Origin of the sequence: Mesorhizobium sp. IMUNJ 23232 (assembly GCF_044326205.1) — a bacterium.
Taxonomy (GTDB): Bacteria; Pseudomonadota; Alphaproteobacteria; order Rhizobiales; family Rhizobiaceae; genus Kumtagia.
The window spans coordinates 1-115343 of sequence record NZ_JBIRCY010000013.1; the positions used below are offsets into that span (position 1 = coordinate 1).

The 115343-nt window shown below is 64.0% G+C and carries 99 protein-coding genes (1 of these 99 running past the window's edge); 44 read left to right on the forward strand and 55 right to left on the reverse strand.

Annotation, left to right across the window (positions count from 1 at the left end; all coding sequences use genetic code 11):
* Positions 1-156: 156 nt before the first annotated feature.
* From ACH196_RS11815 to ACH196_RS11825, 3 genes are all read right to left on the reverse strand, one after another.
* On the reverse strand, positions 157-1311 hold the full coding sequence (locus ACH196_RS11815) for an ABC transporter substrate-binding protein (RefSeq protein ID WP_396647094.1): 1155 nt from the start codon (positions 1309-1311) through the stop codon (positions 157-159).
* A gap of 206 nt (positions 1312-1517) precedes the next feature.
* Positions 1518-2057, reverse strand: coding sequence for a Uma2 family endonuclease (locus ACH196_RS11820; protein WP_396647095.1), 540 nt, complete (start codon positions 2055-2057; stop codon positions 1518-1520).
* Between the two features lie 188 nt (positions 2058-2245).
* Positions 2246-3088, reverse strand: a complete 843-nt coding sequence (locus tag ACH196_RS11825; protein ID WP_396647096.1) for a class I SAM-dependent methyltransferase — start codon at positions 3086-3088, stop codon at positions 2246-2248.
* Positions 3089-3163: 75 nt separating this feature from the next.
* On the opposite strand from ACH196_RS11825, the gene ACH196_RS11830 reads away from it, so the two are divergent.
* A complete protein-coding gene (locus ACH196_RS11830) occupies positions 3164-3655 on the forward strand; it encodes a helix-turn-helix domain-containing protein (RefSeq protein WP_396647097.1) in 492 nt (163 codons plus the stop codon).
* On the opposite strand, the gene ACH196_RS11835 is transcribed toward ACH196_RS11830, so the two are convergent.
* Together ACH196_RS11835 and ACH196_RS11840 are read right to left on the reverse strand one after the other, a co-directional pair.
* Positions 3597-4520 carry a LysR substrate-binding domain-containing protein gene (locus ACH196_RS11835; protein WP_396647098.1) on the reverse strand — a complete coding sequence of 308 codons (924 nt, stop codon included), beginning with the start codon at positions 4518-4520 and terminating at the stop codon, positions 3597-3599. The two genes, ACH196_RS11830 and ACH196_RS11835, sit on opposite strands and share 59 nt — an antisense overlap.
* A 47-nt stretch (positions 4521-4567) precedes the next feature.
* Positions 4568-5332, reverse strand: a complete 765-nt coding sequence (locus tag ACH196_RS11840; RefSeq protein WP_396647099.1) for a DeoR/GlpR family DNA-binding transcription regulator — start codon at positions 5330-5332, stop codon at positions 4568-4570.
* Positions 5333-5503: 171 nt separating this feature from the next.
* On the opposite strand from ACH196_RS11840, the gene ACH196_RS11845 reads away from it, so the two are divergent.
* The 3 genes from ACH196_RS11845 (at position 5504) to ACH196_RS11855 (ending at position 7586) form a co-directional block, all read left to right on the forward strand.
* On the forward strand, positions 5504-6382 hold the full coding sequence (locus ACH196_RS11845) for a phosphotransferase (protein ID WP_396647100.1): 879 nt from the start codon (positions 5504-5506) through the stop codon (positions 6380-6382).
* 72 nt (positions 6383-6454) lie between these two features.
* Positions 6455-7084 (forward strand): CDGSH iron-sulfur domain-containing protein, encoded by a 630-nt coding sequence (locus ACH196_RS11850; RefSeq protein ID WP_396647101.1) that lies wholly within the window; start codon positions 6455-6457, stop codon positions 7082-7084.
* A 10-nt stretch (positions 7085-7094) separates the two neighbouring features.
* Positions 7095-7586, forward strand: a complete 492-nt coding sequence (locus ACH196_RS11855; protein WP_396647102.1) for a CAP domain-containing protein — start codon at positions 7095-7097, stop codon at positions 7584-7586.
* 46 nt (positions 7587-7632) lie between these two features.
* Here the strand turns inward: ACH196_RS11855 and ACH196_RS11860 are convergent, their stop codons facing one another.
* The 7 genes from ACH196_RS11860 to ACH196_RS11890 all read right to left on the reverse strand — a co-directional run bounded on the left by ACH196_RS11860 (position 7633) and on the right by ACH196_RS11890 (position 14600).
* Complete coding sequence (locus tag ACH196_RS11860; RefSeq protein WP_396647103.1) at positions 7633-7887, reverse strand: hypothetical protein; 255 nt, start codon at positions 7885-7887, stop codon at positions 7633-7635.
* Between the two features lie 80 nt (positions 7888-7967).
* Complete coding sequence (locus ACH196_RS11865) at positions 7968-9251, reverse strand: amidohydrolase family protein (RefSeq protein WP_396647104.1); 1284 nt, start codon at positions 9249-9251, stop codon at positions 7968-7970.
* On the reverse strand, positions 9248-10189 hold the full coding sequence (locus tag ACH196_RS11870; RefSeq protein WP_396647105.1) for an ABC transporter permease: 942 nt from the start codon (positions 10187-10189) through the stop codon (positions 9248-9250). Before ACH196_RS11870 ends, ACH196_RS11865 begins: the two co-directional genes overlap by 4 nt.
* Positions 10190-10412: 223 nt before the next feature.
* Positions 10413-11462 (reverse strand): ABC transporter permease, encoded by a 1050-nt coding sequence (locus ACH196_RS11875; protein ID WP_396647234.1) that lies wholly within the window; start codon positions 11460-11462, stop codon positions 10413-10415.
* A 228-nt stretch (positions 11463-11690) separates the two neighbouring features.
* Positions 11691-13235: an ABC transporter ATP-binding protein gene (locus ACH196_RS11880; RefSeq protein WP_396647106.1), complete on the reverse strand. Its 1545-nt coding sequence runs from the start codon at positions 13233-13235 to the stop codon at positions 11691-11693.
* A 31-nt stretch (positions 13236-13266) separates the two neighbouring features.
* The gene (locus ACH196_RS11885; RefSeq protein ID WP_396647107.1) at positions 13267-13449 is read right to left on the reverse strand and encodes a hypothetical protein; all 183 of its coding nucleotides are present in this window, start codon (positions 13447-13449) and stop codon (positions 13267-13269) included.
* 164 nt (positions 13450-13613) lie between these two features.
* Complete coding sequence (locus ACH196_RS11890) at positions 13614-14600, reverse strand: BMP family protein (protein ID WP_396647108.1); 987 nt, start codon at positions 14598-14600, stop codon at positions 13614-13616.
* Positions 14601-15038: 438 nt separating this feature from the next.
* Here ACH196_RS11890 and ACH196_RS11895 point away from each other — a divergent pair, with 438 nt between their 5' ends.
* The 4 genes from ACH196_RS11895 to ACH196_RS11910 are packed head-to-tail and all read left to right on the forward strand — an operon-like array spanning position 15039 to position 18803.
* Positions 15039-16250: a glycosyltransferase family protein gene (locus tag ACH196_RS11895; RefSeq protein ID WP_396647109.1), complete on the forward strand. Its 1212-nt coding sequence runs from the start codon at positions 15039-15041 to the stop codon at positions 16248-16250.
* Positions 16251-16264: 14 nt separating this feature from the next.
* Positions 16265-17497 (forward strand): glycosyltransferase family 4 protein, encoded by a 1233-nt coding sequence (locus ACH196_RS11900; RefSeq protein WP_396647110.1) that lies wholly within the window; start codon positions 16265-16267, stop codon positions 17495-17497.
* Positions 17488-18633, forward strand: coding sequence for a glycosyltransferase family protein (locus ACH196_RS11905; protein ID WP_396647111.1), 1146 nt, complete (start codon positions 17488-17490; stop codon positions 18631-18633). The genes ACH196_RS11900 and ACH196_RS11905 overlap by 10 nt, the downstream gene beginning before the upstream one ends.
* Positions 18630-18803: a hypothetical protein gene (locus ACH196_RS11910; protein ID WP_396647112.1), complete on the forward strand. Its 174-nt coding sequence runs from the start codon at positions 18630-18632 to the stop codon at positions 18801-18803. The genes ACH196_RS11905 and ACH196_RS11910 overlap by 4 nt, the downstream gene beginning before the upstream one ends.
* Positions 18804-18824: 21 nt before the next feature.
* On the opposite strand, the gene ACH196_RS11915 is transcribed toward ACH196_RS11910, so the two are convergent.
* Positions 18825-19496: a class I SAM-dependent methyltransferase gene (locus ACH196_RS11915; RefSeq protein ID WP_396647113.1), complete on the reverse strand. Its 672-nt coding sequence runs from the start codon at positions 19494-19496 to the stop codon at positions 18825-18827.
* A 156-nt stretch (positions 19497-19652) separates the two neighbouring features.
* On the opposite strand from ACH196_RS11915, the gene ACH196_RS11920 reads away from it, so the two are divergent.
* From ACH196_RS11920 to ACH196_RS11930, 3 genes are read left to right on the forward strand one after another with little or no spacing between them, the layout of a single operon-like run.
* Entirely contained in the window at positions 19653-22367 is a 2715-nt protein-coding gene (locus ACH196_RS11920) for an ABC transporter transmembrane domain-containing protein (RefSeq protein WP_396647114.1), read from the forward strand.
* Between the two features lie 39 nt (positions 22368-22406).
* On the forward strand, positions 22407-22871 hold the full coding sequence (locus ACH196_RS11925) for a cyclic nucleotide-binding domain-containing protein (RefSeq protein ID WP_396647115.1): 465 nt from the start codon (positions 22407-22409) through the stop codon (positions 22869-22871).
* A gap of 25 nt (positions 22872-22896) precedes the next feature.
* Complete coding sequence (locus ACH196_RS11930; RefSeq protein ID WP_396647116.1) at positions 22897-23922, forward strand: MBL fold metallo-hydrolase; 1026 nt, start codon at positions 22897-22899, stop codon at positions 23920-23922.
* A gap of 79 nt (positions 23923-24001) precedes the next feature.
* Here the strand turns inward: ACH196_RS11930 and ACH196_RS11935 are convergent, their stop codons facing one another.
* Entirely contained in the window at positions 24002-24745 is a 744-nt protein-coding gene (locus tag ACH196_RS11935) for a polysaccharide deacetylase family protein (protein ID WP_396647117.1), read from the reverse strand.
* Positions 24742-25818 (reverse strand): glycosyltransferase family 4 protein, encoded by a 1077-nt coding sequence (locus ACH196_RS11940; RefSeq protein ID WP_396647118.1) that lies wholly within the window; start codon positions 25816-25818, stop codon positions 24742-24744. Before ACH196_RS11940 ends, ACH196_RS11935 begins: the two co-directional genes overlap by 4 nt.
* Positions 25819-25915: 97 nt before the next feature.
* Between ACH196_RS11940 and ACH196_RS11945 the strand changes: the two genes are divergently transcribed.
* From ACH196_RS11945 to ACH196_RS11960, 4 genes are read left to right on the forward strand one after another with little or no spacing between them, the layout of a single operon-like run.
* Entirely contained in the window at positions 25916-27079 is a 1164-nt protein-coding gene (locus tag ACH196_RS11945; protein ID WP_396647119.1) for a DUF3095 domain-containing protein, read from the forward strand.
* A 51-nt stretch (positions 27080-27130) separates the two neighbouring features.
* Entirely contained in the window at positions 27131-27922 is a 792-nt protein-coding gene (locus tag ACH196_RS11950) for an FkbM family methyltransferase (protein ID WP_396647120.1), read from the forward strand.
* Between the two features lie 14 nt (positions 27923-27936).
* On the forward strand, positions 27937-29283 hold the full coding sequence (locus ACH196_RS11955) for an adenylate/guanylate cyclase domain-containing protein (RefSeq protein WP_396647121.1): 1347 nt from the start codon (positions 27937-27939) through the stop codon (positions 29281-29283).
* A gap of 17 nt (positions 29284-29300) precedes the next feature.
* Positions 29301-30245 carry a polysaccharide lyase gene (locus ACH196_RS11960; RefSeq protein WP_396647122.1) on the forward strand — a complete coding sequence of 315 codons (945 nt, stop codon included), beginning with the start codon at positions 29301-29303 and terminating at the stop codon, positions 30243-30245.
* A gap of 64 nt (positions 30246-30309) precedes the next feature.
* On the opposite strand, the gene ACH196_RS11965 is transcribed toward ACH196_RS11960, so the two are convergent.
* Entirely contained in the window at positions 30310-30990 is a 681-nt protein-coding gene (locus tag ACH196_RS11965; protein WP_396647123.1) for a DNA alkylation repair protein, read from the reverse strand.
* 289 nt (positions 30991-31279) lie between these two features.
* On the opposite strand from ACH196_RS11965, the gene ACH196_RS11970 reads away from it, so the two are divergent.
* The 5 genes from ACH196_RS11970 (at position 31280) to ACH196_RS11990 (ending at position 37873) form a co-directional block, all read left to right on the forward strand.
* Positions 31280-31741: a nuclear transport factor 2 family protein gene (locus tag ACH196_RS11970; protein WP_396647124.1), complete on the forward strand. Its 462-nt coding sequence runs from the start codon at positions 31280-31282 to the stop codon at positions 31739-31741.
* 153 nt (positions 31742-31894) lie between these two features.
* Entirely contained in the window at positions 31895-33799 is a 1905-nt protein-coding gene (locus ACH196_RS11975; protein WP_396647125.1) for an ABC transporter ATP-binding protein, read from the forward strand.
* Complete coding sequence (locus ACH196_RS11980) at positions 33799-35697, forward strand: ABC transporter substrate-binding protein (RefSeq protein ID WP_396647126.1); 1899 nt, start codon at positions 33799-33801, stop codon at positions 35695-35697. The genes ACH196_RS11975 and ACH196_RS11980 overlap by 1 nt, the downstream gene beginning before the upstream one ends.
* Positions 35698-35699: 2 nt before the next feature.
* Positions 35700-36698, forward strand: coding sequence for an ABC transporter permease (locus ACH196_RS11985; protein ID WP_396647127.1), 999 nt, complete (start codon positions 35700-35702; stop codon positions 36696-36698).
* The gene (locus tag ACH196_RS11990) at positions 36695-37873 is read left to right on the forward strand and encodes an ABC transporter permease (protein ID WP_396647128.1); all 1179 of its coding nucleotides are present in this window, start codon (positions 36695-36697) and stop codon (positions 37871-37873) included. Before ACH196_RS11985 ends, ACH196_RS11990 begins: the two co-directional genes overlap by 4 nt.
* 41 nt (positions 37874-37914) lie before the next feature.
* Here the strand turns inward: ACH196_RS11990 and tagH are convergent, their stop codons facing one another.
* The 3 genes from tagH to ACH196_RS12005 form a co-directional block, all read right to left on the reverse strand.
* On the reverse strand, positions 37915-39333 hold the full coding sequence (gene tagH, locus ACH196_RS11995) for a type VI secretion system-associated FHA domain protein TagH (RefSeq protein ID WP_396647129.1): 1419 nt from the start codon (positions 39331-39333) through the stop codon (positions 37915-37917).
* 134 nt (positions 39334-39467) lie between these two features.
* A complete protein-coding gene (locus ACH196_RS12000) occupies positions 39468-40016 on the reverse strand; it encodes a DUF6931 family protein (protein ID WP_396647130.1) in 549 nt (182 codons plus the stop codon).
* Positions 40017-40032: 16 nt separating this feature from the next.
* On the reverse strand, positions 40033-41832 hold the full coding sequence (locus tag ACH196_RS12005) for a type VI secretion system Vgr family protein (RefSeq protein WP_396647131.1): 1800 nt from the start codon (positions 41830-41832) through the stop codon (positions 40033-40035).
* A 61-nt stretch (positions 41833-41893) separates the two neighbouring features.
* On the opposite strand from ACH196_RS12005, the gene ACH196_RS12010 reads away from it, so the two are divergent.
* The 11 genes from ACH196_RS12010 to ACH196_RS12060 all read left to right on the forward strand — a co-directional run bounded on the left by ACH196_RS12010 (position 41894) and on the right by ACH196_RS12060 (position 54632).
* Positions 41894-42670 carry an OmpA family protein gene (locus tag ACH196_RS12010; protein WP_396647132.1) on the forward strand — a complete coding sequence of 259 codons (777 nt, stop codon included), beginning with the start codon at positions 41894-41896 and terminating at the stop codon, positions 42668-42670.
* 102 nt (positions 42671-42772) lie between these two features.
* Positions 42773-44107, forward strand: a complete 1335-nt coding sequence (locus tag ACH196_RS12015; RefSeq protein WP_396647133.1) for an ImpA family type VI secretion system protein — start codon at positions 42773-42775, stop codon at positions 44105-44107.
* Between the two features lie 80 nt (positions 44108-44187).
* The gene (gene tssB / locus ACH196_RS12020; RefSeq protein WP_396647134.1) at positions 44188-44727 is read left to right on the forward strand and encodes a type VI secretion system contractile sheath small subunit; all 540 of its coding nucleotides are present in this window, start codon (positions 44188-44190) and stop codon (positions 44725-44727) included.
* A 41-nt stretch (positions 44728-44768) separates the two neighbouring features.
* A complete protein-coding gene (gene tssC, locus ACH196_RS12025) occupies positions 44769-46265 on the forward strand; it encodes a type VI secretion system contractile sheath large subunit (protein WP_396647135.1) in 1497 nt (498 codons plus the stop codon).
* An 83-nt stretch (positions 46266-46348) separates the two neighbouring features.
* Positions 46349-46831 carry a type VI secretion system tube protein Hcp gene (locus tag ACH196_RS12030; RefSeq protein ID WP_349005430.1) on the forward strand — a complete coding sequence of 161 codons (483 nt, stop codon included), beginning with the start codon at positions 46349-46351 and terminating at the stop codon, positions 46829-46831.
* A gap of 150 nt (positions 46832-46981) precedes the next feature.
* The gene (gene tssE, locus ACH196_RS12035) at positions 46982-47530 is read left to right on the forward strand and encodes a type VI secretion system baseplate subunit TssE (RefSeq protein WP_396647136.1); all 549 of its coding nucleotides are present in this window, start codon (positions 46982-46984) and stop codon (positions 47528-47530) included.
* A gap of 6 nt (positions 47531-47536) precedes the next feature.
* Complete coding sequence (gene tssF / locus ACH196_RS12040) at positions 47537-49489, forward strand: type VI secretion system baseplate subunit TssF (protein WP_396647137.1); 1953 nt, start codon at positions 47537-47539, stop codon at positions 49487-49489.
* Positions 49486-50523, forward strand: a complete 1038-nt coding sequence (tssG, locus tag ACH196_RS12045) for a type VI secretion system baseplate subunit TssG (protein WP_396647138.1) — start codon at positions 49486-49488, stop codon at positions 50521-50523. Before tssF ends, tssG begins: the two co-directional genes overlap by 4 nt.
* Positions 50524-50553: 30 nt before the next feature.
* Positions 50554-53274 (forward strand): type VI secretion system ATPase TssH, encoded by a 2721-nt coding sequence (tssH, locus tag ACH196_RS12050; RefSeq protein WP_396647139.1) that lies wholly within the window; start codon positions 50554-50556, stop codon positions 53272-53274.
* Between the two features lie 145 nt (positions 53275-53419).
* On the forward strand, positions 53420-53821 hold the full coding sequence (locus ACH196_RS12055; RefSeq protein ID WP_396647140.1) for a hypothetical protein: 402 nt from the start codon (positions 53420-53422) through the stop codon (positions 53819-53821).
* A gap of 115 nt (positions 53822-53936) precedes the next feature.
* The gene (locus ACH196_RS12060) at positions 53937-54632 is read left to right on the forward strand and encodes a LysM peptidoglycan-binding domain-containing protein (protein WP_396647141.1); all 696 of its coding nucleotides are present in this window, start codon (positions 53937-53939) and stop codon (positions 54630-54632) included.
* 427 nt (positions 54633-55059) lie between these two features.
* Here the strand turns inward: ACH196_RS12060 and ACH196_RS12065 are convergent, their stop codons facing one another.
* Together ACH196_RS12065 and ACH196_RS12070 are read right to left on the reverse strand one after the other, a co-directional pair.
* Positions 55060-57432: a peptidoglycan DD-metalloendopeptidase family protein gene (locus tag ACH196_RS12065; RefSeq protein ID WP_396647142.1), complete on the reverse strand. Its 2373-nt coding sequence runs from the start codon at positions 57430-57432 to the stop codon at positions 55060-55062.
* A 33-nt stretch (positions 57433-57465) separates the two neighbouring features.
* Positions 57466-57885, reverse strand: coding sequence for a DUF1036 domain-containing protein (locus ACH196_RS12070; RefSeq protein ID WP_396647143.1), 420 nt, complete (start codon positions 57883-57885; stop codon positions 57466-57468).
* 253 nt (positions 57886-58138) lie between these two features.
* On the opposite strand from ACH196_RS12070, the gene ACH196_RS12075 reads away from it, so the two are divergent.
* The 5 genes from ACH196_RS12075 to ACH196_RS12095 are packed head-to-tail and all read left to right on the forward strand — an operon-like array spanning position 58139 to position 62056.
* On the forward strand, positions 58139-58570 hold the full coding sequence (locus tag ACH196_RS12075) for a hypothetical protein (RefSeq protein ID WP_396647144.1): 432 nt from the start codon (positions 58139-58141) through the stop codon (positions 58568-58570).
* 40 nt (positions 58571-58610) lie between these two features.
* Positions 58611-59318: a MotA/TolQ/ExbB proton channel family protein gene (locus ACH196_RS12080; protein WP_396647145.1), complete on the forward strand. Its 708-nt coding sequence runs from the start codon at positions 58611-58613 to the stop codon at positions 59316-59318.
* Positions 59319-59322: 4 nt separating this feature from the next.
* Positions 59323-59763, forward strand: coding sequence for an ExbD/TolR family protein (locus tag ACH196_RS12085; RefSeq protein WP_396647146.1), 441 nt, complete (start codon positions 59323-59325; stop codon positions 59761-59763).
* Entirely contained in the window at positions 59760-60191 is a 432-nt protein-coding gene (locus ACH196_RS12090; RefSeq protein ID WP_396647147.1) for a biopolymer transporter ExbD, read from the forward strand. The genes ACH196_RS12085 and ACH196_RS12090 overlap by 4 nt, the downstream gene beginning before the upstream one ends.
* Positions 60188-62056 carry a hypothetical protein gene (locus tag ACH196_RS12095; protein ID WP_396647148.1) on the forward strand — a complete coding sequence of 623 codons (1869 nt, stop codon included), beginning with the start codon at positions 60188-60190 and terminating at the stop codon, positions 62054-62056. Before ACH196_RS12090 ends, ACH196_RS12095 begins: the two co-directional genes overlap by 4 nt.
* On the opposite strand, the gene ACH196_RS12100 is transcribed toward ACH196_RS12095, so the two are convergent.
* The 8 genes from ACH196_RS12100 to ACH196_RS12135 form a co-directional block, all read right to left on the reverse strand.
* Positions 62057-64195, reverse strand: a complete 2139-nt coding sequence (locus tag ACH196_RS12100) for a protein kinase (protein ID WP_396647149.1) — start codon at positions 64193-64195, stop codon at positions 62057-62059. It abuts the gene before it with no gap.
* Positions 64185-64982: a PP2C family protein-serine/threonine phosphatase gene (locus ACH196_RS12105; protein ID WP_396647150.1), complete on the reverse strand. Its 798-nt coding sequence runs from the start codon at positions 64980-64982 to the stop codon at positions 64185-64187. The genes ACH196_RS12100 and ACH196_RS12105 overlap by 11 nt, the downstream gene beginning before the upstream one ends.
* 28 nt (positions 64983-65010) lie before the next feature.
* A complete protein-coding gene (tagF, locus tag ACH196_RS12110) occupies positions 65011-65682 on the reverse strand; it encodes a type VI secretion system-associated protein TagF (protein ID WP_396647151.1) in 672 nt (223 codons plus the stop codon).
* Between the two features lie 6 nt (positions 65683-65688).
* The gene (gene tssM / locus ACH196_RS12115; RefSeq protein ID WP_396647152.1) at positions 65689-69300 is read right to left on the reverse strand and encodes a type VI secretion system membrane subunit TssM; all 3612 of its coding nucleotides are present in this window, start codon (positions 69298-69300) and stop codon (positions 65689-65691) included.
* Between the two features lie 37 nt (positions 69301-69337).
* On the reverse strand, positions 69338-70984 hold the full coding sequence (gene tssL, locus ACH196_RS12120) for a type VI secretion system protein TssL, long form (RefSeq protein WP_396647153.1): 1647 nt from the start codon (positions 70982-70984) through the stop codon (positions 69338-69340).
* Positions 70981-72312: a type VI secretion system baseplate subunit TssK gene (tssK, locus tag ACH196_RS12125; RefSeq protein ID WP_396647154.1), complete on the reverse strand. Its 1332-nt coding sequence runs from the start codon at positions 72310-72312 to the stop codon at positions 70981-70983. The genes tssL and tssK overlap by 4 nt, the downstream gene beginning before the upstream one ends.
* A gap of 238 nt (positions 72313-72550) precedes the next feature.
* Positions 72551-73072 (reverse strand): invasion associated locus B family protein, encoded by a 522-nt coding sequence (locus ACH196_RS12130; RefSeq protein ID WP_396647155.1) that lies wholly within the window; start codon positions 73070-73072, stop codon positions 72551-72553.
* Positions 73073-73074: 2 nt separating this feature from the next.
* Positions 73075-79395 (reverse strand): hypothetical protein, encoded by a 6321-nt coding sequence (locus tag ACH196_RS12135; protein WP_396647156.1) that lies wholly within the window; start codon positions 79393-79395, stop codon positions 73075-73077.
* A gap of 370 nt (positions 79396-79765) precedes the next feature.
* Here ACH196_RS12135 and ACH196_RS12140 point away from each other — a divergent pair, with 370 nt between their 5' ends.
* Complete coding sequence (locus tag ACH196_RS12140) at positions 79766-81229, forward strand: caspase family protein (protein WP_396647157.1); 1464 nt, start codon at positions 79766-79768, stop codon at positions 81227-81229.
* 514 nt (positions 81230-81743) lie between these two features.
* Here ACH196_RS12140 and ACH196_RS12145 read toward each other — a convergent pair.
* From ACH196_RS12145 to ACH196_RS12180, 8 genes are all read right to left on the reverse strand, one after another.
* A complete protein-coding gene (locus ACH196_RS12145) occupies positions 81744-82103 on the reverse strand; it encodes a hypothetical protein (protein WP_396647158.1) in 360 nt (119 codons plus the stop codon).
* A gap of 33 nt (positions 82104-82136) precedes the next feature.
* Complete coding sequence (locus ACH196_RS12150; protein ID WP_396647159.1) at positions 82137-84785, reverse strand: caspase family protein; 2649 nt, start codon at positions 84783-84785, stop codon at positions 82137-82139.
* A 166-nt stretch (positions 84786-84951) separates the two neighbouring features.
* Positions 84952-85401: an RpiB/LacA/LacB family sugar-phosphate isomerase gene (locus ACH196_RS12155; RefSeq protein ID WP_396647160.1), complete on the reverse strand. Its 450-nt coding sequence runs from the start codon at positions 85399-85401 to the stop codon at positions 84952-84954.
* Between the two features lie 195 nt (positions 85402-85596).
* Positions 85597-86622 carry a histone deacetylase family protein gene (locus tag ACH196_RS12160; RefSeq protein WP_396647161.1) on the reverse strand — a complete coding sequence of 342 codons (1026 nt, stop codon included), beginning with the start codon at positions 86620-86622 and terminating at the stop codon, positions 85597-85599.
* The gene (locus tag ACH196_RS12165) at positions 86619-87161 is read right to left on the reverse strand and encodes a GNAT family N-acetyltransferase (protein ID WP_396647162.1); all 543 of its coding nucleotides are present in this window, start codon (positions 87159-87161) and stop codon (positions 86619-86621) included. The genes ACH196_RS12160 and ACH196_RS12165 overlap by 4 nt, the downstream gene beginning before the upstream one ends.
* 13 nt (positions 87162-87174) lie before the next feature.
* Complete coding sequence (locus ACH196_RS12170) at positions 87175-88524, reverse strand: aspartate aminotransferase family protein (RefSeq protein ID WP_396647163.1); 1350 nt, start codon at positions 88522-88524, stop codon at positions 87175-87177.
* Between the two features lie 162 nt (positions 88525-88686).
* Positions 88687-89673 carry a methyltransferase gene (locus tag ACH196_RS12175; RefSeq protein WP_396647164.1) on the reverse strand — a complete coding sequence of 329 codons (987 nt, stop codon included), beginning with the start codon at positions 89671-89673 and terminating at the stop codon, positions 88687-88689.
* Between the two features lie 114 nt (positions 89674-89787).
* On the reverse strand, positions 89788-91419 hold the full coding sequence (locus ACH196_RS12180) for a N,N-dimethylformamidase beta subunit family domain-containing protein (RefSeq protein ID WP_396647165.1): 1632 nt from the start codon (positions 91417-91419) through the stop codon (positions 89788-89790).
* A 190-nt stretch (positions 91420-91609) separates the two neighbouring features.
* Here ACH196_RS12180 and ACH196_RS12185 point away from each other — a divergent pair, with 190 nt between their 5' ends.
* On the forward strand, positions 91610-92767 hold the full coding sequence (locus tag ACH196_RS12185) for a fumarylacetoacetate hydrolase family protein (protein ID WP_396647166.1): 1158 nt from the start codon (positions 91610-91612) through the stop codon (positions 92765-92767).
* 128 nt (positions 92768-92895) lie between these two features.
* On the opposite strand, the gene ACH196_RS12190 is transcribed toward ACH196_RS12185, so the two are convergent.
* The 10 genes from ACH196_RS12190 to ACH196_RS12235 all read right to left on the reverse strand — a co-directional run bounded on the left by ACH196_RS12190 (position 92896) and on the right by ACH196_RS12235 (position 102645).
* Positions 92896-94179 (reverse strand): L-fuconate dehydratase, encoded by a 1284-nt coding sequence (locus ACH196_RS12190; protein ID WP_396647167.1) that lies wholly within the window; start codon positions 94177-94179, stop codon positions 92896-92898.
* 39 nt (positions 94180-94218) lie between these two features.
* On the reverse strand, positions 94219-94950 hold the full coding sequence (locus ACH196_RS12195) for an SDR family oxidoreductase (RefSeq protein ID WP_396647168.1): 732 nt from the start codon (positions 94948-94950) through the stop codon (positions 94219-94221).
* A 171-nt stretch (positions 94951-95121) separates the two neighbouring features.
* On the reverse strand, positions 95122-95574 hold the full coding sequence (locus ACH196_RS12200; RefSeq protein ID WP_396647169.1) for a MaoC/PaaZ C-terminal domain-containing protein: 453 nt from the start codon (positions 95572-95574) through the stop codon (positions 95122-95124).
* 1 nt (position 95575) lies between these two features.
* Complete coding sequence (locus ACH196_RS12205; protein WP_396647170.1) at positions 95576-96631, reverse strand: Gfo/Idh/MocA family protein; 1056 nt, start codon at positions 96629-96631, stop codon at positions 95576-95578.
* A 182-nt stretch (positions 96632-96813) separates the two neighbouring features.
* Complete coding sequence (locus ACH196_RS12210; RefSeq protein ID WP_396647171.1) at positions 96814-97143, reverse strand: L-rhamnose mutarotase; 330 nt, start codon at positions 97141-97143, stop codon at positions 96814-96816.
* Between the two features lies 1 nt (position 97144).
* Positions 97145-98263, reverse strand: coding sequence for a mandelate racemase/muconate lactonizing enzyme family protein (locus ACH196_RS12215; RefSeq protein WP_396647172.1), 1119 nt, complete (start codon positions 98261-98263; stop codon positions 97145-97147).
* A 13-nt stretch (positions 98264-98276) separates the two neighbouring features.
* A complete protein-coding gene (locus ACH196_RS12220; protein ID WP_396647173.1) occupies positions 98277-99374 on the reverse strand; it encodes an ABC transporter ATP-binding protein in 1098 nt (365 codons plus the stop codon).
* Between the two features lie 4 nt (positions 99375-99378).
* A complete protein-coding gene (locus tag ACH196_RS12225) occupies positions 99379-100245 on the reverse strand; it encodes a carbohydrate ABC transporter permease (protein ID WP_396647174.1) in 867 nt (288 codons plus the stop codon).
* Between the two features lie 2 nt (positions 100246-100247).
* Positions 100248-101144 carry a carbohydrate ABC transporter permease gene (locus tag ACH196_RS12230; protein ID WP_396647175.1) on the reverse strand — a complete coding sequence of 299 codons (897 nt, stop codon included), beginning with the start codon at positions 101142-101144 and terminating at the stop codon, positions 100248-100250.
* 181 nt (positions 101145-101325) lie between these two features.
* Complete coding sequence (locus ACH196_RS12235; RefSeq protein ID WP_396647176.1) at positions 101326-102645, reverse strand: ABC transporter substrate-binding protein; 1320 nt, start codon at positions 102643-102645, stop codon at positions 101326-101328.
* A 169-nt stretch (positions 102646-102814) separates the two neighbouring features.
* On the opposite strand from ACH196_RS12235, the gene ACH196_RS12240 reads away from it, so the two are divergent.
* From ACH196_RS12240 to ACH196_RS12255, 4 genes are all read left to right on the forward strand, one after another.
* Complete coding sequence (locus ACH196_RS12240; protein ID WP_396647177.1) at positions 102815-103600, forward strand: IclR family transcriptional regulator; 786 nt, start codon at positions 102815-102817, stop codon at positions 103598-103600.
* Between the two features lie 76 nt (positions 103601-103676).
* A complete protein-coding gene (locus ACH196_RS12245; protein ID WP_396647178.1) occupies positions 103677-104513 on the forward strand; it encodes an amidohydrolase family protein in 837 nt (278 codons plus the stop codon).
* Between the two features lie 47 nt (positions 104514-104560).
* On the forward strand, positions 104561-105040 hold the full coding sequence (locus tag ACH196_RS12250; RefSeq protein WP_396647179.1) for a type II toxin-antitoxin system RelE/ParE family toxin: 480 nt from the start codon (positions 104561-104563) through the stop codon (positions 105038-105040).
* Positions 105041-105328 (forward strand): addiction module antidote protein, encoded by a 288-nt coding sequence (locus ACH196_RS12255; RefSeq protein ID WP_396647180.1) that lies wholly within the window; start codon positions 105041-105043, stop codon positions 105326-105328.
* 3 nt (positions 105329-105331) lie between these two features.
* On the opposite strand, the gene ACH196_RS12260 is transcribed toward ACH196_RS12255, so the two are convergent.
* The 8 genes from ACH196_RS12260 to ACH196_RS12295 all read right to left on the reverse strand — a co-directional run bounded on the left by ACH196_RS12260 (position 105332) and on the right by ACH196_RS12295 (position 113347).
* A complete protein-coding gene (locus tag ACH196_RS12260; protein WP_396647181.1) occupies positions 105332-106303 on the reverse strand; it encodes an ABC transporter permease in 972 nt (323 codons plus the stop codon).
* A complete protein-coding gene (locus ACH196_RS12265) occupies positions 106300-107241 on the reverse strand; it encodes an ABC transporter permease (protein WP_396647182.1) in 942 nt (313 codons plus the stop codon). The genes ACH196_RS12260 and ACH196_RS12265 overlap by 4 nt, the downstream gene beginning before the upstream one ends.
* 226 nt (positions 107242-107467) lie before the next feature.
* Entirely contained in the window at positions 107468-108211 is a 744-nt protein-coding gene (locus ACH196_RS12270) for an ATP-binding cassette domain-containing protein (RefSeq protein WP_396647183.1), read from the reverse strand.
* Positions 108204-108941: an ATP-binding cassette domain-containing protein gene (locus ACH196_RS12275; protein WP_396647184.1), complete on the reverse strand. Its 738-nt coding sequence runs from the start codon at positions 108939-108941 to the stop codon at positions 108204-108206. The genes ACH196_RS12270 and ACH196_RS12275 overlap by 8 nt, the downstream gene beginning before the upstream one ends.
* A 145-nt stretch (positions 108942-109086) precedes the next feature.
* Positions 109087-110271, reverse strand: coding sequence for an ABC transporter substrate-binding protein (locus tag ACH196_RS12280; RefSeq protein ID WP_396647185.1), 1185 nt, complete (start codon positions 110269-110271; stop codon positions 109087-109089).
* Between the two features lie 46 nt (positions 110272-110317).
* Positions 110318-111451, reverse strand: a complete 1134-nt coding sequence (locus ACH196_RS12285; RefSeq protein WP_396647186.1) for an extracellular solute-binding protein — start codon at positions 111449-111451, stop codon at positions 110318-110320.
* 178 nt (positions 111452-111629) lie between these two features.
* Positions 111630-112790 carry a CaiB/BaiF CoA transferase family protein gene (locus tag ACH196_RS12290; protein WP_396647187.1) on the reverse strand — a complete coding sequence of 387 codons (1161 nt, stop codon included), beginning with the start codon at positions 112788-112790 and terminating at the stop codon, positions 111630-111632.
* A 5-nt stretch (positions 112791-112795) separates the two neighbouring features.
* Positions 112796-113347, reverse strand: coding sequence for a MaoC family dehydratase (locus ACH196_RS12295; RefSeq protein WP_396647188.1), 552 nt, complete (start codon positions 113345-113347; stop codon positions 112796-112798).
* Positions 113348-113546: 199 nt separating this feature from the next.
* Here ACH196_RS12295 and ACH196_RS12300 point away from each other — a divergent pair, with 199 nt between their 5' ends.
* Together ACH196_RS12300 and ACH196_RS12305 are read left to right on the forward strand one after the other, a co-directional pair.
* Entirely contained in the window at positions 113547-114641 is a 1095-nt protein-coding gene (locus ACH196_RS12300; protein ID WP_396647189.1) for a lactonase family protein, read from the forward strand.
* Positions 114642-114737: 96 nt separating this feature from the next.
* Positions 114738-115343: the 5' portion of an aldehyde dehydrogenase family protein gene (locus ACH196_RS12305; RefSeq protein WP_396647190.1), read on the forward strand. The gene runs 822 nt beyond the window's last position; only the first 606 of its 1428 coding nucleotides appear in the window; it begins with the start codon at positions 114738-114740; its stop codon lies off the right edge, out of view.

Below are 115343 nucleotides of genomic sequence, written 5' to 3' on the forward strand. Positions count from 1 at the left end.
CCTCTCCCCTGCCCGGGGGAGAGGAAGAACGGCCGCGAGGTTAGCGCCAGTCGTCGACGCTGCCTTCCTCTCCCCCCGGCAGGGGGAGAGGTGGCCCGAAGGGCCGGAGTGGGGGTGATGCGGCGCGGGAACTCCCGCGCCGATAGCCGACGCCTATTACCGTCCCCCGATCACGCCGATATAATCCGACACCCAACGGTAGTACGGCACGCACTGGTCGTTCTGCGTGGCGCATTTGCTGACAGGCGTCTTCCAGAACTTGATCTTCTCGAAATCGTCGAAACCGTTGGTCTTGCAGCCTTCGTCGGTCAGCAGCGCGTTGCCCTTGCAGGCGGCGGGCACGGCCGGGTTGGAGCCGAACCAGGCGGCGAGGTCGCCCTGCACCTTCGGCGACAGCGAATGCTCCATCCACATATAGGCGCAGTTGGGGTTGGCCGCGTCGGCGGCCATCATCGTGGTGTCCGCCCATCCGGTTGCGCCCTCCTGCGGAATTGTCGAGGCGACGGGCTGCTTCTCGGCCGCGAGCAGATTGACCTGGAACGGCCACGAGCCGGACGCCACGACGCCCTCGGTCTTAAAGTCGTCGATCTGGATCATGGCGTCGTGCCAATAGCGGCCGACCAGCGTGCGCTGGGTCCGCAGCAGGTCGAGCGCCGCCTTGTATTGATCCTCGTTGAGCTCGTAGGGGTCCTTGATGCCGAGGTCAGGCTTGGCCGACATCAGGTAGTTGGCGGCATCGGCGACATGGATCGGCCCATCATAGGCTTGCACCCGGCCCTTGTTGGACTTGCCGTCGGGCAGCGCCATCTCCTCAAAGACGACGTTCCAGCTCTTCGGCGCTTCCTTGAAAACCGTCGTGTTGTACATCAGCACGTTCGGTCCCCACTGATAGGGAACGCCGTAATGCGCGCCGTCGACCGTGAACCAGGGCGCATCCTTCAAGCGGTCGTCGACCGTCGACCAGCTCTTGATCAGATCGATGTTGACCGGCTGGACGCGCTTGCCGGCGATCAGGCGCAGCGAGGCGTCGCCCGAGGCGGTCACGAGGTCGTATCCGCCTTCGTTCATCAGCGCGACCATCTCGTCGGAGGTGGCGGCGGTCTTCACATTGACCTTGCAGGAGGTGGCCTTCTCGAAATCCGTCACCCAGTCGTAGTTCTTGTCGGTCTCGCCGCGCTCGATGTAGCCGGCCCAGGCGATGATGTTGACCTGGCCTTCACCCGCGCCGATTTCCTTGACTTGCGCCACCGCCTGGCCGCTTGCGGAGAGCGCCAGCGCCAACGCCGTGCAGGACTTGAGAACTCTCTTCATCGTCACGTCTCCCATTAACGGGCGTCGCTCATGAGCGGCGACTTCAGCCCCATGTATGCAAAGTGACGCGAATTCGTTGCATTCGCAAATCCATTTGGCAGAAAGCCGGTATCGGTTTTACCGATAGATATGGAGAGACAGGCAAAGCAGCCAGATGGGACACGAAACGATCCAGGCCGAAAGCCTGAGTAGATTTCGCTGATCGCCTAAATCTCTTCGAGTTCAGCGAGCGTCACGGCAAGGCCAGGTACGGCCTGGGAAACCAGTGTCTGGTCCTCGGAAAACCTGACGATCTCGTCGTAACCTTCCAGCGCCGGGCGCCTGTGGACATGCACGACACGCGACACCGCCTCGACGACCCACAATTCCGGCACGCCGAAATTCGCGTAAATCCTCGCTTTGCGGCCGAGGTCCCACTTCAGGCTGGAATCGGCGATCTCAACCGCGAGAAGCGCGGTGCGGGGATTGAGATTGGCGAGACCATCCGCCTTGCGGAAGAAAATGAAGTCGGGTTCGACGAAGCTGTCCTCGCTGAGCCGGAAAGTCGTCGCGACGGCCACGCGGAACTCTTCCGAAGTATTCCGCACCAGATGGTAGCTGAGCGCATTTTTCAGGAGTTCGTGGTGGAGGCCTTTCGCATCCATCGGCACGAGTTCGCCACCGATCAGTTCGAAACGCTCGTCCTTATCGATGATTCCAGCCCGCGTCGCAGCTTCGATCTCGGCCACAGTCCAGCGCCGTCGCATCAGCCCCTCGGCGGCCTGAGTGGCGGGCGAAAGCCCGGGAGATCGAAACTGCTGGTTCATAATGCAAGGATAACAGCGGCCGGCCAGGGAGCAAACAGCTCGCTAGCGCTGGTTGCTTCCAAAATTCCAGGTGTGCTTTCCGCCGAGGCGATATCTAATAATCCGACGCACCCAATCCAGGAGGCATGTCATGCCCGCGCCGTTGCCAGCCAGCAAGCGGCTGTGAACCGCGCGAAGCCTCCCTCGACAAACGGCGCAAACGCCTGGCGCAGCACCCCGGCCACCTTTTCCGCCGTGGGTCCATCGGCCTCCCGCAAGGCGTTGCCGACCGGCCCAAGCCGCGTGACATAAGTCATCAGGTCGTCCTCGCTCACCCGGCATGCAACGTCCGCCGGCTGAAGTTCGACCGCCGCCCAGCCGCTCGCCTCCAGAATCGACGTCACCCGGGATTTGTCTGCAAAGGCGAACTGCCCTGGGGCATCCGGATTGGGCGGCGGCATAGGCGGCAGGAACGGAGCGGCTGCACGAGCCGCCGTCGTCATGAACGCGTTCTCGGCCGGACTGCGCCAGGCGACGAACGCGAGCTTCGCGCCGGCCCGCGCCGATCGGCGGATGTTGGCGAAAGCCGCCACGGGATCGTCGAAGAACATGACGCCGAACCGCGAGATCACCGCGTTGTAGCGCCTCTGGTCGAGCGCGTAGACCTGCGCATCGCCTTCGATGAAGCTCACATTCGCGACACCTTCCGCGGCCGCCCGCTTTCTCGCGGCCGCAATCAGCGGATGCGAAATGTCGAGCCCCAAGCAACGGCCGCTTTCGCCGACGCGGCGCGCCATCGCCAGCGTGGTGGCGCCGCAGCCACAACCGATGTCGAGGACATGACCGCCCTCGCCCGGATAGCCGGCGTCGACGACGAGCCGCCCGAACGGCTCCAGCAGACGGTCAAGCAGGGCCTGCATCTCGACCCAGGCTTCGCCGCTGCCCTTGTTCCAGAGTTCTGTCTGATCACGATTGGGCGAAATATCCGACATCGGGTTTGTCCTTTGAGGTTGATTGCTTTGACGGTTTGAAGCAGTCTACGAGTTCAAGCCGACTTGAGGTCAAGCGTGAAAGATCCGGATATCGTCGAGGTCGCGCGCCAGTCCGGCGTGCCGGCGTCCACGCTGCGTTTCTACGAGGAAAAGGGGCTCGTCGCATCGGTCGGGCGACGCGGCCTCAAGCGGCTGTTCGACCCCGGCATCTTCGAGCGCCTGGCGCTGATCTCGCTGGCGCGCGCCTCCGGATTCTCGCTGGACGAGATCAGGGACATGCTGGCAGCTGACGGCAGGCCAAGCTTTGACCGCGCACGGCTGTCGGCCAAGGCGGAGGAACTCGACCGGACGATCGAGCGGCTGACCGCGATGCGCGAGGGGCTGCGCCATGCCGCTGCATGTCCGGCGCCGAGCCTGATGGAGTGTCCGACATTCCGCCGCATGGTGCGGCTGGCCGGCGCCGGCGCTTTCGAACCGCCGCCGAAGCAGGCTTTCAAAGCCGAGCAGGTTAGCGCGCCTGTCCTCCCAGCCGCCGCACCATCCGCTGCCCCTGCGCGACGCCGATGAAGTCGCGTGCGGCCTGGGTGAGGCCGGACCCGCGCCGCCACACCATGCCGACCTGTACGACCGGCAGCGAGCCGGAAATGTCGCGCGATTCGATGCGGTCGCCTTCCAGCGACCACGGTCGATAGACAAGGTCGGGCAAGAGCGCGATGCCGGCGCCGGTGGCGACCAGGCTGCGCACCGCCTCGACCGAGCGGGTGCGGAACGCGACGTGCGGCCGGGCGCCGAGGGCCGCCAGCAGCTTGCCGGTGTTCTCCTCGATCTCATCCACGGTCAGCATGATCAGCGGTTCCGCGACGATGTCGTTGATGCCGATGATGTCGGCGCTGGAGAGCGGGTGCCCGAGCGGCAGCCATAGGCGATAGGGCGACACTTCGAGGATTTCCGCTTGCAACGCCATGCGGTCGCGCAAATTGGAGATGACCATCACCGCGACGTCGAGTTCGCCACCGACCAGCAGGTGCTCCAGATAGTCGCCATTGTCCTCGATAGCGCCGATTTCCACGCTGGGAAAACCGCGGCGATAGCGCGCCAGCAGGTCGGACAGCACGTAGCCCGCGACCAGCGAGGTTACGCCGAGCTGAAGCCGGCCGCTAGCCCGCTCCTGATGCCCGGAAAAGGTGCGGCGCGCATCCGAGACATCAGCAAGGATCTTGGTGGCGTGGCGGAGGAACTGGTGGCCCTTGTGAGTGATCGTCAGACCGCGCGGATGGCGGTCGAAGAGCTCGACGCCGAGGTCACCCTCGAGTTCCTTCACCGCCTCGGTGACGGAAGATTGCGAGATCGAAAGGTTTTGGGCGGCACGCGACACCGAGCCCTGCTCGGCCACCGCCACGAAGAACTGCAACTGCCTCAGGGTGAACGCCATCCGCCGAATAGACACCGGCCCGCCGGGCTTGGAAAGCCGGGAAGCTCCTACGGGCTTGCGATGGTCAGCTTCGCGCCGGCCTTGTCGATCGCATGCCCGACATCGCGCGGCGGAAGCCGGTCGGTGACGATTTCGCCGAAACCGTCGAAGCCGCAGACCTGCACCAGCCCCTGGCGGCCGAACTTGGTATGGTCGGTGATGACGACTCGGCGGGCGCCGCGCGTCAGCACCATGCGCGCGAATTCCGCCTCCTCGAGGTCGTAATCCATGACGCCCATGACGGCATCGACCGCGCCGGTGCTGATCACCGCGTGGTTGACGCTGAAGCGGCTGACGAAATCCACCGCCGAACCGCCGAAGGCCGCACCCGAATCGCTGCGCAGTTCACCGCCGGCCATATAGACCTTGTTGCCGTTGACGGTGGCCAGCGTGCGGGCGATGTCGGACGAGTTGGTGATCACCGTGAGGCGCCGGTGGCTGAGCAATTCGCGGGCGAGGAAGCTGGTGGTCGTGCCGGTGTCGAGCATGATCGAATCGCCGTCGTTGATGGTGGCGGCGACCGCCTTGGCGATGGCCCGCTTGGCCTCGGCATTTTCGCGCATGCGGCGCTCGAACGGCGCCTCGCCCGCCAAGGCCGGCAGGCCGATCGCCCCATGCATCTTCAGCACCGAGCCGTCGCCGGTCAGGGGCTTCACATCGCGGCGCACAGTCTCCAGCGACACGTTGAGCTTGGCAGCCAGATCGGCGATGGTGATTGTGCCGGCTTCCTGCACGAGGCGGAGGATTTCACCGTGGCGCTTCGAGTGGTTCATGCTGGTCTCGCCGTCGCGAATTTTTTCCCGACCGGTTCTTAGGCGAATAACCGTCTAATGACAATAAACCAGACGGCTTTTCAGGCAAAAACACAGAAATAACCACGTCCTTCATTGACTCGGCGGGAGCAGCAAAAGAAACTCGCGCCCCGCAGCCAGAAAAGGATCGGCATGAGCGTTACCGAAGACCGCATCCGCGCATTGCCGCTGTGGAAGAGCCGGATAACGATCGAGCCCCTGAGAGGCGGCCTCAGCAACGAAAGTTTCCTTATCACCGAATCGGGCGGCAGGCACGTGGTGCGCATCGGCCGCGACTTTCCTTTCCACCATGTTTTTCGCGAGCGCGAGATCATGGCGGCGCGGGCCGCCCACGCAGCCGGTTTCGGTCCAGAGGTGCGTTATGCCGAACCTGGCATCATGGTGACGGAATTCCTTGGGGCAAAGACTTTTGACGGCAAAGATGTGCGCGCCAATGTGGCGCGTATCGCCGCGCTGATCCGGCATTTCCACGAGGAGATGCCGCGGCATGTGTCGGGCGCCGGCTTCATGTTCTGGGTTTTTCACGTGCTGCGCGACTATGCCCGCACGCTGGAAGCTGGCGGCAGCCGGATGAAGAGCGAGCTGCCGCATTTCCTGTCGCTTGCCGACGAACTGGAGGCCGCGCAAAAACCGCTGCCGATCGTCTTCGGCCATAACGACCTGCTGCCGGCCAACTTCCTCGACGACGGCGAAAAGCTCTGGCTGATCGACTTCGAATATGCCGGCTTCAACACGGCGATGTTCGACCTGGCGGGCACCGCGTCGAATGCCGGGATGAGCGAACAGGAGGCCGATGCTCTGCTTGCCCTCTATTTCGGCGCCGAGCCGGACCCGGCGCTCCGCCGTGCGCACGCCTCCATGCAATGCGCCTCGCTGCTGCGCGAGGCGATGTGGGGTCTCGTATCCGAACTGCATATGAAGGCGCCGGGCGTCGACTACGTCGCCTACACGGCCGATAACCTCGAACGGCTGGACGCCGCTCTGGAGCGCTATCGTTCGACGTTCGGATAGTAGCGCCGAATTGCGCTTAACCATCCGGCGCTCCGTGATAGTCTGCTTCCCATCAAGCTGGGGAGCGTACCCATGGCCACGCATTTCGTGGAAGGCGAGACGATCGACGTCGGATTCGACGGGAAAAAATGCATCCATTCGCGCAATTGCGTGCTCGGGCATCCGGAAGTCTTCGTGCCGAACGCCCCAGGCGAATGGATTCACCCCGACGCGGCATCCGCCGAGGCGATCGTCAGGGTCGCCGAAAATTGCCCGTCGGGTGCGATCACCTACCGCCGCAAGGACGGCGGGCCGGCCGAAGTCCCGCCTGTGGTCAATACCGTCCGCATCCGCGAGAACGGGCCGCTGGCGATGAATGCAGAGCTGGTGATCGATGGCCAGACGGTGCTGCGGGCGACGCTCTGCCGCTGCGGCGCATCCGCCAGAAAACCGTTCTGCGACGGCAGCCACACCAAGGCCGGCTTCACCGCCACCGGCGAACCGGCGATCAAGGAGTCGCAGCCGCTTGCGGCGCGCAATGGCCCCGTAAAAGTTGCGCCGCAACCGAACGGCCCGCTGCGGCTGGACGGAAACCTGGAGATCGTCTCCGGCACGGGGCACACGATCGACCGGGTCACCCGCACCTTCCTGTGCCGCTGCGGTCATTCGCAGAACAAACCATTTTGCGATGGCAGCCATAAAGCGGCAGGATTCGTCGGATAACGCGCGCCGCATGAAGAGTATTTCCATCGACCGCCGCTTGTTCTTATCCGAAAGCGTGGCCATGCTCGGCCTCGCGGCAGCGGGCTGCCGAAGCACGGTGCTGGAGGTTGGCGAGGGCGCCGGCGCCTCGGCGGCGGGCCAAAGCGCTCTCGCGCAAATCCGTTCGTCGAACGGCCTGCCGCCGCTCTCGGCGGACCCGACGCTGGAACAGGCAGCGCTGCACCAGGCCGGATACATGGCGCGCAGCGGGCGGATGGCGCACACGACCGGCTGGGGCAAGGATTTCGTCTCGCGCATGCGTGTCGACGGCGTGCGGGGTGCTGCGGCCGAAAACGTCGCCTATGGCGACATGGAGCCCAGCGAACTGTTTTCGCGCTGGATGGGCTCTTCCGGCCACCGCCGCAATATGCTTGACCCCGCTTTTTCGCGGTTCGGCCTCGCCTATGTGCGCGAAGCAACCAATCCGCAGCGCCGCTACTGGGCGCTGGTGCTGGCCAGCTGACGAGCCCACCGCAAAGCTGCCAAGAGCGAACTTCAATTCTGGGTAATCAATCGGCCTGTACCGGCACGAGCATCGGCCGGTAGACGACGATCGGACCATCCCACCGGTCGAAATCCGAATCGTAACGCCGCGCGCTGCGGGCGAGGTCGATGCGCTGCAGGCATTCGGCAAACGCGTCGGTACGTGCCCGGAACCCGTAGCCGCGGCATTTGTCCTCGTCGGCGGCGCGCTGCTGCTCGCCCGTCATGCAACCGGAGCACAGGGCGGCCAAGCCTGCCACGATCAGGGCCTTGCGCCACATGGCGGCTCTCCTCATTCGAATCCTGAATTCAGTAGTATACTTTATCCGAGCGAGGAAGAGGGATCGAAGCCGCCCTGCCGTTAGGCCGGAGGTATGTGCCGCCGTTCGACGGTCTCCGGCCGCCCGGCGAGGGTCAATTTCGTCGCCCGCTTCTCGCGCTCGGCGACAACCTTGCCACGCGAGATCACGCAGAGCCGCTCAGCACGCAGGCGTAGCGCCTCGACGCGGTTGCCGGCGTCAAGCACGACAAGGCTGGCGCGTTTGCCCACTTCCAGCCCGAGATGGTCGAGGCTCATGATCGCCGCGTTGACCTTGGTCACCATGTCGAAGCAATGCGCCATGTCGGCGGGGCTGGTCATCTGCGCCACATGCAGGCCCATGAAGGCGACGTCCAGCATGTCGGCGGTGCCCAGCGGATACCAGGGATCGAGCACGCAATCCTGACCCCAGCCGACGCGGATGCCGTGCTTCAGCATCTCCGGCACGCGGGTCATGCCGCGGCGTTTCGGATAGGTGTCGTGGCGGCCCTGGATGACGATGTTGATCAGCGGGTTGGGGATGGCGGAAACCTGCGCCTCGGCGATCAGCGGCAGCAGTTTCGAGACGTAATAATTGTCCATGGAATGCATCGACGTGAGATGCGAGCCGGCCACCCTGCCCTGCAATCCCAGCCGCTGCGTCTCATAGGCAAGCTGCTCGATGTGGCGCGACATCGGGTCGTCAGTCTCGTCGCAATGGACGTCGACCATCAGCCCGCGCTTCTCGGCGATCCCGCAAAGCTCGGTCACCGAGCGGCGGCCATCCTCCATGGTTCGCTCGAAATGCGGAATGCCGCCGACCACGTCGACGCCCATGTCGAGCGCCCGCAACGTGTTTTCGCGGGCGGTCGGGTCGCGGTAAAATCCGTCCTGCGGGAAGGCGACAAGCTGCAGGTCGATATAAGGCGCAACAGTCTTCTTCACGTCGAGCAGCGTCTCGACGGCGAGCAGCCGGTCGTCACAGGTGTCGACATGGGTGCGGATGGCGAGCAGACCCATCGAGACGGCCCAGTCGCAATAGGCGAGTGCGCGTTGCTTGACCGCCTCGTGTGTCAACAACGGCTTCAACTCGCCCCATAGCGCAATGCCTTCCAGCAGTGTCCCCGAAGCGTTGATGCGCGGGATGCCGTAGGACAGCGTCGCGTCCATATGGAAATGCGGGTCGACGAAAGGCTGCGAGACGAGGTTTCCCGTGGCGTCGATGACGCGGCCCGCCTCCGCCTCGATGCGCGGCTCGATAGCGACGATCGTCTCGCCGGAAATGCCAATATCGGCGACGCGGCCATCGGCAAGCGCGCCGCCCCTGACGATCAGGTCAAATGTCATCGTTCGCCTTTCTGATAGGGGATCATCAGCGCCCTCGGATACGTTGCCCGGCGCGCGACGAGGACGAGCGCCAGGATCGACAGCACGTAAGGCATCATCAAAAAGATCTGGTAGGGCACGACCCCGCCGGTGATCTGCTGCAGCCGCACCTGGTAGGCGTCAAAGGCGGCGAACAGGATGGCGCCGATCAGCGCCTTGCCCGGCCGCCACGAGCCGAACACCACCAGCGCGATGCAAATCCAGCCGCGGCCGTTGATCATCTCGAAGAAGAACGAGTTGAAGGCCGACATGGTCAGGAACGCACCGCCCACCGCCATCAGCGCGCTGCCCGCCATGACGGCGCCGATGCGGATGCCGCTGACGGAAATGCCCTGCGCCTCGACGGCGGAAGGATTTTCGCCGGCGGCGCGTAGCGCCAGCCCCAGCGGCGTGCGGTAGAGCACCCAGGCGACGACCACCACGCTGGCGAAGGCCAGATAGGTCAGCGGCGTCTGCGAGAACAGTGCCTCGCCGACGACCGGGATTTTCGCTAGGCCGGGGATCGGCAGCGGCGCGAAAGGCTCGATCTTCGGCGGCGAGGTGACTTCGGGGAGCACCAGCCGGTAGGTGAAATAGGTCAGGCTGGTGGCCAGCAGGGTGATGCCGATGCCGACCACATGCTGCGACAGGCCGAGCGGCACGGTGAGCAGGCCGTGCAGCAGGCCGAACAGCGCACCAGACACCGCCGCCACGGCGACGCCGGTCCACAAATCGCCGCCGGAATAGACCGTGAACCAGCCGGCGAAGGCGCCGACCGTCATGATGCCTTCGATGCCGAGATTGAGCACGCCGGCGCGCTCGCAGATCAGTTCGCCCATGGTGGCGAAGATCAGCGGCGAGGCGATGCGGATCGCGGCGACCCAGAAGGAGGCGGTGAGCAGGATGTCGAGGGCTTGCATCACATGCCTCGCGATGTTGATAAAGAAACCTTGCGGGGCAGGCACTCCTTCGCACCCCCCTCTGTCCTGCCGGACATCTCCCCCGCAAGGGGGGAGATTGGCAGCTTCGCGTTTAGCACTCCTTCTGCAACCTCGATAATTGGCGAAACCAAAGCGGCAGGCCAATCTCCCCCCTTGCGGGGGAGATGTCCGGCAGGACAGAGGGGGGTGCGAAGGGGCACGACTACCTCCACCGCACCCGGTACCGCGACAAGAGGATCGCCACGACCATGGTCAGCAGCGCGGTGGCGACCATCACGTCGGCGATGTAGCTCGGCACGCCGGCGGAACGGCTCATGGCGTCGGCGCCGACAAAAATGCCGGCGACGAAGATCGCGGCGGCAACCACGCCGAGCGGATTGAGCATGGCGAGCATGGCGACCACAATGCCGGAATAGCCGTAGCCCGGGGATAGATCGAGCGTGAGATTGCCCTTCAGCCCGGCGACTTCCGAAAATCCGGCGAGCGCCGCCAGTCCGCCGGACAGGAGCGCGGTCTTCATCAGCACGCGATTGACCGGAATGCCGGCGAAGCGTGCGGCTTCCGGATTGTGGCCGACGGCGCGCATCTCGTAACCCAGCGCCGTCTTTTTCATGATGATCCAGACCACGACGGCGGAAAAGATTGCCAGGACAAAGCCATAGTGCAGGCGTTTGCCCTGGATGATGCGCGGCAGTTGCGCGGCCTCAATCACCTTGCGCGATTGCGGCCAGCCGAGGCCAGTCGGGTCCTTCAGCACGCCTTCCAGCAGCATGGAAACGAAAAGCACCACGATGAAGTTGAGCAGCAGCGTGGTGACCACTTCATCGACGCCGAGCCTTGTCTTCAGCAGCGCCGGGCCGAGCAGCAGCAGCGCGCCGGCCAGCATGGCGGCGGCGGCGATGACGGGAAGCAGCAGATAGGACGGCCACGGCAGCAGGCCGGTGCCGAGCACGACGGTGACGACCCCGCCGACATAGAGCTGCGCCTCCGCACCGATGTTCCAGAGCTTTGCGCGGAAAGCGACGGCGACCGCCAGGCCAGTGAAGATCAGCGGGGTAGCGCGTGTCAGCGTTTCCAGCAACGCGAATTGCGAACCGGCGGCTCCCCGCGCCACGAGGGTGAAGACCGACAGCGGGTCAGCGCCGGCCGCCAGCACCAGCAGCGCCGCAAACCCCAGCGTGACAATGATCGCGCCGACCGGGTAAAGCAGCGTCGCGGCCAGCGACGGCACGGGTTTCGGCTCAAGGCGCATATTGGAGCCTTTTGCCGACATGACGGTGGGGTGAACCTCGGCGCTCTGTCGCACCCCCCTCTGTCCTGCCGGACATCTCCCCCTCAAGGGGGGAGATTGGCAGCGTGATCGCTGCCGCTCTTCCTGCACCGTTGGTGATTGGCGAAACCAGAACGGCCGGCCAATCTCCCCCCTTGAGGGGGAGATGTCCGACAGGACAGAGGGGGGTGCGAAGGTGCGCCGACTTCCTCACGCCGCCGCCTCCAGCCCATGCCCGGCCATCAATTCCCCGAGTTGTTGGATCGACCGCTGGCCGCGCTTGGTGACGGACGAGATGCGGCCCTTCGAGATCACCGCGATGCGGTCCGACAGCGCCATGATCTCCTCCAGATCCTCCGAGATCAGCAACACGGCGGCCCCACGGTCGCGCGCCTCGATCAGCCTTCCATGCACATAGGCGACGGCGCCGACATCTAGGCCCCGCGTCGGCTGGTTGGCGACGATGATGCGCGGGGCGGGATCGAGCGCCCGGCCGAGAATGAGCTTTTGCATGTTGCCGCCGGACAGGAGACGGATACGGGTGTCTGGCGACGGGCATTTCACGTCGTACTCGGCGATGATTTCTTCCGCGAAGGCGCGCGCGGCATCCCAGTCGAGGAAGCCGCGGTTGCAGAAGCGTGGCGAGCGATAGCTTTCGAGGATGAGGTTTTCGGCGACCGTCATGTCGCCGATGGTGCCGACGGCGTGGCGGTCCTCCGGGATGCGGCCGATGCCGAGGTCGAGAGCCTCCAGCGTCGACCATGGCTGGCGCTGCTCGCCGGCCAGCGTGATGGTGCCTGCCGTCGGCGGCTCGCTGCCCGACAGCAGCGCGGCGAGCGCCGCCTGGCCGTTGCCTGAAACACCGGCAAGGCCAAGGATTTCGCCGTCTTTCAGGGTCAGCGAAGCACGGTCCAGCCGCGCGCCGGAGCTTTTGCCGGCGGTCGATACCTCCTCCAGCACCAGCACGCGCCCGCCGAACGGCACGTCGACGATCGGCGGCAGCGACGGTTCCTGCCCGACCATCAGCGCCGCAAGATCGGAGCGCGTGGTCTCCGACGTGCGGCGCTCGCCGGCGAGCTTGCCGCCGCGCAGCACCAGCACACGGTCGCTCACTGCCATCACCTCGTTGAGCTTGTGTGAGATGAAGATGATCGACAGCCCCTGCCCGACCAGCAATTTCAGCGTCTTGAACAGGGCCTCTGTCTCGGCCGGCGTCAGCACGGCGGTCGGCTCGTCGAGGATCAGCACCCGCGCCTCGCGATAAAGCGCCTTCAAAATCTCGACGCGCTGCCGTTCGCCGACCGAGAGCGCCGACACCAGCGCGCCGGGGTCGACCGCGAGGCCGAAATCGCTCGCCAGCCGGCCGATGCGCAGCCGCGCCTCCGTGCGGTCGAAGCGCGGCCGCCACATGGACTGCGTACCGAGCGCAATGTTTTCCAGCACTGTCAGGTTCTCGGCCAGCGTGAAATGCTGGTGCACCATGCCGATGCCGGCCTTCAGCGCAGCACCCGGATCGCCGGGGTGCAGGCGCTTGCCGAAGGCCTCGACAGTGCCATCGTCGGCGACATAGTGGCCGAACAGGATGTTCATCAGCGTCGTCTTGCCAGCGCCGTTCTCGCCGAGCAGGGCAACAATCTCGCCCCTGGCGAGGTCGAAGGAGATTGAATCGTTGGCGACAAGCGCACCGAAACGCTTGGTGATGTTTTGCAGGCGGAGAACAGGTACAACCGCTTCTGGTGGCAAAGCGGGGTTCAAGAAGGGTTACCCTTATCGCAAACGCTAGTCATCAGTCTCCACCGCCGTCCGGACCATGGCTAGCGTTGGCATTGTTGCCGTCCGCCCATTGGCCGTTATCCGATCCGACTTCCCGGCTGCTGCGTCGAAGAAAGGCCGGCCGCATGAAATAAGCAACAGCCAGCGCCAGAATCGCAAAAATGACTGCGAACCGAAGCCATAGCGACCAGTCCATTGCAGAACATTCCTACCAGGTTGCTCCCCTGCCCATCGACAACCCTGCGACGAAAGAGTTGCAGGCAGGCTGTCGTGAGGGGCGTCACCAAACTGACGACGCCGCCGCTGCCCCTCATCCGCCTACCGGCATCTTCTCCCCGCGGACGGGAAGATGAACGTTGATTAGCTCGACTTCGGCTCCTCGTCGTTGATGACCACCGTGAACGAGCCGTCCTTGATCGCCTTTTCCTTCTCGGCGACCAGTTTTTTGGCCTCTTCCGGCACCTTGCCGTCAAACGTACCGAGCGGGGCCAGCGAGCAGCCGCCTTCTTTCATGAAGGAATAGACGCCGTAGTCCTCCGCCTTGAAGCTGCCTGCCTTCACGGCGGCGATCGCTTTGTCGAGCGTGGGCTCGAAATGCCAGAGCGCCGAGGCGACCACCGTCTCCGGATAGTCGGCCTGCGTGTCGATGACGTTGCCGATGGCCAGAACCTTGCGTTCCTTGGCCGCATCGGACACGCCGAAACGCTCGGCGTAGAGCAGGTCGGCGCCGCCATCGATCTGGGCGAAGGCGGTTTCCTTGGCTTTCGGCGGGTCGAACCAGGACCCGATGAAGGCCACCTGGAATTTCGTGTCGGGCGCCACTTCCTTCACGCCGGCCATGAAGGCGTGCATCAGCCGGTTGACCTCGGGGATCGGATAGCCGCCAACCATGCCGATGTTCTTCGACTTGGTCATGGCGCCGGCGACGATGCCGCTGAGATAGGAGGCGTCCTGGATGTAATTGTCGAAAGTCGAGAAATTGGGAAGTGCTGCTTCCGGCTTGAAGCTCGATCCCATCAGGAAGGCGACGTCCGGATAGTCCTTGGCGACGATGCGGGCAGCGTCCTCGACGCCGAACACCTCGCCGAGGATCAGCTTGTTGCCGGCCTCCGCATATTCGCGCATCACGCGCTCGTAGTCGGTGTTGGTAACGTTTTCGGTGGCAACGTATTCGATGTCGCCGCGATCCTTGGCGGCATTCGCCGCCTTGTGCAGCCGGCTCACCCATTGCTGCTCGAAGGGCACGGTGTAGATTGCAGCAACCTTGAGCTTCTCCTGCGCGAAAAGCCGCGTCGGCAGGCTTGACGCGACCGACAGCGCGGCGCCCGCGCCGGCAGCCTTCAACATGGTACGACGAGAGAGCCCGGACAGGGTCCGGGACGGTATTCGACTGGGCATTCGACCACCTCTGGTTGGCAGGCTTCAGGTTGAAAACTGATCCCGTTTTTTATCGTTTGGTAAACGTTATGCGAATTTCGGCAGGCCGGCAATCCGGGCTCTTTCGGCTTTCCCCATCGGACTTTCTGGTGCAGCGGCAGGAACGCGAGCGCCGGTGCAAATTGACGCAGGCCGTTGCCCCGCATCCTGTCGCGGCTCATTTATTGCACTGCAACAAAACGGCTGGACATAACGACATGTCCGCCCCAAACTCACTCGAAACGGACGCCGCCCCGTGCCTGCCCAGTTCGCTTCGATCCACGAAGGCATAGACCAGCCGCCATCCTGCGTATAGGGTAACCCGGCGTTTGGAGCGGAACGCCGCAAGGCAAGACCAAGGTGAACGGCATGATGCGGCGCTTCGAACACGCGCGTATCCTCATGTACAGCCATGACACGTTCGGCCTCGGCCATCTCAGGCGGTGCCGGACGATCGCGCATTCGCTGGTCGAGGATTTTCGCGGCCTCAATGTGCTGATCATCTCCGGCGCGCAGATCGCCGGCGCGTTCGATTATCGGGCCCGTGTCGACTTCGTGAAGATCCCCAGCGTCATCAAGCTGCGCAACGGCGAATATACTTCGCTCGAACGCCATATCGACCTGCAGGAGACGCTGGAGATGCGGCGGTCGATCATCCGCTCCACCGCCGAGACCTTCCAGCCGGACATTTTTATCGTCGACAAGGAGCCGATGGGCCTGCGCGGCGAGGTGGAGGATACGCTGGCCTATCTGAAGACGCGCGGCACCACGCTGGTGCTGGGCCTGCGCGAGGTTCTGGACGCACCGCACCTGCTCGACGCCGAATGGACGCGGCGCGACACGATGCGCAAGATCGGCCTGTTCTACGATACGATCTGGGTCTACGGCCCGCCGGATTTCTACGACCCGCTGACCGGGCTGGACGTTCCGCCGGCGGTGCGCGCCAAGATGAATTTTGTCGGCTTCCTGCAACGCAGCCTGTCGCATGAAGAGGAAGCGCCCGGCCACCGGCCGGAGGGCGACTATATCCTCGTCACCACCGGCGGCGGCGGCGACGGCGCGGAACTGATCCACGACGTCATCCACGCCTATCAGCAGGATCCCACCCTGACCCACAAGGCGCTGATCATGCTCGGCCCCTATATGCCAGCCAAGAAGCGGCAGAGGCTGGTCGCCAAGGGGGCCACGATCCCCTACATCGAGATCCGCGAATTCGACAACCGCATGGAAGAGCTGATTGCCGGCGCCAAGGGCGTCGTCGCGATGGGCGGCTACAACACCTATTGCGAGATCCTATCCTTCGACAAGCCAGCGCTGATCGTGCCGCGCACCGTGCCGCGCGAGGAGCAGTTGATCCGTGCCCAACGCGCTTCGGAACTCGGCCTGATCGACATGCTGATGCCGGAGGAGGCCGAAAATTCCCAGCGTTTTGCAGCCGCGCTGAAGGCGCTTCCCAACCGTCCGCCGCCGTCGAAGTCGCGTCCCGACCTCAGGCTGGAAGGCCTCGCCAACATTTCCGGCATCGTGCAGAACTGGCTCGGTGAACAGCCACTGTCGCACCTTTCCGTGGTCGAGGGCTGACGTCAGACCCCTCCATGCGTCGAAAAACCGTCGTCCTGCTCAAGGGCTATCCCCGGCTGTCCGAGACCTTCATCGCGCAGGAACTGCGCGGGCTGGAGCGCGCCGGGCTCGATCTCGTGCTGGTCTCCATGCGCCGGCCGACGGACAACAAGCGCCACCCGGTGCATGACGAGATCCAGGCGCCGGTCGTCTATCTGCCTGAATATCTTCACGAAGAGCCGCTGCGCGTGGCGAAGGGCTTTTTGCTCGGCCTGTTCCAGCCCGGGTTTTGGAGCACGCTCGGCCGGTTCGTCTCCGACCTTGGCCGTGACCGGAGCCGCAACCGTTTTCGCCGTTTTGGCCAGGCGCTGGTGCTTGCCGCCGAATGGCCGAAAGGCGCCGAATGGCTGCACGCGCATTTTATCCACACGCCGGCTTCGGTGGCAGCCTATACCAGCAAGATTACGGGCATAGGCTGGACCTGCTCGGCGCATGCCAAGGACATCTGGACCTCGCCGGACTGGGAGTTGCAGCAGAAGCTGGCTTGTGCCCACTGGGTCGTGACCTGCACGCATTCCGGTTTCGAGCATCTGCAATCGCTGGCGGCCGAGCCCGAGCGTGTGCATCTGAGCTATCATGGCCTGGACCTAGACCGTTTCGGACCGTTTGCAGGCGAACGGTCGGATGCCGACGGCTTAGACCCGACAAGGCCGGTGACAATCGTCAGTGTCGGGCGCGCGGTCGGCAAGAAGGGCTACGACATTCTTCTGGAAGCGCTGGCGCTGCTGCCAAAAAACCTCGAATGGCGGTTCGAGCACATCGGCGGCGGCGAGAAACTGCCTGAGCTCAAGGTCTTGGCCAAAAAGCTCGGGATTTCGCAGCGCATCGAATGGAAGGGCGCGATGGCGCAGGAAGAGGTGCTGAAACACTACCGCAGCGCCGATCTGTTCGCGCTGGCATGCCGCGTCACCGACGACGGCGACCGCGACGGGTTGCCCAACGTGCTGGTGGAAGCCTCCAGCCAGCGCCTGCCCTGCATTTCGACAACCATCTCCGGCATACCCGAACTGATCACCGACGGCGAGAACGGCCTGCTTGTGCCACCGAAGGACGCAAAGGCCCTGGCCAACGCGCTGGAGCGCGCCATCCGCGATCCGGAGCTGCGCAAAAGGCTCGGCAACGCGGCCGAACACCGCGTGCGCGCGCATTTCGACCACCACACCAGCATCGACCAGCTCGTCGGATTGTTCGAGGACGAATGGCGATAAAAGACGGCGCCAAGCCTAAAATCCTGTTTTATGTCCAGCACTTGCTGGGCATAGGCCATCTCGCTCGGGCCAGCAGGGTTGCTGCGGCCCTGCAAAATGACGGTTTTTCGGTCACGATCGTCACCGGCGGCCTGCCTGTGCGCGGTTTTCCGCCTTCCCAGCTAGACCATGTCGCTCTGCCGGCAGTGACCTCCGCCTCGGAGGCGTTTTCCGGCCTGATCGATGCCGATGGAAATGTGATCGATGACGCCTTCAAGGAGCGCCGGCGCGAATTGCTGATCGAGACGCTGCATGAGCGGCGGCCGGACATCGTCGTCATCGAGGCTTTTCCGTTCGGGCGCCGCCAGGTGCGGTTCGAACTGCTGCCGCTGCTTGAAGCGGTCGCCGGCATGAACCCTCGCCCAAAACTGGTGACGTCGGTCCGAGACTTGCTTCAGGAGCGGGTGAAACCTGGGCGCAACGAGGAGACGGTCGAACTGTTGAATGCGCATTTCGACCTGGTGATGGTGCATGGCGACCCGAAATTTGCGCGGCTGGAGGACACGTTCCCGCTCGCCGGCACCATCAAGCCGCCGATCGGCTACACCGGCCTGGTCGCCCCGCCGCCACCCGCCCCGCCCGGCGAAACTTTTCAAGTGTTGATTTCGGCCGGAGGCGGCGCGGCAGGAGCAGATCTGGTCAAGGCGGCGATCGAGGCGGCAGACCTGCTGCCGAACGTTCAGGATTGGGCGCTGATCACCGGACCGAATCTTCCGCAATTTGCCTACGACATGGCCGCTGCCAAAGCGCCGCCGGGCTTAAAACTGTTCCGATTTCGCGAGGATTTTCCAAGCCTGCTTGCAGGCACGGAACTGTCGGTGTCGCAGGCCGGCTACAACACCGTCTGCGACGTGCTGCGGGCCGGCTGCCGGTCGCTGCTTGTCCCGTTCAGCGCCGGCGGCGAAACTGAGCAGACGACGCGCGCCGAACGGCTGGAAAGGCTGGGGCTGACGACGATGCTACCGGAGCACGGGCTGACCGGCAGGCAGCTCGCCGAAGCGATCGCCGAGGCACTGGCGCGGCCCAAACCGCCAGCGGCTGCACTCGACCTCGACGGCGCCAACGGCGCGGCAAGGCTGCTGAGGATGCTGTTATGACCCAATCCAGAAATGACGACTTGTCGGGCCGGCACGGCCGGGCAATCGAAGAACTGGGCAAGCTTTGGGACGAAGGGATAGCCAGCGGTCCCTCAGAGGACGGCGAGGAAGTGTTCAAGGAACTACGACGCGAACTCGCCGAGATATTTGCCCCTCGCGACGGCTCGTGAAATAGGCTGAAAATCTCTCCTCTACACCCGCCCGATCAGCATATACCGCGTATACTTCTTCATCGGCAGTTCGCCGGCGAAGTCGATATGCGACAGACCCGCCAGTTCGCCGAAAGCGTCGAGGCACCCCACACATGCAATGTGCGTCGGCTCGGCGAAATAGTTGTTGGACTGGAGCAGCACGCGCGTACCAGCCGGCATCAGAGACAGCCACGAGCGAATGTCCGGAATGTGCTCGCAACTCGTGTTGACGACGAGGTCGGGCCGGCGACCGGTATAATCGAGCTTGTACATGTCGGCGGTGACGGCGTGAAAACGCTTTTCATACGCATGGTTCAAGGTCTCGGCGATCTCGCCGACCGCCGGATCGATGTCGCTGTTCTCGATGCGGCCGATCTTGAAGCGCTGATCGTCGAGCAGCATGGCGGCGAGCACGCCGTACCAGCCCCCCACGATCCATACTTCGCCGAAGACTCCGCCCACCCTTTCAAAAAGCCGGTCGCGTGCCCACATCTTGCAGGCGACCTGCTTGTGGTTGAAGGCGTTGCCGATATCGGCTTCCGGGTGGCGCGAAATGACTCTCGACAGACCCTTGACGAGCGGACTGCCGCAATAGACGGCTATGCCGCGCGCAAGGTCAAAAGCGTGTTCATGCCAATCTTCATCGGCGTAGCGGGCCTGGGTAGCGTCCATGATGCGGCTGTTGTAGGCTGGTGTGGACGGGGAAGCAATCCAAAGACGTTTCAGACGGAATTCATGCATTTACACCAGTCACTGATGGCGGCCGGCAATCTCAACGCGCATCGTCCATTTGCCCGTTCATTCGGGCACGAGGCTCGCTGACCTTCCATGGAAAGAAGCCTCGCCCGCTACATCTGGACCCATACCTGGCGGCAGCAACTCTGGATCGTCTTCGTCGTCGCTCTGTCGATGATCCCCTATTTCATGTCGTTCGACCTGCCCAAGCAGATCGTCAACGGCCCGATCCAGGGCGAAGGTTTTGAGACGCCCGGCGCCACGCAGCCTTTCATGGCAATCGATATCGACGTGCCGCTTCTCGGCTCGTTCCACTTGTTCGACGGATTTCAGTTCAACCGCACCCAGACACTGGTAGGCCTGAGCCTCATCTTCCTGGGGCTGGTGATCGTCAACGGCATCTTCAAGCTCTACATCAATACCTACAAGGGCCGCCTTGGGGAGCGCATGCTGCGGCGCATCCGTTTCGAACTGGTCGATCGGGTGCTGCGTTTCCCGCCCGGCCATTTCAAGCGCGTCAAGGCGGCTGAAGTCGCGACCATGGTGAAGGACGAGGTGGAGCCGCTCGGCGGCTTCATCGGCGATGCCTTCGTCACCCCGGCGCAGCTCGGCGGCCAGGCGCTGACCGCGCTGATCTTCATCATTTTGCAAAGTTTTTGGCTGGGCATGATCGCGGCGGTGATCGTCGGCATCCAGCTCGTCATCATCCCGCAGATGCGCAAGCGGCTGATCCGCCTCGGCCGCGAGCGGCAGCTGACGGCGCGCGCGCTGTCCGGCCGCGTCGGTGAGATCGTCGACGGCATCGGCGCGATTCACATCAACGACACATCCAACTACGAACGCGCCGACATCGCCGACCGGCTCGGCCTGATCTTCAAGATCCGATACGACCTCTACCAGTGGAAATTCCTGGTCAAGTTCATCAACAATTTTCTGGCCCAGGTGACGCCGTTCCTGTTCTACCTGGTCGGCGGCTGGTTTGCGCTGCAGGGCCGGCTCGACATCGGCCAGTTGGTCGCCGTCATCAACGCCTACAAGGACCTTCCCGGCCCTCTGAAGGAACTGATCGATTGGGACCAGAACCGCCAGGACGTGCAGGTCAAATACGCGCAGGTGGTGGAGCAATTCACCGTCGAAACCATTCTGGATCCGAAACTGCAGACGCTGACCATCGAGCCAATTGCCCCGCTCGGCGATGGGCTGAGCACTGTCAACCTGTCGCTGACCGACGATGGCGGCGCCAGGCTGTTGGATCGTGTCACTGTGCAGATCAATCCCGGCGAAAAAGTCGCAGTGGTCGGCACAGCGGCGAGCGGCGCTGAGGCGCTCGCGGAAGCCTTCAGCCGGCTGATCTGGCCGGAATCCGGGCGTATCACCGCCGGCAGCAGCGACCTGCTCGAAGTGCCGGAGTCGATCACCGGACGGCGCATCGCCTATGCGTCTTCGGAATCCTATCTGTTCCAGGGCTCGCTGCGCGACAATCTGCTCTATGGCCTGAAGCACGCGCCGCTAACCGAGATCACCTATGAGGGCGCCAAGGCGGTGCAACGCCGCTGGGCCATCGCCGAAGCGCTCAACGCCGGCAATCCGCACTATGACGTCAACGCCGACTGGATCGACTATGCATCGGCCGGCGCGACCGGCCCGGCCGATCTCTATCACGCCATCCGTCCGGTGCTCGACGCAGTCGTGCTGTCGCAGGACATTCTCGACCTCGGCTTGCGCTCGCGCATCGATCCGGGCCTGCACCCGGAGATCACCAGCCGCATCGTCGAGGTGCGCGAAGCGCTGCGCAAGCGTCTCGAGGAAGAGGGCCTGAGCGATCTGGTCGCCTCGTTCGAGCCGGGCGAATACAACACCCAGGCGACGATCGGCGAAAATCTCCTGTTCGGCACTGCGACGGGATCGGAACTGACCGGCAAGGAACTGGCTGGCAACGCCTATTTCCGCTCCGTGCTGCAGCAGGATGGGTTGGCCGAGACGCTCTACCAGATGGGCCTGCAGATCGCCGACCAGGCGATCGAACTGTTCGCCGACCTGCCGCCGGATCATCCGTTCTTCCAGCAACTCGCCTTCATGACGGCGGAAGACATTCCGGAATACACACAGTTGCTGCAGCGGCTACGCGGACGTCCGTTCGATGCCGCGTCCGACGACGACCGGGCGAAGATCATCAAGCTCTCCTTCGCCTATATCGAGCCCCGGCACCGTTTCGGACTGCTGACGCCGGAACTGATGGACAAGATCGTCGCGGCACGCCAGCGCTTCTACGACGGCCTGCCCAAGGAACTGGAAAGCGCCATCGAACGTTACGACCCGGAGAAATACACGACCGCGGCGACGCTGAGCGACAACATGCTGTTCGGCCGCATCGCCCACAACCAACCGGACGGGCCGGAGCGCATCCGTTCGCTGATCCGCGAACTGCTCGACACTCTCGGCCTGCATGACGAGGTGCTGGACATCGGGCTTGATTTCAATGTGGGCGTCGGCGGCCGGCGCCTGACCGGGGCGCAACGGCAAAAGCTCGATGTAGCCCGGGCATTGTTGAAACACCCGGACTTTCTTATCTTTAACAGACCGCTTGCCGCGCTCGACCAGCGGTCGCAGGATGTGGTCACAAAGAACGTGCTCGAAGAGGCGACAAGGGACGGACGGAATCCGGCAATCCTCTGGGTCCTGCCGAATCCACATCTCGCGAACCTTTTCGAGCGTGTAATCGTTTTCCACGCAGGCGAACTTGTGGAGGACGGAACGCACGAGACTCTATCGACTAAAAACGGTACTTTCACACGGCTGTTGGCATAACGGGGCAGGCTGTGCGATGATCTTTCGGGGTGAATGGTCATGCTGTTGAACGACGAGGTCGGAATGCTGCGGAAAGTTCCGCTGTTTTCCCGCGTTGCGCCGGCCAAGCTAAAGCTGCTAGCCTTCACCTCGGATCGGGTCTCCTACAAGGAGGGACAGACACTGTTCCACCAGGGTGATGAAGGCGATGCAGCCTATGTCGTGCTTTCCGGGAAAGCCGACATCATCGTCGATTCATCCAGCGGCCAGATCAAGGTCGCCGAGGTGGAGCCCAACGAGATCGTCGGAGAGATCGCCATCCTCTGCGACGTATCGCGAACCGCGACGGTTCGCGCGTCGATGCCGCTGGAAGCTCTCCGCATCCGCAAGGACCATTTCCTGCGGCTGCTCACCGAGTTTCCCGAGATGACGGTTGAAATCGTCAAGGTGCTGGCCGACCGCCTCAGCCATACCACGGCTGAACTGACGGCAGCACGCAGCAAGGCGAGGCAGGCAAATTCCTAGCGCCAGCATAAAACCCCGTCCGGACATGGACACCAGCCCCGCTGAATTCCGGCGTAAAGTCGGACTCGCGCCGGTAAAGCCGAGTGCTGGCCTGGAGGGGCCGTCCCTCCATGCACTGAAAACCAACACGGTTCCCGACATCACCGAGATCCTGCGCCGGAAGGCGGATGCCGAACTCGGCGAGGCGACCAAATCCGACGGCGCCTTCCGGGTGAGACTGTGGGGCACGCGGGGCAGCATCCCGGTTGCCGGCAACGAGTTCCACCGCCACGGCGGCAACACCGCCTGCGTCGAGATGCGCTGCGGCGATCACACGATGATCTTCGACGCCGGCAGCGGCATACGCCCGGCCGGCCTCTCGGTCGTGCAGTCCGGCGCCAAGGACGTGCATCTGTTCTTCACGCATTTTCACTACGACCACGTGCTCGGCCTGCCGTTCTTCTCGCCGCTGTGGGTCCCCTCGATCAACGTGAAGATCTGGTCGGGGCATCTGAACGGCATCATGTCGACGCACGAGATGTTGCACGAATTGATGCGCGCGCCGTGGTTCCCGGTGTCGATCAGCATCTGCCAGGCGACGCTGGAGACCGGCGACTTCAAATCCGGCGACGTACTGAACCCCTGGCCGGATGTCACGATCAGGACGGGTAGCCTCAACCATCCCGGCGGCTGCATCGGCTATCGCGTCGAGTATGGCGGCCGGGTGGTGGCGCTGATCAGCGACACGGAGCATGTCGAGGGCGAACTCGACCAGAACATCCTGGCTCTCATCGACAAGGCCGACCTCGTCATCTACGACGCCACATACACCGACCAGGAAATGGTGAAGAAGCGCGGCTTTGGCCATTCGACCTGGCAGGAAGGCATAAAGCTCTGCAAGGCGGCGGGCGCGAAAAAGCTGGCGCTGTTCCACCACGATCCCTTCCGCACAGACGTCGCGCTCGAAAAGATCGAGGCGGAAGCGAAGGCGGTATTCCCCGCAACATTTGCGGCGCGCGACGGCCAGCGGATCAGCTTCAAGGTGAAGCAGAAGGCCGCGAAGCGCGCGTGAACCGCAGATCCGGTCGCCGAGCTTCATACCATTGATGATTGCTTCGCCCGTTCGGGCCGCACAAATCCGCTTGGCAGGATCACGTCTCCAGCAGTTCGCGGACCGACAGCCAGCGGCAGGCAGGCACCGTCAGTTCGAACAAACGATTCAGGAAATCCCACGCCGCTTCGTCATGAACGAGGTGATGCGTCAGCAGGCCGATCGGCGGCGGACCGGGATCGGCCAGCGCCGCGTCAAGTTGCTCAACGATCTCGCCGACAAGGACGCCATGGTCGCTGCAGCCGCGCGTGCCGTGCCAGTCGATGATGTCCACTGTGCTGTTGACGATGCGGATCGGGGCCGGTTTCGGCTTACCGAACACCGACAGGCCGCGATAGCCGAGGCCGGTCAGTTGCGGGATGAGCGCGGCGTCGATGCGGTTCCAGGGCGGCACCAGCAGCGGCGCCGACCGCGCACCGAAAAGATGCTCGATCCGATGCAGCGCCTGCGCGAGTTCGCCGAGCACGATCCCGGCCGGGCGATGCAGGCCGAGTTCCTGCTTCTTGGCCTGCGGCGGGGCGTAGTTCTCATGCGACCAGCCGTGGACCAGCGCGGTGACGTGCGGCTTGTTCTCGACATGGCGCGCCAGGGCCTCCCCGGCATGTGCCGGAATGACGGCGAGGCCGAGCGGCAAGCCATGTCTTGCGGTGAGGGCGACAATCCGGTCGAGCGCCGGGGTTGGCTCGACCGCGTCGTCGTCGCGCAGCCAGAAGCTTGGCCGCCGTCCGGCATCGCGCCACCGGCCGAGCGCTTCATTCAACGGCCGCCAAGTTGCATCAATCATGGTTCGAACCTCGCCAGCAAGGATTTGAGCATCGCGGCAGCCTTTTCCAGCGAACGTTCCTCCAGCACGAAACGCCTGGCCACGGCGCCCATCGACCAGCGCAGGCCTGCTTCGGCAAGCAGGCGGCGGATTGCGCCGGCATAAGCATTCGAGTCCGGCGGCGTCAGCAGGCCGGTTTCGCCGTCGCGCACGACCTCCGGCACGCCGGCTATCGCCATTGCCGCGACTGGCAAACCTATCGCTTGCGCCTCAAGGTAAGCCAATCCGAACGCTTCGCCGAAACCCGGCCAGACATAGATGTCGCTTGCGGCGAGGATCGCCGGCACCTCTTCAGGCTTTTGTTCGCCGAACCACTCGATCCGTCCCGGCTCGAAGGCGGCAAACAGGGACCCCACCTCGTCACTACATGGCCCATCGCCGACGATGACGAGCGTCCACGGCAGGTCGGCGCAAATCGCCAGCGCGTCGGCCAGCATCCGGTAGCTCTCCAGCTTGTCGCCGGGGCGCATCATGGCGACCGTCACGAGACGCGGCGGCGTCGAACCCAATGCGACGGACGTGAAGAGCGACGTGTCGATGAAAGGCGGCAGCATGGCGAGCTGCTCCGCGCCGACCACGCCGAGCAATCCTTCGCGGTCGCGTTCAGTGAAGCAGATATTAAGCGCCGCTTGCTCCAGCCCGCGCCGGACGATCGCCTGTGCCTCCGCCCACGGTCCAGCATCGCGGCTGCGCGTATAGGACGCCTCCGCCGTGACGTAAGGGATGCTGAACGCTTCGGCCAGCGGAGGACCGAGATAGTCCGGCGCTTTGTAGTATGTGTGGTAGCAGAAGAAGAGGTCGGGCCCGTCACCGGCCCGCCACTCGGCGGCAATCCGCGCGGCCTCGGCCTCGCCTTCCGCACGCCTCGCAGAAAAATCCTCGAGCGATGCCGCATAGCCGCGAAACCTCGAAGCAAGAAAAACCGTATGTCCTGCAAGGCGCATCGCCTGCATCAGCAGCCGCGCCATAAGCCGGTCGCCCGAGGGCACCGGGTGATCCGGCGGCTTCAATGGTGCATGGAAGGCGATGCGCATGCCGCATGCCTATGCCGGGGCGTACAGCCAAGTCAATTTGGCCAGGACGGACACGCGGTTCGACCCCATATAAAAGGAAATATGCTAGGAAACGCCGATGGACAGCAGTCTCAGTTTCAACGACCCGTTCTTCGCCAGCATTCCGGCCTTCTCCAAGTTCGAAGGCGTGGTGGACGCGGAGAACTACCGTCCGCTTCCCGACGACTGGGCTCTGGCAACCACGGATATCGTCGGCTCGACCAAAGCCATCCAGGCCGGCCGCTACAAATCGGTGAACATGGCCGGCGCCAGCGCCATCTCGGCACTGCTCAACGCGATCGGCCGCCACGACCTGCCCTTCGTGTTCGGCGGCGACGGAGCCGTGGTGGCGTTTCCGGACCACGCGATCGCCGCGGCGAAAACGGCACTGGCCGCGACCCAGGCATGGGTGGCCGACGAGCTCGACCTCACCTTGCGGGCCGCTCTTGTGCCGATGAAGGAAATCCGTCAACGCGGCCTCGACGTCCGCGTCGCCATGTTCCGCGCCAGCGAGAACGTCTCCTATGCCATGTTCCTTGGCGGCGGTACGAGCTGGGCAGAAGCGGAGATGAAGGCGGGCCGTTTTGCCGTTCCCGCGGCTCCGAGCGGCACGCGGCCGGACCTGACCGGGTTGTCCTGCCGCTGGAACCCGATCGAGGCGCGGCGCGGCGACATCGTCTCGATCATCGCCGTGCCGGCGGCCGGCGGCAGCATGCCCGAATTCCAGAGACTGGTCACCGACGTCGTCGCGATCGTCGGCGAGGAGGAAGACGCGGGGCACCCGGCAACGACGGACGCGCTGAGCTTCAGCTTTCCGCCGAAAGGGCTGGAAGCGGAAGCCAGGGCGATGGCGCCGAAGGGCAAGCGGCTCTGGCCGAAGCTCGTAATCCTCGGACAGATGGCGCTGATCAAGGTGCTTTATGCCACCGGGTGGGACCTCGGGCGGTTCAACGCCAGGCGCTATGTTCAAGAAGTGTCGGAAAACTCGGATTTCCGAAAATTCGACGACGGGCTCAAGATGACCGTCGACCTCGACGAGACGCGCTTCCGCCGGGTCGAGGAGCGGCTGAAGCGGGCCGAACAGGCTGGCGTCTGCCGCTACGGCCTGCATCGCCAGAACTCGGCGCTGATGACCTGCATCGTCGTGACACCGATGGAGCACGATCATATCCATTTCGTCGACGGCGCCGCGGGCGGCTACGCGATGGCGGCAGCAAGCCTCAAGGCAAAGGCGGCGGCATGAAAGCATCGGAGACTTCAAAAGCGCTTGGGCGGCCGGCGAGGCTAAACGTTCATGAATGATTGTCCTCGTGTCGCGGATTTGAAAACCGTCGGCATCACCTATGCCGGACACACCGTGCTTCTCGCCGACCTGCCCGAATACCGGAAATTCTACAAAAAGCTGTCGGCGGGGCTTTGGGAGCCTCGAACCCTCAAGGTCTTGTCGCGGTATCTCGACCGCGACACGGTGATGATCGATATCGGCGCCTGGATCGGGGTAACGACCTTCTTCGCCGCACAGATCGCCAAATCGGCGGTCGCCGTCGATCCGGACCCGAAATGCATAGCGATCCTCGAAAGCCTGGCGGCCGGCAATCCGGATGTCACAGTGCTCCAAGGGGCGCTGTCGGACCAGCCTTCGGTTGCCATCCATGCTGTCGACGGCTTCGGCAGTTCGGAGACCAGCGTGCTCGACATCGGCAACGGCGAGTGCGCGGCGTCTCCCGGCATCAGCCTCGACGAGATCATGCGCCATGCCTCCGGCTCACCAGCCTTCGTCAAGATCGATATCGAAGGCTATGAATATGCGATGGCCGACCAACTGGCCCGGCTGAAGGATTTTCCGGTTCGGGCCGTTCACATGGCAGTCCATCCGCAGCTTTACGAGAAAAGTCTCGGCGGCAACCGCTTGATGCGCCGGCTGCGGACGGCGCTTGCAACCTGGCGGATCGGCCGCAAGTTCGGCGAGTGTTTTTCCGGTCCTTGGCTGGTTAAATACCCGAACCTAGCCACCTATATAGTCTTCGGAATCGTCTTCCGCTCCACCCCACGGGGCGCTGATTTCCTTTTCGAACCGAAACGATAACCCGGAGAATCCGGATGACAAACGCTGTGTCCCCCGAAATTTCCACGATCCTGATGGACAAGGTCGCGGACTGGCTAACCCATTCGTCGCTGGCGGGCGACGATCTCGAAACGATGGTCCGCGGCTTCTGCGAGAGATTGGCGGCGGCGGGCATGCCGATCGCCCGCGTCCATCTGTCCTTCTCGATGCTGCATCCGCTTTACGACGCGCTCGGCTTCACCTGGGAGCGCGGCTCCGGTATGCGCGTCGAGGGTTTTCGGCAGAAACCCGGGCAGAGTTCCGACCGTTTCACGCGCAGCCCCTATTACCACCTGCTCACCAACAAGCTCGACCACCTACGCCGCCGCATCGACTATTCCGGCCCGTCCGAATTCCCGATCTTTGACGACCTGAAGGAACTCGGCATCACCGACTACATGGCTTTCCGTCACCTTTTCAACGCGGGCAAGGACCAGGGCATGATGGGCTCCTGGTCGACAGACGCCCCGTCGGGTTTCACTGAAGGCATGATCGCGGCGCTGCTGCGCGTCCAGAACCATTTGGCGGTGGCCGCCAAGATGGCGGTGCTCAACCGCCTCGCCGACAACATGCTGACCACCTATCTCGGCAACGACGCGGGAAAGCGTGTGCTCAGCGGCAACATCAGGCGCGGCCAGGGCGACACGATCCGCGCCGCGCTGGTGATGGCCGACATGCGTGGTTCGACCATGCTCGCCGAACAGGAAGGGCGCGAAGCCTATATCGACACGTTGAACCAGTTCTTCGACGCGATCGCCGCACCCTTCAACCGGCGCGGCGGCCAGATATTGAGTTTCCTCGGCGACGGCTTCATCGCGGTCTATCCTTGCGACAGGCACCGCGAACCGTCGGAGATCGCCTGCCGGGCAGCACTCGGGGCCGCCTTCAAGGCAACGGCGCGGATGAGCGTGCTCAACGAAAACCGCAAGCGCCAAGGCCTGTCCGAGATCGGCTACGGCATCGGGCTGCATGTCGGCAACGTCATGTTCGGCAATGTCGGCCTCAACGACCGGCTGACCTTCTCGGCTTTCGGCTCGGCGGTCAACGAGGTGCAGCGGCTGCAGACACTCACCAAGAAATATCCGCAGAACGTCATTGCCAGCCAGGACTTCGCAACCTATTGCGGCGGCGGCTGGATCACACTCGGCAGGGAGAAGCTACGCGGCGTCAAGGAGAAATTAACCATCCTGCATCCAGATGCCACCGACATCAGCGAGCAGGATGACGACGGCACGTTCGAAATCAGCTATGACGGCGTGTCGGATGCCGAGCAGTTGATGCTGCTGCTGCGCAACGACGGGGGCGCCGGCATGGATTCCGGCAATGGAAAGGCCGTGCAGTGAAAATTGGATCGATCCGGATGGCGACTTTCGCGGCGACGCTCTTGCTGGCAGCACCCGTCGCCGCCGAGCCCGGATCGGTCACCTTGCACGATAGTCTCGATGGGCCGGACTTCGCCGAAAGCGGCGGTCTCTACTATCGCGAGAACTACGAGCAGAGCGCCGGCAAGGTGGAATTCCAGAGCGAGATCAAGCGCAGCGGCGAAGGCGCGCTGAAACTCAGCATCAAGCCGCTGTGTGGGGCGGCCAGTGATGGCTGCAGCGAGCGCGCCGAGATCTGGGAGAAGACCGAACTGCGCGTGCCCTACAATGAGGGCGTCTGGTACGGCTTCGCGGTGAAATTCGCCGACCCGATCCCGCAGGACGACCATCGCTATCTGATCGCCCAATGGAAACGCGAGATCGACGCCGGCGCAGAAGGCGATTTCAGCCCGTTCCTGGCGATCCGCCTACGCAACGGAAAACTCTTCGCCACCGTCGAGACCAACTACATCAAGCCAATGGTGCAGCCGGCCTCGAACGGTTCTGCAGGAGCATGCGGGTCCGGATCGACACCGGTCTGGCTCAGGCCGGAGACCAACCAGATGCGGGCGCTGGTGGCGACCCAGGCGGGCTGGACGGCCCAGGACGGCGCCATCTATGCCGCTTGCACTGACGCCATCCAGGTGATCGATCACGGCAACAAATTGCCCACCGCCGACTCCGGCTGGATCGACTTCGCCATCTACACCAAACCCGGCCCGGACGGCTCCGGCCACATCGAAATTTTCGCCAACGGCAAGCCGGTCGTCACCGTGAAGGGTCATATCGGCCACGCCGACAAGGGGCTCGGCGAAAACCAGTATTTCAAGTTCGGCCCCTACCGCGCCGCACACACGACCGAGTGGACGCTCTATTACGACGATTTCCGCCGCTCGCCGAATTGCGCCGACGTGCTGGCCGATGGAAACTGCCCGGCGCTTTAAGCCCGCGAACGTCGCCTTCGGGAAATCGACCTATCGCCTGCCCGCGACCTCGCGGGAGGTATTTTCATCGAGCCGGCGCCTCCTTGCGCCGGCGAACCATCTCCGTGATCCAGAGCGAGGCGTAGGGTGGCGTGCAGCCAGGCGATGCCGGATAGTCGATGAGGACGGCAAGCCGCTTGCCGATCCCGATCGCCCGCTTGCGATATTCCGGGTGATGAATGCCGATCTCCGCAAGGCAATGGTTCATCGCCCACTGTTTGTAGTCGGGCGCCTGTTTCATCTCCGTCTCGATTTGGTCGAGCAGCGCGCTGAGATCGAGGCCCCCGGCGTTCTTGACGATCCTGTCGGTGGTTAGGCTCCAGCCGGCGCGGCCGACGAGGTCATCACCGTCCTTCCAGCGCAGACGCAATTCCTCGGCGTGGCGGCCGGGTTTCACCACGTTCACGACAAACCAGTCGAGCAGCTTAGGAGAGCGGATGTCGCGGATCATCGCGTCGAGCTCGGCTGCGGAGCAGGCTTTCGGCTTGCACACCAGGGTCGAGAGAAGGCGCGCGGCGGTATTGCCTGTCGCCCATAGCTGAAGCGCGAGTTCGTGCCGCGTCCTCAGCCGCTTGGCGAGAGCGCGAAGATGGCTGAGGTTGACGCCATGATCGTCACCACGCCGTTCATTGGCTTCGCGCATTTTCGGATCTTCGAGTGCGGCGAGTTCGTTCAGGACGTCCTTGATTGTCGTGCTCGTTGACATGATGTCCCTTCGTCATGTTCCTTTCGTCTGGCCGACTTGGGAACTGCGGGCATCTCAAGCCTGCAACCCATCATAACCCAGGGGCGTGATAACAAAAACCGCTGAACGTCCCGCTCTTGACAGAAGAGGCGCATCGGCCCCGTATCGCTACGGTCGAGACATCGCGTCCCGGCGGTGGGGTCGACATGGAGGAAGTCGGCATCGGCTGCGCGCCGGCAATTGTGTAGCCCGACGCGAAATCGGCAGACAAGCGGAGCTTGCAGAAGAATAAATTCCAGGGAGGAGAAGCATGGCATTGACCACCCAGACGATGACGGACGAGCAGCGAAAATCCGTTGCGATCGAATATCTGAAAGCCTTCGACAATGGCGGCGTGACCTCGACCGGCGGGTCGATCCTCGACCTCTTCGCCGAGGATGCGCAGGTCTATTTCCCGAAATGGGGCCTGGCCAACGGCAGGGAGCAGATCGGTCAGATGTTCGGGGATGTCGGCGGCACGCTGAAGTCGATCGTCCACCACTATTCGCATTTCAACTGGATATTCTCGGGCGGCGACCTGCTCGTCTGCGAGGGCACCAGCCATGGCGAACACCAGGACGGAACGTGGCGCGCCGGACTGCCCGAATGGCAGGCCGGACGCTGGTGCGACGTGTTCGAGATCCGCGACTGGAAAATCCAGCGCTGCTTCATCTATCTCGACCCGGACTATGCGGGTAAGGACACCGCGCGTTATCCGTGGATCAAGGTTTGATTTTTCAAGAAGCTGTCACCATTCGTGCGGTAGTCGAGCGGCGAGGCACCACGCTTCACCCAAACTATCCACATGGCCTATGCAGTTCATTTACTGTCGGCTAGTGTCGCATCAGGGGACAACGTGACGGCAGTGGGGAGCGGTTGCGATAAGATGAATGGGACTGCCAAGAATTCGGGAAACGATCTTCTCAGGATCGAGAACCTGGGGATTTCGTTCGCCATTGTTGGCGGCCCCGTGCATGCCGTGCGCAACGCAAGTTTCCGCGTCCTGCCGGGCAAGGTGACGGCGCTGGTCGGCGAATCCGGCTCGGGCAAGTCGGTGATCAGCCAGGCAGTGATGGGCATCCTGCCGAACACGGCGCGGGTGCGCGGCTCGATCCTGTTCAACGATCCCAAGACCGGCAAATCCACCGACATCCTGCAGCTCGAACGCGACGGAAAGGAAATCCGTGAGTTGCGCGGCAGCCGCATCGGCAAGATTTTTCAGGAGCCGATGACCTCGCTGTCGCCGCTCCACACGATCGGCAACCAGATCGACGAAACGCTCCACATCCATTCCGACCTTGACTCGGCCGAGATCAAGGAGCGCACCATAGAGATGCTGGGCCTTGTCGGTTTCCCGAACCCGGCCCGTGCCTACACCATGTATCCGTTCGAGCTTTCGGGCGGATTGCGGCAGCGCGCCATGATCGCCATGGCCCTGCTCTGCCGCCCTGCCCTGCTGATCGCCGACGAGCCGACGACCGCGCTGGACGTGACGATCCAGGCGCAGATCCTGCACCTGCTGCGCGATCTGCAGGAACGCCTCGACATGGCGATGCTGCTGATCACCCACGACCTCGGCGTGGTTGCCAACGTCGCAGATGAAGTGGTGGTCATCTACCACGGCGAGATCATGGAAGCGGGCACGGTTCAGGACATCTTCCGCCGCCCGACCCACCCCTATCTCAAGGGGCTGATGGCGGCGGTGCCGCATTTCGACATGAAGCCCGGCGAACGGCTGAAGGCGCTGCGCGAGGTGCCGGTCAATGTCGAGAACCTGATCGGCGCCAAGAAGAAGCCTGCGCAGGAAGGCAAGCCGGAGGTCCTGCTGTCGGCGCGCGATCTCATCAAGTCCTACACGACCCGCAAGTCCGGCTGGTTCGGCAAGGGGGTCGAAAAACCCGTTCGCGCCGTCGATGGCGTAAGCTTCGACATCAAGCGCGGCGAATGCCTCGGCCTGGTCGGCGAGAGCGGCTGCGGCAAGACCACGGTCAGCAAGATCCTGATGCGGGCGGTCACGCCCGACTCCGGCTCGATCATGTTCAACAGCGCCGATGGCCCGCTCGACCTGCTCCAGGCCGAAGGCGAGGCGCTACGCACCATGCGCACCAAGATCCAGATGGTGTTCCAGGATCCGGTCTCATCGCTGTCGCCGCGCATGACGGTGCAGAACATTTTGAGCGAGCCGCTGGAAATCCACAATCGCGGCGACGCCGCATCCCGTTTGCAGAAGGTGACCGCGCTGCTGAAGGCGATCGGCCTCGACGAGAGGGCGCTCAACCGCTACCCGCATAGTTTCTCCGGCGGTCAGCGGCAGCGCATCGGCATCGCCCGTGCGTTGGCGCTGGGACCGGAGCTGCTGATTTGCGACGAGCCCGTCTCGGCGCTCGACGTTTCGGTGCAGGCGCAGATCCTCAACCTGTTGAAGGATCTGCAGAAGGAACTCGGACTCACCTACCTGTTCATCTCGCACAACCTCGCGGTGGTCGACTACATGGCCGACCGTATAGCCGTGATGTGCGCCGGCCGCATCGTCGAACTGGCGCCTTGCGAAGAGTTGATGGAGAATCCGATCCATCCCTACACCCGATCGCTGTTGGCGGCGGTGCCGTTTCCGGACCTCGACCGCCCGCTGGATTTCGAGACGCTGCATATCGCTGGCGCCACCGACCAGACCGCGTGGGGGCCACAGTTCCGATACGATGGGGGCGAGGGCGCGCTTTCGCCGACCGATCTCGGCGGCGGACATTTCGTGCTGGCGCGCGGCTCGGTCGATGCGAGGGAGCTCGTGTGATGCTGACACGCCGTACCGCCCTTGGGCTTTTCGCCACGGCACTCGTGCCTGGTACGCTACGCGCCGCCGGCATCGAGCCGGAAGCGTTGAAAGAACCGGTCGACGCCGGCACTCTGCCGAAGCTGGCCGACCGGCTGCCAAAGACGCCGCGCGTCATCAATGTCGTCGCGCTTGGTGGTCTGCCGGGACGCCATGGCGGCACGATCCGTACCATCATCAGCGGTCAACGCGACATCCGCCTGATGACGATCTACGGCTACACACGAATGATCGGTTACAATCTCAAGCTGGAGTTCGAGGCCGACATCCTCGAAAGCTACGAGATAACCGAAGAGCGCATCTTCACCTTCAAGCTGCGCGACGGCCACAAATGGTCGGACGGCACGCCGCTGTCGACGGAAGATTTCCGCTATTGCTGGGAAGACGTCATCAACAACGAAGACCTGACGCCGGGCGGCGTGCCGATCGCCATGCGCGTCGACGGCAAGGGGCCAACATTCGAGATCGTCGACCCCTTGACCATCCGCTATTCATGGAACGCACCTAATCCGGATTTCCTTCCGAACCTGGCGGCGCCGCAACCGCTCACCTTGGCACTCCCGGCCCACTATCTCAAGCAGTTCCACAAGAAATACCAGACCGAGGATGCGCTCAAGGATCTGATGAAGAAGAACAAGGCCAAGAAGTGGAGCGGCCTGCACATCAAGATGTCGCGTACCTACAGGCCGGAAAATCCGGAACTGCCGATGCTCGACCCATGGGTCAACACGACCCAGCCGCCTGCGGAGCAGTTCGTGTTCGAGCGCAATCCCTACTACCATCGCGTCGACGAGAACGGCCAGCAGCTTCCCTATATCGACAAGTTCGTCCTGAACATCAGCTCGTCGGCGATCGTGCCGGCCAAAACCGGCGCGGGCGAAAGCGACCTGCAGGCGACCGGCATCGACTTCGCCGACTACACATTCCTCAAGGACGCCGAGAGCCGCTACCCGGTCAAGGTCACCCTCTGGAAGAAGATCCAGGGTTCGCGTTTCGCGATCCTGCCGAACCTCAACTACGGAGACGAGGTGTGGCGCAAGATCCTGCGCGACGTTCGCTTCCGCAGGGCGCTGTCGGTAGCAATCAACCGGTATGAAATCAACATGGCCTGCTTTTTCGGGTTGGCCAAGGAGAGCTCAGATACGCTGCTTCCGGTAAGCGCCCTCTATAGGCCTGAATTTGCCCAGGCCTGGGCAGGCTTCGACCCGGACAAGGCGAACGCCTTGCTCGACGAGATGGGACTTGACCAGCGCGACGACGACGGAATCCGCATCCTGCCAGACGGTCGTTCGGCACAGCTTATCGTCGAGACGGCCGGCGAAAGCACGCTGGAGACCGACGTGCTCGAACTCATCACCGACCATTGGCTGAAGATCGGGCTTGCGGTGTTCATCCGCACCTCGCAGCGCGACATCTTCAGGAGTCGTGCGCTTGCTGGCCAGATCATGCTTTCGCTGTGGTCTGGCATAGACAATGGGGTGGCAACGGCCGACATGAGTCCCGACCAGTTGGCGCCAACAGCGGAAGACGAACTGCAATGGCCGCTTTGGGGCGTCTACTACGTGACCGGCGGCGAGCAGGGCACGGCTCCAGATATGCCGGAGGCCGCGGAACTTGTGCGGCTGCTCGGACAATGGAGAGCCTCCAGCACCACGAACGAGCGCGCGGCCATCTGGGATCAGATGCTGAAGATATACACTGACAATCTGTTTTCGATCGGCACGGTCAATCAGACGCTGCAGCCAATTCTGCGATCCGCCAGATTGCACAATTTGCCCGATGACGGCCTCTACGGCTTCGACCCGACCTCTTACCTCGGCATCTACAAGCCTGATACTTTTTGGCTCGAGGAAGCCTGATCGTGCTGAGATACATTTTCTGGCGCATCGCCATCATGATCCCGACACTGCTGATCATTTCAGCGCTGGTGTTCACCATCATCGAACTGCCGCCAGGCGATTATTTCGAGAGTTACGCCGCCGAACTGCGCGCGCAGGGCGAAGGCGTCGACATGGACAAGCTGAACGCGCTGCGCGCCGAATACGGCTTCGACCAGCCGCCTATCCTCCGTTACTTCTATTGGGTAGGCGGCATGCTGACCGGTGATTTCGGCTATTCGTTCGAATACGAGCTGCCGGTTTCGGACGTGGTCGGCGAACGGCTGTGGCTGACCGTACTGGTCTCCTTCACCACCATCATCTTCACCTGGCTGATCGCCTTCCCGATCGGCATGTACTCCGCGACCCACCAATATAGCTGGGGCGACTACGGGCTGACCTTCCTCGGGCTGCTCGGCATCGCCATACCGAACTTCATGCTGGCGCTCATCCTGATGTATTTCGCCAACATCTGGTTCGGCACCTCGATCGGCCATCTGATGGACCAGCAATATCTCGGCCAGCCGATGAGTTGGGCGAAGGCCAAGTCGATCCTCGAACATCTGTGGATCCCGGTGATCATCGTGGGCACAGCAGGCACAGCAGGCATGATCCGGCGGCTGCGCGCCAACCTGCTCGACGAGCTCCAGAAGCAATACGTCATGACGGCGCGCGCCAAGGGCCTGCATCCGTTCAAGACGCTGATCAAATATCCGCTGCGCATGTCGCTGAACTTCTTCATCTCCGACATTGGTTCCATTCTGCCGGCCATCATCTCGGGTGCCGAAATCACGGCGATCGTGCTCTCGCTGGAGACCACGGGCCCGATGCTGATCAAGGCATTGCAAAGCCAGGACATGTACCTTGCAGGCTCCTTCCTGATGTTCCTCGCCTTCCTCACGGTGATCGGCGTGCTCATCTCCGATCTCGCGCTCGCGCTGCTCGACCCGCGTATCAGGCTGCAGGGCGGGAGCACGAAATGACCACAACTTCATTGCCGGCGCCGGGCGCGCCTCTCGAGCATTTCGTTTCCACCGCGCCCTTCGACCCCTTCTCGGTCGAGGCGATGACGGAGGAACAGACCAAGGTCTATCAAGCCTCGCAGCTCCGGCTGATGTGGTGGAAGTTCAAGCGCCACAGGCTGGCGCTGTGGTCGGCGATCTTCCTCGCCGCCCTGTATTTCATGATCCTCATCTGCGAGTTTGTGGCGCCCTACAATCTGCACACCCGCAATGTCGACTTCATCTATGCACCGCCACAGCGCGTGCGCCTGTTCCATGAGGGAAGCTTCGTCGGGCCTTTCGTCTACGGACGCACGATGACGCTCGACATGGACACGCTGAAGCGCAACTACGCCGACAATCCCGCCGACGTACAGAAGCTGCGCTTCTTCTGCTCGGGCGATCCCTACAAGTTCTGGGGCGTCATTCCGGGCAGCTTCCATTTTGTCTGCCCGGCCGAAGGCGGACAATTCTTCGCGCTCGGCACCGACCGGCTGGGCCGAGACGTGCTCTCGCGTATCATCTATGGTGCGCGCATTTCGCTAACCATCGGCCTTCTGGGCGTCGCTTTCTCTTTCATGCTGGGCATCGTCATCGGAGGGCTCGCGGGCTATCACGGCGGCATCTTCGACTTGATCGTCCAGCGCATCATCGAGGTGCTGCAATCGCTGCCGAGCATCCCGCTGTGGATGGCGTTGGCGGCGATCATGCCGGTGACATGGAGTCCGATCGTCATCTATTTCGGCATCACGCTGATCCTCGGCCTGATCGACTGGACAGGACTGGCGCGCGCCGTACGCTCGAAACTCCTGTCGCTGCGTGAGGAAGACTATGTGCTTGCTGCGCAATTGATGGGAGCAAAACCCAGCCGCATCATTGGCCGGCATCTCGTACCCGGCTTCATGTCGCATCTGATCGCCTCGGCGACCATCGCCATTCCCGGCATGATCCTGGGCGAGACGGCCCTGTCCTTCCTGGGCCTGGGCCTAAGGCCACCGATCACCAGCTGGGGCATCCTGCTCACCGAGGCGCGCAGCGTCAGTGTCATCGCCTTCTATCCGTGGCTGCTGTTCCCGATGATCCCGGTGATCCTGGTCATCCTCGCCTTCAACTTCATGGGCGACGGACTGCGCGACGCGGCAGACCCGTATCGGTAGGCATCGCAGGGCAGCGACCTTCGCCGCCGACACAACCGAGGTCAGCCTTTCTTGCTGGCCTCGTCATAGGCCTCGGCGAAATACGCCAGGAACACGTCCAGCATGCCGTTCTCATGCGGGCCGGTCTTCTGCTCCCACCGCTCCTCGAACAGATCCCACGACCGGCTCTTCTTCGAAGAGAAGGCGGAACTCCCGACCTTTGCTGAAATCGCCTCTGGGGAAATATCGTCGAGCAGCCGCGACAGCGCCTTCTGCATGGCGGAATAGGTCGCGAGTTCGTGCTTCTTCAAGTCCGCGAAGCCGGCGTCGAGGCTGGCCTTGGCGCCGAGGAACCCCGGACGCCGGCGCGTGAACATGACGTCGATGATCTCCGGCGCGCTCGGGATGAATTTCAGCGGATTGTTGTCGGTGGCGCCGATCATGGTGCGGCTGGCGCTCTTGGTCATCGCCTTGGCGGCGGCGCGGGCGCGCAGCAATTGCGCCAGATGCTCGACCGCCACCCGCAGGAACTCGCCGACCTCGTAGCCGACCTCGCCCGGATCGCGCGTGGCGAAGGTTTCGGGCGCGACCCCCGCCCCCGCCGCCAGGCCCTGCAGAAACCGGGCAAGCGCCTGCTGGTCGCCGGTAGGTGCGGCGACGCGTGGCGGGAAAGGCTGGACGGCGAATGGCGTCGCCGGACTGACCGCAGCGGCCGGATTGACGGCGGGGGCCGGTGGACCGGAGGCAAAGGATTCGCCGGCGACCGGCACGGGCCTAGCACGCGGCGCCGACACATCGGCCGGCGGCGGAAAGGCTGGCGGCACATGGACGGGCGCCGGACCCGGCGCCGGCTGCGGCGGCCCGGCCCCGAAAGGCGATTGCGGATAAGCAGGAACAGGCGGCGCGCCGGGCGCCGCGAACGGATTGCCGCCGCGTGGCGACGGCTCCGGCGTCCTCGGTGGCACCATATCCGGGAACTCGAGGAACTGGTTGGAAAAATCCGCGGCGCGCCTGCGGCCCGGCGGCTCGGGCGTCAGCTCACGCCGGTCGATGGGCGGCTGTGCCGGCTCGCCTGTCCCCCAGATATCGTCCGAAGGCGTGGAGAACGCGCGTTGCGACGGATCGTCGGACGCGTCCTGTTCCGGCGCGAAGGAGGAACCGCCGGCATCCTCGAGCTCAACACTGACAATATAGTTGCCGATCGTCAGCCGGTCGCCGGTTTGCAGCCTGTACGGGCTCTTCATCCGCGCCGTCGAGCCGTTGAGGAACGTGCCGTTGCGCGACACGTCGTAGAGCCAGTAGCCGCCTTTCTCGAACCGCACCTCGCAATGCAGGCCGGAAATGTAGCGGCTGGGGTCCGGCAGCGTCCAGTCGAGATGCTGCTGGCGGCCGATCTCAAAACCGCGATTGCGCGCCTGGTACCGGATCGGGCCGCCATCGGGCAGGGAATCGACACTGTCGATCGTAAGCGTAATCGTCATCAGACCGCAGCAAATGCCTCAATTCCGCGCCATGCGCAACGCGGCAGAGACTATCGGCCAACCCAACCGCTGCGCAATGAAATAGCTTGCACCCGAAACGGCGGCAATGGCGCGGCCCCGAAGAGCAGCCGCACTCAATTTTCCGTCATCTGGATGCCCATCGACACGCACGCCTCCAGCACCACCGCGCGCTGCTTCAGCGGTACGCGGGCAATCGCGCTCAGAATCGCAGCGTTGACGGCGCGCGCCGTCAGGAACGGCGGCGGCACGACGGGCGCCATGCCCGACGGCGCCATCGATCCGCCGCTCCAGCCGGCGGCCAGCGCGATCCAGGCACCCGGCGTCTTCACCGGAGCGGCCATTCCCGCGTCAAGTGCTGCGTAACGGCGGTCCTCCTCGGGCTCACGCACCCAGTCCTCCGCTGCGGCGAGCAGGTCCGGGTCCTGGCTGGTCAAGCCTTCCGGCAGGTTCTTCAGGCATTGGTGGCCCCACCAGACGGCGACCCGCCTCGGCAGCAGATAGGCGCAGAAGGTGACTGCGTCCTCCGGCGTCGGGCTGGTGACCAGGTCGCGCAGATATTCGATGGACGGGCGCTCGGTCGGGGTGGCCGCCATATCCTCGGCCACGGTTGGAAACGTCTCGAAAAGTTCTCGAGCGGTGTTGAAGCGGAGGCGGCTGCTCATCTATCCGGACCTTCGCTCAGTTGATCTTCACGATGGTGCCGTTGATGATCATTGTCGCACCGGCCTCGTGCTGCGACAACAGTTTCGAATTCGACTTGAACTGCAGGCTGGTCGTGATTTCGACGTTGGGCGATTCGATCTTGATGGACATCGGATCCATCGTGATGACGCTCTTGCCGCAGGTGATGGTGATCTTGGTCTTGGCCGTTATCTTCAGCTCGTTGCCGACATCCAGGGTGTCGTCGTTCTTGATCGTAGTCTCGCGATCGTTCTTGACCAGCCGTTTCTCGTCGTTCTCGATCGTCGAATCGAGATCCTTCTGGCCATGGAAGGTGACGAGTTCCGATCCCGCGGAATCGTCCATGACAAATTCGTTGTAGCCGCCACCCCCCGTGGTCGAATTTGTCTTCCAGCCGGAAATGTTCTTTTTGCCGGGCAGCTCGTAGGGCGGCATATTGTCGGCATTGTACACGCTGCCGACGACGATCGGCTGGTCGGGATCGCCTTCGAGGAACTCGACCAGCACCTCGTGCCCGACCCGCGGCGTGAAGATCGCGCCGAAATTCTGGCCGGCGAAGACCTGGGCGACGCGGACGCGCCGCGACTCATCGGATTTGCGGTCCCAATGGAAGCGCACGAGGATACGGCCGTATTTGTCGCAGTCGATCTCACCGTCTCCGACCACTTTCGCCGTCTGCGGCCCGCGGATGAAAGGTTTCGCGGTCACCGCCGCCGGGGCGAAGGGCTGGTCGGAGCGCATGAACTCGTAGACGCCCTTGTAGGGTTCGCCGCTTCCCGTACCGGAGCGATAGCTCTCGCCTGTAAAGCTGTGAGAGGCCTGCAGCACGAGATATTGTTCGTTCTGGGCGCCGTCGGGATGCTCGACGAGGTTGACCAGCGCGCCGGGATAGAGGCTGGCGCAATCGCCCTCGGCGTGGAAATGGCTGTCCTCGGCGCGGTTGCGGTCGAGTTGCACCTGGGCGTAGTCGTTACCGTCCGACTGCTCCACGTAACGGCCGGGATAGACGTAGCTTTCGAGCGTGCCGTGCTCGTATTTCGCGTCGCCGGTCTTTTCCGCCTTCATATTGGCCGACGGCTTCTTGAAGTCGTAATCGTTGAGCGCCACCTTGCCGGTCGTGAACTTGCGCTCGGGACGCCACAGCGCGATGTGCTCGGTGTTGCGGCGGTGCTGCGCGTCGACGGCGATGAAGGGGCGGGACCCCCGCGGGACAGGAAGGTAGGCCGAACTTCCGTCGCCCATAACCAGCTTGTGGGCGCCGTTGGTGTGCCTGAAATGATAGCTGATGCCGTGCTCCTCCATGAGCCGGCAGACGAAGTCCATGTCGCTCTCGCGATATTGCGCGCAGTATTCCAGCGTCGGATAGCCACGCGACAAAGAGGGTTGGAAATCAGCGAGGCCGCCATGCTCGCCGAACACCTGCTCGATAATCTGCGGCGCCGTCTTGTCGTGGAAGATCAGCGAGTTGACGCGCTTGGACAGCATCCATAGCCACGGTCGCAGGATCAGTTCGTAGATGTTTCCCTCGACACGCGTCTCCAGCCAGCGCGCCTCGGCCAGCATGCCGTCGAAGATCCGCTTGTCGTCGTCGACCGTCGTCAGTGTCAGCGTGCAATGCTTGCCGATCGCGTCGTCGAAGCTGAGGAGGTTCTCTTCCTTGTTGACGGCCTCGATGCGGTATTCGAACAGTTGGCTAAGGCCCTCCTTGCCCTCGAAGGAAATCAGCGCCAGGCGGTCTCCACCAAGCGGGGTTTCAAGTTGTCCTTTCCGCTTGTCTTGTGTGTAGGAACTGGCCATGGCAACGAAATCTCCTTGAAGCCGGAGCACCGGTTTCCCAGCGCTTCCTCCCGGCCGACGGATGCAGAAAAAGGCACGCGCAGCATGGACCATATGGCTGTTTCTTTTCCAGCCTATGTCTCACCGACGGCGAATCGTATCCAAACCGATCTTCTATAAGCTAGCCAAACTGTTCAACAATCGGCGGAAGGAACGACGCGGAAAAGCGTCGCCGACAAGTCACGGTCTCAGTTTCATTGACACAATGTTCCGCCGCTCCTATCATTTTCGTTCATCATTCCAACCTGTATTCGTTAAAAGAGGTCTAGGTGCTATGCGCAAGGCAATGTTCGCATCGGTCCTCGCCGTCACAAGCTTCTGCGGATTAGGCGTCGCTGCCGCCGGTCCGCAAATGACGTCGGACCAGATTGTAAAATATTTCGGCGACACCGCCGATCTGGGTGCCAAACGGGGTATCTGCATCGGCACCATGGATGAATGCAACAAGGACCAGCCGGCGCCGACCGGTCTGGACATGCTGATCAACTTCGATCTCAACTCGGCCGACCTCACCCGGCAGGCGCGCGAAAACCTGAACGAATTCGCCAAGGCCCTGAAGGACGATCGCCTGCGTGCGGCCACCTTCGTCGTCGAAGGGTATACCGACGCTTCCGGCGCAGAGCTCTACAATGACGAATTGTCAGCGCGGCGCGCCCAGTCGGTGACTGCGTTCCTGCTCGCCAACGGCATCAGCCGGGACAAGGTGGAGGCGGTGGGCCTGGGCGAGAAGAACCCGCGCGTCGCCGACCCCTATGACCCGGTCAACCGCCGCGTCGAGATGAGAATCAAGATTCAGTAACCGCGATATCGAAGCAGCGACACGAAGCGGAAACGCAACGCACGGTATGGTCAGTACAGGCGCTCCGTTTGATGGGCGCCGGTATTGAGATCGAAACCCGCGATGCAATTCGACAGTCTTCTCAACCCCGTCTCAGAGACCGAGCCTTGCGGCCCGGATCTCGATGAGGTTGGCGACGACAAGTATCTCAACTACATGCTCGGCGCCGACAACCGGATGCCGAGCCGTTATCTCGACGCCGAGACGGGCGTACCCTTCGATCGCGCCACCATCGACCTCAAGGCCGAAACCAAATCGATCGGCGAATTCCTCGAACAGTCCCGCGACCTCAGGCTTCTAACGCTCGAAGCCCGCTTCCAGGCGCTGGCGGGTCAGTTGAACGGCTTTTCCGAGTGCCTTCAGGCAATTGCGGCCCTGCTCGAAAAACACTGGGACGACGTCCACCCCCGCGGCTACGAAGGCGATTTCACGCTCAGGCAGAACACCATCGGCGTGCTCGAAGACCGCACGACGGTGATCCTGCCGCTGCAATACGCGCCGATCGTACGCGACCAGCGGGCCGGGCCGATCAGCCTGCGCAACCATGCGGTCGCGATGGGTACGGCGGCGGCGCGCGAGGAAGAACTCAGCCTCGACATCAACCAGATCATCGAGACACTGCGCAGCGAAGGCCATCGCGCCGGGATCGATGCCGTTCACGCCTCGATATCGGCTGCCCGCATTGCGATCGCTTCGATCCAATCCTCTTTCGACCAGGGAACCAATTACGAATATTCGCCGAACTTCGAACTGTTGAGCGGCGTGCTCGACCAGTTGTTGAAATTCATCGAGAGCGCCCGCCCCGATCTTGGCGGCGCTGGTGCGGAGCCCGAAGAGTTGCCAGCCGCCGGCGTGGAAGGTGACGCCGGAGCACAAGATGGTTCCGCTGCCGCCACGACCGGCAAGGCCCCCGCGCGCGCCGATGCGATCACCATCGCCGATCATGCGGCGGCGGCGGCGGCGCTCCTGGCGGCGGAGCAATATTTTGGCCGCTCGGAACCTTCCTCGCCAGCATTGATCCTCGTTCATCAGGCGCGGCTGCTCGTCGGCAAGCCGCTGGTGGCGGCGCTCGAAGCGCTCCTGCCCGACCACGCGGAATATGCCTCGATCGTCGTCGATTCCTCCGTCGGTTTCGAATTCAACATGACCAAGATGCGGGCGATCACCGAAGATTATGCGGCGACCACCGAAGAAGCCGTGCAGGACACCGACGCTCTTCCCGAATTCAAGGCTGACACCCGGCCCCAGGCGGTGGCGCTGCTGACCGGGGTCGCGGCCTTCTTCCGCAACGTCGAGCCGTCGAGCCCGATACCTATGGTTCTGGGTCGGGCGGAGCGATTCACCAGCCAGAACTTCCAGTCGATTATCGCTGACCTGATGCCCAAAAAGGCCACATGATGAGCGAGGAATCGGCAGTGAAAGAGTTTGACAAGCCGCGGCAACTTCGTGTTCCATGCCGCATAAAGAGGAACTGAACGATGTCGGACAGCGGTCAGAAATTCATCAAACGCAATCGTCCTCCTCGTGTTCAAATCTCGTATGAGGATCCCTACAACGCCGAAAAGCAGGTCGAACTGCCTTTTGTGATGGGAATACTGTCTGATCTTTCGGGCAACGCTTCGAAAGTCACGAAAGCGCCGATGGCGGAGCGGAAATTCGCCAATGTCGACATGGACAATTTCGAGGACTACATGGCGAGCGTCGAGCCGGCCGTGACCTTCCGTACGCCGAACAAGCTCTCCGGCGACGGCAAGGAACAGCTCGGCGTCAGCCTCACATTCAAGCGCATGGAAGACTTCACCCCCGGCGCGATTGCGAGGCAGGTGCCTGCGCTGAGAGCCCTTCTTGAAGCCCGCGAGCAACTTGCCAATCTCCAGCGTTACATGGACGGTAAGGTGGCAGCCGAGGACCAGCTCAAGAAACTGCTCGCCGATCCGGAGCTCATGAAGGCGCTGAAAGAGCGCCGCGATGCCGCCGTTGCGGCCAATCCGCCTGCCGAGAGCGAGGACAACGCTTAGCGTTTGTCGCAAGGCAGCGAAACATAGCGGAGGCAAGACACGTGGCGACCGAACCTACACTCGAAAAAGCCCCAAGTGGCGGACCTGCGGTTCAAGAAACCGAGGATTTCTCGGCTCTGTTGAAACAGAGCTTCAAGCCGCGCAGCGAACGCGCTGCGACGGAAGTCGAGAACGCCGTCAACACGCTGGTCCAGCAGGCGCTGGCCGACACCAGCCTGATCAAGGACGACGTGCTGGACACGATCGACGAGATGATCGCGCGTCTGGACGAGAAGCTGTCGGAGCAGGTCAACGAGATCCTGCACAACGACACTTTCCAGCAGATCGAAAGCGCGTGGCGCGGCCTCCACTACATCGTCTACAATTCCGAGACGGACGCCAGCCTGAAACTGCGCGTGCTCAACGTCTCGAAGCAGGAACTGTATCGCGACCTGCGCCTCTATCCGGATGCGAAGTGGGACCAGAGCCCGCTGTTCAAGGCTGTGTACGAGCAGGAATTCGGCCAGCTCGGCGGACATCCCTATGGCGCCCTGGTCGGCGACTACCATTTCGACCATTCGGCGGTCGACATCCGGCTGCTCCGGGACCTCGGCAAGATCGCCGCGGCAGCGCATGCACCGATGATCTCGGGCGCCGCTCCCGGCCTGATGGGCATGGATTCGTGGACGGAGCTCACCAACCCGCGCGACTTGAGCAAGATCTTCGACACGCCCGACTATGCGGCCTGGAAGTCGCTGCGCGATTCGGAAAACTCGCGTTATGTCGGCCTGTGCATGCCGCGCGTTCTGGCCCGCCAGCCCTACGGTGCGAAGTCGCTACCGGTCGAGGAGTTCAATTTCGAGGAACAGACCGACGGCCATACCGGCCACAAGTATTCCTGGATGAATGCCGCCTATGCGATGGCAGCCAACATCAACCGGGCCTACAAGGAATATGGCTGGACTGTCCGCATCCGCGGCGTGCAGTCGGGCGGCGAGGTCATCAACCTTCCGACCCACACCTTCCCGACGGACGACGGCGGCGTCGACCTCAAATGCCCGACGGAAATCGCGATCAGCGACCGGCGCGAGAACGAACTCTCGAAGTCCGGCCTGCTGCCGCTGATCCACCGCAAGAACACCGACAAGGCGGCCTTCATCGGCGCCCAGTCGCTGTACCGGCCCAAGAAATACGACAAGGAAGAGGCCACGGCCGCCGACAATCTGTCGGCCCGTATCCCCTACATGTTCGCGATATCGCGCTTCAGCCACTACCTCAAATGCATGGTGCGCGATCAGATCGGCGAAACGAAGGAGCGTCTGGAACTGGAGCGCTGGCTGCAAAGCTGGATCAACCTGTACGTCGACGCCGACCCTGCGAATTCGTCGAACATAACGAAAGCGCGCAAGCCGCTCGCGGCAGCCCGCGTGGACGTTTTCGAAGATGCGGAGAACCCCGGATTCTACGGGGCACGTTTCTACCTACGCCCGCATTTCCAACTGGAAGGCATGGATATCGGCATGAGTCTGGTTTCGCGGCTACCCGCAAAGGCGGGATGACAGCGAATCCTTTGCCGGGATTCAGAGCACTCACAACAACGAACAGCAGCTAATGCGCTGTTTTAACTGTCAGGAGGACTGCTATGGCGCAAGACATGTTTATCAAGATCGGCACGCTCAAGGGCGAAGGCCAGGACAAGGAATTTCCGGCCTGGATCGACGTCCTGGCGTGGTCGCTCGGCGGTTCGCAGAGCGGCACAGCCAGCCAGGGCGGCGGCATGGGCGGCGGCAAGGTGAGCTTGCAGGATTTTTCCTTCACCAAGTACACCGACATCGTCTCCCCCAAGCTCTGGGGCAAGATGTGCACCGGCGAACACTATGACGTCGTCGAGTTCAAGGCGCGCAAGGCCGGCGGCAAGCCGTTCGTGTATCTTGAGATCAAGATGGAAGACGTGATCGTCACCAGCGTTTCGACGGGCGGCAGCGGCGGCGAAGACCGTACGACCGAAAACGTCACGCTGAACTTCAAGAAGTTCAAACAGAAGTACAATCAGCAGTCGAAAAGCGGCGGCCTCGAGGCGAGCGACGACTTTGCTTTCGACATCGCCCAGAACACGCAGGCATAGGGCTCTTCAGCCACATCGCCTCGCGCGACTGTTACGATTGCCTTCGATGGGCGAAACTGCCGGCTCGCCAGGGCCGGCAGTTGCCATTTTGGCCATGAGACGCTGTTTTCAACCCGTCTTTGAAGCCGTCTGCCCTCAGGGATGAACGGTATGCGAAAACCCAGGAACGAGGCGCACTATCAGGCGCCCCTGATGTCGGCCTTCCGCGAAGCCTTCGAGGCCCGGGACGCCAAGGAGAACGCCGTCCGCGTCGTCGACGGCGAGCGCATCATCGAGGGCCGCAACTCGCGGCAGCGGCGCAGCGACGAGCCGGCGTTGAAGCGCGACCTGTCGATCGATCTCGTCGCCTTGCTCAACACCATCAACATGGCGTCCACGGTTCCGCTCGACGGGCTGAACTATGTCCGCGATTCCGTCCTGAACTACGGCCTTCCCGACATCACCCACCTGACTAGCGAGGAGGTCGGCGTCGACGGCATTCGTGCCCAGCTTGCGCATGTGCTGACCACCTATGAGCCGCGGCTGATCTCCGAGACGATCAGCGTCGACAAGGAAATCCGCCACAACGAGGTCGATCAGCGGGTGCAGTTCACCGTCTCCGGCGAGATGTTCTGCACGCCGGTCGACGTCGCGGTGAATTTCGTCGCCGAACTGGAGATCAGCTCGGGCAAGGTCAACCTGACCCGGTTGCCGGGCTAAAACAGCATGAATCGCGACTTCCTCGACCTCTACCAGCTCGAACTCAAGCAGCTCTACGAGAAGTCGAGACAGTTCGCCGAAGAATATCCCGGCGTGGCGCGCCGCCTCGGCGGGCTGATCGAGGACAAGATGGACCCCGGCATCGCCGGCCTGCTGGAAGGCGCCGCGTTCATGGCGGCGCGCGTGCAGCTCAAGATCAAGAGCGAGTTCCCCGAGTTCACGGCCGCCCTGCTCGACCAGGTGATGCCGGATTATCTCGCGCCGATCCCGTCCGCCGCGCTCGTCGAGGTGGCGCCGGCCTTCGACGATGGCAACCTCAAGGACGGCATCAATTTCCCCGCCGGCGCCTATGTCGACGCTGTCTATGTCGAGCAGCAGAAGCGCATCTCCTGCCGCTTCCGGCTGTGCAACGCGCTGACCATCTGGCCGCTGCATCTGGAAACCGCGCAGTATTTCGCCGCGCCGCCGCCCTTGCAGGCGCTCGGCCTTGAAATCCTGCCTGGCATCGCCGCAGGCCTGCGGCTGGGTTTCCGCCGCAGGACGACAAAACTCACCGACGACCGGCCGGGTGTCACGCCGCCCGGCGCCCCGGTCAGCGCCCTCCCCATCGACATGCTTCCCGTCCATCTGGTCGGCACCGAGGTCGATTCCGTCGCGCTCTATGAACAGATCTTCGCCAACTGCCGGCGCGCCACGCTGCGCTATCTCGACGAGTTCGGCGACCCGCGTTTCGTGCCGCTGCCTTCAGACCTCATCCAGCAGATCGGCTTCGAGGAAGGCGAGTCGCTGTTCGGCCAGCATGGCCGGGTGTTTGCCGGCTTCTCGCTGCTGCGCGATTTCTTCGCCTTCCCGCAGAAATTCCTCGGCTTCCGCCTCGAAGGCCTGCGCAAGGCGCTCGGCCAGGTCAAGGCGCACGCTTTCGACCTGCTGTTCGAATTCGACGCCTCGATCCCGCGCCTCGCCTCGGTGGTGAAGCCGCGCAGCTTCTCGCTCTATACGGCGACCATTGCCAACCTGTTCGAGATGCAGTGCAGCCGCGTTCCGATCCGCCGCAACGAGGCCGAGCATCATGTCGTGGCCGACCGCAGCCGCTGGATGGACTACGAGATCTACCGCGTGCTCGACGTCTTCGCCCACTACAGCGGCAGCAGCGAAAAGGTGCGCACCTTCCCGCTCTATAGCCTGCCGACCGACAACACGCCGCTCGCAGAAGCGCTTTTCCACACGACACGCCGCTTGCCCCGCCGCGAGACCGTCCAGGAACAGCGCATCGGCGCGCGCACCAGCTATGTCGGCTCGGAAGTCTTTTTGTCACTCCGCGAGCCCGTGAAGATCGACGAGAAAGACAGGGTGCGCGAACTCAGCGTCCGGGCGCTTGTCTCCAACCGGCATCTCACCGAACAGTTGCCGGTCGGCGAAGCCGGCACCGATTTCCATCTGGCCGACGACACGTCGCTGCCGCTGCGCTGCCTGGCCGGCCCGACGGCGCCACGCGAATCCGTGCTTGCCGCCGAACGCCGCCACCGCACCGGCGCGCCGCCGGGCGCCATTGCATGGAAGCTGATCAACCTTTTGTCGCTCAACCATCTCGGCCTGACCGACCGCGGCCCGCAGGACCGCGCCGGTGGCCTGCGCGAACTGCTCGGCCTCTTCGCCGACTTCTCCGACGTGGTGACGGAACGGCGCATTCGCGGCGTGATCGGCGTATCGAGCCGGCCGATCACCAGGCGGCTCCGGCAGGCAAACGGCTTCAACGCGGCGCGCGGCGTTGAAATCACCGTCAAGTTCGACGAACGCGCCTTCGAGGGCAACGGCATCATGCTGCTCGGCGCCGTACTCGACCGTTTCTTCGCCGAATACACCTCGATCAACAGTTTCACCGAGACGGTGATCGAGTCCGCGCAGCGCGGCATCGTCAAGCGCTGGCCGCCCCGCGCCGGCAATGGCGAAACGCTATGAGCTATCGCGACGATCTCCGCGCCGATCCCTACGGCTTCGACTTCTTCTCGACGATGCGCGAGTTCGAGCGGTCGAGCCCGGACAAGCCGCGCATCGGCGAGAACCGGGTGCTTGCGGAAGAGATCGTCAGCCTCGGCCAGGATCCCTTCCTCGAATTTCCGGCCTCCAACCTCAGCGGCTATGAAGACGCTCCAAACGGCCCGCCGAAGGTGCGCACCCGCTTCCTCGGCTATTTCGGCCCGCAAGGCGCTCTGCCGCTCAGCACGACCGTCGAGGCGCACCACTGGTCGTCGCAGCGCGACCAGTCCTATGTGCATTTCACCGACATCATCTCCAACCGCTTCCTGCAACTGTTCTTCCGAGTGTGGGCCGACGCGCGCCCGATCGCCCATGCGGACCGGCCGGAAGACGACCGTTTCTTCAATTATGTCGGCTCCTTCACAGGTGTCGGAACGGAAGCTTTCCTCGACCGGGATTCGGTCGAGGACATCGCAAAAGTGTCGTTCGCCGGCCTCACCGGTTCGCGCATCAAGAGCGCGGTCAGGCTGCGGCAACTGGTCGAAAGCATATTGCAGGTCAAGGCGGAGATCGAGGAGCGCATCGGCAGTTGGCTCGTCTTCGAACCCTCCGACCAGATGGCGCTGGGCTCCCGCCACTCCGGCCTCGGTGTCGATGCCGCGCTCGGTGTGCGCGCCTATTCGATCAACGACAAGGTCCGAATAAAGATAACGGCCACGAACCTCGAACAGTACAAAAGACTGCTTCCGGCCGGCGAGCTTTCCGAGATCCTGACCGATCTCGTTTTCTATTATCTTGGTCACCGCTTCGATTTCGACGTAGAATTGGGCCTTGACGCGGCCCTGGCGCCGCCGGTCCGCCTCGGCGTCTCCGGTGAGCTCGGCTGGACCTCGTGGATGGCACCAAAAAAGCCGCCCGAAGGCGAAAAAATCTATCTGAGCGATGCGCGCTTCGATCCGATGGAGCGGCGGCGCGAGACGATCGCCAGAGAAGCCAGGGCAGCCGCGCGGACATAGATAGGGCCTGCTTGAAACGGGAGGACGCCAGTGAGCGACATCAGCCTTGAAACGGTGACCGGCAAACTCAACCGGGTCGGCTACGACGCGTTCATGCAGGCCTTGCGGCAAGCGAAGGGCGCCGGAAACCGCAACCTCGAACTGGCGCACTGGATGCATCACATCCTCGCCAACGACCGCTCCGACATCTCGCTAACGGTCGATCATTTCAAGCTCGACAAGGCGAAGCTGCTCAAGGACCTCGCCTCGACCATCGACGGTTTCCGCAAGCAGGAAACCGAGATGCCCGGCATCTCGACCCAGATCACCGACAGCCTCGACCGCGGCTGGTATTACGCCACCCTGTTCTTCGGCGAGACCCAGATAAGAACCGGCCACCTCCTCATCGGCATCCTAAAATCGCGCGAGTTGCGCCGTGCCCTGCAACAGCTTTCGGCACAGCTCAGCCAGCTCAACGACGACATCATCGCCGCCGAATCGCGAAAAATCTGGGGGCAGTCGGACGAGGAGAATCTCCGGCCAATGGACAGCTCGGGCCTCTCCGCGCGGCCGGCCGGCGCGCCCGCTGGCGACACGCCGGCTTCGCGCGGCACCACGGCGCTCGACCGCTTCTCCGTAGACATGACGGCGGCCGCCGCCGCCGGCAAGATGGACCCCGTGGTCGGACGCGACGACGAGATCCGGCAGATCATCGACGTCTTGATGCGCCGCCGGCAGAACAACCCGATCCTCACCGGCGAGGCCGGCGTTGGCAAGACGGCTGTAGTCGAGGGATTTGCCCAGAGATTGGCGGATGGCGACGTGCCGCCCCAACTCAAGGGCGTTCGGCTCTGCGCGCTCGACATCGGCCTGATGCAGGCCGGCGCCTCCATGAAGGGTGAATTCGAGCAGCGCCTGCGCTCGGTCATCGACGAGGTGCAGGCATCGCCGACGCCGGTCATCCTGTTCATCGACGAGGCACACACGCTGATCGGCGCGGGCGGCGCGCAAGGCACAGGCGATGCCGCGAACCTGCTCAAGCCGGCGCTGGCGCGGGGCACGCTGCGCACCATCGGCGCGACCACCTGGGCGGAATACCGCCAGTATTTCGAGAAGGACCCGGCGCTGACACGGCGCTTCCAGCCGGTGAATGTCGACGAACCGTCGATCGAGAAATGCACCTACATGCTGCGCGGCATTCTGGAGCCGATGGAAAAGCATCACGGCGTGCGCATCTCCGACGAGGCAGTGGTCGCGGCGGTGTCGCTGTCGGCGCGCTACATCCCGGCCCGCCAGCTTCCGGACAAGGCGGTCAGCCTGCTCGACACCGCCTGCGCGCGCGTCGCCATCAGCCAATCGACGACGCCGGCCGCCGTCTCCGACATGAAGGCGTCGATCGAGTCCCTGCGCAAGGAACTCGTCGCGCAGGAACGCGAAGCCGAACTTGGCCGCAACGATGCCGAGCGCATCGAGGAACTGAAGGAAGAGATCAAGGAGACCGAGACGAAGCTCGCCGATCTCGATGCGCATTTCGTCCGCGAAAAAGGCATCGTCGACGAGATCATGCAGTTACGGGCCAAGCTCGCGAAAGCATCGGATCCCGCGGCTGATTCGGTCCATGGCACGACCGCTAACGATAACGCGGAGGCTGTCGCCGCGAACGACGATTCCTCCGCCGCTCAGCCTGCCGATCCGAAGGCGGAACTCGGCGGAAAACTTTCGCAGCTCGATGAAATCCACCCGGACAGCCGCATGATCTACGCGCATGTCGACGAGCAAGCGGTGGCGTCGGTCGTCTCCGACTGGACCGGCATTCCGGTCGGGCGCATGGTCAAGGACGAGGTGCAGACGATCCTGCAACTCGCCGAGATCATGGGACGGCGCGTCGTCGGCCAATCGCACGGGCTTTCGATGATCGCCAAACGTATCGAGACCAACCGCGCGAAACTCGACAATCCGAACAAGCCGATCGGCGTGTTCATGCTCTGCGGCCCCTCCGGCGTCGGCAAGACCGAGACCGCGCTGGCGCTGGCCGAGTCGCTCTATGGCGGCGAGCAGAACATGATCACCATCAACATGAGCGAATTCCAGGAGGCGCACACCGTTTCCGCGCTGAAGGGCGCGCCTCCCGGCTATGTCGGATACGGCGAAGGCGGGCGGCTGACCGAAGCGGTGCGGCGAAAACCCTACAGCGTGGTCCTGCTCGACGAGGTCGAGAAGGCGCATCCGGACGTGCATGAACTGTTCTTCCAGGTCTTCGACAAGGGCCAGATGGAGGACGGCACCGGGCGGCGCATCGACTTCAAGAACACGCTGATCATCCTGACGTCGAATGTCGGCACGGAGGTGATCATGCAGATGGCCGAGGAGGGAAAGACGCGGCCCGACCCGGAAATGCTGAACCAGGCGCTGCGGCCGTCGCTGCTGCAAGTCTTCCCGCCGGCCCTGCTCGGCCGCCTGGTTACAATTCCTTATTTTCCGTTATCCGGAGACATGCTGGGCGGCATCGTTCGGTTACAACTCAATCGGATAAAAAAGCGGATAGAAGAAAACCACGACGCAGAGTTCACCTACACGGATGCCGTGGTCGAGCATATCGTATCGCAATGCAGGGACCCGGATTCGGGCGGACGCATGATCGATAACATCATCACCAACACGCTCCTGCCCGAACTGTCCCGGCATTTCCTCAACCGTGCGATGGAAAAGCTGGAGATTTCGCGCGCCGCCGTCGACATCAAGGACGGAGCCTTCGCCTACGAGGTCGGGTGACGACACCCGGCTCCGGACAAAGTTTCGTACGTTGAGGCCGGTATGGTCCGGGCGGTGGCGCCGGGACGACGATGATACTTGCCTTCGGAAGTGCCGAACGAGTTCAGGCCTGCTGGAAGGGCGCTTCGGAATGGGAGCGACTGGGATGAGATATTGGATCGCGATCACGGCGCTCTGCTCGGCATTGCTTGCAGTGCTGGCAGGCATCGATCTCAATGGAGGCATCATCATGAGCAAAGCAAGCGGCGGCGAGCACGCCTCCCTTCATTCCTATCCGGAAGCCGTGCTTTCCGCGACGGATACGGCCTCCGGCATCACGGTTTCCGTTGAGCCGAACGGCACGGTGCTAGCGGCGCGCGACAGCGCCGGCACCGAATTATGGGCGGTCGACGTCGTAAAACAGGTAGGCGCGCCACACACGGGTTTCCCGGTCATCCGATATGTCGAGGTGACGGCGCCGGGCACCGTCTCGATCGTGGTCGGCAAGAGCCAATCGGTCGAGATCGATCTGAAGAGCGGGAAAGCAAAACTGCTCGGCGAGAACTGACCGCTCGCGACATCGAGAACAGGCCGACATCGTCGGCATCCACCGGTCGGGAGCCCTGACCGGGCGGATAGCATGCGACCGTCAGGGCTCCTGAATCGCCTGAGCGGAGGGTGAAATGTTTCACGAGGACTACAAGATCAAGCGCGGCGACACGCTTTGGGATCTCGCCGTCGCCTATGGCTACCAGGGCAAGGACTGGAAGAAGATCTGGGACGATCCCAAGAACTCCGGCCTTGTCGCCAAGCGCAAGAAGCCGGAACTCATCCAGCCCGGCGACACATTGATGATCCCGATTCCCTGGACCGCGGTGTCGACCAGCCTGACGCTGAAGAGCGACGGCGCCGAGATGATCGTCGAGCGCGACGGCGAGCGCGGCAAGCAACTGTCCTTCGTCCAAACCGTCTACCGCCACAACCAGCCGATCGGCCCGAACCCCAACCCATTCTGCGTCGACGCCTGCACGCCGGACGACGACCTGCCCTTCTACTGGACCGCCCCCGAGATCCAGGCCGACCCGAACCGGCGCAAGCGCTTCTACGATTATTCCAGCCGCAACGCGCCGACTGCCGCCCAAGGCACGACCAAGTGGCGCGCCATCGTCTCCATCGCCGTCGTGACCGAGAAACGTGTCACCATCTGGGATTCCCAGGTCTGGGGCTGGGACATGACGCCCACGCAGGAAATGTCGATGATCGGCCCTCGCGACGCCACCGGCTTCGAAGTCAGCGGGCACCTCCATTTGCTGCGCACCGGCGTCGGCACCGGTCCGATCGACTTCGGCAGGGCGGGGTGGACGTTCCGGACACCTTGAGCGTTCGGCTTTCGACGAAATGACAAAACAGGGCGGACACCTGGCAGGTTCCTCTCGATGCTGGGCGGCTACTCCCACAGCCGCAGTTTTTGGACGGTAGCAGAATCATGCCAGACCGGCGTCACGCCGTCAAGGATTATTTTCCTATTTCTTGCCCTGACCCGCAGGTCCGGCTTGTCGATCGAAAACGCCCCGCGCGGGAAGGCCGAAACGGCATTTTTGCACGGCAATGTCATGCCTGTGAGGGGGTGTGGTCATGCTTGTGACGCCGGAATCGTGCTGTGCGCCTGCTATCCCATTGAGCTGGCTCGATTTTGCAAGCATGACCTGGTTCCACGCTGCCGTTCGATTGAGGATAGGAAAGCGCGCCCTCGCCTCGCCGAAGCACATGCGTGAAATACCGGAATCCTTTGCCGGGCGAAAAGGCTCACGTCTGGTCCGCCGCGGCAATCGCGGCCAAAAGTGCTGTAATTGCAGTCTTGTAGGCAATGAATTCCGGCGAGGATTTCGCTATATTCCTGGTCTGCACCACCGGCGGAGCCGGCGTGGAAGCCGCCGGCGCGCCCTTGCCGCGCATCTTCGCCTCCGCCCAGGCCTTGACATAACTCACCGTCCTGCCGGTCAGGAACGGATTGGCGGAGATCACAGATTGGCCGAGCACCACCACAAGTTCCTGGTCCTCGCTGGCCGAAAGCACCGTATTTGCCCCCTCCATGCCCAGGAAATGGCAGAGATAGAGCCGTCCCGCCGTGATTTCGTGCCCGCGGGCGCGCAGATAAGCCTCGCCTTCTTGCGCCAAGCGCCGCACCATTTCGCGCGAAATGGTCGGGTCGAAGCGCAGCGCCAGCACCTCCGCCCGCGACAAAGAACGAGCCAAATCAGGACGATAGGTGTTGATCATGCGGATCCAGGTGCTGTCGATGAACTGGCCGAGGCCGGTCGCCGACGACAGCGGATTCTTGGCGGTGGCGCTGCCGCCGCTCTCGACCCGGATGATGCGGTCGACCAGCAATTCCACCGCCGCGTCGCCGGTGCCGGCAGCCACCGCAATTGCCGGCGTTTCCAATGGGTTGATCGCCTCGGCCCCCGCATAGAGTTCGAAATGCAGGTGCGGCCCGGTGGAAAGCCCCGTCGTGCCGACATAGCCGATGACGTCACCGGCCTTGACCGCCATGCCGGACGCCAGATTGGCGGCGAATTTGGAAAGATGCGCATAACGCGTCTCGCGTCCGCCGGAATGCGTGATGCGCACGACGTTGCCGTAGCCCTCACCGTCGCCGAAATAGGCGATTGTGCCGTCAAAAGCGGCAAAGACCGGCGTTCCGACGGGCGCTGCCCAATCGACCCCCTTGTGCACGCGCACCGTGCCGAGGATCGGATGTTTTCGAGGCCCGAAGGTCGAGGTCATCACCCCGTTCACCGGCGTTACCATGCCGTTGGTCACGGTAAGCGAGTAGACCTGATCCTCCTCGGTGACGCAGGCGAAATCGTCCGATCCCGACGGCCGGAAGACGAAACACTCGATGTTCTTCTGGTCGCCGCGCACCGCTGCGTAGAGCACGCGGCCGGACGAGCCATCGGTGGCGCGGCCGTTCGCCGAATAGACAAGCAGCAGCCGGTCGCCCTGGGTGGCGAAGGCGTTCAGATCCTGTCCGCGCGACAGGAACATGATCGCCTCGCCGATCACGCTGGTGGGCACATTGTTGCGGATGGCAGTCGAATAGATTGCGTCGAGCAGCCGGTATTGGCGTTGCAGCCCGGCCTGCTGATCCACGCCCGAGTAATGCAGCAGGTCCTCGCGTACCCAGGGGTCCGTGCCCGCCACGAACTTACCGTCGTCGCCACGCGCCAGCGTGCCGATATATTGCGCGTCGGCATAGACCGAGACCTGCATCAGCGTAAGGCTGTCGGCCTTGGCGCCGGTCTTCAAACCACGCATGGCGACGACATAGCCGGCTTCCAGTTGTTCCTTGCCGAACAGGGCTTTCAGGGCTTCGCCGGCGAGTTTCGCGTCGTCGGCGCCGAAATGATGTTCGAGCACGAGGCTGTCCAGCGTGCGGGCGCCGAGCACCTTGTCGACGAAATCCTCGGTGGCGGCGGCTCGCTGGCTCTCCGGCGTCACCGTCGCGACCATCGTGTTGTTTTCGATACGGTTTTTCTTGAAAGCCGGAAGGTTCTCCTCGCCGTCGCTGATCGTCTCGCCCCAGCCGGCTGCCGGATCGGAGAAGGCCACCTCGTCCGCCGGTGTCTCGACATCCGGCGTCGGCTCGGATGGTTCCGGGGCAGCAGACCCTCCGGAGGCATCGGCTGGTGGCACGCCAGCGGCCGGATCGGCCGGCACATGCACCGTCCGCTGCGCCTGGAAGAACGCAAAGTCCTCCGGGCTGGAGGGGATCGTGGTCATCAGCCTTTCACTACTCGACAGCATGACGTCCGACAGAACCTCGATCGTATCCGGGATGCCCTGTTCCAGCAGGTCGGCCGGCTTTGGGACTTTCTTGACGCGCGGCATTTGCGACGGATCGCTGCCGATGCTGATGGTCATCGGATCGCCGGCAAGGTCGACGATAGCCGGCACAAAGACCGGCACGTCGGCGTCGGTCTCCCCGGTGTCGACCTCGACCAGATCATTGTCCAGCCCCTCGATTGTCCATTTGTCGGCGGTGAAATAGATGCCGAGCGCGACCGAGGCCGCCACGAACACTCCCGCCACACCGCCCAGCTTGATCAGGCGCAGTCTCCGCCGCCTCGCGACGGCCGCCTCCTTCTTCTTGCGAAAACTGGAGTCGAGAGTGTGCATGGCGAGACTAGGCGCCGGAAGCGGACGATGCCGTCATTGCAGCCCGCCCGTCCCGAGGAAAAGCGTCCAGCGCTCGGTCTTCTGCGTGTCGACCTCGAAGAACGGCGCCGCCTTGTGGCCGCGTGTCCAGCAATCCTTGTCGCCGCGGATGACGAAGCGGCGCGTGCCGATGCACATCGAGGTCGAGCCGTTGAGCAAGGGCTGGCCGAACACATCCGTCGCGTAGATGTAGATATAGCGGTTCGTCAGTTCGTCGCGGATGACATTGACGCACTGGTTGGCGCCGACCGTCCACCAGCCTTCCGTCTGCCAGAAGGCTTCGGTCTGCTCCCGCACCTCCTGTCCCACCGCCAGGTTGACGACATCGAGCGTCTGGTTGCACACGGTGAATTCGGCCCGCGCTCCGCTGCTCAGAAACAGGGTCAGGAGAACGGCAAGGAAGGGTGCCGCCATCCAGTTTGCCTTCCGCGCGTAACCCCGTTCCACCAGCAGCCTCGCAGCAACACCGGGCAACCCTACAAGCCACCGCAGCAATATCCAATCGACCGGACTTTTTTTTGACATGGACCGCCGTCTAATCTTCTATCTGTTCGAGCTTGGCTTTCCAGCGATCATCAGGCGCGCGATGCTGGACTAATCCATGCGACCGATTAATTTCGCGAGCGGGCTCAAGCGAAAGGCGAACAGAATGGCGGGAAGAAAATCAATGGCATGGACATCGGCGTGGTCGGTCGCGATGTTGACAGCGGCGCTGGCGTTTTCCATCCCATCGGCGGGGTGGTCTCAGGAAAAGGCAATCTCGATCGAACTCAACGACGCCACGAACGTGGACAGCGCCTGCCGGCTGGTCTTCGTAGCCGTCAACAAGACCGGGGTCCTGTTGGACAAGACATCCTACGACGTGGTGACCTTCGACGCGGCCGGCAAGGTCGGCAAATCGCTCACCTTCCAGTTCGGACGGCTGCCGGTCGGCAAGACCAAGGTGGTACAGTTCGACCTGCCGGGCCAAGCCTGCGATACGATCTCGCGCCTGCTGGTCAACGACATTGCCGAATGCTCCGTCGACGGCAAGGCTTCCGACGTCTGCATCGACGCGCTGACGACCACGACCCGCGCCAAGATCGAGTTCGGCCTGTGAGTTCCATTCGAGCCGAAAACGCCGGCATCGGGCGCACAGCATGATCAAGGTGCTGACCGAACAATTGTCGTCGTCCGGCGGCCCGGTCCTGGTCGCGCTGCTGCTGATTTCGATCGCGGCCATTGCCATCTCGATCTTCAAGGCACTGCAATTCGCGCGCATGGGCGTCGGCCGGGCCAGTGGCACCGAGGACGCGCTCGCACGCTGGGCGAGGGGCGACTTCGACGACGCCGTGCGCCGCGCGCGTGCCGACCGCTCGCCAGCCTCGGCGGCAGTGGCTGGCGCTATGGTGTCGCTGCTCAATTATCCGGCCGACCGCGACCGGGCGCGCGAGGTCGCAGCCCATATCGCGCTCAATCATCTCAACACCATGTCGAAGTCCCTGCGCTTCCTGGAAACCGTCGCACAGGCGGCTCCCATGCTCGGCCTGCTCGGCACAGTCATCGGCATGATATCGGCCTTCGGCGAATTGTCGGCCAAGGGCGGCGCTATCGATCCCTCGGCGCTGGCGGGAGGCATATGGGTGGCGCTGATCACCACGGCCGCCGGGCTTTCGGTGGCGATCCCGGTGTATTTCCTGTCGATGTGGTTCGAGGCGCGCGTCGACCACGAGCGTTCCTACATGGAGGCGGCGATCGCCAAGACGCTGTTCAGCATCGCGCCGATCGAGCCGACCGAGGTGGAACCGGTCGCCGAGATTTCCTACGGCCTGCCGCGGGCAACCGTGCCGGCTTCGCTTGGAGGATAGGCTTTTGGCCGATCGCACGGACACGATCCTGCCGAAACATGTCCGGCGCCGGCGCCCTTCCTTCGTGCTGACGTCGCTGATCGACGTGATCTTCCTGCTCGTCATCTTCTTCATGGTCTCGTCGCAGATCGTACCCTATTCGCTGCTGCCGCTCGGGCCACTGGCGGCGGATAGTGGTGAACCCACCGCACCAGCGGCCGAAAATGCCACGCCGCCCATCGCCGTCCGCATCCTGGCCGGGCGTGTGACGATCGGCGGCGAGAGCGTGCCTATCGCGGACTTTTCGAACAGGCTGAAAGAGCTGAAAGCGCAGGGCATCACCTCCATACTGCTGACGCCGACGGCGGCTGCGACCGTCCAGGATGTCGTGACGGTACTGGAGGCCAGCAAGGACGCCGAGATCGCCAGCGTGACCGTGCTCGGCCGGCGGAGCGCGCAGCCGTGAAGTTCATTCCGGATCCTGCGCCGAGGCGGCACAACGATTTTACGCTTGCGATGATCAACATCGTCTTCCTGCTCCTGCTGTTTTTCCTGACCACCGGCAGCCTGATCAACCCCGAGGAAAAACAGTCGACCATTCCCTTCACCCGCAACCTGCCGCTGGAACGGTTGCCGCGTCCCTTGCTGCTGATTGAAAGCGATGGGTCCCTATTCCTTGACGGCCGGGCCATTTCGCGGGACGGCCTTGTCGACGCAGCCCGCGCGGCAATCGAGGCGACGGGCAGCGCCGACACGCCGCTCAACCTGCTGGCGCAGCGCGACATGACGGCCGCCGGTTTCCTCAACATCGCCGAGACCTTGCGCGCCGCCGGGTTTGGGCTGCAGGTCGTCACCTTGCGAGAGCCGGCCGGGTCCGGCGCGGCAACGCCATGAGCGCCGCTTCGCCGATCAGTTTCTGGGTCATCGCCGTCGCCGGCTCGATCGCACTGCACGGTGCGATCGGCATGGCGCTCTATGCGATGCCGATGCCGGAGACCAGGAGACCCAGCCGCACCGAAATCGACATCGCCACGCTCGCCGCCGGCGGGGCGCAGCAAATTGCCGTGCCGGAAAACGTAGCGGTGATCGAAGTGGAGCGACCGGCGATTGTCGTCCAGCCTCCGGCTTCGACGCTGGCAGCGAAGGACACTGGCGCCGTGACCGAGGCAATCCGCCCGCAGCCGAGCGGCATGCAGGCCGCAAAGGTGTCGGCCGACGTCGAGCCCGCGTCCACATCGGCCACAGTCATGCAGCCCAGCGAGCAGGCGAAAGCCGCGCCTGCCGCCACTGAAACCACTCTGGACGCTGTGCCGTCGAATCCTGTCCAGGCGCTGGCGGAAACCAAGGCAACGACGCAGACGGCGGAAGCCGTCGCAAAACCCGACGCGGACGCCCCGAACAGTCCGGATGCGTCCACGCCCGTCCAACCCTCTCTCACCACCGTGTCAGCCGTGCCTCAGCCGCCGCCCGCGGAATTGCCGGCATCGGCAAGCGCCGAGCGTGTCGCGGCCGCGAGTGTCGAGACCGCAACCCCGCTCCCCACCGCCATTTCACAAATGGCGCCAGAAGTCTCGGAACCGGCGGAAGCCGTGGCTTCCACTGAGTCAGCCACTCCGCTGATTGCTACCGGCAATACAGGCGCGAGCGCCATTGCGGCCGCAACTGTCGAAACTGCGAAGCCGCTCCCTTCCGCCACTCCGCAAATCGCGCCTGAAGCCCCCAGGGCTGTAGAGGCCGCCACTTCCCTTGAACCTGCTTCACACGCGGTTGCCGCCGGCAGGGCGACGGTGACGGTCCATTCGGACAAGCCGATCGCCGGCCCGCCTCCCCTGTCAGCGCAAACAGGGCCACTGACGATCGCGCCTGCTGGCGGAGCAACAGTCGCCGCCCCGCGCATTGACGCGGCGCCAGTCGCTACGCCGTCCGGCGGACCGGCGGACGGCGCAGCGGCCGTCGTCGCGCCGGCGCACCCATCCGCAGCGGCCTCGTCCGTTCCTCCGGCCGTCGTCGCTCGCGCCCCGACGGCCGTCGTCCGCACTCCGTCCGCGCCGCCTCCAGCCGCAACGGGAGCGCAGGTCGCCGTCTTGCTGCCGAGGCCAGACGTGTTGACCGATGGCGCGGTCACCGACGGACCGACATCGGGCACATTGCGTGTCGCCGAATTCCTGTCGATGCATGAGGGCGACGATTGCTTGCTTGCGCTGCCGGCGACCATCGGCCCGACGCAGGCATCGATCCAGGCCTATGCGGCGGCGCCCGAGACGGTCGGCCGGCTCGGCGCCGAATATGAAAGGCTGTCCGGCATCAAGCTCAAGACCGATACGAAGACGGTGTCGAAAGACCAGTGCGGGGCGTTGGCTTTCGCCAGGAGCCTTGCGCAGTATCCGAACTTCCCGCTGCGCGTGACGCTCGCCCAATCGACGATTGAAAGCGGGAACGACCTCGCCGGCGTGATCTCCGGGCTGCGCAAGGACACGCTCTATCTGATGGTCGTCGACGACGAGGGAAAGGCCGAACTCGTCACCTCCTATACCGATCAGCGCGCCTCCCTGATGACTTTCAAGGCGCCGATGACACTGACATCCGGCCCGGTGTCCTCGGTGCAACTGCTCGTCGCCATCGCGTCGGACGGCCCGCTGCGGACGATCCCGGTTCGACCCGGCATGCCGGCGGAGCAGTATTTTTCGAAGCTGGCGACGGAGATCATCGCCGGCAACCGCTCGATCGCCTACGGTATCACCTCGTTCGTGGTGCGGTAGCTACCCGCGAATGCGAAAATAGCGCGCCGTTGCGGCACCATCCATCTGCTTGGCGTTGATCTCGTTGGTGATGCGCGGCAGGAGATCGGAAGCCGGGACCGGGTCGGTGATCTTCATCGCGTCCAACGGCTGTGAGGTAGCAAAGGCGAGCAAAATCTCCGGCACAGGGTTCTTGTCACCGTCATTGCCGGTGCCGAGGCCAAGCGCGATGCTGAATTTTGCCGTGTCGCCGGACTTTTTCAGGATGCGGTCGAGATTGTGGGCGATCCCGTCATGGTCGACCAGCAGCAGATAGGTCTGGCGCGCGGGCAGTATCTGCACCTCGCCACTCATTGGATCGCGGTCGACAAGCTCGTATTTCACCAGCGACAGGTTGGGCGGATCGCCCGCCCCCTGCCCCATCCTGCTCAGGAACTGGGTCACCGCGCATTGCCTCGGCCTGATCAGACGCACGCCGATCTCCGGCTCGGTGCGAAAGCGGCCGGTGAAGTCGTTGAGCAGGTTCTTGAAGGCGTCGACGCTGTCGCCAAAACCCTCGATGTTCGTCTTCTCGCCGCTCACCGACGTCGCTGTGGCGTAGAAGCAATCGCCGCCCGAATAGTCCTTCAGCCAGGCAAGCCGCTCTGCTCCAACATCGATGTCGGTCTGCGTATCGTGTTTGATATCGGGTTTGATATCCGGCGGCTGCTTGTTCTGGTCGGTGTCCTGTTTCTGGCTGTCGTCGGCGGTATCCGGCTTCTGCGTCTTGCTGTCATCCACGACCGGTGGCTTCTGGTCGTCGGCAGGTTTCACCTCGTCCGACTTCTTCTCCGTCGTGTCGTCAGTCTTCGGTTTGACCGTATCGGTATCAGGCTTCTTTGTAGTGTCGGGCGTCTCGTCCGGCTGCTTTACCTTGTCCTCGACCGGCGGCAACGCTGGCCCGGAGACGAAGCGGTCGAGGAGCCCGCCATACCATGCCCCGCCCACAGCACTTGCCGCCACCGCCAGGAGCGCGACCGTGATCATGCCGCCAGACCGCCCGCGCCGGCGGTCGCTTGACGGCGACGCGGCCGGTTGCGGCAGCAGGTCGGGTATCGCAATCTTCGCCGGGCCGAGATAAGGGCCGAACGGGCTTTCGCTCGGCGGCTCGATCGCCGTCGGTGCAATCGCAGCAGCAACAGCCTCCGGCGCCTGGCCGGCCCGGGTGAGCGACGGAATTTCCGCTGGCAAACCTACACGAACGGTGGCTGCCATGGGCGGGACGGGGGTCGTCACGGTCGGTTCGAGCGTACGCTTCGGCTCGCGGGTCGACGCAACAAGCTCTCCAAGCTCTGCCATATCCCTCGGCCGGTTGCGCGGGTCCGGCTGCAGCATGGCCTCCAGAATGGCACGCAGGCTTGGATCGATGGCGGAAAGGTCGGGAACGACACGGCGTTTCTCGATCACCTCGACCTGGCTGCCGCTCATGTCGAGCGGCGCTCCGCGAAGCGCCGCCGCCATCACCAGGCCGAGGCTGTAGATGTCGGATTGCTCCGTGACCTCGCCGCCGAACATGCCTAGCTGTTCCGGCGACACGAAGTTGTATTTTCCGGCAAACACCCCGCCAAGCAGCGTCTCGCCGCCGACCGTCGCGGAGCGTGCAATGCCGAAATCGATGATCTTCGCGCGGCCGACCTTGCCGCCCGGCAGGATGATGTTGTCCGGCGAAAGGTCGCGATGGATGATGCCCGCCTCATGCGCCGTGGCCAAGCCGGACGCGAGCCGTGCAAGCAGCGCGCGCGCTTCGGCCGGCGCCATCGGACCATGCGAAAACATGTCAACCAGCGACAGGCCGTCGACGAACTCCATGGCGAGGTAGGGCCTGCCGATCGCCTGGTCGATGGCGAAGACGTGGTAGCGGACGATCGCCTCGTGCGAGAGGTGGTTGAGGATCGACGCTTCCTTGCGGAACAGCGAGAGGATCATCGCGTCGCGGGCGAATTCCGGCAGCACGATCTTGATCGCCACCGGATCGCCGGTCTGGATGTTGTGGCCGCGAAACACCTCGCCCATGCCGCCGGCGGCGATGCGCTCGTCCAGCTCGTAGGTGCCGCTGAGCTGCGTGCCGACCGCCACGCTCTCCGGCAGCGCCATCAGCATGGTCTTTTCGTCAGCCGGCATGGCGCCAATCCACCTCGCCGCCTGGGACGACAGTGCGGTCTTCGTCTTGCGCGGCCGCCGCCTTGCGGCACTTGACGACGATGATCGTCACATTGTCGGTGCCGCCACGCTCCAGCACCTTGCCGAGAAGCGCGTGGCAGGCGGCTTCGGGCTCGTCCGCGCTGACTGCCGCGAGGATATCCGCGTCGCTGGCATGCGCGGTCAACCCGTCGGTACCAAGCACGAAGATGTCGCCGAGACGTATCTGGCCGAGTTCTATGTCGAGCGCGATCTCGTCTTCGACGCCGACGGCGCGCGTAATCACGTTGCGGCGCGGCCAATGGCGCGCCTCATCCGCGGTGATGACGCCACGGTCCAGCAGTTCCTGAACCTCGGTATGGTCGTGCGAAAGCTGGCTGATCGCCCCGCCGCGGACGAGATAGACGCGGCTGTCGCCCATCCAGATGCAGGCGAACTGCCGCTCGAAGGTGAGCAGCGCGGCGACCGTCGACCCGATCGTGCCGCCACCGCGCGCCTGGGCGATCGACCATATCCGGGCATTGGCGCGGCCGATACGATCCTCGAAACGGGCGCGCAGGTCGGGCGCCGAACTGGCGACGCCGATCGTCGCGAGATGTTCGACGATGCAGGATGAGGCCACCTCGCCGGCGTCGTGACCGCCCATTCCGTCGGCGACAAGCCACAGGCCGCTGCGCGGCGCCATCAGAAGCCGGTCCTCGTTGAGCTCTCGCAACTTGCCGGCGTGGCTCAGACCAAAACTTTCGAGACGAATGCCGGGATCGTTCACTGTTCCTCACCCGCGCTCAGCGTTCACGTCATTCTGTCACGATACGCAGCATCCGCGTATGAAAATATGGATCGGGAAGTCCGTTCCTCGCATGCAGCACTGGACCGCGGTCATCATTGCCCGGCGCCCACCAATAACTCCTGCCGCGCGCCACCTGGCGATAATCGTCCTCAAAGAGGGCCGCGAGAAAGCTCGGTGTGTCGGTGTCCTGGCTGGCGTGCCACAACGGACCGCCCTTGAAATCGGAGCGGCGCGCATTCGGAACCAGCCGGTCGAGCATCGGCGCGGGCAGGCCGGCCAATACGGATTCCACGGCAGGCGCTGCACCCTCCTCCAGCACCCCCAGCAGCCGCGCCTCGACGGCCGAAAACCACTTCTCCTGGGGGGCATAGGAGGGTGGCGGCAGGCTTTCTCCCGGCTCGCAGATATAAATCGCCAGCAGCGGGAAAAAACGCCCGATGCCATCGACGGAAGGCATTATCGCACCGGCGCAGTTCGCCCCCAGCACCCCCGAGCCGATCCAGAACCGCCAGATCGGCGCGACGAGGTAAAGCTCCTCCCAGCCGCGCCCGAGTTCGCTGCGGCTTGCGGCCACCGCCGTCTGCAGCCAGGTCTCCAGCGGCGACAGCACCTCTCCGGAAATGCCGAACGAGATGAAGTCGCGTTTCTGGGGCAGTTTTCCGAACAGACCGAAGCCCATGTCGCGTCAGATCCCCGCCGGACAGGCGAACTGCGTCAGCGCCGGCAGGAAGAACGGATTGGTCGCCGAGCCGACCTGGATCGTATAGGCGACGTCACGGCCGCCGATGACGAAGCGCGCCCGCATCCCGTCCGACGTCTGCGATACCGATCCATATTCCAGCAGCCGCATGAAGGCCCACGGCCCTTCGGTGAGGACTGCGGAGACGCGGCCGGGGATTTCCGGCGTCAGCGTGACGCTCACCGTGCCGCCTGCCATGCTGCCCGGCCATTGCATGGAGACCGGCAGGCCGCCCACCTGCTGGCTCTGCACGATCTGGCCGTTGACGTTCATGAGCGCCATATCCGCCTCGCCGTTCAGCGAGAACGGTGTGATCGTCAGGGCAACGGCCGGCATGACGCCGCCTTGCGAAAAGAAGGCATCACGGATTTCGGCGGCGCGCTGGAAATCCTTGAGCGTGGTCTTGGACAGTTCACGGCCGAGCCTTGTATCTTCCTTCCACACCCAGTCCTTTCCGGACATATCCGCAAGCGGCGCGAGGTTCTGCGCAAAGAAGCGGTCAATGACGCCGTTCGGCGCGAAGATGCGTGCAAAATCCTGCATCTGCACGTCGCGCTCGCTGTCCTTGGCAAAGGGATAGCGGTTGGAAATGACGGAGTCACAAGCGCGCGTCACCGTGCTGTTCAGCATCTGGTTGAGCTGCGCCAGCGAATTGCCAGCGGCGTCGCCCTCGAAATCATCCACAGCGGCATTCACCATGCGGGCAACGGGACGCGGCAGGCGGGACGCGTTGGCGCGCAGGTTCACTACCTGCATCTGCATGTTGGCGTTGGCGCGGTCGGCCTGCGACGGGTTGGTCGCGGCCAGCACAAGGCTTTGATAGACCTCGTAGAAATTCTGGATCAACGCATCGATCGGCCGCTTGCCGGGGTCGCCCTTGACCAGTTCGTGGAAGGGCCGGAACTGCGCCTCGATGTTGGCGCCCGGAATCTGGCGGGCGGAAGGATTGCCCGCGAATGTGTCCCCTGCCCGGCTTTGCGACTTCTTCATCGCCAGCTCGATACCGATGCGCGCCAGACCGGTGGCGCGGGCCGCGGCGCGGTCGGCGGCGTATTTGGCGATGGTCTGTGCCGCATCGGCTGCGTCCGCGCTGACCGTCGGGAGGCCAGCCGGCAGGTCGCCGGCCAATTCACCCTCCGCCGGCTCGCGCGTAAGCTGCGTTTCCAGGGCTACGGCCTCGAAGAACTGCCGCAACGGCGAATTGGGCGACGATGCCGCGGAGAGCGCCACATATTGCGGCTTGTCGGCCGACATCGACTTCAGCTTGAGATTGTCGAGCACGGCATTCCAGGCGTCGACGAAATCCTTGCCGTAGCGCTCGATCAGCACGGGTCCGAGCTGGCCGAACTGCTCCTCGATGCCTTTCTGCTCAGCGAGTTCGCCCATCACCCATTTCTCGCCCTCGATCTTGTCGGCGACGGCGGCGAGCTGGGGAATGAAGAAGTCCTGGAAGCCGGCATAGGTGTAGAGGCCAGGCACGACCAGCTTGTCGAGTTCGGTGCCGTCGACTGTCTCGAAGACGAGGGCCGCATCCGGCCCGCCGCGGTCGATGACCGAGAAATTCTCGATGGGCGCCGAATAGGACGCCGTCTTGATCAGCGCATAGGCACGGTCGGCCATGTTCATGCGCGCCAGCGAGCGTTGCGCGGATTCGACCAGTGGGCCATTGAGGTCGAAGGTCGGCTTGTGGCTGGAACCCAGATCGAGCATCGCCCGCAGGTGCTGCACCAGATCCTCGCGCAGGCTTCGGTTGTTGGGACCGGGATAGAGGTTCTCCTCCCAATCCTTGCGCATCCAGGTCACGACCAGATCGTCGTCGACCTTCGGCGCCTTGCCGCCGAGCATCAGGTATACTTTGAGAGTCTCGTAGAGCACCAACGGATCGTTCATGCCGGCCTCGATCTGGCGCTCCAGCCGCAGGATGAGACGCGAGCGGAACATGCGCTCCAGCGCCTGGCGATAGGTCGTCTCCGTCGCCGAAACCAGCCGGCCGCGCTGCGCGAGGCCAAAGCTTTCGCGCATCGGCGTTGACTGGTCGCGGTTGTCGTAGCCGACCGGCATGGTGCGCAAAATGTCGAGCACGCCGGCGACGTTGGAAAGCTCGATGTCGGCAACGGTGTTGCTTTTCATGTAGCCGGCTGCATTGACGCGATATTGCTCGGCGGCGCTGTCGGTGGACGCGATCAATGACTTGTTGCTGGCGAAGCTGATGCCCCAGGCGCTGAGCAATCCGACCGCGACAATGCCTATCGCCGCGAGCGCGCCATAGCGCAGGATAGCGGCCCGGCGCACCGCGCCCATGTCGCGCGACACCCAGCCGGCCTCGGCGAAGATCACCTTGGTCAGCAGGTCGCGCAGGAAGAAGCTCTTGCCCTGCCCGGACAATTGCGACGCATGGGCCGTCTCGCCGAAACTGCGGCCGATCGAACCCAGAACCTGGTCGATCGGCGTTCCCTCCTGCGTGCCGGAGGAGAAATAGAAGCCGCGCAGATTGGCGTTCACCTGATACCGCGTCGGCTCGAAGATGCGGTTCAGGAAGTCGGCGACACGATCTTTCAGCAGCGCAAACTGCGCCGGGAAACCGAAGATCGCGATGCGCGCGATCGGATCGGGCTCCTCGTGCAACCGGTCGGCGACCTCTTCGGTCAAGCGGCGGACGAGCGGGTCGAACTCGCCCGGCACCTCGCCGACCATGTTCTTCTTGCGGTCCTCGGTCTGGAAGGTGGCGCCCCAGACTTTTCGGCGGCGGGATTCGGTGAAATTGCCGAAATACTCGGCGAAGCCGGCGATCAGGTCGGCCTTGGTGAACAGGGCGTAGACCGGGAAATCGATCTTGAGTTCCTGGTGAAGCTCGAGCAGGCGCTTGCGGATCGCGGTCGTGTGTTCGGCGAGCTGTTGTCCGTCGAGCTTCAGCAGGTCCTCGACGCTGATCGCCAGGATGACGCCGTTGATCGGCTGCTTGGCGCGCTGTGCCTTGAGCAGCGCCAGGAAGGACAGCCAGCTCTTCTTGTCGACCTCGCTGTCGGAGTCCTGCGTCGTATAACGGCCGGCGGTGTCGATAAGCACCGCCTCCTCGGCAAACCACCAGTCGCAGTAACGCGTGCCGCCGGTACCGGCCACCGCCTTGCCGCCATCAGCGCCGGCAAGCGGGAACTTCAGACCCGAATTAACCAGCGCCGTGGTCTTGCCGGCGCCGGGCGGGCCGATGATGATGTACCAGGGCAGGTCATGAAGGTAGTTGCGCTTGCCGCTGGCGCGCTTCAGCGTCTCCAGCGCCTCGGTCATGCGCTCACCGAGAACCTTGCCGTCGCCCTGCTTGCCCTCGCTTTCGGCGAGCGCCGCTTCAAGCTTCCTTGCCGCCCTGCGCCTCAGCCACCAGCGGATGCTGTAGAAGCCGCCGACGATGGCGAATACGACAAGGATGATCAGCAGGCGGACCCAGACCGGATCGAACGGACGGATGTCCTCGTAGCCGATCAGCGGGCCGACGAACCAGACGATCGCGGCGAAGGCCACGAGGCCGACTGCAATCGCGATCCTGAGGATCCACTTTTTCATGCGCCCGCCGCGCCTCGTCCAAACCCCGCCGGCACGTCTACTCCTCCGCCTTCGGGATCATGACTTCCACCCGCCGGTTCTTCGCACGGCCGTCGGGCGTCTTGTTGTCGGCGATCGGCTCGTCCTCGCCGCGGCCCTCGACGCTGACGCGGGACGGGTCGGAGAGCTTCGGGCCGATGATCTTCTCGACAGCCTTGGCGCGCGCCACGGACAGGTCGAAATTCGACTTGAAAGCGCTGGACGGCTTCGGCTTTATGTTGTCCGTATGGCCGAGAACGTGGATCGGCCCGGGCTCCTTGTCCAGCGCCCCGGCGATCCGCTCGGCGATCGGCGCAAACTCCTTGCGCACATCGGCGCGGCCCGATGCGAACAGCAGCAAATTGTTGACCTGGACGACGATCTTGTCACCCACCGGCTCAACGGCAAGGCCGCCGGCGGCAATGTCGTCCTTCAGGGCGGCGCGGATGCGTTCGAGCTGCGTGCTGCTGACCGGCAGATCGGGCATCGGCGCGAAGGCGGCGCGCTCGATCGTCACCGCCTCGGACGGGTTCAGCGCGATCAGCCTGGCGGCAAGGCCGTCGCCGTCGGCGCTGATAATGAAACGCAGCAGGAAATAAACACCGACCAGCGCAGCACCGGCGACACCGGCGATGACCCAGAGCGGGATCAACGCTCCGGCATTGCGCATCAGCTTGACCATGCCCTGCCAGCGCGGCGAGATGTCGTCGTCGCTGCGCGTTCGCAGGCTGCGCAGCGTCTGATAGACATCGCGCCGCCAGCGCTGCAACTGCACGTCGCCGCCGGCCGCGCCGCGGTACTGGCCCTCGAAGCCGAGCGACAGGCAGGCATGCATCAGTTCGAGCAGATTGTAGCGGGGCGCCGGGTTGGCGAGGATCTTCTTCAACTCCTCGAAGAAGCCGACGCCGGAGGTGCGCACCTGGAAGAACTGCGCCAGCATCGAATACTGCATCCAGACATGCCGGTCGGTGCCCGGCAGGTTCTGGACGATGTCGTCGGCGGTGCCGCAGAGCGCGTATTTGGCGACCATGACGTCCTCGGGCGAAGCCCCCGACTCGCCGGCCTTCTTCTCGAAATCGCGGATCTCCTGTGCGACATGCGTCATCAGCGGCACGGCCTGCATGTCGACGATCATCAGCCGCAGCCGCCCGAGCAGGATCAGCAGGGGCGCGGCGGCCGCCGTTATCGGGTTCGACGCCGAATATTCGCCGCCGTCGCGGGCGTTGAGCGCGACTTCCAGCGGTATTTTTTCGCGCGGGGCGGACGGCGCCTGCGGCTGCTCAGCCGCATTGGGAAAGAACACGCTGCCGCGGCCGGAATGCATCCAGTCGTCACCGCTGGGCATGCCGTAGCGCGCGGCGTCATTCTGCGCCGGCATCGGCGAATAGGGTGATGGGTTCGGCGCGGGAGAGGGCGGGCGCGGAGCCCCGTAAGGCGACGATGGAGGCGCATAGGCCGGCGGCTGCGAAGACGGCACGCCGAATGGCGATTGCGGCGGCACTCCGGGCGTCGGCGCGCCGGCGATCGTTGCATTGGACGGCTGCGGCGGCCCGCCGGAATCGGGAGTGCCCGCCGGCGGTCCGGGCAAAGGACGCACGCGGCCAGCCGGATTCGGACGGATGACCGTCTTGCCGCCAGAGCCGAATGGGTCGTCCTTGCCGCTCATCTCCTCTCTTCCACGATCGCCCAGAGATCGAGCACGAGGCCAGGCCAGTCGCCGGCAAAATGCAGGCCCATGCCGCTCGCTACGCTGAATTCGGGCCACAGGGCCGACGATTTATCGAGGTAGAAGTAGACGTGGTCGGACACCGCGCGGATCTGGCGCGGCGGCGTCGGCATGTGCACAAGCTCGATGCCCGGCAGATGCGTTTGCACGATCTCGTTCATCTTGGTGTTCGGCCCGACCTTGCACAAAGCCGGAAACTGCTGCTGCACCTGCGACAGCGGCTTGCTGGCGGCCACCTCGACGACGAATGTGGCGTTGCGGAACAGCGCCCGGTCCGGCACGGTCGCCACGAACGCATTCGGCGCCTTCTCGACCAGGTTGAGGCGGATGGCGCGGCCGATATCGAGGCTGAGCAGCCGCTGGATGTCGGACAGAACTGGCTCGAACACCGTGTCCAGCGAATCCTGGTCGTAGTCGGCGTATTCCGGAGCTAGGCGCTTGGCAGAAAAGGTCCAGAGTTCGCCGGAAATCCGCAGAAGCTCCTTGTAGAACTCGACCGGATGGACGAACTGCGAGGCACGCATGTGCTTCACAACATTGATCTCGCGGTTCAGCATCTGCAACATGAAGTAGTCGAAGGTCTGCAAGCCGCCGCCCGAACTCGGATCGGCGGCGTAGCGCGACAAGGTCTCCAGCTTGGTGTCCATCCAGCCGATAACCCGCTCGATCCAGCCGGCGACGACCGGATGCGCTTGCGTGGCGATCACCGGCGGCGCAAAAGTCTCGTCGAAGATGATGGTCTTGTCGCGCACTTCCAGGATGCGCGCGACGCGCAGGCAATTGGCGCCCGGCTTCGGTGTCTTGCGCACCTCGAAGGTGGCGCGCGGATGGGCGACCTCGATCTCCTGCTCGACATGCATGCCGGACGAGGAATCGATCACCGTCTCCAGGTCGCGCACATAGCGGCTGCCGGAGGTCCCCTCCACCATGTCGACCTCGCGGCCGTTGACGACCGCCGCCGGAAGCACCAGCCAGACGATCTGCTTGTCGACCCCGGCGGGCACGTCGATCGGCGGTGGCAGCGGGCTGGAACCCGGCATGTCGAAGGGCGTGCCGTCCTGGAAGATGCCGCTGGCGCGCCTCAATGCGAACTTGTTCTGCTGGGCGAGATCGCGGTCGATCTCGATCTGCGCGAAACCCCAGGGATAGGCACCAAGCTGCCGGACGCGGTTTTCCAGCAGCCGTTCGAAATAACGGTCGTTCTGCTGGAAATGATGCTGGCGAAGAAACAGCCCTTCAGACCAGGCAACCTTGCTATACCATGACATCGTCGCAGCCGGTCTCCGATTGCCTTGTCATCGGCAAGCTATGATCATGCAATTGCGGACGAATGCTAAAGCAATGCGCCTGCAATGAAAACCGTTCTTCACGGTCCATCCGATACCCGCCGCCCAGCGCGCAGCTAAAGCCTGAAACCAATCCCGCCATCGTGTCGCCCGCCACCCAAACGGACAAAGCCAACCCGCGCTGCATCGGAACGCAGCATTATGGCGGAAATTGCGCCGCTTAGAGCCGGGCGAAGCCCGCCGAGAATCCGTTCAGCGACAGTTGAAGGATGATTTCGTTACCGGCGAATGCCGTGACGGCGACGTTCAGTAACTTGCCCTGTTTCATCGCGTTGATGAACGTGTCTTTCAGCGCGATGATCGCATAGCTGCCCTTCTGGTCGGCGGTGACGATCGGAAAATTCTGCCGTGCAGCCTCGTCGATCCAGATGTCCACGCCCTTGGACAGATTGAGCCCGTGCGGCAGGCCGAGATTGAGCAAGGGCTTGCCGTCATTGTTGGTCACCACCGCCGTCAGGACGCGCTGGCCCTTGTCCTTCATGATCAAGGTCTGGGTCAGCGTGCATGCCAGCTTGGCCTGGCTGGCGTCCCCCGAACAGTTGATCGTCCAGGTCGGCGCGGGCGGCGTACCGGCAGCCTCCTGCGCAAGCGACGGCTGCACGGCGATGAAACCCATCGCGCATACCGCCAGCAAAGCCGTCCGCGCGGTGGTGCACCGCCCGTCATTCCGTCGCATGGACATGGTCAGAATCTCGCCTTCAAGCCGATCTTGCCGGCATAGGTGCTGCTGTCCTCGGAGAATTTGCCGCGAACTTCCGCACTCATCGTCGTGACCTTCGACAACTGGTAGTTGAATCCGCCAGCGATCGCGCTAGAGAAATCGGCGTCGTCGAAATCGAACTCGACGTCCTGGACGCTGCTGTCGTTGCGGTAGGCGAAACGCTGCTGCAGGTCGAGCCGCAGATAAGGGCTGAACACCTTGCCGTTTTCGAGCGGATAAAGGCCGAAGATGCCTGGCTCGAACTTGATAGCGCCGAAGGAGATATTGGACTTGCCGAAATTGACGCCCTGGCTGTCCTCGAAGGAATCGCCCTCAAAAGCCACGCCCATCAGGCCGCCACGCAGGTCGAAGCGAAGGTTGTCGTTGATCTGGTAGACGTGGCCAACGCTTCCCGTCACCGCCACGCCGGCCGTGTCGTAGCTGCCGGTCGAGTTCAGAACACCGTTGTTCAGATCCGTGTTGCCGAAGAAACCAGTGGCCGAGACCAAGCCGTAGCTGGTGCCGCTTCGGTAGAGACCATAGCCGCCGAGCATCCAGCTCCGGTTCTCGCCGTCGCCGAGATCGGAGAACAGGTTGGTGGAATCCAGATCAACCGACGAGGTCGTATAACCACCGAAAACGCCGACATCCAGGCCGATCGACTTGTCGAGCCCGAAATATTCCGCTGCGTTGAGTTCCACGCTGGCGGCAAGCGAGAAATCATCGGCGGTGAAGGACGGCCCGTCCGCGCCCGAGAAACCGCCGCCCGAAATGCTGAAGCCGTCATGATTGACCCGCGCCGCCTGGCCGGACGCATAGATGCCGAAACCGGGCGCGGCATCAGCCCGGTTGGCGCTGATCAGCAGTCCGAAATTGGTCAGCACGCTGTCGTTCAATATGTCGTAGACCGCCGCGGTCACTGTCTCGATTGGTTGCGAATCGACCGCGACGCGTGGCAGCAACGGCGCCGACGGATCGATCGGCGAAACCAGCAGGTAGAGCCCGCCATCGGCGCCGGTGATCACGTCGTAGGTGAACAGATCGCCCGGCGTCGAGGGAATGCCGGCGACGGTGAACAAGGGCGAGGCGTCCCCGCCGGTGGGCGCAATCTCGCCGGCCACCGGCGCGATCGCAATCACGCTGGAGATGGCGAGCTGCGGCGTGCCGAGCAGGTTGACGAAGACCGTGTTGGCGCCGGCGGAGGTGAAGGTGCCGGCAGCGTTGATCAGGTCCGAAACGCCCTGCTGGGCGTTGACATCGATGGCAATCGTAGCGCCGTCGAGGGCGATGTCGCCGACATTGAAGACATCCGTCGGATCGCCATTGGCCATGTCGATGGTGGCATTCGCCACGCTGATGTTACCCGAACCGCCTGCCTGCGAATTCAAATTGACCTGGCCCGAGACGAAAACCGTCGAGCCGGCCAGCACCGACAGCGCGTCGATCTGCTGGGTGCCGGCGGCGAAACCCAGCGTCGAGGCGCCGTTCACGGTCAGGCTTTCGAAGCCGGAGAATGTCTGGCTTTGCGCGCCTCCCGCACCGGCGAGGTTCGTGCCGGTAATGGTGCCGACAACATCCGCACCCTGGAACAGCACACCGTCGCGCAACGAAAGATTTGACGCCTCGATGGTGAGCGTATTGCCGGACAGACCGGTGATGTCGCCGCCGATCGTGCCGCCATTCAACGTGACGGTCTCGGCCACGATGCCGCCTTCGATGGTGCCGCCGGTCACGGTCACTATATCCTCGCCGGTGCCGCCGGTAACGGCGCCGGAGATCGTGCCGCCGCTGACGGCGACCTCATCGTCACCGTCGCCGCCCGACACGGACTGGTTCAGCGCCGCATTGCCGGAAACCGCGACCTGATCGTCGCCCGCGCCGGCGTCGACCTGACCCTGAACGGCCCCCCCGGCGAAAGACATCTCGTCGCCGCCGTCGCCGCCTGCGACATTACCGGCGACCGTCCCGGCGTCGACGGTCAAAATGTCGGCGCCGGCGCCAAGATCGACCGCGCCGCCGATCGTGCCGCCGTTGACGATCACCGTATCGATACCGCCTTCGCCGAGAACGGAACCGGCGACAGCTCCGCCATTGACCGCGATCTGGTCGTCGCCGGCGCCGCCCAAGACAGATTGATTGATGGCAGCGCCGCCGGAAACGGTGATGCCGTCATTGCCGGCTCCGCCCGCAGCCGAGCCCTGGACAGTACCACCGGCAAACGACATCGTGTCGTCGTCGTCGCCGCCATCGACGTCTCCGCCGATGGTCCCGGCATTGACCGCCACCACATCCGCGCCGCCGCCGAGATCGACCGCGCCGCCGATAGTGCTGCCTCTGACGGTCACTGTGTCATTGCCGGCATTGCCGGCGACGTTCCCGGCAACGGCTGCGCCGGAAAGAGTGATGGCGTCATCCCCATCATTGCCGACCACCGCCCCGTCGATCGTGCCGCCGCTCAGCGTCATGGAATCGTTGCCGGCGCCACCTCTGACGCTCTGGCCGACGGAGCCGCCTGTCATGGCCAGCGTGTCATCCTCGGTGCCGAGATCGACCGACCCGCCGATCGTCCCGCCGTCGATCGCCACCGTATCGGTGCCTTCGTTGCCGGCAACCGTGCCGCCGATGTCCACCGCGCCGGAAATATTGATGGCGTCGTTGCCGTCGCTGCCGACCACGGCCCCAGCAATCGTGCCTCCGCTCAGCGTCATGGAATCGTTACCGGCGCCGCCTCTGACGCTCTCGCCGACAGAGACGTCGGTCATGACCAGGGTGTCGTCGTCCTCGCCAAGATTGACCGAGCCGCCAATGGTCCCGCCGTCAATCGCAATTCTATCGGCGCCGGCATGGCCGGCGACGGTCCCACCGATGACTACGCCCGAAACGTTGATGGCATCGTCACCATCGTTGCCGACCACGGCCCCTGCAATCGTGCCGCCGCTCAGCGTCATCGAATCGTTGCCGGCGCCGCCTCGGACGCTCACGCCGACAGAGGCGTCGGTCATCACCAGAGTGTCGTTGTCCTCGCCAAGGTTGACCGAGCCACCGATGTTCACGCCGTCAATTGCAATCGTATCAGCGCCGGCATGGCCGGCGACCGTACCGCCGATATCCGCCAGGCCGGAAATATTGATGGAGTCATTGCCATCGTTGCCGACTATGGCCCCGGCGACCGTGCCGCCGGTCAGCGTCACGGAATCATTGCCGGCGCCGCCTCTTAGATGCTGAGCGACGAAGCCGCCGGTCACCGTCAGCGTGTCGTCGTCATCGCCGAGATTCACGGAATCGCCTATTGCGCCGCCGCTGATGGCGACGGTGTCGACACCCTCATTGCCGGCGACATCACCGGTGATATTCGCCGTGCCGGAGACGGTTATGACATCGTCGCCGCCCTCACCCACGACAACCCCCGCGACGGTGCCGCCACTGAAAGTCAAGGAATCATTGCCGGCGCCGCCACTCACGTTAGCCGCCACGGAGCCACCGTTCATGGCCAGCGAGTCGTCCTCGGTGCCGAGGTCGACCGAGCCGCCGATCGCACCGCCGCTGATGGCCACCGTGTCGACGCCGGCTCCACCCGTGAGATGGCCTGCGATCGTGCCGCCGGCGACGGTGATTTCATCATCGCCGTCATCGCCGGAGACCGAACCGCCAATGTCGACGGTGCCGGATATCCCGATCGTATCAGCGCCCGTGCCGCCGTGAACACTACCGTCAACAGAACCGTCGCTCAGGTTGAGCGTGTCGTCGCCGTCGCCGCCGGTGACGTCCAACGCAATCGAGCCACCTGTCATCGTCAACGTGTCGTTCTCACTGCCAAGATCGATCGCGCCGCCAACCGTTCCGCCACCGAGAACGACCGTGTCCGCGCCCGCATCGCCGAGGACCGAACCGGCGATTGCGCCGCCGTTGACGGCGACCGAGTCGGCGCCGGCTCCACCAGCAACGTCAGCCCCTATCGTGCCACCGGCCACGGTGACGTCGTCATCGCCATCCTCGCCGGAAACCGATCCGCCGATGTCGGCCGTGCCGGAAATGGCGATCGTATCCGCGCCCGCCGCGCCGCCGACATTGCCCGCTACCGCGCCACCAGTCAGTCCCAGGGCGTCCTCCCCGCCACCGCCGCTTACATCCAGCGCAACCGAGCCGCCGGTCATTGTAAGAGCATCGTTTTCGCTGCCGAGGTCGATCGCGCCGCCGATCGCGCCGGCATTGACCAAAACCGTGTCCACGCCGGCATTGCCGAGGATCGAACCGGCGATTGCGCCGCCGTTTACGGCAACTGAATCCGCACCCGCGCCGCCATCGACATCGCCGTCGATCGTACCGCCGGAAACAGTGATATCGTCGTCCCCGTCTTCGCCCGAAACCGATCCGCCGATGTCAGCCGCGCCCGATACCGCAACAGTATCGGTGCCCGCGCCGCCGTTAACATTGCCGGTCACCGTACCGCCGCTCAGCGTCAACGCATCGTCACCGGCGCCGCCTCCGACGTTGAGCGCCACGGAGCCGCCGGTCATGGCCAGCGTATCGTTCTCGGCGCCCAGATCGACCCCACCGCCGATCGCGCCGCCATCGATCGTCACCGCATCGATCCCTGCCCCGCCGGACACGTCGCCGGCGATATCAATCGTTCCGGAAACGTCGATGACATCATCGCCGCCGTCGCCCGCGACCGAGCCGCCGATCGTTCCGCCCGAGAGATCGAACGTGTCGTTGCCCGCGCCACCGCTGCCGCCGCCAGCCAGCGTGCCACCGGTCATGGTATATCCGTCGTCGCCGTCACCCAGCGCCACCGAATCCGTCGAGCCCGCAGCAACGCCAACGGTTCCTGTGCCCGACACCGTCACCGCGTCGGCGCCGCCGCCGGTGACGACCGAGCCATCCACCGAACCGCTGGAGACCGCGACCGTGTCGTCGCCCTGCGGGCCTCCGGCATCGTCGGTGAGGATCGAGCCACCGATCGCGCCGCCGTCGACCACCACATCGTCGTTGCCCGCGCCGCCGCCGACGTCGCCCGATACCGAGCCGCCGGAGAAGGTCATGGTGTCGTTGCCGTCGTTGCCGTAGACGAATTGCTGAACGGTTCCGGCGCTTACTTCCACGGAATCATCGCCGGCGCCCAAATCGACGAACGTGCCGACCGCGCCGCCGCTTATGGTCACCACGTCGTCGCCGTCTTCCGCCGTGACGTGGCCGACGATGTCGACCGTGCCCGACACGCCGATGGTGTCGTTGCCGGCGCCGCCGGCCACGAACCCGCCGACCTGCCCGCCGGACAGGGCGAGCGTATCGACGCCGGCCCCACCGCTTACGGCGCCTGCCAGCGTGCCGCCGGTCATGGTGAAGGTGTCGTCGCCATCCTCCAGCCCGACGGAATCGTCCTGGCCGGCGGCGACGCCGATGTCGGCGGCCCCGGAAACCGTGACCGCATCGTTCCCGCCGCCCGCAAATACCGAGCCGCCGATTGTGCCGCCGGAAATGTCGATCGTGTCGTTGCCTTGCGCCACCCCGGCGTCGTCGCCGAAGACGGAGCCGAGAATTTCGCCGCCGGTGACCGTGATCGCGTCGTTTCCGGCCCCGCCAATGACGGAATCGTCGGCGGTTGCGCCACCGCCTACCGTGCCGCCCGATACGGTGATCGCGTCGTCGCCGTCGCCGCCGTCAAGCCCACCCTCCGCGACGCCGCCGGAAAAGTCGATGACGTCGTTGCCCGCGCCACCATCGACGAAACCGTCCGCCAGGCCGGGGATTTCGTTCAGAAGGCCGTCGGTCATAGTGAACTGGTCGGCGCCGATGCCAAGCTGCACGCCACCGAGCGTGCCGCCGCCGATCGTCACATCGTCAACGTCGGCGCCGGTGTCGAGTACTCCGACCACAGTGCCGCCCGACACGGTGACCGTGTCGCCGCCGGCCAGCGTCTGCAGGAACGGCGTGGGGCCGTTGAGGGTCGCTCCGGGATAGATGTTGATGACGGGCGGCGGATTGTTGCCCGGAGCGTCTTGGATCGTGCCGCCGGTGATATTGAGAATGTCGCCACCCGAGCCGTCATACTCGAGGTAGAAGGTTGGAGGGTCGGAGCCGGCGACGCCGGCTGCATGCCCAGTGTCGAATAGGGAGTGCTCTACCGACACGGTGGGGCCGCAGGCGACCGTAACCAGGTCGGTGGCGAAGACGTTTGTGCCGACCGCCGTTACAGTGGCCGTCGCCTGGCACTCTGCGAAAGCCGGAAGACCGAAAAGCGCGGACGCCGTCAACGCGAGCGCCGAAACGCCCGCGAGCTTCGCTAGCCTGGCCCCCACTCTCATCGCACCTCCGCACACCGCCGCCCCGCCAAAGCACGGCCAGTGTCCAAACCAGATCGATACAAGTTTTCGTAGTTGAGCCTCGATCCGCGTGCAACGATTTATCGTCCGGGCGGTTCATCCGAAACTTCGTTCGGGCCGGGCTGTGGTCTCCGTGCAACTTTTCCGGCTTTCAGAACCGCATATCCATTGTCGGGCACAGAAAAAATGCTTCCGCCGATTTCGAATCACTTGCGGTATCGTGCGCCACGACAGGCAGAAAATTCCGCCTCGAATTGGTCATTGCGGCCATATTGATGTACAAATTCTGAGCCATGCAATAGACACGCATTGTCCCGGGCCGGAACCGGGGCTCGGGCAGACGGAACTGAAGATGAATGTTTTCAGGCAGCTTCTGAAAGTTCTCCTGCTGGTGGCCGGTCTTGCCGTCTCCATGCCGGCGTTTGCCGTCACCGAGACAGAAAACGCGCAGGACCAGCGCGGCCGGCTAGCCATCGTCATCGGCAATTCCGACTATGAAAGTGCGCGCTACGAAGATCTTGCCAATGCGTCGAATGACGCCACGCGCCTCTCCGACGCGTTGAAGCGGCTGAATTTCGAGGTGGCGACGGGCATCGACATGTCGTCGGCGCAACTCGATGAACTCTTCCGCCGCTACGAGCCCAAGCTCGCCGGCTACAGCGCCGTCCTGATCTTCTATGCGGGGCATGGCGTACAGTTCAACGGCGAGAATTATCTTCTGCCGGTCGACGCGCTCGATCCGGAAAGCGTCGGCAAGTTGACCGAACGGGCGGTTAAGCTGAATGACGTGATCGCCCGCTTCGCCAGCCGCGACCGCCAGACCTTCATCTTCCTCGACGCCTGCCGCAACAATCCGCTGGGATCCCGCGATCCCGGCGCCGGCAATGGTCTGGCGCAGGTCGAGGTCGGCGAAAACACCTTCGTCGCCTTCGCCACGCAGCCGGGCAATGTGACGGTGGACGGCGCTGGAACAAATAGCCCATTCACCACCGCGCTGCTGCAAAGCCTTGAAATTCCAGGCCTCAGCGTCTCCGACATGATGATCCAGGTGCGCAACGAGACGGAGCGCCTGACGCTCGGCAAGCAGGTGCCGTGGGATCAATCGAACCTGCGCGAGCAGTTCTATTTCACCGAGCAGCAGGTGATCGATTCGCAGGAACTGAGCGCCACGCTGAACCGAATCCTCGAAGTGCCGAGCATGAAGGAGAAGCTGCTGGTGCAACTGGCCTCCGCCGACAGCGACCTGCAAAGCACAGTCCTGTTGCTCGGCAAACAACTGCCGAGCGTGCGCTCGGTGGAGGTCGGCACGGCTGGCCAGCAGGTCGCCAGCTTGGACCTTGGGCCGGATGGAACGCGCAAGACAGTGGCATCCGATATCCAGTCACTTCTGGTTCTGGGAAAATCCCAGGACGGCGAGGACAAGGCGCCTGCCTTCGACCTAAACCACCGCATCCAGACCGAGCTTTCGCGGGTCGGCTGTTACCGGCAAACGATCGACGGTGTCTGGGGGCCGGGCTCACGCAAGGCGCTCGGCGAATATCTCCAGCGCACGAAGCAGAACCAGGACGTGCTGGAACCGAATGTCGACGTACTCGGCGACCTGTTCCTGCGCTCCGGCCGCATCTGCCGCCAGCCGGTGGCGGCGAAGCCGGTCAAGACCGCGACGATGGAACGGAACTCCGCAAATAAATCAAAGGCAAAGGCCACCAGCCAGGCCAGTGGCCGGAAGCAGAAATCGGGCGGGACCGCCCGCAGCAAGCCCGCCGCGCCGCCGCCGGACATAGGCGCCGGCATCGGCATCGGCGGCGTCTTCTAACCAGACACAACCGCGTCAAGCCCGGAAAACGATTCGATCTCACCGGCTTGCCGCACGCTACCCGCGAGAGGTGCGTCACGACTTGCCGGGAACCCTCCCGGACCGGCCGAAACGGTCCTCTTGAGCGTCCCGGATTTTCGGCCGGGGCAGATTTGGCCCGACGGGCCGGACGGCAAGATCACGGCACAGGGGGCGAACTCGACGGTCCGATCGGCCGTCGGCTCGCCCTTTGCGACCGTCTCGGAAGCGACCCCCGCAGCCTGCAGTCTGGTCTCGCGACAAACCGGATCTCCCCGACATGCCCGCTTCATGCAGATCGGCATACCGTTGGTGCCCAGCTCCGGGAACCGGTATGCCGGCTATGACATGGACGATGGCACGGGATGTTCTGGCGGTCGGCCAGCAAGCATCTCAGGCACATTGCAACCGAGTGCTGGTATGCCGGCTCCTTCCTCGCAGTTCCTTGCAATAGGCCTTGGCTGCGCCGGCTGTCGCGGCTACCCGCGGTCCATACTCAGCCCCAGCCGCCGCCGCCGGGACCATCACCGCCGCCCCCTCCTCCACCGCCGCCTCCGCCGCTGCCACCGCCCCCTCCTCCGCCGCCGCCGGGCCCAGAACGCTCACGCGTAGGAGGAGCCTGGACCGGCTGGGAGACGGGCGCTTTGCGGCGGTACACGCGCTTGCGTACCGGCCCGGCTGTCGGCCCCGCCGCCTCCTGTGACGACAAAGCGGGTTTCCTGGTGGCAGTCGCCGTCGGCTCCAGCTTGCCGTTGGCATATTTCAACGGCATCAGCATTGTGTCCTCGACGCTGGCACAACTGGCCAACGCGCCGGCTGCCACGCCGATCAAAAGCAAGGTGAAAGGTCTGCGCATAAAACCGGTCTCCCGTTCAATTCCCGATGCCGCTCACAGCATGTCCAGCCGTGGCGTCGATTCGATCCATTCATGCCGGACGATCTCGACATAGAGATCGACCGGATCGGACGGCGCCTTGCGGCCGAGTATCTCGGCGGCGGCGGCGCGGACCCGCGGCCCGAGCTTGCCGTCGGCCTCGACGCCCGAGGCCCCCAGCCGGATCAGCGCGTTCTGCACGTCGGTCACCAGTTGCGCCTTCGGCATCGCGGCAAGCCGCTCGCGGGCGTTCTCAGACGCTTTTCCGGCCTTGCGGGCAACCGCCATGCCATAAAGCCGCACCGCCTCTTCCGGATCTGCGGCAAGCGACGGCTCGGCGCTGACGATCTCGGCCGCATAGAAAGCGCCCCAGCCGTCGCCGCGCGCCGCACTTTCACGAAACAGCTTCAGCAGTGCCGCCTGGTCTGTTTTGCCAGCCTTGCGATCCATCAGCGCCATCAGGGTCGCCGCATAGGGATGCAGCTTGGTGTTGGCCTCGTCGAAAAGCTGATAGGCCTTCGCCGTATCCTGTTCCACGAAGACGCCGTCGCGGTACATCAGGCCGAGATTGACCTCGCCCCACACGTCGCCGCGTTCGGCCGATTTCTGGAACATGACGTAGGCGCGCTCGACATCCTTCGGCACCTTGCCGCCGTAGAGATATTCGGCGCCGAGCTGGTTCAGCGCGTAGGTGTGGCCGGAATCGACCGCCTTGTTCATCAAACCGATGCCGCGCTTGACGTCCTTCTTGATGCCATTGCCCTCCAGCAGCGCCTTGCCGAGCGAATACTGGCCGTAGGGGTCGCCCTTACGCGCGGCGGCCTCGAACAGCGGGATGGCCTTCTTCGGGTCCAGTTCGACCGCAGCGCCCAATTGATAAAGCCGGCCGAGGAACTGGCCGGCGCGGACGTGGCCGCCATCGAGCGCGGCGCGCACCATCTTCAGCGCGGCATCGAAATCACCCTTGGCGTAGAGCACGCGGCCGTATTCGTATTTGAAGCGCGGAATGTCAGGGAAATCGGCAGCAGCCTTGCTGCAGGCGGCGAGCGCCTCGTCGATCTTGATCGAATTCGGCCAGACGCCTTCGGTGACGGCCTGAATGTCCAGGGGCTCGGCGGCAAGCCGGTCGCAGGCATTGACCTCGGCATCGATGGCGATGACCACCGGTTTGGCCTCCGGCGCGGTCACGACCGGATTGAGCACGATCTGCGCCTCGCCATCCGTCTTGTGGATCGCCGGCCGCACCTTGATCTTCGGGATATCCTCGGCCCGCACCAGATCGCCGAGCACCAGCATGTCCTGGCCGACGGCCACCTGAGCGGAGGCGTCGCGTGCGTCTACCCGCATCCAGCCGGTGGGCCGGCCGGCGCCGAGCTCCAGCGTCGGGACAGGTGTGAAGCCGGTTCCGACATCCGAATTCAGCGTAAGTTTGACCGGCACCACCGTCTTGGTGATGCCCACACTCTGGTCATTGGAGGCGACCACAACCGATGTGTCAGGCTCGTCCGCAATCGACGGGTCGAAGACAATCGCCACCGCGCCCTTGGCGGTCTGGCCGGAATCCGAATTGATCGTGTAGGGAATGAGTTCCACCGGCTTCTGTCCGGCGTCGGCGGCATAGACGATGTCGCCGATGCGGTTTGCATCGATCGGCGTGCCAGGGCGGATCACCTGATCGTCGAGCAGCAGGATACCGGAAGCCGGAGCCTTGTCGAAACTCGCCGTCAGCTTCATGCCGCTCGAGGCGATCGGCGACTGGATGTTGAGGTCCACCCGTGTCGCCGAGGCCGGCGCCCGCACTTCCGTCACGCTTTCGCCAAGCACCAGGATTTCCTGCTCGGAAACGAAATAGAATTGCGAGGTCAGGCTGGAGACGTCCCACGGGACCTGCCGGCCGCCCGTGCTGTCGATGACCGCCGAGCGGACCATGGTCAGGACTTCGCGCACTTCCTTGTTGGGGCTGAGCACCTTGTCGGCGAAGGCGCCGGCAAACGGGCTGATGTCGCCGCCGCCATCATAGGCGACCTGCCCAGGCGCAGTCGAATAGACGATCAGTGAACCCTGCTTGGGCGTCAGCGAGGCGAGGCCCTTGGTGCCGGCAACGTCGATCTTCTTGTCGCCGAGATAATAATACTGGTTGCGGAACGGGTTGTCCCGGCAGGCGTCGAGCACGAGGATCTGCATGCCCGACGCGGCGCGCATGTATTCGAGCAGATTGTTGACGTTGTAGGTCTCGACCTCCAGATCGTAGGAGGACGACAGACTGGCGTTGACTGGGATGATGAAATTCTGGTCGGCGACCTGGACTGCATGGCCCGTGTAATAGAACAGCGCGACATCGCCGTCATTGAGCGTCTGCAGGAATTCCCTGACGGTCTTTTCCAGACCCACCTTGTCGAGGTTCTCGCCGACGGTGACCTCGAAATTCGCGTCGCTCAAGACCGCGCTGATACGCTCGGCATCGTTCACCGCATTGGGCAGCTTCGGCAGGGATTCATAGGCGGAATTGCCGATGACCAGGGCAGCGCGGCGCCCCGACACGGCGTTGTCGGCGGCGAAACCCGACGCCGCGGCCAATGCCGTCGATAGGGCTGCCACCAGGACAAACAGAAGGGCACGGCCGAACGCAGCGGCCGATTCATGCGCGAAAGACAGGAACTTCATCCGATCACCTCGGCAAGCCCTCGGAAGTATACGCCCTTCCGAAGGATCGCACAAAGATGATTCAAGACGGTGTCGCGGTTACGCCGGCGCGGTTACGAAACGGTTGGAGCGGTCGTTCACGACAAAGACGATTGGACTTGATCGTCGGAGCCGACGATCAACAGACTCAGGCCGGGACGGCCTTCTTCGCATCCAGCCGGTCGATCGCCTCGACATTGCCGGCCGACGGCCCCTTCGGGTCGAATTCCGAGGCGAGCCAGGTATCGACGATTGCCTTGGCGAGCTCCGGCCCGATGACGCGGGCGCCCATGGTGATGATCTGGGCATTGTTGGACTTTGCCGCGCGCTCGGCTGAATAGGTGTCGTGAGTGAGTGCCGCGCGGATGCCGGGTACCTTGTTGGCCGAGATGCAGACGCCAATGCCGGTACCGCAGAACAGGATGCCGCGCTCGAATTTTCCATCGACGATCTCGCGGCCGACCTTGTCGGAGAGATCGGCGTAGAAACCCGACTGGCTGAGATCGGTCAGTTCGACCTCCGGCTTGGTCTTCAGGTGAGCCGCGATCACATCGAGAAGCGGTTTTCCGGCGCTGTCGGCTCCGATGACGACTTTCATGGGGTTCTCCTTCAATTGCGGGCTCGCGCGCGACGCCGACCGCTTTCCCCTGCGAGATATTCCGGCCGGCACGGCGGTTCAATAGGTTGGGCGGCTGGAATTGTCGTCCACCTTAGATTTGTCGCCGCCGGAATGCTGGCGGACAGAGAGGGCAGCTTGGAGGGCCAAGATCACCAAAGCGGAAGGCAGGGGCGGTCACGCACTTCCTCCAAATCCCATCAGGAACGAGGTCAGATTGTCGCCCAGCGCCTCGCACAAATAACCGCCCTCCTGCACAATCACGGTCGGCAGTTTCAGCTCGGCAATCACCTCGCCGATGCGGGCAAACCCCGGCGTGGAGACGGACAGCCCGCCGAACGGATCGCCCTCGAAGGCATCAAGCCCGAGCGCCACCACCAGCGCTTCCGGCGCGAAGGATCTTATGCGGCGGAAGGCAACTGCCAACGCCTGCAAGAAGGCTTCATCGCCGGATTTGCGCGGCAGCGGCAGGTTGAGATTGTAGCCCAGTCCCGGTCCCTCGCCGCGCTCGTCGGCATGACCCCAGAAGAACGGGTAGAAGCGCACCGGATCGGCGTGGAGCGACACGGTCAGCACGTCGGGCCGGGCGTAAAAAATGCCCTGCGTGCCGTTGCCGTGATGCAGATCGACGTCGAGGACGGCGACGCGCGCCACCTGTCCGCGCAGGCGCTGAGCGGCGATGGCCGAATTGTTGAGGAAGCAGAAGCCGCCGGCGACATCGGCGAAGGCGTGATGCCCCGGCGGGCGGCAGAGCGCGTAGGCGGAACGTTCGCCGGCCAGCACGGCGTCGGCGGCGGCTACGGCCGACCAGGCGCTCCAGCAAGCGCTGTCGAACGTTTCGGCCGAGATCGGGCAGGCGGTGTCGGCCATGTGGTATCCGGCCTGGCCAACGGCGGAGGCCGGATAGGAACCGGTGCGCGCGATCGGGTGGATGTTGGGGATGACCTCCGCCGAAGCGCCCTCTATGCGCTGCCAGCGCATATAAATGTGCTTTAGGAAATCGAGATATTCCGGCGTGTGGATCGCTGCAATCGGCCCGAGGCCGTAGTCGTTCGGCCGCTCGACCGTGCAGCCGGCCCTTTTTGCGCCCGCCAGCAGGCGCTCGATCCGCTCAGGCTGCTCGGGGTTCGGCTGCGGCGCGCCGCTCGACAGGAAGGCCTTCGGGTCGTGGCGTTTCTGCTCGGCGGCGTAGAAGGCTTTCATTGAGGCTCCTTCAGCAAGGTCCCACCCGGCGGGCAGTCGGCGGCGGCGAGGTTCAGGAACGCGTCGTCATAGGCCGCATGGACTTGCTCAGTATCGGACAGTTTTAGTTCGAGGCGGGTGTAAAAGCCCTGGGCTATAAAATTCTCGGTGTCGACAGAGAGGCGCATGTAGACGCCGCCACGGTCGCGGACGATCGCCGCGACCCGGCGCAACAGTTTGGCGCCGATTCCAAGGCCGCGAAAACGGTCCTCGACATAAAGGTCCTGGATGTAGACGCCCGGCCGGCCGAGCCAGGTCGAGAAGCTGGGAAAAAAGAGACACATGCCGGCATATTCGCCGTCGACTTCGGAAATGACAGCCTCGAAATGCGGCGCTGGGCCAAAACCGTAGTCGATCAGGTCGGCAACCTCGCAGCGCACCTTGTCGAGTTCGTTAACGGTGCGGGCGATGCCGAGCAATGCGGCGTGGATATAAGGCGCGTCCGCCACGGCGGCGGGGCGGATGGTCATGTTTGGCGAGGGGGTTGGCGGGGTACCCATGCGCGATGGCCGCTCATCCCTCGACCGGAAGGCCAAGCTCACGCGCCACCGCCTCGATCGAATCGCCAAGGATCGAAATGATCTCGCCAACCTCCTCCGGCGTGACGATCAGCGGCGGCGCCACCATCGTGTAGTCGCCCTGCACGCCGCCCTTGACCCGCCGCGAGTAGACGATCAGGCCCCGCGCATAGGCGGCGTCCAGCACGCGCTGGCCGATCTTCCACTCCGCAGGCAGCAGCGCGGACGTCTCGCGGTCGGCATATTCGACCGCCGTCATCAGGCCCTTGCCGCGCACGTCGGCGATGAAAGGGAACCGACTTGCCAGGCCGCGCAGGCCGTCCAGCACCAGTTCGCCCATGGCGGCGGCGTTGGCTGTGAGGTCCAGCCGGTCCATCTCGCCCATGATCGCCAGACCGGCGGCGCAGGCCAGCGGATTGCCGGCGTAGGTGTGGCCGTGCTGGAAACCGCCCATCTTCAGCACCGGCTCGACGATGCGCCCGGGTGCCGCCAGGGCGCCGAGCGGCACGTAGCCGGAGCCGATGCCCTTCGACAGCGAGACGATGTCCGGCCGGCAGTTCCAATGATCGCCGCCAAGGAATTTTCCGGTACGGCCGATGCCGCTCATCACCTCGTCGTGGATCAGCAGGATGCCGTGGCGGTCGCAGATTTCACGGATGCGGGCGTAGTAGCTGTCTGGCGCCACCAGCGCGCCTGTGGCCGCGCCGCCGATCGGCTCCATGATGAAGGCAAGCACTCTTTCCGGCCCCTCGGCCAGAATCCGCTCCTCCAGCATGTCGGCGTAGCGCAGGCCACGTTCCTCCAGCGAAAGGTTGTCGCGGTCGCGATAGGCGGTCGGCGCCGGCACGGTCGGCATGACGCGCATCTGGTCGGCAAATGTGTCGGTCAAAAGCCCGTCGCCGGTGACGGCCAGCGAGCCATAAGTGCCGCCGTGGTAGGACGGCATGCGGGCGATCACTTTCCAGCGGTTGGCCTGGCCGGTGGCGACCGCCCACTGGCGCGCAAGTTTCAAGCAGGACTCGACGGCCTCTGAGCCGCCCGAGACGAAGAAGATACGATCAAGCCCGCCAGGCATCCGTTCGGCGAGCGTGGTCGCCAGCCGTTCGGCCGGCTCGTTCTCGAAATGCAGGCGGTAGGCAAAGGTGGTCTTTTCCATCTGCCGGCGCATGGCCTCCAGCACCGCCGGATTGGAATAGCCGAGATTGACGGCGACCGGGCCGCTGGAGCCATCGATGAAGCGCCGGCCGTCCTCGGTCCACAGATAGATGCCCTCGGCGCGGTCGACCACCGGCCGGCGCAGGCTGGCCAGGTAGAAGAGGTTTGAGGGACGGGTCTGCTGGTCCATGAGAGTTTCCTGCGCCGCAAATGGCGGTCTGGGCATGTGTGGTAGCCGAGTTCGTGAGGCGGGTCACTAAGCCAGTGCTCGGCGCCGAAGGTTGCAGCGCTCTCCGGAGAAGGCCGTGGGCCTCGGACGGCCTCGCGTCCGAAGCCAACCATTTAGCCACGATCAGCCCGCGAGGCGCGCGCGAAACAAGTTGGAGCCCTCCGGCAGGCGCGACCTGGAGATATCCCGGAATCCAGCCTCGGTCATCCAGGCGCGATACTGACCTTCAGTGTAGGCTTCGCCGTGGCGATAGAGGTTCAGGAAGGTGAGATTGAGAAAGACACCCTCAGGCGGGCCGAGGCGGTCGTCATCGACGACACCCGACCCCGCAATTACAATCTCGCCCCCGGGGTTGAGGCAACGCGCCGCGTTCAGGATCGACCTGCGCGCCTGGTCCGGCGGAAGGACCTGGACGACGGCCTTCATGACCGCCAGATCGTGCCGGCCGACCGACGGCGCGACGGTTATGTCCCCCACTTCGACAACCACGTCGCCGGCACCGTATTCCGACAGGATCTTTGGCGCGACCGCTGCGACCGTCGGGAGTTCCATCAGCGTCGCCGCAAGCTGCGGCCACCGCTCGCGAAGTCCGACGAGAATGGTTCCGGCGCCTCCGCCGATATCGATCACCGAGCCGATCGCCGAGAGGTCCATCTCCTGGGCTAGGTGCCGGCCGAAACTCAACCCGCCCGGTGCGAGCATGCGGCTGAAGGCCGCCGCCGACTCTGGCCCCGCTTCGGAAAAGTCGTGCAGCGCGGCCGGCCGGTTCTGCCGCAGCGACTCGGCGGTCAGCAGGTCGGCTCCCCAGAGTTCACGCAGGAGCGCATGGTCGCCGCCGCGATAGGTCGGCTTGGACGCGTCGAGGAAGGCCGACGCTTCGGCTCCGTTGCGAAATCGACCGTCCTCGACTTCGAGAAAGCCGATGCTGGCGAGCGCGAAGAGGAGCCGCGACAGACGATCGGGCTCGACTTTGAGCGCGGCCCCAAGGCTGTCAGCAGTTAGCGCGCCGTCGCCGATCCGGGTGAAGATGCCAAGGTCCAACCCGGCGCGAAGCGCCAGGGCGGGGGGCACCGCTGCGATCAGTTTGTCGATCCGATCAGAATCCACCATGTGGCATCCCCTTCCGCGATCCAGGACCGACTTTCAAGCAGAGCCGTCAATCGTGTGGCGAGCCAAACCGTTCCCTGAGGTTCGAAGCGGCAAGCCGCTTGCAGCACCCCTAGCTTACCTGCCCAGATACCGGTCCAGCACGTTGCAGGTCACCTGCTCGACCATGGCATCCCGGCGCAACAGGCCGGCGACCCACTCGCAAGTGCCGGCATGGAAGACCTCGCCCTTGCCTTTCGGAAAGTTGACGATCATGCCGTTGCCGCGCTTGACCTTGTCCATCGCCTCCGGCGTCGCCTCTCCGTAAAGCGTCTCGGCGGTGAAGACGGCGTCCTCGTCGTTCAGCCAGCCGGGCGGCACGTCGGCGCTTTCCTCGACCAGCGAAGCCATGCCGAGCCCAAGAATCTGGATGCCTTCGGGCGGGTTGCCCTCGCCGGTCGGATAGGGCAGGCCGCGCTTCATGGTGAAGTCGAGGCCGTCGACCTCGTAGCCATAGATGTGGCTCTCCTGGCCGAGCACGTCGCCATAATAGAGGCCGGTGTTGCGGAACGCCCAATGCTCCGGCCGGTAGATCGGGAAACCGCGCACGCCGCGCGGAATGCAGCCGCCCCAGCCGGCATAGACGCCAGCCATGGCGTTCAGGCCAAAAGTCGAGGTTCCGGGGCGCCCGACCTCGGGAGCCTCCCAGGCGTTGGTGGTGCGGCTGGTGTCGGCGCCACGATAGGCGGGGTCTTCGGCGCGGGCACGGTATTTGTAGCAGATCTGCGCGCGGCCTTCGTCCTCCAGCCTTGTCTGCCACAAAAAATTGCCGGCGAAGCGGGCGGCACGCCCTCCGCGCTCGACAAAATCGTCGACGGCGTCGCGCATTTCCCAGGTCCAGTATTCGTCATGGCCGACGAAGACCGCACAGTCATAGTCGTGCAGGATTTCCGGCAAGAAATGCAGCTCGTGCTGGGTGACGAGATCGACCGAATAGCCCTGGCGCTCCGCCCATTTGAAGAAAAGGCCGTCATAACTCGCCCAGCCAGCGGAGGCGTATTTCTTGGAATGGCCGGTGGCAAAAGCCCACTCCATATGCGGGTAGCGCGGCTCGGTCATAGGAGGCAGGTTGACCTCTATCGGCACGCGCGGCGCGTCCGGCGGCAGCATGATGAAACCCCGGCACCACGGGCGCTGCGTGCTCGCCCGCGTCGCGAACTGGTTGCGCTCCGGGCCGGTGATGCCCTGATAGTGGTTAGACCCGCCCCAACTGTTGTAGGCCGTCCAGGACCCGGTGGCGGCGACCTGAAGGATGCGGCCCGGTTTCTTGCCCGGCAAAGGGCAGACGATGAAAAGATGGTGGCTGACGATCGGCTTTCCGTCGCGGCCCTCGGCGGTCAGCGTCATGCGATAGGCGCCCGATTGCCAGTCGGCACCGATGGCGAATTCGAAACTCGGCTGCCAGCCGCAGCCCTCGACCGAACATTGGTCGGGTGTCTCCTGCCAGCGCGAAGCGAGGCCGGATTTTTCGAAAACCTTGACCAGTTCCGCGCCGTCGCGCGCCAGTTCCATGTCGAAGCGGTCGGCGGTGGAACTGACAAATAGGGTTACGACATCGCCCGGCGCATAGGAAAAACGGTCGGTATAGCCCCAGATCTCGCCGCGCTCGCCGTCCATGCCGGGATATTCGTAATAATGGCCATAGACGGCGTGCCGCCGCTGCTCGGGCGTCAGGCCGAAATCGGGATATTCGGTCGGCAAATGCGGCATCGCTGGCTCTGGCTGTTTCGATTTCGGCGGCGGATCGTCGGGCGCATGATCCCGACCGCGTGTCGCCGGTCAAGCCGGGTGAATGTGGAAACCGCCAATCTTTGTTTGGTCCAGCCCTCGCAGTCCGGGCGAAACTGGGTAGTATGCGCGCCGCCGGCCAGGGGCGGGCAATTCACGACGGGGAGAGACCATGACCGATCTGCTGCAACTGCCCGGCGAGGGTGTTTTTATCGGCCGGGCGCGCGTGGCCGGAACGCCGCATCCGCTGGTGGTGACGGTGCGCGGCGGCGAAATCGTCGACATCACCTCAAAGGCCGCGCCCCTGGTGCGCGACATCTGCGAGTTGGACGACCCTGCCGGCTATGTCAAAGCGGCCACGGGCCGGACGATCGGGTCGCTTGCGCAAATCGCCGAAAACAGCATGGAGGCCAGCCGCGACACCGCGCAGCCCTATCTGCTGTCTCCCGTTGACCTTCAGGCGGTGAAGGCGTCCGGCGTGACATTTGTCGTCAGCCTGCTGGAGCGCGTCATCGAGGAACAGGCGCGCGGCAATCCTGAAAAGGCCGACGCCATCCGTGCCGACATCGCCACGCTGATCGGCCACGACCTCTCGAAGCTGAAGCCAGGCTCGCCGGAAGCCATGGAGATCAAGCGCAAGCTGATCGAGCGCGGCGCCTGGTCGCAATATCTGGAGGTCGGCATCGGACCCGACGCCGAGATTTTCACCAAATGCCAGCCCATGGCCTCGGTCGGGTTCGGCGCGGATGTCGGGCTGCACCCGGTCTCGACCTGGAACAATCCGGAACCGGAGATCGCGGTGATCGCCGCCAGCAACGGAAAAATCGTCGGCGCAGCCCTCGGCAACGACGTCAACCTGCGCGACGTCGAGGGCCGCTCGGCGCTGCTGCTCGGCAAGGCCAAGGACAACAACGCCTCGGCCGCGCTCGGGCCGTTCATCCGCCTGTTCGACGAGACCTTTTCGATCGCCGACGTGAAATCGGCGAAGGTTTTTTTGAAGGTCGAGGGCGAGGACGGGTTCACGCTGGAGGGCGCAAGCTCGATGGCCGAGATCAGCCGCTCGCCGGAAGACCTCGTCGCCGCCGCGATGGGACGCCATCACCAGTATCCGGACGGCATGGCGCTCTATCTCGGAACCATGTTCGTACCGTCGAAGGACCGCGGCGAAGCCGGCAAAGGATTTACCCACAGGACCGGCGACCGGGTCACCATCGCCACGGAAAAACTCGGCGCGCTGACCAACCGCGTGCGGCTTTCGACGGAATGCGCGCCGTGGACTTATGGGACTAGCCGGTTGATGCGGGATCTGGCGGGAGCGGGGTTGATTTGAGGGGCTTGAGGGTGCGTCCTTCGAGGCTCGCCCGCAAAGGTTTCCGTCATTCCTGGAAAGGTGTGCGGGCTCGCACGGCGACCATCATTCGAGCGACAACCTAGAAGGGCGAGCCTCGAAGGACGCACCTATTCAGCCACCTTCCCGAACTCATACGCCGTGATCGAGTCCGGCTTCATCTCGATCGAAAACCCCGGCAGTTTCGGCGGCATGTAGGCGGCGTTCTCAATGACGCAGGGCTCGACAAAATGCTCGTGCAGATGGTCGACATATTCGATCACCCTGCCCTCCTTCGTGCCCGACACGACAAGATAGTCGATCATCGACAGGTGCTGCACATATTCGCACAGCCCCACGCCGCCGGCATGCGGCCAGACCGGCAGGCCGTATTTGGCGGTCATAAGCAGCACCGCCAGCACCTCGTTCAAGCCGCCCATGCGGCAGGCGTCGATCTGCACGATGTCGATGGCGCCGCCGGCGATCATCTGCTTGAAGATGATGCGGTTCTGGCACATTTCGCCGGTGGCGACTTTTATCGGCACCACCGCCTCGCGAATGGCCTTGTGGCCGGCGACGTCATCCGGGCTTGTCGGCTCCTCGATAAAATAAGGCTTCGCGAAAGCCAGTTTCTTCACCCAGTCGACCGCCTGGCCGACCTCCCAGACCTGGTTGGCGTCGATCATCATGAAGCGGTCGGGACCGAGCACCTCGCGAGCGATCGTTAGTCGGCGAATATCGTCCTGCAAATCGCGGCCGACCTTCATCTTGACATGGTTGAAACCGGCGTCGACCGCCTCCTGGCAGAGCCGCCGCAGCTTGTCGTCATCGTAGCCCAGCCAGCCGGCCGACGTGGTGTAGCAGGCGTAGCCCTCGCGCTCCAGGATGGCGATGCGCTCGGCCTTTCCAGGCTCGGCGCGGCGCAGGATTTTTAGTGCCTCGTCCGGCGTCAGCGCGTCGGTCAGGTAGCGGAAATCGACGATCTTCACGATCTCTTCCGGGCTCATCTCGGCAACCAGCCGCCATACCGGCTTGCCGGACTGTTTTGCCAGCAGGTCCCAAACCGCATTGACCACCGCGCCGGTCGCCAGATGCATGGCGCCCTTGTCCGGCCCGATCCAGCGCAACTGGCTGTCGCCGGTGACATGCCGCCAGAAGCGGCCTGGGTCTTCGCGGATCCAGTCCAGTTCTAGGCCGACCAGCAGATGCGTCATCGCCTTGATGGCCATGCAACAGATATCGTTGCCTCGGCCGATGGTGAAGGTCAGGCCGTGGCCCTCGAACCCGTCGTCGGTTTCCAGCACGACATAGGCGGCCGAATAATCCGGATCGGGATTCATGGCGTCCGACCCGTCAAGACTCTGCGAGGTCGGGAAACGGAGGTCGTGGGTGCGCAGGCCGGTTATGCGGGTCATCTTTTGTCCCCTAGTTTTGACCGGGAAACTTCGTCCGGCTCAGATGGTCCAGCCGCCGTCGATCGCATAGGCCTGGCCGGTCGTGTAAGTCGCGCCGGCGAGATAGACGGCGAGGTCGGCGATTTCTTCCGGCGAACCAATGCGGCCGATCGGTTGGCGCGAGATGAAGGCGGCACGCGCCGCGTCATAGTCGCCCTGGGCGCGCAAGCGGTCCTGGAGCGACGGGCTCTCGACGGTGCCGGGGCAGATGGCGTTGCAGCGGATACCTTTTCCGACATAGTCGGCGGCGACGGATTTGGTCAGCCCGATGACGGCCGCCTTGGTGACGCCGTAGGCAAAACGGTTCGGCACGCCCTTCATGCTGGAAGCGACCGAAGCCATGTTGACGATGGCGCCGTCACCGCGCTCCAGCATGCCCGGAAGCACGGCGCGGATGGTGCGCACCATGGCGCGGACATTGAGGTCGAAGGCGAAGTCGAGATCGGAGTCCGGCATGTCCAGGATCGAGCCGGCATGGACGAAGCCGGCGCAGTTGAACAGAACGTCCACTCGGCCAATCTCGGCAACCGCCGCCGCGACGGCGGTATCGTCCAGCACATTGAGTTTTTGGGTCAAAATATTCTTCTCGCCGCCTAGCTCGGCGAGTGCTTTCTCGTTGATGTCGGTGGCATGCACGATGGCACCCGCGCGCGCAAAGGCGAGCGCCGAGGCGCGGCCGATGCCCTGCGCTGCGGCGGTGATGAGGACGATCTTTCCGGTGAGGTCTGTCATGGTTTTCGCCTTTCGAAATGTCCGTCGCCGGCGGTGGTGAATGGTGAATGGTGAATGGTGAATGGTGAATGGTGAATGGTGAATGGATCGGGCGATTGATAGCCAGCTAGTCAAGCAAGCAATCGTGGCGGTCACTCACCATTCACCCTCCGCAAGCCTGTACTGTTTCTATCAAGCGCCCTTCGGGCGCCTCTCGACGACATAAATGTGGTCCGCCGCCAGCACGACCTCGCCGCGCTGGTTGATCACCTCGTTGCGCTCGATGACGCGGCCCGCGTCCGGGCGCTTCGGATCGTCCTCCTTGGCGGTGATGGTGGCGCGCGTCTTGATCGTGTCGCCGATGAAGACCGGACGGATGAAACGCAGCCGGTCGTAGCCGTAGGAAAAGGCGACCGGGTTGATGACGCTGGCGGTGAGCCCGACGCCGATGGAAAACACCATGGTGCCGTGGGCGATGCGCTGCCCGAACGGCGTCGTCTTCATGTATTCGGCGTCCATGTGATGCGGGAAGAAATCGCCGGTGTGGCCGGCATGGACAACGAAATCGGTCTCGGTGATCGTGCGCCCCAGGGTCGTGCGCGAAAAACCGATCTCATAGTCCTCGAAATAGGTGACCTGCTCCATCTCAGGGCCTTTCAGCTAGGGGCGTGGCCGGCGCGGCGCTTGATTGGTAGGCCGCCTCGACCAGCGCCATGGTGTTCCAGGCGTCCTCGACCGAACTTACCAGCTCGGAATCCTCGCCGGCAACGAAACGCTGCAGATTGGCCATGCGGCCGACAAAGCCGTCCGGGAACCAGGTGCCGCTGAGCGGCACGTTCACCCAACCATCGCCGCCCTTCGGAAAGATTTCCAGAATGTCGGGTTCGCCCCTGGGATAGTCGAGATTGACGCCGAGCTTGAGATAGGCCGCGCCCTCGGTGCCGCAGACGCGGAACTCGCAGGCCTGGTATTTTCGGCCGAACTTGTGGTCGTGATTGATCGACAGGTTGCAGCGCAGCCGCTCGCCATAGTCGATCATGGCGCTGGTGCGCGTCTGCGCCACCGTGTGGTTGGGGTGACCGAGCGTTTTGGCGTGCACGCCGCTCGGATCGCCGAGAAGCTGGCGGATCAGGTCGAGGTAGTGGATCGAATGCAGCGCGATCTCGACGCGCGGCGCCTTGAGCAGGAATTCCCACAGGTGCCAGGGCGTGTCGAGCGCCAGCCAGGCATCGAAATCGACCACTTCCCCCAGCAACCCTTTTGCGATGGCGTCCTTAAGCGCCAGCATCATCGGCGCAAAGCGGAGCTGGAAATTGACGGCGGCGACCAGTTTCTTTTGCCGGCAAATTTTCAGGATTTCCGTCGCGCCGGCAAGGTCGGCACCCATCGGCTTCTGGATCAGCGCGGCGGCGCCGTCCGGCAGCGCGGCCAGCACCTGCGCATGCCGGTCGGGCGGCGTGGCAAGGTCGAAGACGGCGTTCTCGACCGCCACCGCCTCGGCCACTGAGGCATAGGCTTTGACGCCCCAGGCGGCGGCGAGTTTTTCAGCCTTGGCGCGGTCGGGGTCGTAGAGCCCAGCGATCGGCACGCCGCTCTTCCGGTAGGCCGGATAATGCGCGTCGCCGACGATAGAACCGGCGCCGAAAGTGACGACGGGACGCGGGTTGGACGGCGCCGGCCAGGATTGGGCGAGGGAAATCACAGCGCCAACCTCATCTCCCCCTTGAGGGGGAGATGGCCGCGAAGCGGCCAGAGGGGGTCAGTGCGGCCGCGCGCGGACCTGCTGTTTCGGCGGGGCCAGAAGAGCCGCCGAGCACTGCCGCGGCGACCCCACCCGGCCGCTTCGCGGCCACCCTCTTCTCAAGGGGAAGGGAAAAGCTGGCGCTAGTCCACATGAAACACATCTTCCATCTGCGCCCACCACTCGCCATCCTTGCGGGTTTCGAGCGGAGCCTGCATGGGCATGCAGATCGACCACCATTCCTGCGTCTTCGGGTCGGCGGCCATGTTGGCGGAATCGGCGGCGAAATCCGTGCCGTGATATTCGAAATAGGCAAAGAGCAGGTTCTCCGGCTCCTTCAGGAAGATCGTGTAGTTCCTGATGCCGCAGGCGGCGATGGTCGCCAGAACCTCCGGCCAGACATCGGCGTGGATGCGCTTGTACTCGGCGATCGCCTCGGGCTTGATGCCCAGAATGCTTCCCATGCGCCGCATGTCATTTCCTCCCCGAAATCTCTTTGGTGAACTCGGAAACGCTCAGCCTCTTCAGGACGTCCCAATCCCAGTCGATGCCGATGCCGGGTTCGGAGGGCGCCAGCGCGTGGCCGTCGACGATCTCCATGTGCTTGCCGGTCAGGTCGTCGAGCTGCGGAATATACTCGACATATTTGCCGTTCTGGATGGCGCAGACCAGGCTGACATGCAGTTCCATCAGGAAGTGCGGGCAGACCGGCATGTCGAAGGCTTCCGCAGCGTGCGCGACCTTCAGCCAGGGCGTGATGCCGCCGATGCGGCCGACATCGACCTGCACGATCGAGCAGGCGCCCTTCTGCATGTATTCGCGGAAATGGCGGATCGAATAGAGCGACTCGCCGATGGCGACGGGCGTCGACGTCGAGTTGTTCAGCCGCACATGGCCGTCTATGTCGTCGGCCGGCAGCGGCTCCTCGATCCAGGCGAGGTCGAGATCCCGCAGCCGCCCTGCCCGGCGGATCGCCTCGTCGACGGCAAAACCCTGGTTGCAGTCGGTCATCATCTCGTAGCTGTCGCCGACCGCCTTGCGCACCGCCGACAGGCGGGCGAAATCTTCGGCGCCGCTTGGCTTGCCGATCTTGAATTTCGAGCCGCGAAAACCCTTCTCCTTTGAGGCCAGGGCGTCCTCGATCAGTGCCTCCGGCTCGATGTGCAGCCAGCCGCCTTCGGTCGTATAAAGCGGCGCGCGGTCCTTGGCGCCGCCGGCCAGTTTCCACAGCGGCAGGCCCTGCTTCTTGGCGCGCAGATCCCAGAGCGCAGTATCGATGGCGCAGAGCGCGATTGCCGTGATCGCGCCGATTGTGGTGGCGTGGGTGGCGAATTCCAGCTTGTGCCAGATCGCCTCGATCATGTCGGCGTCGTCGCCGATGATGCGTGGAGCGAGGTGGTCGGCGAGCAGCCGCATCACCGACGAGCCGCCGGTGCCGATTGTGTAGGAATAGCCGGTGCCGGTCGCCCCATCGGAATCGGTTATGGTGACGATCGGCGTTTCCTGGCTGACGAAACTCTGGATGGCGTCCGTGCGCACGACCTTGGGAACGAGGTCCACCATCCGCAATTCGACTTTTTCGATCCTCGCCATCGGTCTCCTCCCCCTATTTCCTCAGCGTCTTGCCGGTCGCGGCATCAAACAGATGCGCCTGGCTTAGGTCCAGACTCATCGCGATCCGCTCCCCCGGTTTCAACGGTTTTGGGTTCAGCATGCGCGACACCCACTCCTTGCCGTCGAAACTTGCGAAGACCAGCGTCTCATTACCGAGCGGTTCGGTGACCGCGACCTGGAAGTCAGCCGAATGCAGGTCGGCTGCATCGCCGGCATGCAGGCCGTGGCCGGCCGGATAGACGTCGTCCGGGCGCAGGCCGAAGATTACCTTCTGGCCGGCCGTCACGTTCTGCCGGAAGCGCGCCGGCAGCGGGAGTGTCGCGCCACCGGGGAAAGCCAGCTTGCCATCCGCGACGGTCGTTTCGAAAAGGTTCATCGGCGGCGAGCCGATAAAGCCGGCGACGAAGCGGGTGGCGGGGCGCTTGAACACCTCGTCGGGCGTGCCGACCTGCTCGATATGGCCATCGCGCATGATGACGATACGGTCCGACAAGGTCATCGCCTCGACCTGGTCGTGGGTGACGTAGATCATGGTGGTCTGCATGCGGGCGTGCAGCTTCTTGATCTCCGTGCGCACCTGGCTGCGCAGTTTCGCGTCAAGGTTGGACAACGGCTCGTCGAACAGGAAGACCTGCGGGTTGCGCACGATGGCCCGGCCCATGGCGACGCGCTGGCGCTGGCCGCCGGAAAGCTGCGACGGGCGGCGTTCGAGAAGCTGTTCAAGTCCGAGGATGCCAGCGGCTTCCGCGACTGCCTTGTCGATCTCCGGCTGCGGCCGCCCCGCGATCTTCAGCGAGAAACCCATGTTCTCGCGCACGGTCATATGCGGGTAAAGCGCGTAGGACTGGAACACCATCGAGATGTTGCGCGAGCGCGGCGGCAGTTCGTTGACCACCTTGCCGCCGATCCTGATCTCGCCACCGGAGATCGGCTCCAACCCGGCGATCATGCGCAGGGTCGTCGACTTGCCGCAGCCGGACGGGCCGACCAGGCAGATGAATTCGCGGTCGGCGATCTCCAGGTCGATGCCATGCACGACCGGCGTGGCGCCGTAGCGTTTTTCGAGTTTCTTGAGTGTGACCGTGGCCATGGGACTATCCTTTGACCGCGCCCGAGGTCAGGCCGCCGACGAGATGTTTCTGGACAATGAAGGTGAGGGTCAGCGCCGGCACGATCATCACCACGGCCAGCGCGCACATGCCGCGCCAGTCGATGGTGAATTCGGAGGTGTAGTCGAGCAGGCCGACAGGCAAGGTTTTGGAGTTGACCGATCGCGTCAGTTGCGAGGCGAGTGCGAACTCGTTCCACGAGGTCAGGAAGGCGAAGATGCCAGCCGAGGCGATGCCCGGCCCAGCCAGCGGGAACTCGACCTGCCAGAATGCCTGCCACGGCGTGCAGCCGTCGATCTGCGCGGCCTCCGCCAGATCCTTCGGCACCTGCCGGAAGAAACCGTCGATCAGCCAGATGGTGAAGGGGATGTTCAGCGCCACATAGGCCAGGATCAGGCCGAAATGCGTGTCGATGATGCCGAGCCGCGCATAGACGAAGAACAGCGGCAGCGACAGCGCGATGCCGGGCACCGTTCGCGTCAGCATCAGGCCCAAAAACATGCCGGACTTGCCGCGAAACCGGTAGCGGGCGAAGGCGTAGCCGCCGGCCATGCCGATGGCGACGGCGATCACTGTCGAGGTCACCGAGATGATCAGCGAGTTGCGGAAATATTCCAGCACCGGGATGCCGCCCTTGCCGATGCCGGAGAACATCGAGACATAGGCGTCGAAGGACAGTTCCTGCGGGATCCATACCGGTGGCTTGGCCATGATCTCGACCGTCGGCCGCAGCGACGACACCACGATCCACAGGCCGGGCATGCAGATGATCAGCATCGCCAGGAACAGGCCGGCGAGATGCGCGACCTTCAGGATGCGGCGCTTGAGCACGGCGGAGGCATTCTCGTCCATCGTCACCACTCGGCGCCGATCTGAGAGCGGGCGGCGGCCAGCTTCCGGAAGAAGTAGACGGTGAACAAGATCGACAGCAGGATCGAGAAATAGGCCATGGCGTTGGCCAGCCCCATGCGCGCGTCGCTGTAGGCGGTGCGGGCGACCAGCGTCCACAAAAGCTCGGTGCGGCCGGCCGGGCCGCCATCGGTCATGATTTTTACGATGTCATAGGCGCGCGCCACATCAAGCGAGCGGATGGTCATGGCGATATAGGCGAACGGCATGACGAACGGCCAGATAACATAGCGAAAAGTCTGCCACGGCGTGCAGCCGTCGACGCGCGCCGCCTCGATCGGTTCCTTCGGCATGGCGAGCAGGCCGGCGAGGATGAGGATGGCGAAGACCGAGGTCGACGACCAGATTTCGGCGACCGAGATGGCGATGAAGGCCAGATGCCCCTCGATCAGCCAAGGGATCGCCTGATCGGTCAGGCCAAGCGCCTGCAGCGCGTTGTTCACCAGACCGATATTGTCGTTGAACATGAACTTGAACTGGAAGCCGACGAGGATCGGCGAGAACATCATCGGGAACATCATCAGCGTGCGCAGCACGCGCTGGCCACGGCTCGCCTTCTCGACCAGCAGCGCCAGCCCGAGGCCGAGCAGCATTTCGAGATTGAGCGCGACGGTCAGCAGCAGCACGGTGCGGCCGAAGGCGACCCAGAAATTCCAGTCGGAAAGGATGGAGACGTAGTTGCGGAAGCCGACGAAGACGAAAAACGTCTCGGGCTTGGTGAGCCGGAACGACGTGAAGCTGGAATAGAAGGACAGCAGCAAGGGCACGACAACCACCGCCGCCAGCACGACGATCGCCGGCAGGAGAAGCAGTGTCGGCGCTGTGGGTCTCCAGCCTTTCATCGGGGTCCTGTCGTCATAGCGCCGGCGGAGCGGCAGCCTCACCCTTCCCCTTGTGGGGAGGGTCGGCGAGCAGGCGAAGCCTGCGAGACGGGGTGGGGGTGAACCGGAACGAGGATACCGTTAGACCCCACCCGGCCCTGCGGGCCACCCTCCCCACGAGGGGGAGGGTAAGGTACGCGCTCTACAGCTCGCCGGCGTCCTCAAGAATCTGCGTCGCCTTGGCGGCCGCGTCGTCAAGCGCCTGCTTGGAGGTCTTGTCGCCAAGGATGGCGGCCTGCAGCTCCGGATAGACGGCGTTGGAGATCTCGATCCAGGACGGCGTCTGCGGCACGGCGAAGGCGTTCGCGGCGGCTTCCTGGAAAGCCTTCAAAACCTCGGTCTTGTAGGGATCGCCGTTGGCCTGCTGGATGTCCCATTCCCACACAGCGGTGCGGGTGGGCAGCGGGCCGGCGGCGGCCTCCAGCTTTTGGCTGTCCTCGTTGGTCAGCCACCAGACGAGCGAGGCGGCGGCCTCCTTACTGGCGCAGCTTTCGGTGACCGAGAAGCCGTGATGGCCGGCCCAGCCGGTACGCTTGCCCGACGAACCCTTGGGCTGAACCTTCACGCCAACATTGCCGGCGACCTTGGACGCCTTCGGGTCGTTGAAGAAGCCGGCCCAGCCCGGCCAGTCGAGGTTCAACGCCACGGTGCCCGAGGCAAAACCCTGGCCGAGATCGTCCCAGAGGTAGTTGGTGGTGCCGGCTGGAACGGCCTTGGCCTTGTAGAGATTGACGAACCAGTCGAGCGCGCGCACGCCAGCTTCCGAATTGAAGACCGGCTTCTTGTCCTTGTCGAGATATTCGCCGCCCTCGGCGATGACCATCTCGTAGAAGCGGCCGTTGATCGCCTCTTCCTTGCCGGCGAACTGGGTGCCGTAGAAATCCGGCGGAGAGGCGAAGAACTCCGCCTGCTTCGTCACCTCTTCCCAGGTGTCCGGCGGGGTCAGTTCCTCGCCGGTCTTCGCCTTGTAGGCGGCCTTCTTGGCTTCGTCGGCGTAGAGGCTCTTCTGGTAGTACAGTGCCGACACGTCGAACTGGGCGCGCGGCAGCATCACCAGCTTGCCGTCGATGGTCGATGCCGCAATGTTGGCGGGCACGAAGGCGTCGACCTCGGCCTTCGGCAGCAGCGCCGTCAGGTCGGTGTAGATGCCCGGATATTGCGGCGCAAAGGACGAATGGTTGGAGCCGACGCACCAGGAAATCGAGCCGGTGGCGATGTCCGACTTGATCTCCTTGTCGAGCTCGAAATGGTTCTTCTTGGAGATGACGTTGACTTTTGCGCCAGTCGCCTTCTCCCAATCGGCGATGCGCGCATAGAGCGCCTCGTACTGCTGGCCGCCGATCAGCTTGGCGTCGATGGTGACGCCCTCGAATTTGCCCGGCAGGTCCTGCGCGAAAGCCGCGCCGGCGCCAAGCGCCAATGCAATCACCCCGGCCGACACGCCGGAAAGCAGTCTCTTCATCCGATCCTCCCTTGGGGCGCGGCCACGCCGCGTCAAAACGGAAGCGTCCCACGAATGAGCGCTTCATTCATATACAAAGATCATTTTCACGGATCGGTCAAGCGCCAATTGCTTTTGCCGATTGCTTTGTGCGTATATGCAGGCAAGAATTCACAGGGGAGGACCTGCCATGGAAGACGAGGAATCGGACCGCTATCGCGCGCCGGCGCTCGACAAGGGCCTCGACATCCTGGAACTGCTGGCCGGCGTCGATGGCGGGCTGACGCAAGCGGAGATCGCCAAGCAGCTCGGCCGCAGCCCCAACGAATTCTACCGCATGCTCGACCGGCTGGTGAAACGCGGCTACGTGACCAAGCCCGACGGCGACCGCTATTCGCTGACGCTGAAACTGTTCGGCCTGGCGCAGTTGCACGCGCCGGTGCGCCGGCTAGTCTCCTATGCTACGCCGCTGATGCGCGAACTGGCGGAAACCTCGCGGCAGGCCAACCAGCTCGTCGTGTTCGATCGCGGCTCGGCCGTGGTCATCGCCCAGCAGGAGGCGCCGGGATACTGGGGAATTTCGATCCGCGTCGGCTCGCATATCAGCCTGTTCGACACCGGCTCCGGCCATGTGCTGCTCGCCTTCCGCTCGCAGGAAGAGCGGCAGATGATGATCTCCGAGCATCTGCGCAGCACGGAGAAGCCGGCGCAGCCGCCGGAATTCTTCAACCGGCTCGACCAGATCCGCGACCGCGGCTACGAGATGATGGCGAGCCTGCAGACCGCCGGCGTCTACAACCTCTCGGCCCCCGTCCTCGGCCCCGACGGCAAGGCTATCGCGGCCCTCACCGTGCCCTATATCACGCTGGTCAACCTGGCCTCGGCGCCTGATATCACGCAGACCATCGAGCTGTTGCTGGCAACCGCCGAGCAGTTGTCGCGGCTGGCGGGCTCGGACGTCACGCAAGTCTTGTAGAGTTGCCAACCCAGATTCTTATTTGAAGGCTCAATTCCTCTGTGAGCAGCGAGCCTACAGGTCAGGGAGGACCAAAATGATCATCGACACCCATCTGCACATCGTCGACCAGTCGGCGCTGCGCTATCCGTGGCTTTCCGGCGCTCCGGCGCTGAACCGCGATTTTTCCTACGAGGAGTACGCGCGGGAGGCCAGGCGCGGCGGCATTTCGCAGACGCTGCACATGGAAGTCGACGTCGCACCCGAGGACATCGAGGCCGAGACCGCCTATGTGGCGCGCAAGGCGCGCGCGCCCGGCAGCCTGCTGCGCGGAGCGATTGCCGCCTGCCGCCCGGAAGACCCGGGCTTCGCCGAATATTTGGAACGGGTGCGCGAGACGAAATTCGTCAAGGGGTTTCGCCGCGTGCTGCATGTCGTGTCCGACGACGTGTCCGAGGGCGCGCTATTCCGCGAGAATGTCCAGCGGCTGAAAGGCACCGGGCTGACCTTCGACCTCTGCGTGCTGCCGCACCAGATTCCCAAGGCGATCGAACTGATCGACCTGGCGCCTGATGTGCAGTTCGTACTCGACCATTGCGGCGTGCCGGACATCAAGGCGAACGCCGAGCACCCCTGGCGCGAGCACATGAGCGAGATCGCCAAGCGCCCCAATGTCGTTGGCAAAATCTCCGGTGTGGTCGCCTACGCCGATTCGGACAGTTGGACGGTCGAGACGCTGCGCCCCTATGTCGAGCACACGATCGGCGTGTTCGGCTGGGACCGCGTGGTGTGGGGCAGCGACTGGCCGGTCTGCACGCTTGGCGGCGGGCTGTCGACGTGGCTGGCGGCGACGCAAGCGCTGGTAGCCGGCGCCAGCGCGGAGGAGCGGACGAAGCTGTTTTCAGGGAATGCGAAGAGGGTGTGGGGGTTGTAGGGTTCTGCAAGCACAATCAACTTCGGCCTAAGAGGGTCACCCTTCAGATGTTCGAAATCGCCCGGACGGCGGAATTCGTAGCTTGGGTGGGTGATCTAGCCGATAATCGTGCCAGAAACCGCATCTTGCAGCGTATCGACCGGGCAAGGGCAGGAATGCTGGGTGACGTGAAATATTTCGATGGCATTGGTGAGATGCGCATCGACTACGGACCAGGGTACCGCCTTTACTATCCCTCGGGGATGCAAAGCCCTCGCCTTCAGGCGACGGGAAGGACAAGGAAGTCGCGAAGCGACAACTCCCAAGAGCAACAGCGATGTTGGACGATTGGCCGATCGTTCGGCTCGCCCTATCCACAGAGCAGTCGATTTCAAATCGACCCTGTCCTCGAACCCCTCGCCTTGCAGGCGAGGGTTGTTCAGTTCTTTCGCCACGGGAGTAGACTCATTGTCCTGTTATGCGGTGGCGACAAGTCCACGCAACAACGCGACATCCGACGCGCGCTGACGCTCGCCAAGGAGATATGAATGCCGCTCAAGACATATCCATTCGACAGTTCGAAGTATCTCGGCAGCGACGAGTCGCAGCGCGAGTTGCTGGCCGATGCGATGGAAACTGGCAATGCCGTCTATATTGCCCATGCAATCGGCGTGGTGGCGCGCGCACGCGGCATGACCAGCATCGCGCAGGAGGCCGGCATACCGCGCGAGAAGCTGTACGAAGCGCTGGTCGACGATACCGAGCCAGACGTCGAAACGCTCCTCGACGTACTGAAGCGACTCGGCATCGAGCCGTCCACACTGGCAGCGGAATAGATCCTATATCGTGGTGCTCACATGCCGCTCGCGGCCATAGAGCGAGACCAGCATCACGATGATCAGCCCGAGCGCCGCCTGCACCGCCGCCGGCTGGAAACCCAGCCCGATCAACAGCGTGTTGATCTCGGTCAGCACCAGCACGCCGGCGATGGTGCCGAGATAGCTGCCCCGCCCGCCCACAAGCGCGGCGCCGCCCACCACCACTGCAGCGATGGTCTGGAACAGATAGGGCTGGCCGACGTCGCCATAGGCCGAGCCGGTGAAGCCGAGCAGCAGCACGCCGGCCACCGCCGCGAAGAAAGCGCTGGCCGCATAGGTCATCGCCCACATTTTTACCGGATCGATGAGTGCCAGCGGTGCGGCGCCCGGATTGCTGCCCAGCGCGTAGAGTCGCCGTCCGTAGGGCGTGCGCGCCAGCACCAGTGCGATCAGCGCCGTCAGCACGGCGACGCAGGGCACCAGCCACGGAACGGGAAGCGGGCCGACCGAGCCGCCGATCGACACGAAGGCCGAGACGGCGGGCGGCGCCGAGCCCGACGGAAACCCCTTCGTCCACAGCAGCACCAGCCCCTGTACGATCATACCGATGCCCAGCGTGACGATCAGCGGATGGATGTTGAGCGACCGCGAGATCAGGCCGTTCAGACCGCCGATGAGAAGCGCCAGCACGCCGACCACACCGCAGACGAGCACAAAATTCCACCCCTGCCCGTAGAGTTGCGCCGCCACGACATTGGCGAAGCCGATGACAAACGGGATCGACAGGTCGATGCCGCCCAGAATCACCACCAGCGTCTGGCCGATCGAAGCCACCGCCAGAAGTGCCGCCAGCACGAGGATGGCGCGGATGGCGAAAGGCGCGGAATAGCCAGGGATCAGCAGCGTGCCTGCGACATGCAGCAGGATGGCGACGGCGAAGGCGCCGGCGATGCGGCCGTTGGTGCTGGCGAAAAAGGCGCGGTCGAAGCTCATCGCGCGGCCCTCCTGGCCGACAGGCGTTCCTGCACGGCGGTCAGCATGACGGCGGCGACCAGGATCGTGCCATAGGCGACCTGCAACACATAGGTCGAGACGTTGAAGGCGGTCAGCAGGCTTTGCAGCAGGAAGATGTCGACGGCGCCGATGGCCGCCCCCGCCAGCCCGCCCTTCCCACCGGCGAGGCTGACGCCGCCCAGCGCCACCGCCGCGATGGCAATCAGCGTGTAGGTCGGGCCGATGTTCGGATCGGCCGAGCCGATCAGCGCGGTCAGCATCAGGCCGGCGACCGCCGCCAGAATGCCTGTGATCACATAGGCGATGAACCGCACTTTTGTGACCGGCACGCCGGCCGTATAGGCGGCGCGGTCGTCGCTGCCGACAGCCATGAGTTGGTCGTAGTAAGGCGTCTGGCGCGCAAGCCACCAGGCAAAAAAGATCGCGGCCAACGGCAGGATGGAGATCGGTCCGGCCATCGCCTTCAGCCAGGCCGGCGCCGGCCCGACCGGCGCCGGCAGTATGGTCAGCGTCACGCCGGCGAGGATCAGATAGGTGCCGAGTGTCGCCACGATCGGCTGGATGCGCAGCACCGTCGCCATGAAGCCGTTGGCAGCACCCACCGCCGCTCCGACCAGAAGTGCGGCCGGCAGGATGATTAGGGGCGAGGAGATGCCCGCCTTGAGGAACAGCGCCTGAATCACGATCGCGTTGACGAAGCCCATCAGCGGCCCGACGGAAATATCGATGCCGCCCCGGCCAGCCAGGATCACCGGCGCCGAGGCGGCCGCCGCGCCGATTAGCGGCGCCGCCAGCCCGATCAGCGTGCCCCAGGCGGCCGGATGAAACCGCGCCGGGTTGAGCACGAGGTTGACGGCGAGCAGAACCACCAGAAGGATCAGCGCGAAGCCGGCGTTCCGGACGAGCGAGCCGATCATGCCGGCCCCCGTTTATTGCACGGATTAAAGCGAGCGCCCCTTCGCACCCCCCTCTGTCCTGCCGGACATCTCCCCCGCAAGGGGGGAGATTGAGCCGGCCGCTCGGCTTTCGCCAACCGCCAACGTTTCAGAAGGAGCTGCAAGGCCGACGCTGCCAATCTCCCCCCTTGCGGGGGAGATGTCCGGCAGGACAGAGGGGGGTGCGACAAAGCGCAAAATGACGTCATCAAGCCGCCCTTCCGAACATGGCGGCAATCACCGCGTCGGTGGTCATGGCGCCGCCGGACATCTCCGCCGCCACCTCGTGCTCACGGAACACCAGCACGCGATGGCAGAGCACGAGAATCTCCTCGATCTCGCTGGAGAGGATGACCAGCGCCATGCCCTCGGCCGCGAGGCCGCGGAACACGTCGTAGAGCACATGGCGCGTGGCGACATCGACGCCGCGGGTGGGATCGTTGAGCAGCAGCGCTTTCGGCTCCAACGCCAGTGCGCGGGCGAGCAGCACCTTTTGCTGGTTGCCGCCGGAAAGGGTTGTGATCGCCGCGTCCGGTCTCGGCGCTAGGATCGACAGTTTCTCGCGGAAAACCTCGTAGCGGCGGCGGCGCTCGGCCGTGCTGATCAGGCCGAGGCGCGCATCCTTACCGACGGTCGAAATGGCAAAATTGTCGAGCACCGACTGGGTGGGAAAGATGCCGGTGGCACGCCGGTCGCGCGGCAGGTAGGCGATGCCGCTGGCAACCGCGCCGCGGAAGCCGTTGACCGGAACGCGGCCGGCGGCCGTGTCGATCGAGACCTGGCCGGCCATGGGTTTCTCAAGCCCCGCCAGGATTTTGAGAAATGTTTCCTGGCCATGGCCGTCGAGCCCGGCCAAGCCCATGATCTCGCCCGGCGAGATGGTGTGGTCGATGGCGGCCTTGCCGGGCGCCAGCGCAAGATTGCGGATATGGAAGGCGGAACGGTCAGACATGCGCGAGCTCCGCCGCAGTCTGCGGCGCCATGGCCTTCAGCAGTTCGGCCGGCGTCGAGACGCCGCGCTCCTCGGTGCGCACAACCTTGCCGCCACGCAGAATGGAGATGCGGTGGGAAAGCCCCATCACCTCGTCCATGCGGTGGGTGATGAACAGGATCAGCGTGCCCTGCCCCGCCAGCTCCCGCATCAGCGCAAAAACCGCCTCGCGGTCGGCGAAGTCGAGCGCCGCTGTGACCTCGTCGAGGATCAGGATTTTCGGGTTCCGCACCACCGCGCGCGCCAGCACGACAAGCTGCTGCGCCGCCAGCGGCAGCGCGCCGGCGGGTGCGTCCAGCGGCACCGGGGTTCGTGCAAACCTTGCCAGCACGCCGCCTGCACGTGCCTTGCGTTCGCCGCGCGGCACGTTACGTTTCAGCAACCCGTCCAGACCAAGCAGGATATTGTCGGTCACCGAGCGGTCGGGCGCGACCAGCACCTCCTGGAACACAGTGGCGAAGCCGGCTGCCTGGAATGTCGCGGGATCGCGCCCCGAAAACGGCTTTCCGCCGAGCAGGATTTTCCCGGCGTCCGGCTGCACGATGCCGGAAAGCAGTTTCACCAGCGTGCTTTTGCCGGAGCCGTTCTCGCCCAAAATGGTGTGGATCGTGCCGGCGCGGAAAGCGATGGAAGCGTCAGACAGCGCCACGGTCTCGCCGTAGCGCTTGGAGAGGGCGCGGACTTCAAGCATTGGGAAGTCCGGATGTTGCCGCGAGTTCGTTGCAACGATCCGCGTCCTTCAGAGGGGGGTGCGAAAGAGCGCCCGGCATCTCATAGAGCCTCATAAGCCAACGAAGCCGGCCCCTTAGGAGTCGGCTCCGATACGTTTCATTACGTCACTTCGCGCAGGCGTCGGGCACCTTCGCATAATCCCAGCCCTTGGTCGGCGCGGGGTTGCCAAAATAGGCGTCCAGCCACTCTTCCGGCATCGGGTCGGTCGGCGGCACCGGAAACACCGACACGGCGTCCGGCGTCATGCAGTCCTTGTACCACTTGTCGAGGTCGGCATTGTGGACCGGCGGGATCGGGATCAGCAGCGTGTTGAGTTTTGGCTTCTGGCCGTCGAGCATGCGGATGCCAACGCGATAGAGCGTCTGCGCGGTCCAGCCCGGCAGCACGGCATGGCCCTCAAAGCGATACTTGTCCGGATTGGCCTTCCAGTAGCCGAGCGCGTCGCCGGTGATCGAACCGGTGATCAGCGGCGCCGGGCGGCCGGCCTCGGAAAACGCCTCGGCGACGACGCGGCTTTCGCTGCCGGTCGTCCACACCGCGTCAATCGGCGCCGGATTGGTGGCAATGGCCTGCAGCACGACGGTCTTGGTGACGTTGGCCGTCCAGTTGCCGTTGACAGAGCGGGCGACCTTCAGGCCGGTGTTTTCCGCCAGCGCCTTGTCGCCACCCTCGCGTTCCTGCACGACGATCGGATGGCCGGCGATGCCCTCGACCAGCAGGATGCTGGAATCCGGCTTCGCCTTGGCGATCGCCGTCATCATGTCATAGCCCCAGCGGGCATAGTTGGAATCGACGTTGATGGCGTTCGGGCTGGTGACCGAACCAGCCGCCGTCAGGAACGGGATTCCCTTAGCGGCTGCGGCGTCGATCGCCTCGTCCAGCGCGGTGGCCGAGCCGGGGATCGAGGTGATGATCGAGCAGCCCTTGTCGATGAAGGCGCGGATCTGATTGATCTGCTGGGCGGCATCGTTGTTGGAATCGGACACCTCGAAGCTCGCCACCGTGCCGTCGGCGATCAGGCCGTCGACGAGCCGCTTCAATTCGTTGGTCACCGAGACGCGCCACGGATTGCCCTGGTAGGATTCCGAATGGCACCATTTCCAGGGTTTTGCCGGCGGCGAAAAGTTGTCCCAGGCTGACGGCAGCACCTTTTGCGGCGCGCCCTCGTACTGAGCCTTCAACTCGGCGGGCAGGCCGCCGATGACCCCGGAAACATCCTGGGCGTTTGCGGCTGTGGCAATCGAAACCAAGGCAGTTGCGGCCAGAAGGCCGCGAAGCAGTCCATTCATCGTCTTCTCCTCCGTTGCAGTCCACCGCCCGACTGATGCCGGCCGGCTATTCCTCAAAACTTTTCCGGAACAGTTTGTTCAGATCGGCCACCACCGTCCGCGCGGCGTCTCCCGCCACGAGGCCGGCATTGATGCGGTCCGACGCGGCCTGCTGAAAACCCATGTAGCCGTCATGGCGCGGCCGAACCCACGCGCCCTCAAGCGTCTTTCGCGTATTGCGATAGAACCCGTGAGTCGCGGCGTTGACGGTGTCGTCCTCCCAGGCGAGCGCATGGCCGGGCTGGCCACCGGCCGCCGCATAGGGACCACGCTGCACGTCGTCGCTGGCAATCCAATGGGCAAAATCGATCGCCGCTTCCCTGGCTTTCGAGAAGGCCGAAACGGCGATGCCGGTGCCGCCCAAAGCGGAGCCGGCCAGTCCCGCTTGCCCCGTCACCGGCATGTCGGCAAAGGCCAGCCTGTGCTGCCGGAACCCGTCCGTCGCGTAGCTGACATAGCCATAGATCAGCGGCGCGCAGATGTGAGGCGAACTGTCTTCCGCCATCTTCTCCGAGACCGCGATGGGGTCCATCGACAGGCAGGCGGGGTCGAGCAGCGCGAAGAATTTTCGCATCATCTCGAACACGCGCTCGCCCGCGGCCGGCTCGATCAGGTCGCCGGGGCCGGTCACCGCGCAGGGCGTTCCCAGATTGGCCGCGAGCGTGAAAAACACCATCAGCGAATGCGGCGGCCGCAGCGATTGCAGCACCTTGCCCTGCCGCGCCAGGTCGAGCACCTCGCTCCAGCGCTCGACCGGGCGTCCTAATCTATCCGGCCGATAAGCCTGCACCGGGCTGGCCGCGTCGATGGGAAACGCCCATTGCCGGCCTTGCCACGTATAGCTCGGATAGGATTGTCCGACGCTTGCCTTCGCCATCGCCTCGCGCTCTGCCTCGCGGCCGGGCACGTCCAGCGGCATAAGGCAGTTTTCCGCGGTGATCTGGCCGACATGCGGATGGTCGATGACGATCAGGTCGTAAGCCTTGGCTAACTCTTCGACCGGGAAGGATTCGAAATCCTGCAGCGAACGCTTGTCCCAGTCGATCGTGACGCCGGTCTTCTCCCTCCAGATCGCCGAGCAGGCGACCATCGGGTCGTAGCCGCGCGGATGGCTCCAGGTCATGCCTTTGAGGGTGGTCATGGCGCCGGCCTCGCCGAAGAGTCATGGCGATCCGCCCCCTCCACCACGCTTTGCGTGGTCCCCCTCCCCCGTAAACGGGGGAGGATCCAGGGCGTGCCGGCGGTGCCGCAGCGGTTCCTCCCCTGCGAAGCGGGGAAGGGGGACCACGCGAAGCGTGGTGGAGGGGGCACGGCCACTCTCACAACCCGAACTCCGCGCGGATCTTCGCACTGTGCTCGCCCACCAGCGGAGCGGCGCGCTCGACCTTCGCGCGCACGCCGTCGACGCGCAGCGGCGAGCGCGTCGTCAGGATCGACACGTCGTCCTCGCGCGTCACCGTCTGCAGCATGTCCAGAACCTTGAAGCCGTCGCTCTCGAACAGTTCCGGCCAGTTCAAGACCTTGGCGCACCAGATGTCGGCGGGTTCCAGCGCCGCCAGCCACTCGTCGATGGTTTTCGTGCCGATCCTTTGCGCGATGATCGCCTTGATCTCGTCGCGCGCCGTGAACCACGTCGCCGGCTGATCGCTATAGGCGGAAAGCTCGCCATCCAGCCCCAGCAGCCCTGCCAGTTTCGGGATCGGCGTCATGGCGATGGCCAAAAACCCGTCCTTGGCCGGATAGACGCCGTAAGGCGCCGACAGGTAGGCATGGGCGGAGCGGAAGGAAGAGCGGCGCGGCAGCCGCCGTCCGTCGTTCAGATGCGTGGTCAGCACCTCGAACTGGAAGTCGACCAGCGCCTCCAGCAGGCTGGTCTCGACATGCGAGCCCTTTCCGGAAATGCCGCGCCGCACCAGCGCGGCAAGGATGCCCTGGCAGCAGGCCGCGCCCGCCAGCATGTCGCCGATGGCCAGCCCGAACGGCACCGGCCCTTGGTCCTCGTCGCCGTTCAGCCACATGACGCCCGAGCGCGACTGGGCCAGCAAGTCCTGACCCGGCCGCTTCACCCACGGCCCTTCCTCGCCATAGCCGCTTATCGAGGCATAGACGATGCGCGGGTTGAGAGCCTTCACATGCTCGTAGTCGAGGCCGAGCCGTTCGATGACGCCCGGCCGGAAATTCTGGATAAGAACATCGGCCTTGGTCAGCAGCCCGCGCAGCGCCTTGAGGTCGGCCTCGTCCTTCAAGTCGATCGCAAGACTTTCCTTGGCGCGGTTGATGGCGTGAAAGATGGTGGAATCGCCGCCGATCTCGGTGTCGCTGAGATAGAGTTTTCGCGACAGGTCGCCGCCGTCCGGGCGCTCGATCTTGATCACCCGCGCGCCGAGGTCGAGCAGGCGCAGCGAGCAGTACGGCCCCGACAGGAACTGGCTCATGTCGACGACCACGAGGCCGGCGAGCGGGAGTTCGGATTCGCTCATAAAAATTACTTCTCGGTCTTGCCGGCGAAATCCGCCGGGTTCTTGTATTTCACCGTCTGCAGGTGCTCGCAGTAGAGCACCAGTTCGCCCTCGCCCTTGAACACCTCGTAGCTGGCGCGGATCAGGCCGAGTTCCTTGTATTTCGGGCGTTTGTCGAGGTTGGTGCGGATCGAATAGATCGTGTCGCCGACAAACACCGGCTTGATGAAGCGGAGCTTGTCGTAGCCGTAGGAAAAGGCGTTGATGCAGTTGGTGGCGACCAGTCCCAGCCCGGCCGAGAACACGAAGGCGCCAGCGATCAGCCGCTGGCCGAAAATGCCTTCCTTTTCCGCGAACATACGGTCCTGCACATAGGGGTGGATGTCCAGCACAAGCGTGTTGAACAGATGGCTGTCGCCCTCGGCCATCGTGCGGCGCAACGAGCGTATCTTCTGGCCGACTGGCCAGTCCTCGTAGAACCAGTTTTCCGCGTTCCACACCGGTATCTCGGCGTGGCTTTCGGGCATGTCGGACGGCTGCGTCGACGAAACGCCGACGGTCGGCGCGAAAGCGGTCATGGATACATCAAGCCGCGCGCATTGCCTGCGAGACAGGTCACGGCTCCTCCCCTGCGATCTTCTCTCATGAATATGTTTTTCACATATGGGGCTTGTTTGCAAGCGCCGTTGTCGTCATTCTGGCTCGTGAAAATGCGGCGGCACGTTGCGGGGCCAACGGGCCGGCGCCGCCGGAAGGGCCGCCTGGGGAGGGAAAAAAATGTCGGAGCTTCTTGTGTTCGTCGGTTCGCTCAACCGCGAGGCGCCGTATTTCCAGGGCGCGCGCGGCGTCGGGCTCTCCGTCTACGCTTTCGACGAAGACACGCTCGCGGTGACCATGCTGGCGGAGACGAACGAGGTCGACAACCCGACTTTTCTGTCGGTGACGCCGGACGGCGCGAAAATCTTCGCAAACAGCGAAGTGTTCGCCTGGCGCGAGGGCATGGTGTCAGCCTACGGCTTCGACCGTGCCACCAACACGTTGAGCTACGTCAACAAGCAGCCAACGCTGGGCTCGATCACCGCCCACAATTTTATCACCCGCGACGGCACAAAACTGCTGGTCGCCAATTACGGCATGGGGTCCGGCGGTCCAGACCAGTCGGTCGTGGTCTACGGCATCCGCGACGATGGCGGCCTGACCGCGCCGCTCGCCAGCGTCGCCCATGAAGGCACAGGCCCCAACGAAGCCCGGCAGGAGCGCAGCCACGCGCACAGCGCCACGGAATCGATAGCCGGCAACATCGCCATCGTCGCCGATCTCGGCATCGACTGCCTCGTCACCTACCGCATCGAAGCCGACGGCTCGCTGTCGCCATTGCAGGAGACGGCGCTGAAACCAGGCGCCGGGCCGCGCCACATCGCGCTGCATCCGAACGACAAATTCGTCTTCGTCATGAACGAACTCGACTCCACCGTCGTCTCGCTGGCGCTCGACGCCGACACCGGCGGTTTTGCCTTCATCGACGCAAAACCGGCGGTGCCGGCGGAAGCGCGCGACCACAACCATTGCGCCGACATCCAGATCTCGCCGGACGGCCGTTTCGTCTACGGATCGAACCGTGGCCACGATTCCATCCCGATCTTCGCCGTCGACCAGGAAACCGGAAAGCTGACGCTGATCGATTACACGCCTTGCGGCGGCTCGACCCCGCGCAACCTCTGCCTGACGCCCTCCGGCGGCCACCTGTTCTCCGCCAACCAGAACGCCGACCGCATCACCATCTTCGCCCGCGATCTGGAAACCGGGCGCCTCTCCGACACCGGCCATGCGATCGAGATCGGCACGCCGATGTGCGTGAAGATCGTCGTTTGACGCACCCACGATGCCGCGCGGACGACAGCCGAGGACGGGTCCGTAGTTGCCGGCGCAATCCCGCCACGCTACGCATAGGGCAAAGAGGAGCCACCCATGTCGCATCACCTTAACTTCTTTATCGACGGCAAGTGGGTCGACCCCGTCGTGCCTGCCACGCTCGACGTCATCGATCCCTCCACCGAGGAGGCCTACACGAAAATCTCCGTCGGCTCGAAGGCCGATGTCGACCGCGCCGTGGCCGCCGCCAAGGCCGCCTTCCCGTCGTTTTCACAGACCAGCAAGGCCGAACGGCTGAAGCTCTTGAAACGCATCCTCAAAATCTACAACGAGCGCTTCGAGGATATCGCCCAGGCGGTCAGCCAGGAGAACGGTTCGCCGATCACCTGGGCGCGCGAGGCGCAGGCCTGGGCCGGCCGCGCCCATATGGAATCGACGATCAAGGCTTTCGAAGATTACGAATTCGAAGAAAAGCGCGGCGGTACCTTGGTGGTGAAGGAGCCGATCGGCGTCTGCGCGCTGATCACGCCCTGGAACTGGCCGCTCAACCAGATCGTCTGCAAGGTGGCCCCGGCCATCGCCGCCGGCTGCACCGTGGTGTTGAAACCCTCGGAGATCGCGCCGATCAGCGGCATCATCTTTTCCGAGGTCATGGAGGCGGCCGGCACGCCGAAAGGCGTCTACAACATGATCAACGGCACC

Excerpts from the sequence above, each read along its gene's own strand:
- ACH196_RS12100 (WP_396647149.1), bottom strand. The coding sequence starts at position 64,195 with ATGCCGGCTGACGAAAAGACCATGCTGATGGCGCTGCCGGAGAGCGTG.
- ACH196_RS11950 (WP_396647120.1), top strand. The coding sequence starts at position 27,131 with ATGAATGATTGTCCTCGTGTCGCGGATTTGAAAACCGTCGGCATCACC.
- ACH196_RS11920 (WP_396647114.1), top strand. The coding sequence starts at position 19,653 with ATGGAAAGAAGCCTCGCCCGCTACATCTGGACCCATACCTGGCGGCAG.
- ACH196_RS12065 (WP_396647142.1), bottom strand. The coding sequence starts at position 57,432 with ATGCACACTCTCGACTCCAGTTTTCGCAAGAAGAAGGAGGCGGCCGTC.
- ACH196_RS12155 (WP_396647160.1), bottom strand. The coding sequence starts at position 85,401 with ATGAAAGTCGTCATCGGAGCCGACAGCGCCGGAAAACCGCTTCTCGAT.
- ACH196_RS12260 (WP_396647181.1), bottom strand. The coding sequence starts at position 106,303 with ATGAGCTTCGACCGCGCCTTTTTCGCCAGCACCAACGGCCGCATCGCC.
- ACH196_RS11945 (WP_396647119.1), top strand. The coding sequence starts at position 25,916 with ATGGACAGCAGTCTCAGTTTCAACGACCCGTTCTTCGCCAGCATTCCG.
- ACH196_RS12185 (WP_396647166.1), top strand. The coding sequence starts at position 91,610 with ATGACCGATCTGCTGCAACTGCCCGGCGAGGGTGTTTTTATCGGCCGG.
- ACH196_RS11990 (WP_396647128.1), top strand. The coding sequence starts at position 36,695 with ATGACCACAACTTCATTGCCGGCGCCGGGCGCGCCTCTCGAGCATTTC.
- ACH196_RS11860 (WP_396647103.1), bottom strand. The coding sequence starts at position 7,887 with ATGTGGCGCAAGGCCCTGATCGTGGCAGGCTTGGCCGCCCTGTGCTCC.
- ACH196_RS11955 (WP_396647121.1), top strand. The coding sequence starts at position 27,937 with ATGACAAACGCTGTGTCCCCCGAAATTTCCACGATCCTGATGGACAAG.
- ACH196_RS12055 (WP_396647140.1), top strand. The coding sequence starts at position 53,420 with ATGAGATATTGGATCGCGATCACGGCGCTCTGCTCGGCATTGCTTGCA.
- ACH196_RS12070 (WP_396647143.1), bottom strand. The coding sequence starts at position 57,885 with ATGGCGGCACCCTTCCTTGCCGTTCTCCTGACCCTGTTTCTGAGCAGC.
- ACH196_RS12145 (WP_396647158.1), bottom strand. The coding sequence starts at position 82,103 with ATGCGCAGACCTTTCACCTTGCTTTTGATCGGCGTGGCAGCCGGCGCG.
- ACH196_RS11895 (WP_396647109.1), top strand. The coding sequence starts at position 15,039 with ATGATGCGGCGCTTCGAACACGCGCGTATCCTCATGTACAGCCATGAC.
- ACH196_RS11935 (WP_396647117.1), bottom strand. The coding sequence starts at position 24,745 with ATGATTGATGCAACTTGGCGGCCGTTGAATGAAGCGCTCGGCCGGTGG.
- ACH196_RS12210 (WP_396647171.1), bottom strand. The coding sequence starts at position 97,143 with ATGCGGCGCATGGGAAGCATTCTGGGCATCAAGCCCGAGGCGATCGCC.
- tssL (WP_396647153.1), bottom strand. The coding sequence starts at position 70,984 with ATGAGCGGCAAGGACGACCCATTCGGCTCTGGCGGCAAGACGGTCATC.
- ACH196_RS11815 (WP_396647094.1), bottom strand. The coding sequence starts at position 1,311 with ATGAAGAGAGTTCTCAAGTCCTGCACGGCGTTGGCGCTGGCGCTCTCC.
- ACH196_RS12195 (WP_396647168.1), bottom strand. The coding sequence starts at position 94,950 with ATGACAGACCTCACCGGAAAGATCGTCCTCATCACCGCCGCAGCGCAG.
- ACH196_RS12130 (WP_396647155.1), bottom strand. The coding sequence starts at position 73,072 with ATGTCCATGCGACGGAATGACGGGCGGTGCACCACCGCGCGGACGGCT.
- ACH196_RS11915 (WP_396647113.1), bottom strand. The coding sequence starts at position 19,496 with ATGGACGCTACCCAGGCCCGCTACGCCGATGAAGATTGGCATGAACAC.
- tagH (WP_396647129.1), bottom strand. The coding sequence starts at position 39,333 with ATGACGATTACGCTTACGATCGACAGTGTCGATTCCCTGCCCGATGGC.
- ACH196_RS11820 (WP_396647095.1), bottom strand. The coding sequence starts at position 2,057 with ATGCGACGGCGCTGGACTGTGGCCGAGATCGAAGCTGCGACGCGGGCT.
- ACH196_RS12245 (WP_396647178.1), top strand. The coding sequence starts at position 103,677 with ATGATCATCGACACCCATCTGCACATCGTCGACCAGTCGGCGCTGCGC.
- ACH196_RS12135 (WP_396647156.1), bottom strand. The coding sequence starts at position 79,395 with ATGAGAGTGGGGGCCAGGCTAGCGAAGCTCGCGGGCGTTTCGGCGCTC.
- ACH196_RS11890 (WP_396647108.1), bottom strand. The coding sequence starts at position 14,600 with ATGTTGAAGGCTGCCGGCGCGGGCGCCGCGCTGTCGGTCGCGTCAAGC.
- ACH196_RS12180 (WP_396647165.1), bottom strand. The coding sequence starts at position 91,419 with ATGCCGCATTTGCCGACCGAATATCCCGATTTCGGCCTGACGCCCGAG.
- ACH196_RS12230 (WP_396647175.1), bottom strand. The coding sequence starts at position 101,144 with ATGAAAGGCTGGAGACCCACAGCGCCGACACTGCTTCTCCTGCCGGCG.
- ACH196_RS11855 (WP_396647102.1), top strand. The coding sequence starts at position 7,095 with ATGAAGAGTATTTCCATCGACCGCCGCTTGTTCTTATCCGAAAGCGTG.
- tssG (WP_396647138.1), top strand. The coding sequence starts at position 49,486 with ATGAGCTATCGCGACGATCTCCGCGCCGATCCCTACGGCTTCGACTTC.
- ACH196_RS12175 (WP_396647164.1), bottom strand. The coding sequence starts at position 89,673 with ATGGTGGATTCTGATCGGATCGACAAACTGATCGCAGCGGTGCCCCCC.
- ACH196_RS11900 (WP_396647110.1), top strand. The coding sequence starts at position 16,265 with ATGCGTCGAAAAACCGTCGTCCTGCTCAAGGGCTATCCCCGGCTGTCC.
- ACH196_RS12235 (WP_396647176.1), bottom strand. The coding sequence starts at position 102,645 with ATGAAGAGACTGCTTTCCGGCGTGTCGGCCGGGGTGATTGCATTGGCG.
- ACH196_RS12220 (WP_396647173.1), bottom strand. The coding sequence starts at position 99,374 with ATGGCCACGGTCACACTCAAGAAACTCGAAAAACGCTACGGCGCCACG.
- ACH196_RS12300 (WP_396647189.1), top strand. The coding sequence starts at position 113,547 with ATGTCGGAGCTTCTTGTGTTCGTCGGTTCGCTCAACCGCGAGGCGCCG.
- ACH196_RS11835 (WP_396647098.1), bottom strand. The coding sequence starts at position 4,520 with ATGGCGTTCACCCTGAGGCAGTTGCAGTTCTTCGTGGCGGTGGCCGAG.
- ACH196_RS12015 (WP_396647133.1), top strand. The coding sequence starts at position 42,773 with ATGCAATTCGACAGTCTTCTCAACCCCGTCTCAGAGACCGAGCCTTGC.
- ACH196_RS12165 (WP_396647162.1), bottom strand. The coding sequence starts at position 87,161 with ATGGGTACCCCGCCAACCCCCTCGCCAAACATGACCATCCGCCCCGCC.
- ACH196_RS12275 (WP_396647184.1), bottom strand. The coding sequence starts at position 108,941 with ATGCTTGAAGTCCGCGCCCTCTCCAAGCGCTACGGCGAGACCGTGGCG.
- ACH196_RS12265 (WP_396647182.1), bottom strand. The coding sequence starts at position 107,241 with ATGATCGGCTCGCTCGTCCGGAACGCCGGCTTCGCGCTGATCCTTCTG.
- ACH196_RS11850 (WP_396647101.1), top strand. The coding sequence starts at position 6,455 with ATGGCCACGCATTTCGTGGAAGGCGAGACGATCGACGTCGGATTCGAC.
- ACH196_RS12080 (WP_396647145.1), top strand. The coding sequence starts at position 58,611 with ATGATCAAGGTGCTGACCGAACAATTGTCGTCGTCCGGCGGCCCGGTC.
- ACH196_RS12010 (WP_396647132.1), top strand. The coding sequence starts at position 41,894 with ATGCAGAAAAAGGCACGCGCAGCATGGACCATATGGCTGTTTCTTTTC.
- ACH196_RS12160 (WP_396647161.1), bottom strand. The coding sequence starts at position 86,622 with ATGAAAGCCTTCTACGCCGCCGAGCAGAAACGCCACGACCCGAAGGCC.
- ACH196_RS12250 (WP_396647179.1), top strand. The coding sequence starts at position 104,561 with ATGTTCGAAATCGCCCGGACGGCGGAATTCGTAGCTTGGGTGGGTGAT.
- ACH196_RS11845 (WP_396647100.1), top strand. The coding sequence starts at position 5,504 with ATGAGCGTTACCGAAGACCGCATCCGCGCATTGCCGCTGTGGAAGAGC.
- ACH196_RS11840 (WP_396647099.1), bottom strand. The coding sequence starts at position 5,332 with ATGAACCACTCGAAGCGCCACGGTGAAATCCTCCGCCTCGTGCAGGAA.
- ACH196_RS12215 (WP_396647172.1), bottom strand. The coding sequence starts at position 98,263 with ATGGCGAGGATCGAAAAAGTCGAATTGCGGATGGTGGACCTCGTTCCC.
- ACH196_RS11980 (WP_396647126.1), top strand. The coding sequence starts at position 33,799 with ATGCTGACACGCCGTACCGCCCTTGGGCTTTTCGCCACGGCACTCGTG.
- ACH196_RS11910 (WP_396647112.1), top strand. The coding sequence starts at position 18,630 with ATGACCCAATCCAGAAATGACGACTTGTCGGGCCGGCACGGCCGGGCA.
- ACH196_RS11965 (WP_396647123.1), bottom strand. The coding sequence starts at position 30,990 with ATGTCAACGAGCACGACAATCAAGGACGTCCTGAACGAACTCGCCGCA.
- ACH196_RS11905 (WP_396647111.1), top strand. The coding sequence starts at position 17,488 with ATGGCGATAAAAGACGGCGCCAAGCCTAAAATCCTGTTTTATGTCCAG.
- tssB (WP_396647134.1), top strand. The coding sequence starts at position 44,188 with ATGTCGGACAGCGGTCAGAAATTCATCAAACGCAATCGTCCTCCTCGT.
- ACH196_RS11825 (WP_396647096.1), bottom strand. The coding sequence starts at position 3,088 with ATGTCGGATATTTCGCCCAATCGTGATCAGACAGAACTCTGGAACAAG.
- ACH196_RS11975 (WP_396647125.1), top strand. The coding sequence starts at position 31,895 with ATGAATGGGACTGCCAAGAATTCGGGAAACGATCTTCTCAGGATCGAG.
- tagF (WP_396647151.1), bottom strand. The coding sequence starts at position 65,682 with ATGGGCTTCGGTCTGTTCGGAAAACTGCCCCAGAAACGCGACTTCATC.
- ACH196_RS12290 (WP_396647187.1), bottom strand. The coding sequence starts at position 112,790 with ATGAGCGAATCCGAACTCCCGCTCGCCGGCCTCGTGGTCGTCGACATG.
- ACH196_RS11940 (WP_396647118.1), bottom strand. The coding sequence starts at position 25,818 with ATGCGCATCGCCTTCCATGCACCATTGAAGCCGCCGGATCACCCGGTG.
- ACH196_RS11870 (WP_396647105.1), bottom strand. The coding sequence starts at position 10,189 with ATGCAAGCCCTCGACATCCTGCTCACCGCCTCCTTCTGGGTCGCCGCG.
- ACH196_RS11970 (WP_396647124.1), top strand. The coding sequence starts at position 31,280 with ATGGCATTGACCACCCAGACGATGACGGACGAGCAGCGAAAATCCGTT.
- ACH196_RS12225 (WP_396647174.1), bottom strand. The coding sequence starts at position 100,245 with ATGGACGAGAATGCCTCCGCCGTGCTCAAGCGCCGCATCCTGAAGGTC.
- ACH196_RS12255 (WP_396647180.1), top strand. The coding sequence starts at position 105,041 with ATGCCGCTCAAGACATATCCATTCGACAGTTCGAAGTATCTCGGCAGC.
- tssF (WP_396647137.1), top strand. The coding sequence starts at position 47,537 with ATGAATCGCGACTTCCTCGACCTCTACCAGCTCGAACTCAAGCAGCTC.
- ACH196_RS12280 (WP_396647185.1), bottom strand. The coding sequence starts at position 110,271 with ATGAATGGACTGCTTCGCGGCCTTCTGGCCGCAACTGCCTTGGTTTCG.
- ACH196_RS12240 (WP_396647177.1), top strand. The coding sequence starts at position 102,815 with ATGGAAGACGAGGAATCGGACCGCTATCGCGCGCCGGCGCTCGACAAG.
- ACH196_RS12285 (WP_396647186.1), bottom strand. The coding sequence starts at position 111,451 with ATGACCACCCTCAAAGGCATGACCTGGAGCCATCCGCGCGGCTACGAC.
- ACH196_RS12060 (WP_396647141.1), top strand. The coding sequence starts at position 53,937 with ATGTTTCACGAGGACTACAAGATCAAGCGCGGCGACACGCTTTGGGAT.
- ACH196_RS11960 (WP_396647122.1), top strand. The coding sequence starts at position 29,301 with ATGGCGACTTTCGCGGCGACGCTCTTGCTGGCAGCACCCGTCGCCGCC.
- ACH196_RS12005 (WP_396647131.1), bottom strand. The coding sequence starts at position 41,832 with ATGGCCAGTTCCTACACACAAGACAAGCGGAAAGGACAACTTGAAACC.
- ACH196_RS12190 (WP_396647167.1), bottom strand. The coding sequence starts at position 94,179 with ATGACCCGCATAACCGGCCTGCGCACCCACGACCTCCGTTTCCCGACC.
- ACH196_RS12170 (WP_396647163.1), bottom strand. The coding sequence starts at position 88,524 with ATGGACCAGCAGACCCGTCCCTCAAACCTCTTCTACCTGGCCAGCCTG.
- ACH196_RS12140 (WP_396647157.1), top strand. The coding sequence starts at position 79,766 with ATGAATGTTTTCAGGCAGCTTCTGAAAGTTCTCCTGCTGGTGGCCGGT.
- ACH196_RS12150 (WP_396647159.1), bottom strand. The coding sequence starts at position 84,785 with ATGAAGTTCCTGTCTTTCGCGCATGAATCGGCCGCTGCGTTCGGCCGT.
- tssE (WP_396647136.1), top strand. The coding sequence starts at position 46,982 with ATGCGAAAACCCAGGAACGAGGCGCACTATCAGGCGCCCCTGATGTCG.
- ACH196_RS11925 (WP_396647115.1), top strand. The coding sequence starts at position 22,407 with ATGCTGTTGAACGACGAGGTCGGAATGCTGCGGAAAGTTCCGCTGTTT.
- ACH196_RS11865 (WP_396647104.1), bottom strand. The coding sequence starts at position 9,251 with ATGACATTTGACCTGATCGTCAGGGGCGGCGCGCTTGCCGATGGCCGC.
- tssK (WP_396647154.1), bottom strand. The coding sequence starts at position 72,312 with ATGTCATGGTATAGCAAGGTTGCCTGGTCTGAAGGGCTGTTTCTTCGC.
- ACH196_RS12000 (WP_396647130.1), bottom strand. The coding sequence starts at position 40,016 with ATGAGCAGCCGCCTCCGCTTCAACACCGCTCGAGAACTTTTCGAGACG.
- tssM (WP_396647152.1), bottom strand. The coding sequence starts at position 69,300 with ATGAAAAAGTGGATCCTCAGGATCGCGATTGCAGTCGGCCTCGTGGCC.
- ACH196_RS12030 (WP_349005430.1), top strand. The coding sequence starts at position 46,349 with ATGGCGCAAGACATGTTTATCAAGATCGGCACGCTCAAGGGCGAAGGC.
- ACH196_RS12095 (WP_396647148.1), top strand. The coding sequence starts at position 60,188 with ATGAGCGCCGCTTCGCCGATCAGTTTCTGGGTCATCGCCGTCGCCGGC.
- ACH196_RS11885 (WP_396647107.1), bottom strand. The coding sequence starts at position 13,449 with ATGGACTGGTCGCTATGGCTTCGGTTCGCAGTCATTTTTGCGATTCTG.
- ACH196_RS11875 (WP_396647234.1), bottom strand. The coding sequence starts at position 11,462 with ATGCGCCTTGAGCCGAAACCCGTGCCGTCGCTGGCCGCGACGCTGCTT.
- ACH196_RS12295 (WP_396647188.1), bottom strand. The coding sequence starts at position 113,347 with ATGACCGCTTTCGCGCCGACCGTCGGCGTTTCGTCGACGCAGCCGTCC.
- ACH196_RS12200 (WP_396647169.1), bottom strand. The coding sequence starts at position 95,574 with ATGGAGCAGGTCACCTATTTCGAGGACTATGAGATCGGTTTTTCGCGC.
- ACH196_RS12075 (WP_396647144.1), top strand. The coding sequence starts at position 58,139 with ATGGCATGGACATCGGCGTGGTCGGTCGCGATGTTGACAGCGGCGCTG.
- ACH196_RS11930 (WP_396647116.1), top strand. The coding sequence starts at position 22,897 with ATGGACACCAGCCCCGCTGAATTCCGGCGTAAAGTCGGACTCGCGCCG.
- ACH196_RS12270 (WP_396647183.1), bottom strand. The coding sequence starts at position 108,211 with ATGTCTGACCGTTCCGCCTTCCATATCCGCAATCTTGCGCTGGCGCCC.